Source organism: Arcobacter siniprincipis (SeqCode), from assembly GCF_048571125.1.
Classification (GTDB): Bacteria; Campylobacterota; Campylobacteria; order Campylobacterales; family Arcobacteraceae; genus Arcobacter; species Arcobacter siniprincipis.
On sequence record NZ_CP182343.1, the window covers coordinates 2,936,392 to 3,051,734 of the forward strand.

At 27.9% G+C, this 115,343-nt stretch carries 117 protein-coding genes (1 of these 117 running past the window's edge); 43 read left to right on the forward strand and 74 right to left on the reverse strand.

Going from position 1 to position 115,343, the window contains the following annotated elements:
- The 4 genes from pqqB to ACNI3D_RS14940 form a co-directional block, all read right to left on the reverse strand.
- Nucleotides 1–833, reverse strand: the 5' portion of a protein-coding gene (gene pqqB, locus ACNI3D_RS14925) for a pyrroloquinoline quinone biosynthesis protein PqqB (RefSeq protein WP_419767567.1). Its footprint begins 82 nt before the window's first position; only the first 833 of its 915 coding nucleotides appear in the window; it begins with the start codon at nt 831–833; its stop codon lies beyond the left edge, outside the window.
- Nucleotides 834–942: 109 nt separating this feature from the next.
- Nucleotides 943–1,017, reverse strand: coding sequence for a pyrroloquinoline quinone precursor peptide PqqA (gene pqqA / locus ACNI3D_RS14930; protein WP_129099699.1), 75 nt, complete (start codon nt 1,015–1,017; stop codon nt 943–945).
- A 35-nt stretch (nt 1,018–1,052) separates the two neighbouring features.
- A complete protein-coding gene (locus tag ACNI3D_RS14935) occupies nt 1,053–1,748 on the reverse strand; it encodes a pentapeptide repeat-containing protein (protein ID WP_419767568.1) in 696 nt (231 codons plus the stop codon).
- Nucleotides 1,749–1,797: 49 nt separating this feature from the next.
- Nucleotides 1,798–3,687 carry a methanol/ethanol family PQQ-dependent dehydrogenase gene (locus ACNI3D_RS14940; RefSeq protein WP_419767569.1) on the reverse strand — a complete coding sequence of 630 codons (1,890 nt, stop codon included), beginning with the start codon at nt 3,685–3,687 and terminating at the stop codon, nt 1,798–1,800.
- A gap of 290 nt (nt 3,688–3,977) precedes the next feature.
- On the opposite strand from ACNI3D_RS14940, the gene pedF reads away from it, so the two are divergent.
- The 4 genes from pedF to ACNI3D_RS14960 are packed head-to-tail and all read left to right on the forward strand — an operon-like array spanning nt 3,978 to nt 6,580.
- Nucleotides 3,978–4,385, forward strand: coding sequence for a cytochrome c-550 PedF (gene pedF / locus ACNI3D_RS14945; RefSeq protein WP_419767570.1), 408 nt, complete (start codon nt 3,978–3,980; stop codon nt 4,383–4,385).
- Nucleotides 4,386–4,428: 43 nt separating this feature from the next.
- Nucleotides 4,429–4,890 (forward strand): DUF302 domain-containing protein, encoded by a 462-nt coding sequence (locus ACNI3D_RS14950; protein ID WP_419767571.1) that lies wholly within the window; start codon nt 4,429–4,431, stop codon nt 4,888–4,890.
- A 23-nt stretch (nt 4,891–4,913) separates the two neighbouring features.
- Nucleotides 4,914–5,657, forward strand: a complete 744-nt coding sequence (locus tag ACNI3D_RS14955) for a quinoprotein dehydrogenase-associated SoxYZ-like carrier (protein ID WP_419767572.1) — start codon at nt 4,914–4,916, stop codon at nt 5,655–5,657.
- Entirely contained in the window at nt 5,657–6,580 is a 924-nt protein-coding gene (locus ACNI3D_RS14960; RefSeq protein WP_419767573.1) for a quinoprotein relay system zinc metallohydrolase 1, read from the forward strand. The genes ACNI3D_RS14955 and ACNI3D_RS14960 overlap by 1 nt, the downstream gene beginning before the upstream one ends.
- A gap of 9 nt (nt 6,581–6,589) precedes the next feature.
- On the opposite strand, the gene ACNI3D_RS14965 is transcribed toward ACNI3D_RS14960, so the two are convergent.
- The 3 genes from ACNI3D_RS14965 to ACNI3D_RS14975 are packed head-to-tail and all read right to left on the reverse strand — an operon-like array spanning nt 6,590 to nt 9,776.
- Complete coding sequence (locus tag ACNI3D_RS14965; RefSeq protein WP_419767574.1) at nt 6,590–8,002, reverse strand: leucyl aminopeptidase; 1,413 nt, start codon at nt 8,000–8,002, stop codon at nt 6,590–6,592.
- Nucleotides 7,999–8,844 carry a YitT family protein gene (locus ACNI3D_RS14970; protein WP_419767575.1) on the reverse strand — a complete coding sequence of 282 codons (846 nt, stop codon included), beginning with the start codon at nt 8,842–8,844 and terminating at the stop codon, nt 7,999–8,001. Before ACNI3D_RS14970 ends, ACNI3D_RS14965 begins: the two co-directional genes overlap by 4 nt.
- Before the next feature lie 53 nt (nt 8,845–8,897).
- Nucleotides 8,898–9,776 carry an AraC family transcriptional regulator gene (locus tag ACNI3D_RS14975; RefSeq protein ID WP_129099540.1) on the reverse strand — a complete coding sequence of 293 codons (879 nt, stop codon included), beginning with the start codon at nt 9,774–9,776 and terminating at the stop codon, nt 8,898–8,900.
- A gap of 105 nt (nt 9,777–9,881) precedes the next feature.
- Here ACNI3D_RS14975 and ACNI3D_RS14980 point away from each other — a divergent pair, with 105 nt between their 5' ends.
- The 3 genes from ACNI3D_RS14980 to ACNI3D_RS14990 all read left to right on the forward strand — a co-directional run bounded on the left by ACNI3D_RS14980 (nt 9,882) and on the right by ACNI3D_RS14990 (nt 11,611).
- Complete coding sequence (locus ACNI3D_RS14980) at nt 9,882–10,991, forward strand: aminotransferase-like domain-containing protein (protein WP_129099539.1); 1,110 nt, start codon at nt 9,882–9,884, stop codon at nt 10,989–10,991.
- A 77-nt stretch (nt 10,992–11,068) separates the two neighbouring features.
- Entirely contained in the window at nt 11,069–11,269 is a 201-nt protein-coding gene (thiS, locus tag ACNI3D_RS14985) for a sulfur carrier protein ThiS (protein WP_129099538.1), read from the forward strand.
- 6 nt (nt 11,270–11,275) lie between these two features.
- A complete protein-coding gene (locus ACNI3D_RS14990) occupies nt 11,276–11,611 on the forward strand; it encodes a YraN family protein (RefSeq protein WP_419767576.1) in 336 nt (111 codons plus the stop codon).
- Here the strand turns inward: ACNI3D_RS14990 and ACNI3D_RS14995 are convergent.
- The gene (locus tag ACNI3D_RS14995) at nt 11,606–13,018 is read right to left on the reverse strand and encodes a chloride channel protein (RefSeq protein ID WP_129099536.1); all 1,413 of its coding nucleotides are present in this window, start codon (nt 13,016–13,018) and stop codon (nt 11,606–11,608) included. The two genes, ACNI3D_RS14990 and ACNI3D_RS14995, sit on opposite strands and share 6 nt — an antisense overlap.
- A gap of 102 nt (nt 13,019–13,120) precedes the next feature.
- A complete protein-coding gene (locus ACNI3D_RS15000; RefSeq protein WP_419767577.1) occupies nt 13,121–13,789 on the reverse strand; it encodes a DUF502 domain-containing protein in 669 nt (222 codons plus the stop codon).
- Between the two features lie 88 nt (nt 13,790–13,877).
- On the opposite strand from ACNI3D_RS15000, the gene ACNI3D_RS15005 reads away from it, so the two are divergent.
- The 5 genes from ACNI3D_RS15005 (at nt 13,878) to mqnE (ending at nt 18,793) form a co-directional block, all read left to right on the forward strand.
- A complete protein-coding gene (locus ACNI3D_RS15005) occupies nt 13,878–15,482 on the forward strand; it encodes a cation:proton antiporter domain-containing protein (RefSeq protein ID WP_419767578.1) in 1,605 nt (534 codons plus the stop codon).
- Nucleotides 15,483–15,666: 184 nt separating this feature from the next.
- Nucleotides 15,667–16,755, forward strand: coding sequence for an aminotransferase class I/II-fold pyridoxal phosphate-dependent enzyme (locus ACNI3D_RS15010; protein WP_419767579.1), 1,089 nt, complete (start codon nt 15,667–15,669; stop codon nt 16,753–16,755).
- A gap of 13 nt (nt 16,756–16,768) precedes the next feature.
- Nucleotides 16,769–17,416, forward strand: a complete 648-nt coding sequence (locus ACNI3D_RS15015; protein WP_419767580.1) for a carbonic anhydrase — start codon at nt 16,769–16,771, stop codon at nt 17,414–17,416.
- Nucleotides 17,413–17,730: a hypothetical protein gene (locus ACNI3D_RS15020; RefSeq protein WP_129099531.1), complete on the forward strand. Its 318-nt coding sequence runs from the start codon at nt 17,413–17,415 to the stop codon at nt 17,728–17,730. Before ACNI3D_RS15015 ends, ACNI3D_RS15020 begins: the two co-directional genes overlap by 4 nt.
- Before the next feature lies 1 nt (nt 17,731).
- On the forward strand, nt 17,732–18,793 hold the full coding sequence (gene mqnE, locus ACNI3D_RS15025) for an aminofutalosine synthase MqnE (RefSeq protein WP_419767581.1): 1,062 nt from the start codon (nt 17,732–17,734) through the stop codon (nt 18,791–18,793).
- A 1-nt stretch (nt 18,794) separates the two neighbouring features.
- On the opposite strand, the gene ACNI3D_RS15030 is transcribed toward mqnE, so the two are convergent.
- From ACNI3D_RS15030 to ACNI3D_RS15045, 4 genes are read right to left on the reverse strand one after another with little or no spacing between them, the layout of a single operon-like run.
- Nucleotides 18,795–20,381, reverse strand: coding sequence for a DUF8569 domain-containing protein (locus tag ACNI3D_RS15030; protein ID WP_419767582.1), 1,587 nt, complete (start codon nt 20,379–20,381; stop codon nt 18,795–18,797).
- 11 nt (nt 20,382–20,392) lie between these two features.
- The gene (locus ACNI3D_RS15035) at nt 20,393–21,007 is read right to left on the reverse strand and encodes a lysophospholipid acyltransferase family protein (RefSeq protein ID WP_129099528.1); all 615 of its coding nucleotides are present in this window, start codon (nt 21,005–21,007) and stop codon (nt 20,393–20,395) included.
- A complete protein-coding gene (miaB, locus tag ACNI3D_RS15040; RefSeq protein WP_419767583.1) occupies nt 21,004–22,323 on the reverse strand; it encodes a tRNA (N6-isopentenyl adenosine(37)-C2)-methylthiotransferase MiaB in 1,320 nt (439 codons plus the stop codon). The genes ACNI3D_RS15035 and miaB overlap by 4 nt, the downstream gene beginning before the upstream one ends.
- Nucleotides 22,324–22,341: 18 nt before the next feature.
- Nucleotides 22,342–22,584: an HP0268 family nuclease gene (locus ACNI3D_RS15045; RefSeq protein ID WP_375724792.1), complete on the reverse strand. Its 243-nt coding sequence runs from the start codon at nt 22,582–22,584 to the stop codon at nt 22,342–22,344.
- A 150-nt stretch (nt 22,585–22,734) separates the two neighbouring features.
- On the opposite strand from ACNI3D_RS15045, the gene nusA reads away from it, so the two are divergent.
- Together nusA and cysS are read left to right on the forward strand one after the other, a co-directional pair.
- The gene (gene nusA, locus ACNI3D_RS15050; RefSeq protein ID WP_419767584.1) at nt 22,735–23,910 is read left to right on the forward strand and encodes a transcription termination factor NusA; all 1,176 of its coding nucleotides are present in this window, start codon (nt 22,735–22,737) and stop codon (nt 23,908–23,910) included.
- 8 nt (nt 23,911–23,918) lie between these two features.
- Entirely contained in the window at nt 23,919–25,313 is a 1,395-nt protein-coding gene (cysS, locus tag ACNI3D_RS15055; protein ID WP_419769002.1) for a cysteine--tRNA ligase, read from the forward strand.
- A 7-nt stretch (nt 25,314–25,320) separates the two neighbouring features.
- On the opposite strand, the gene ACNI3D_RS15060 is transcribed toward cysS, so the two are convergent.
- The 6 genes from ACNI3D_RS15060 to ACNI3D_RS15085 all read right to left on the reverse strand — a co-directional run bounded on the left by ACNI3D_RS15060 (nt 25,321) and on the right by ACNI3D_RS15085 (nt 30,513).
- Nucleotides 25,321–26,280, reverse strand: coding sequence for an SPM autocatalytic domain-containing protein (locus tag ACNI3D_RS15060; RefSeq protein WP_419767585.1), 960 nt, complete (start codon nt 26,278–26,280; stop codon nt 25,321–25,323).
- Nucleotides 26,281–26,428: 148 nt separating this feature from the next.
- Nucleotides 26,429–26,686, reverse strand: a complete 258-nt coding sequence (rpsR, locus tag ACNI3D_RS15065; protein ID WP_375724795.1) for a 30S ribosomal protein S18 — start codon at nt 26,684–26,686, stop codon at nt 26,429–26,431.
- A 15-nt stretch (nt 26,687–26,701) separates the two neighbouring features.
- Nucleotides 26,702–27,229: a single-stranded DNA-binding protein gene (locus tag ACNI3D_RS15070; RefSeq protein WP_419767586.1), complete on the reverse strand. Its 528-nt coding sequence runs from the start codon at nt 27,227–27,229 to the stop codon at nt 26,702–26,704.
- Between the two features lie 20 nt (nt 27,230–27,249).
- Nucleotides 27,250–27,603: a 30S ribosomal protein S6 gene (rpsF, locus tag ACNI3D_RS15075; RefSeq protein WP_322785217.1), complete on the reverse strand. Its 354-nt coding sequence runs from the start codon at nt 27,601–27,603 to the stop codon at nt 27,250–27,252.
- A gap of 77 nt (nt 27,604–27,680) precedes the next feature.
- Nucleotides 27,681–28,664, reverse strand: coding sequence for a DNA polymerase III subunit delta (gene holA / locus ACNI3D_RS15080; protein ID WP_129099520.1), 984 nt, complete (start codon nt 28,662–28,664; stop codon nt 27,681–27,683).
- Nucleotides 28,657–30,513 (reverse strand): RNB domain-containing ribonuclease, encoded by a 1,857-nt coding sequence (locus tag ACNI3D_RS15085; protein ID WP_419767587.1) that lies wholly within the window; start codon nt 30,511–30,513, stop codon nt 28,657–28,659. Before ACNI3D_RS15085 ends, holA begins: the two co-directional genes overlap by 8 nt.
- A 107-nt stretch (nt 30,514–30,620) precedes the next feature.
- Here ACNI3D_RS15085 and ilvC point away from each other — a divergent pair, with 107 nt between their 5' ends.
- The 3 genes from ilvC to ACNI3D_RS15100 all read left to right on the forward strand — a co-directional run bounded on the left by ilvC (nt 30,621) and on the right by ACNI3D_RS15100 (nt 35,136).
- Entirely contained in the window at nt 30,621–31,643 is a 1,023-nt protein-coding gene (gene ilvC, locus ACNI3D_RS15090) for a ketol-acid reductoisomerase (RefSeq protein ID WP_129099518.1), read from the forward strand.
- Between the two features lie 43 nt (nt 31,644–31,686).
- Entirely contained in the window at nt 31,687–32,853 is a 1,167-nt protein-coding gene (locus tag ACNI3D_RS15095) for a divergent polysaccharide deacetylase family protein (RefSeq protein WP_419767588.1), read from the forward strand.
- A 141-nt stretch (nt 32,854–32,994) separates the two neighbouring features.
- Complete coding sequence (locus tag ACNI3D_RS15100) at nt 32,995–35,136, forward strand: TonB-dependent siderophore receptor (RefSeq protein WP_419767589.1); 2,142 nt, start codon at nt 32,995–32,997, stop codon at nt 35,134–35,136.
- A 39-nt stretch (nt 35,137–35,175) separates the two neighbouring features.
- On the opposite strand, the gene ACNI3D_RS15105 is transcribed toward ACNI3D_RS15100, so the two are convergent.
- Complete coding sequence (locus ACNI3D_RS15105) at nt 35,176–37,044, reverse strand: methyl-accepting chemotaxis protein (protein WP_419767590.1); 1,869 nt, start codon at nt 37,042–37,044, stop codon at nt 35,176–35,178.
- A gap of 201 nt (nt 37,045–37,245) precedes the next feature.
- Between ACNI3D_RS15105 and ACNI3D_RS15110 the strand changes: the two genes are divergently transcribed.
- From ACNI3D_RS15110 to ACNI3D_RS15120, 3 genes are all read left to right on the forward strand, one after another.
- On the forward strand, nt 37,246–38,052 hold the full coding sequence (locus ACNI3D_RS15110) for a transporter substrate-binding domain-containing protein (RefSeq protein WP_419767591.1): 807 nt from the start codon (nt 37,246–37,248) through the stop codon (nt 38,050–38,052).
- Between the two features lie 132 nt (nt 38,053–38,184).
- A complete protein-coding gene (locus ACNI3D_RS15115) occupies nt 38,185–38,853 on the forward strand; it encodes an amino acid ABC transporter permease (RefSeq protein ID WP_419767592.1) in 669 nt (222 codons plus the stop codon).
- Nucleotides 38,854–38,915: 62 nt separating this feature from the next.
- Nucleotides 38,916–39,692 carry a DNA-processing protein DprA gene (locus ACNI3D_RS15120; protein ID WP_419767593.1) on the forward strand — a complete coding sequence of 259 codons (777 nt, stop codon included), beginning with the start codon at nt 38,916–38,918 and terminating at the stop codon, nt 39,690–39,692.
- Between the two features lies 1 nt (nt 39,693).
- Here ACNI3D_RS15120 and nhaA read toward each other — a convergent pair whose 3' ends face one another.
- From nhaA to ACNI3D_RS15145, 5 genes are read right to left on the reverse strand one after another with little or no spacing between them, the layout of a single operon-like run.
- Nucleotides 39,694–40,875: a Na+/H+ antiporter NhaA gene (gene nhaA, locus ACNI3D_RS15125; RefSeq protein ID WP_129099512.1), complete on the reverse strand. Its 1,182-nt coding sequence runs from the start codon at nt 40,873–40,875 to the stop codon at nt 39,694–39,696.
- A gap of 15 nt (nt 40,876–40,890) precedes the next feature.
- Nucleotides 40,891–42,201, reverse strand: coding sequence for a UDP-N-acetylmuramate--L-alanine ligase (gene murC / locus ACNI3D_RS15130; protein ID WP_129099511.1), 1,311 nt, complete (start codon nt 42,199–42,201; stop codon nt 40,891–40,893).
- A 1-nt stretch (nt 42,202) separates the two neighbouring features.
- Nucleotides 42,203–42,781 carry a hypothetical protein gene (locus tag ACNI3D_RS15135; protein ID WP_129099510.1) on the reverse strand — a complete coding sequence of 193 codons (579 nt, stop codon included), beginning with the start codon at nt 42,779–42,781 and terminating at the stop codon, nt 42,203–42,205.
- The gene (locus ACNI3D_RS15140) at nt 42,774–43,904 is read right to left on the reverse strand and encodes a succinyldiaminopimelate transaminase (protein WP_419767594.1); all 1,131 of its coding nucleotides are present in this window, start codon (nt 43,902–43,904) and stop codon (nt 42,774–42,776) included. Before ACNI3D_RS15140 ends, ACNI3D_RS15135 begins: the two co-directional genes overlap by 8 nt.
- 13 nt (nt 43,905–43,917) lie before the next feature.
- On the reverse strand, nt 43,918–45,342 hold the full coding sequence (locus ACNI3D_RS15145) for a COG3400 family protein (RefSeq protein ID WP_129099508.1): 1,425 nt from the start codon (nt 45,340–45,342) through the stop codon (nt 43,918–43,920).
- Between the two features lie 108 nt (nt 45,343–45,450).
- On the opposite strand from ACNI3D_RS15145, the gene tgt reads away from it, so the two are divergent.
- From tgt to ACNI3D_RS15160, 3 genes are all read left to right on the forward strand, one after another.
- Nucleotides 45,451–46,581, forward strand: a complete 1,131-nt coding sequence (gene tgt / locus ACNI3D_RS15150; RefSeq protein ID WP_419767595.1) for a tRNA guanosine(34) transglycosylase Tgt — start codon at nt 45,451–45,453, stop codon at nt 46,579–46,581.
- Between the two features lie 192 nt (nt 46,582–46,773).
- Nucleotides 46,774–47,064, forward strand: a complete 291-nt coding sequence (gatC, locus tag ACNI3D_RS15155; RefSeq protein WP_129099506.1) for an Asp-tRNA(Asn)/Glu-tRNA(Gln) amidotransferase subunit GatC — start codon at nt 46,774–46,776, stop codon at nt 47,062–47,064.
- Between the two features lie 9 nt (nt 47,065–47,073).
- Nucleotides 47,074–47,415, forward strand: coding sequence for an arsenate reductase family protein (locus ACNI3D_RS15160; protein WP_419767596.1), 342 nt, complete (start codon nt 47,074–47,076; stop codon nt 47,413–47,415).
- 18 nt (nt 47,416–47,433) lie between these two features.
- Here the strand turns inward: ACNI3D_RS15160 and ACNI3D_RS15165 are convergent, their stop codons facing one another.
- From ACNI3D_RS15165 to serB, 5 genes are all read right to left on the reverse strand, one after another.
- Nucleotides 47,434–47,772 carry a hypothetical protein gene (locus tag ACNI3D_RS15165; protein ID WP_419767597.1) on the reverse strand — a complete coding sequence of 113 codons (339 nt, stop codon included), beginning with the start codon at nt 47,770–47,772 and terminating at the stop codon, nt 47,434–47,436.
- Nucleotides 47,773–47,868: 96 nt separating this feature from the next.
- Nucleotides 47,869–48,897: a hypothetical protein gene (locus ACNI3D_RS15170; protein WP_419767598.1), complete on the reverse strand. Its 1,029-nt coding sequence runs from the start codon at nt 48,895–48,897 to the stop codon at nt 47,869–47,871.
- A 19-nt stretch (nt 48,898–48,916) separates the two neighbouring features.
- Nucleotides 48,917–50,269 (reverse strand): class II 3-deoxy-7-phosphoheptulonate synthase, encoded by a 1,353-nt coding sequence (locus tag ACNI3D_RS15175; RefSeq protein ID WP_375724814.1) that lies wholly within the window; start codon nt 50,267–50,269, stop codon nt 48,917–48,919.
- A 27-nt stretch (nt 50,270–50,296) separates the two neighbouring features.
- On the reverse strand, nt 50,297–51,289 hold the full coding sequence (locus ACNI3D_RS15180; protein WP_419767599.1) for a transaldolase: 993 nt from the start codon (nt 51,287–51,289) through the stop codon (nt 50,297–50,299).
- 122 nt (nt 51,290–51,411) lie between these two features.
- A complete protein-coding gene (gene serB / locus ACNI3D_RS15185) occupies nt 51,412–52,044 on the reverse strand; it encodes a phosphoserine phosphatase SerB (protein ID WP_419769003.1) in 633 nt (210 codons plus the stop codon).
- A gap of 96 nt (nt 52,045–52,140) precedes the next feature.
- Between serB and ruvX the strand changes: the two genes are divergently transcribed.
- Entirely contained in the window at nt 52,141–52,521 is a 381-nt protein-coding gene (gene ruvX, locus ACNI3D_RS15190; RefSeq protein WP_419767600.1) for a Holliday junction resolvase RuvX, read from the forward strand.
- A gap of 32 nt (nt 52,522–52,553) precedes the next feature.
- On the opposite strand, the gene lpoB is transcribed toward ruvX, so the two are convergent.
- The 4 genes from lpoB to acpS are packed head-to-tail and all read right to left on the reverse strand — an operon-like array spanning nt 52,554 to nt 55,314.
- Nucleotides 52,554–53,165, reverse strand: coding sequence for a penicillin-binding protein activator LpoB (gene lpoB, locus ACNI3D_RS15195; RefSeq protein WP_419767601.1), 612 nt, complete (start codon nt 53,163–53,165; stop codon nt 52,554–52,556).
- A gap of 8 nt (nt 53,166–53,173) precedes the next feature.
- Nucleotides 53,174–53,617, reverse strand: coding sequence for a YcfL family putative periplasmic lipoprotein (locus tag ACNI3D_RS15200; protein ID WP_129099497.1), 444 nt, complete (start codon nt 53,615–53,617; stop codon nt 53,174–53,176).
- A 9-nt stretch (nt 53,618–53,626) separates the two neighbouring features.
- Nucleotides 53,627–54,961 carry a COG3014 family protein gene (locus ACNI3D_RS15205; RefSeq protein ID WP_419767602.1) on the reverse strand — a complete coding sequence of 445 codons (1,335 nt, stop codon included), beginning with the start codon at nt 54,959–54,961 and terminating at the stop codon, nt 53,627–53,629.
- A gap of 2 nt (nt 54,962–54,963) precedes the next feature.
- Nucleotides 54,964–55,314 (reverse strand): holo-ACP synthase, encoded by a 351-nt coding sequence (gene acpS / locus ACNI3D_RS15210; protein ID WP_129099495.1) that lies wholly within the window; start codon nt 55,312–55,314, stop codon nt 54,964–54,966.
- 176 nt (nt 55,315–55,490) lie between these two features.
- On the opposite strand from acpS, the gene ACNI3D_RS15215 reads away from it, so the two are divergent.
- Both ACNI3D_RS15215 and panC read left to right on the forward strand, forming a co-directional pair.
- Nucleotides 55,491–56,450 carry an ABC transporter permease gene (locus tag ACNI3D_RS15215; protein WP_419767603.1) on the forward strand — a complete coding sequence of 320 codons (960 nt, stop codon included), beginning with the start codon at nt 55,491–55,493 and terminating at the stop codon, nt 56,448–56,450.
- A gap of 23 nt (nt 56,451–56,473) precedes the next feature.
- The gene (gene panC, locus ACNI3D_RS15220) at nt 56,474–57,298 is read left to right on the forward strand and encodes a pantoate--beta-alanine ligase (RefSeq protein ID WP_419767604.1); all 825 of its coding nucleotides are present in this window, start codon (nt 56,474–56,476) and stop codon (nt 57,296–57,298) included.
- A 14-nt stretch (nt 57,299–57,312) separates the two neighbouring features.
- Here panC and ACNI3D_RS15225 read toward each other — a convergent pair whose 3' ends face one another.
- Entirely contained in the window at nt 57,313–57,495 is a 183-nt protein-coding gene (locus ACNI3D_RS15225; protein WP_419767605.1) for a YgaP family membrane protein, read from the reverse strand.
- Between the two features lie 169 nt (nt 57,496–57,664).
- Here ACNI3D_RS15225 and rimO point away from each other — a divergent pair, with 169 nt between their 5' ends.
- Nucleotides 57,665–59,005: a 30S ribosomal protein S12 methylthiotransferase RimO gene (rimO, locus tag ACNI3D_RS15230; protein WP_419767606.1), complete on the forward strand. Its 1,341-nt coding sequence runs from the start codon at nt 57,665–57,667 to the stop codon at nt 59,003–59,005.
- The gene (tilS, locus tag ACNI3D_RS15235; protein ID WP_419767607.1) at nt 59,005–59,979 is read left to right on the forward strand and encodes a tRNA lysidine(34) synthetase TilS; all 975 of its coding nucleotides are present in this window, start codon (nt 59,005–59,007) and stop codon (nt 59,977–59,979) included. The genes rimO and tilS overlap by 1 nt, the downstream gene beginning before the upstream one ends.
- Here the strand turns inward: tilS and ACNI3D_RS15240 are convergent.
- The 11 genes from ACNI3D_RS15240 to ACNI3D_RS15290 all read right to left on the reverse strand — a co-directional run bounded on the left by ACNI3D_RS15240 (nt 59,968) and on the right by ACNI3D_RS15290 (nt 68,676).
- Nucleotides 59,968–60,237: a hypothetical protein gene (locus ACNI3D_RS15240; RefSeq protein ID WP_419767608.1), complete on the reverse strand. Its 270-nt coding sequence runs from the start codon at nt 60,235–60,237 to the stop codon at nt 59,968–59,970. The two genes, tilS and ACNI3D_RS15240, sit on opposite strands and share 12 nt — an antisense overlap.
- Entirely contained in the window at nt 60,213–60,569 is a 357-nt protein-coding gene (gene fliS, locus ACNI3D_RS15245) for a flagellar export chaperone FliS (protein WP_129099488.1), read from the reverse strand. Before fliS ends, ACNI3D_RS15240 begins: the two co-directional genes overlap by 25 nt.
- A 51-nt stretch (nt 60,570–60,620) precedes the next feature.
- On the reverse strand, nt 60,621–62,186 hold the full coding sequence (gene fliD, locus ACNI3D_RS15250; protein ID WP_419767609.1) for a flagellar filament capping protein FliD: 1,566 nt from the start codon (nt 62,184–62,186) through the stop codon (nt 60,621–60,623).
- Nucleotides 62,187–62,196: 10 nt separating this feature from the next.
- Complete coding sequence (locus ACNI3D_RS15255) at nt 62,197–64,938, reverse strand: FlgK family flagellar hook-associated protein (protein ID WP_419767610.1); 2,742 nt, start codon at nt 64,936–64,938, stop codon at nt 62,197–62,199.
- Nucleotides 64,939–65,001: 63 nt separating this feature from the next.
- Entirely contained in the window at nt 65,002–65,715 is a 714-nt protein-coding gene (locus tag ACNI3D_RS15260) for a flagellar basal body L-ring protein FlgH (RefSeq protein WP_258238601.1), read from the reverse strand.
- A complete protein-coding gene (locus ACNI3D_RS15265; protein WP_129099486.1) occupies nt 65,705–66,124 on the reverse strand; it encodes a hypothetical protein in 420 nt (139 codons plus the stop codon). Before ACNI3D_RS15265 ends, ACNI3D_RS15260 begins: the two co-directional genes overlap by 11 nt.
- A gap of 5 nt (nt 66,125–66,129) precedes the next feature.
- A complete protein-coding gene (locus ACNI3D_RS15270; RefSeq protein WP_129099485.1) occupies nt 66,130–66,663 on the reverse strand; it encodes a flagellar basal body-associated FliL family protein in 534 nt (177 codons plus the stop codon).
- Nucleotides 66,663–67,157 (reverse strand): MotE family protein, encoded by a 495-nt coding sequence (locus tag ACNI3D_RS15275; protein ID WP_129099484.1) that lies wholly within the window; start codon nt 67,155–67,157, stop codon nt 66,663–66,665. Before ACNI3D_RS15275 ends, ACNI3D_RS15270 begins: the two co-directional genes overlap by 1 nt.
- Before the next feature lie 12 nt (nt 67,158–67,169).
- On the reverse strand, nt 67,170–67,574 hold the full coding sequence (locus tag ACNI3D_RS15280) for a hypothetical protein (RefSeq protein ID WP_129099483.1): 405 nt from the start codon (nt 67,572–67,574) through the stop codon (nt 67,170–67,172).
- Nucleotides 67,571–67,843 carry a flagellar biosynthetic protein FliQ gene (locus ACNI3D_RS15285; protein WP_258238600.1) on the reverse strand — a complete coding sequence of 91 codons (273 nt, stop codon included), beginning with the start codon at nt 67,841–67,843 and terminating at the stop codon, nt 67,571–67,573. The genes ACNI3D_RS15280 and ACNI3D_RS15285 overlap by 4 nt, the downstream gene beginning before the upstream one ends.
- A complete protein-coding gene (locus tag ACNI3D_RS15290) occupies nt 67,840–68,676 on the reverse strand; it encodes a hypothetical protein (RefSeq protein ID WP_419767611.1) in 837 nt (278 codons plus the stop codon). Before ACNI3D_RS15290 ends, ACNI3D_RS15285 begins: the two co-directional genes overlap by 4 nt.
- A gap of 90 nt (nt 68,677–68,766) precedes the next feature.
- Between ACNI3D_RS15290 and ACNI3D_RS15295 the strand changes: the two genes are divergently transcribed.
- Nucleotides 68,767–69,816 carry a flagellar basal body P-ring protein FlgI gene (locus ACNI3D_RS15295; RefSeq protein ID WP_129099481.1) on the forward strand — a complete coding sequence of 350 codons (1,050 nt, stop codon included), beginning with the start codon at nt 68,767–68,769 and terminating at the stop codon, nt 69,814–69,816.
- A 3-nt stretch (nt 69,817–69,819) separates the two neighbouring features.
- Nucleotides 69,820–70,914 carry a flagellar motor switch protein FliM gene (fliM, locus tag ACNI3D_RS15300; protein ID WP_129099480.1) on the forward strand — a complete coding sequence of 365 codons (1,095 nt, stop codon included), beginning with the start codon at nt 69,820–69,822 and terminating at the stop codon, nt 70,912–70,914.
- Nucleotides 70,915–70,919: 5 nt separating this feature from the next.
- On the opposite strand, the gene pyrC is transcribed toward fliM, so the two are convergent.
- From pyrC to ACNI3D_RS15325, 5 genes are all read right to left on the reverse strand, one after another.
- A complete protein-coding gene (gene pyrC, locus ACNI3D_RS15305; RefSeq protein ID WP_419767612.1) occupies nt 70,920–71,933 on the reverse strand; it encodes a dihydroorotase in 1,014 nt (337 codons plus the stop codon).
- Entirely contained in the window at nt 71,933–72,271 is a 339-nt protein-coding gene (locus tag ACNI3D_RS15310) for a P-II family nitrogen regulator (RefSeq protein WP_129099478.1), read from the reverse strand. Before ACNI3D_RS15310 ends, pyrC begins: the two co-directional genes overlap by 1 nt.
- Before the next feature lie 96 nt (nt 72,272–72,367).
- A complete protein-coding gene (locus ACNI3D_RS15315) occupies nt 72,368–73,552 on the reverse strand; it encodes an ammonium transporter (RefSeq protein ID WP_419767613.1) in 1,185 nt (394 codons plus the stop codon).
- Nucleotides 73,553–73,770: 218 nt separating this feature from the next.
- Nucleotides 73,771–74,109 (reverse strand): P-II family nitrogen regulator, encoded by a 339-nt coding sequence (locus ACNI3D_RS15320; RefSeq protein ID WP_129099476.1) that lies wholly within the window; start codon nt 74,107–74,109, stop codon nt 73,771–73,773.
- A gap of 77 nt (nt 74,110–74,186) precedes the next feature.
- Nucleotides 74,187–75,401, reverse strand: a complete 1,215-nt coding sequence (locus ACNI3D_RS15325) for an ammonium transporter family protein (RefSeq protein WP_419767614.1) — start codon at nt 75,399–75,401, stop codon at nt 74,187–74,189.
- A gap of 149 nt (nt 75,402–75,550) precedes the next feature.
- Here ACNI3D_RS15325 and ACNI3D_RS15330 point away from each other — a divergent pair, with 149 nt between their 5' ends.
- Genes ACNI3D_RS15330 through ACNI3D_RS15340 form a run of 3 tightly spaced genes read left to right on the forward strand, consistent with a single transcriptional unit; the run spans nt 75,551 to nt 79,730 of the window.
- Complete coding sequence (locus ACNI3D_RS15330) at nt 75,551–76,414, forward strand: hypothetical protein (protein WP_129099474.1); 864 nt, start codon at nt 75,551–75,553, stop codon at nt 76,412–76,414.
- Nucleotides 76,415–76,449: 35 nt separating this feature from the next.
- Nucleotides 76,450–77,199, forward strand: a complete 750-nt coding sequence (locus tag ACNI3D_RS15335) for a sigma 54-interacting transcriptional regulator (RefSeq protein WP_129099473.1) — start codon at nt 76,450–76,452, stop codon at nt 77,197–77,199.
- Nucleotides 77,196–79,730: a [protein-PII] uridylyltransferase family protein gene (locus ACNI3D_RS15340; RefSeq protein WP_419767615.1), complete on the forward strand. Its 2,535-nt coding sequence runs from the start codon at nt 77,196–77,198 to the stop codon at nt 79,728–79,730. The genes ACNI3D_RS15335 and ACNI3D_RS15340 overlap by 4 nt, the downstream gene beginning before the upstream one ends.
- Here the strand turns inward: ACNI3D_RS15340 and dsbD are convergent.
- The gene (dsbD, locus tag ACNI3D_RS15345) at nt 79,727–81,484 is read right to left on the reverse strand and encodes a protein-disulfide reductase DsbD (protein WP_419767616.1); all 1,758 of its coding nucleotides are present in this window, start codon (nt 81,482–81,484) and stop codon (nt 79,727–79,729) included. The two genes, ACNI3D_RS15340 and dsbD, sit on opposite strands and share 4 nt — an antisense overlap.
- 11 nt (nt 81,485–81,495) lie before the next feature.
- The gene (locus ACNI3D_RS15350) at nt 81,496–81,861 is read right to left on the reverse strand and encodes a thioredoxin family protein (RefSeq protein ID WP_129099471.1); all 366 of its coding nucleotides are present in this window, start codon (nt 81,859–81,861) and stop codon (nt 81,496–81,498) included.
- Nucleotides 81,862–81,986: 125 nt separating this feature from the next.
- Between ACNI3D_RS15350 and ACNI3D_RS15355 the strand changes: the two genes are divergently transcribed.
- Complete coding sequence (locus tag ACNI3D_RS15355; protein WP_419767617.1) at nt 81,987–82,343, forward strand: rhodanese-like domain-containing protein; 357 nt, start codon at nt 81,987–81,989, stop codon at nt 82,341–82,343.
- 26 nt (nt 82,344–82,369) lie between these two features.
- On the opposite strand, the gene ACNI3D_RS15360 is transcribed toward ACNI3D_RS15355, so the two are convergent.
- Nucleotides 82,370–82,585: a hypothetical protein gene (locus tag ACNI3D_RS15360; protein ID WP_013136687.1), complete on the reverse strand. Its 216-nt coding sequence runs from the start codon at nt 82,583–82,585 to the stop codon at nt 82,370–82,372.
- Between the two features lie 82 nt (nt 82,586–82,667).
- Nucleotides 82,668–83,477 carry a phosphatidylserine decarboxylase gene (locus ACNI3D_RS15365; RefSeq protein WP_419767618.1) on the reverse strand — a complete coding sequence of 270 codons (810 nt, stop codon included), beginning with the start codon at nt 83,475–83,477 and terminating at the stop codon, nt 82,668–82,670.
- 132 nt (nt 83,478–83,609) lie between these two features.
- Here ACNI3D_RS15365 and ACNI3D_RS15370 point away from each other — a divergent pair, with 132 nt between their 5' ends.
- A complete protein-coding gene (locus tag ACNI3D_RS15370; RefSeq protein WP_129099468.1) occupies nt 83,610–83,864 on the forward strand; it encodes a hypothetical protein in 255 nt (84 codons plus the stop codon).
- Nucleotides 83,865–83,876: 12 nt separating this feature from the next.
- Here ACNI3D_RS15370 and mltA read toward each other — a convergent pair whose 3' ends face one another.
- From mltA to ACNI3D_RS15405, 7 genes are all read right to left on the reverse strand, one after another.
- Nucleotides 83,877–84,965, reverse strand: coding sequence for a murein transglycosylase A (gene mltA, locus ACNI3D_RS15375; RefSeq protein ID WP_419767619.1), 1,089 nt, complete (start codon nt 84,963–84,965; stop codon nt 83,877–83,879).
- Between the two features lie 62 nt (nt 84,966–85,027).
- Nucleotides 85,028–85,309 carry a hypothetical protein gene (locus tag ACNI3D_RS15380; protein ID WP_129099466.1) on the reverse strand — a complete coding sequence of 94 codons (282 nt, stop codon included), beginning with the start codon at nt 85,307–85,309 and terminating at the stop codon, nt 85,028–85,030.
- Between the two features lie 11 nt (nt 85,310–85,320).
- Complete coding sequence (gene dnaK, locus ACNI3D_RS15385; protein WP_419767620.1) at nt 85,321–87,204, reverse strand: molecular chaperone DnaK; 1,884 nt, start codon at nt 87,202–87,204, stop codon at nt 85,321–85,323.
- Nucleotides 87,205–87,343: 139 nt separating this feature from the next.
- Entirely contained in the window at nt 87,344–87,943 is a 600-nt protein-coding gene (gene grpE, locus ACNI3D_RS15390) for a nucleotide exchange factor GrpE (protein ID WP_419767621.1), read from the reverse strand.
- A gap of 10 nt (nt 87,944–87,953) precedes the next feature.
- Nucleotides 87,954–88,772: a heat-shock protein gene (locus tag ACNI3D_RS15395; protein ID WP_419767622.1), complete on the reverse strand. Its 819-nt coding sequence runs from the start codon at nt 88,770–88,772 to the stop codon at nt 87,954–87,956.
- 686 nt (nt 88,773–89,458) lie between these two features.
- Entirely contained in the window at nt 89,459–90,364 is a 906-nt protein-coding gene (locus ACNI3D_RS15400; protein WP_419767623.1) for a hypothetical protein, read from the reverse strand.
- The gene (locus ACNI3D_RS15405; RefSeq protein WP_419767624.1) at nt 90,364–91,968 is read right to left on the reverse strand and encodes an AAA family ATPase; all 1,605 of its coding nucleotides are present in this window, start codon (nt 91,966–91,968) and stop codon (nt 90,364–90,366) included. The genes ACNI3D_RS15400 and ACNI3D_RS15405 overlap by 1 nt, the downstream gene beginning before the upstream one ends.
- A 140-nt stretch (nt 91,969–92,108) precedes the next feature.
- Here ACNI3D_RS15405 and ACNI3D_RS15410 point away from each other — a divergent pair, with 140 nt between their 5' ends.
- Both ACNI3D_RS15410 and ACNI3D_RS15415 read left to right on the forward strand, forming a co-directional pair.
- Nucleotides 92,109–92,558: a helix-turn-helix domain-containing protein gene (locus ACNI3D_RS15410; protein ID WP_419767625.1), complete on the forward strand. Its 450-nt coding sequence runs from the start codon at nt 92,109–92,111 to the stop codon at nt 92,556–92,558.
- Entirely contained in the window at nt 92,548–93,219 is a 672-nt protein-coding gene (locus tag ACNI3D_RS15415; RefSeq protein WP_419767626.1) for a nucleotidyl transferase AbiEii/AbiGii toxin family protein, read from the forward strand. Before ACNI3D_RS15410 ends, ACNI3D_RS15415 begins: the two co-directional genes overlap by 11 nt.
- Here ACNI3D_RS15415 and ACNI3D_RS15420 read toward each other — a convergent pair.
- The 11 genes from ACNI3D_RS15420 to ACNI3D_RS15470 form a co-directional block, all read right to left on the reverse strand.
- Nucleotides 93,216–93,584, reverse strand: a complete 369-nt coding sequence (locus ACNI3D_RS15420; protein ID WP_419767627.1) for a hypothetical protein — start codon at nt 93,582–93,584, stop codon at nt 93,216–93,218. The two genes, ACNI3D_RS15415 and ACNI3D_RS15420, sit on opposite strands and share 4 nt — an antisense overlap.
- Nucleotides 93,581–94,729, reverse strand: coding sequence for an MFS transporter (locus ACNI3D_RS15425; protein WP_419767628.1), 1,149 nt, complete (start codon nt 94,727–94,729; stop codon nt 93,581–93,583). The genes ACNI3D_RS15420 and ACNI3D_RS15425 overlap by 4 nt, the downstream gene beginning before the upstream one ends.
- A 75-nt stretch (nt 94,730–94,804) precedes the next feature.
- Nucleotides 94,805–95,521, reverse strand: a complete 717-nt coding sequence (locus tag ACNI3D_RS15430; RefSeq protein WP_129099460.1) for a response regulator transcription factor — start codon at nt 95,519–95,521, stop codon at nt 94,805–94,807.
- A 117-nt stretch (nt 95,522–95,638) separates the two neighbouring features.
- Nucleotides 95,639–96,361, reverse strand: a complete 723-nt coding sequence (gene truA / locus ACNI3D_RS15435; RefSeq protein WP_129099459.1) for a tRNA pseudouridine(38-40) synthase TruA — start codon at nt 96,359–96,361, stop codon at nt 95,639–95,641.
- Nucleotides 96,361–97,380 carry an LptF/LptG family permease gene (locus tag ACNI3D_RS15440; RefSeq protein WP_419767629.1) on the reverse strand — a complete coding sequence of 340 codons (1,020 nt, stop codon included), beginning with the start codon at nt 97,378–97,380 and terminating at the stop codon, nt 96,361–96,363. The genes truA and ACNI3D_RS15440 overlap by 1 nt, the downstream gene beginning before the upstream one ends.
- Entirely contained in the window at nt 97,377–98,174 is a 798-nt protein-coding gene (locus ACNI3D_RS15445; protein ID WP_419767630.1) for a prepilin peptidase, read from the reverse strand. Before ACNI3D_RS15445 ends, ACNI3D_RS15440 begins: the two co-directional genes overlap by 4 nt.
- Nucleotides 98,134–98,814 carry a di-trans,poly-cis-decaprenylcistransferase gene (locus ACNI3D_RS15450; protein ID WP_419767631.1) on the reverse strand — a complete coding sequence of 227 codons (681 nt, stop codon included), beginning with the start codon at nt 98,812–98,814 and terminating at the stop codon, nt 98,134–98,136. The genes ACNI3D_RS15445 and ACNI3D_RS15450 overlap by 41 nt, the downstream gene beginning before the upstream one ends.
- On the reverse strand, nt 98,807–100,069 hold the full coding sequence (coaBC, locus tag ACNI3D_RS15455; RefSeq protein WP_419767632.1) for a bifunctional phosphopantothenoylcysteine decarboxylase/phosphopantothenate--cysteine ligase CoaBC: 1,263 nt from the start codon (nt 100,067–100,069) through the stop codon (nt 98,807–98,809). The genes ACNI3D_RS15450 and coaBC overlap by 8 nt, the downstream gene beginning before the upstream one ends.
- Nucleotides 100,062–101,363: a bifunctional UDP-N-acetylglucosamine diphosphorylase/glucosamine-1-phosphate N-acetyltransferase GlmU gene (gene glmU, locus ACNI3D_RS15460; protein WP_419767633.1), complete on the reverse strand. Its 1,302-nt coding sequence runs from the start codon at nt 101,361–101,363 to the stop codon at nt 100,062–100,064. The genes coaBC and glmU overlap by 8 nt, the downstream gene beginning before the upstream one ends.
- Before the next feature lie 8 nt (nt 101,364–101,371).
- The gene (locus ACNI3D_RS15465; RefSeq protein ID WP_419767634.1) at nt 101,372–103,315 is read right to left on the reverse strand and encodes an ankyrin repeat domain-containing protein; all 1,944 of its coding nucleotides are present in this window, start codon (nt 103,313–103,315) and stop codon (nt 101,372–101,374) included.
- Between the two features lie 51 nt (nt 103,316–103,366).
- Nucleotides 103,367–104,905 (reverse strand): helicase-related protein, encoded by a 1,539-nt coding sequence (locus ACNI3D_RS15470; RefSeq protein WP_419767635.1) that lies wholly within the window; start codon nt 104,903–104,905, stop codon nt 103,367–103,369.
- Nucleotides 104,906–104,988: 83 nt separating this feature from the next.
- Here ACNI3D_RS15470 and trmA point away from each other — a divergent pair, with 83 nt between their 5' ends.
- The 6 genes from trmA (at nt 104,989) to ACNI3D_RS15500 (ending at nt 114,546) form a co-directional block, all read left to right on the forward strand.
- Nucleotides 104,989–106,110, forward strand: coding sequence for a tRNA (uridine(54)-C5)-methyltransferase TrmA (trmA, locus tag ACNI3D_RS15475; protein WP_419767636.1), 1,122 nt, complete (start codon nt 104,989–104,991; stop codon nt 106,108–106,110).
- A 34-nt stretch (nt 106,111–106,144) separates the two neighbouring features.
- A complete protein-coding gene (locus ACNI3D_RS15480) occupies nt 106,145–107,647 on the forward strand; it encodes a flagellin N-terminal helical domain-containing protein (RefSeq protein ID WP_129099451.1) in 1,503 nt (500 codons plus the stop codon).
- A 217-nt stretch (nt 107,648–107,864) separates the two neighbouring features.
- Nucleotides 107,865–109,355 carry a flagellin N-terminal helical domain-containing protein gene (locus tag ACNI3D_RS15485; protein WP_419767637.1) on the forward strand — a complete coding sequence of 497 codons (1,491 nt, stop codon included), beginning with the start codon at nt 107,865–107,867 and terminating at the stop codon, nt 109,353–109,355.
- Between the two features lie 168 nt (nt 109,356–109,523).
- Nucleotides 109,524–112,886 carry a motility associated factor glycosyltransferase family protein gene (locus ACNI3D_RS15490; protein WP_419767638.1) on the forward strand — a complete coding sequence of 1,121 codons (3,363 nt, stop codon included), beginning with the start codon at nt 109,524–109,526 and terminating at the stop codon, nt 112,884–112,886.
- Between the two features lie 213 nt (nt 112,887–113,099).
- On the forward strand, nt 113,100–113,651 hold the full coding sequence (locus tag ACNI3D_RS15495) for a hypothetical protein (RefSeq protein ID WP_419767228.1): 552 nt from the start codon (nt 113,100–113,102) through the stop codon (nt 113,649–113,651).
- 130 nt (nt 113,652–113,781) lie between these two features.
- Complete coding sequence (locus ACNI3D_RS15500; RefSeq protein WP_419767229.1) at nt 113,782–114,546, forward strand: Rha family transcriptional regulator; 765 nt, start codon at nt 113,782–113,784, stop codon at nt 114,544–114,546.
- Nucleotides 114,547–114,573: 27 nt separating this feature from the next.
- On the opposite strand, the gene ACNI3D_RS15505 is transcribed toward ACNI3D_RS15500, so the two are convergent.
- Entirely contained in the window at nt 114,574–115,323 is a 750-nt protein-coding gene (locus ACNI3D_RS15505; protein WP_419767230.1) for a phage antirepressor KilAC domain-containing protein, read from the reverse strand.
- Nucleotides 115,324–115,343 lie beyond the last annotated feature (20 nt).

Here is a 115,343-nt window from a genome sequence, read left to right on the forward strand (position 1 = left end):
AGTATTGGATTTGTATTATTTATATGTATTAATATTTTTCTTGGTTTTTCCAAAGTATCAAGTATCTTGATAAGTCCATTTTCTCCACTTAAAGGAAGATGTCCCATATCAGTTCCTAGCTTTGTTGAAAAGCCATTTTTTATCATCTCATCATTTGTCCAAACTGTTCCATCAACTAATAAAATATCAGCATCAGACATCTCTTTTATTATATGCTCTTGGGCAACTCCAAGTCCGGGAAGATAAAAAAGTTTTTTGCCAGTAGTTTTATTTCTAACTACAATACCAATATTATCCCCTGCTCTTGGTTTATCTCTGTATTTAGAATATGGAGGTGCATTTGAGATAAGAGGAAGTGCAAAGAACTCATAACTTGGCATTACTGGTATTTCAAAGGCTTTATTATCTGGAGTGATTTCATTATATTTAATTCCTCCACCATCCCAATGTGTTAATATTTTAAAAAGTGGAAAAGAAGTATTTAGTTCTTCATTTACTTCTTTTGTGCAATATACTTCATGGGGGCAACCTTCCCTTAACATCAATAATCCAGTTGTATGATCTATTTGAGCATCAATAAAAATGATTGCTTTTATTTTAGTCTCTCGTCTTTGTTGGGGCTGTAAAAAGGGTGAATTATGTATTTGTTCTAAAATATCAGGTGAAGTATTAAATAATACCCAGTTTTTACCATCTTCACTAATAGTAATTGAACTTTGAGTTCTTCTTTTAACTATTTTTTTGCCTTCTCTATAAGCTTTACAGTTATCACAATTACAATTAAACTGAGGAAGTCCTCCTCCAGCACTTGAACCTAAAACTTCTATTTTCATAATAATCCTAACTCTTTTTTTAATTGAATTTATCTATTATAAACTCAAGTAAAAAAGAATAAAAGTTAGAGAAAAATTCGCTAACTTTTAAGTTTATTTTTGAAAATTTTTATTCATGACAAATATACATTGTCACTTCAAAACCAAATCTATTATCAACGAACGCTGGTGTTTCCCATTTCATAATATTGTCCTCCTTTTCAAGATTTTATTTTTTATTTACCAATTTACAGGACAATTTATACACCCCTGCATATTTACATCTCCAAAATTTGCATAATGAATTCGTGCACCAGTTAAATTCGCATCTATAAATGAAGAATTAGGAAGCTTTGATTCTTGTAAATTAGCATTTTTAAAATTTGAACCTGTAAAATCAATTTTCGTCATCCATGCTGCTTCAAGATTTGAAGCTTCAAAATTACAATTTTTCATACTAGAACCACTCATTCTTGCAAAATTCAAATTAGCCCCTATAAAAGAAGCACCATCATACTTTCCACCTTGACCAAATAAAGCCCAAGCATTAATTGCTTCAAAATTTGCATTATATGCTTTAGCAGCTCTAATATTTGTATGTCTTAAATCTGCTCTTGCCAAATTTGCATTTTCTAAATTTACTTGTGTCATATCTGACTGTTTTAAAATCGAATGACGCAATTTCGCATTTTTGAAATTTGTTTTTTTTAGATTGGAAAAACTTAAATCTGTCCCATCTAATATAGCTCCTTCAAAGTTTGCTCCCTCAAAGTTAGAATAACTTAAATCTAAATTTGATAAATCCTTATTTCTAAGATCTACATTAGGACAACTTGTTCTAGATTTTAATTTACATCCATTAATAATAAGAGATTCATCTTCCTGTGCATAACTTATAGAAAAAAGCATAATTATCGCTAAAATTATATTTTTCATTTCTGTACCTTTTATAAGTTAGATATAATAAATATATCTAACTTTAATCTTATCTTTTTAATTTAAATACCCAAAATGAACCACCTTGAGAAACTGATTTAGTCAATTTGGCCATGTCACCACCCCATAAAGGAACAGCTCCACCATAACCACTAGCTAAACCAATATATTGTTCTCCATCTTCTTCCCAAGTAATAGGGCAAGACACAATTCCTGAACCAGTTTGAAACTTCCATAATTCTTTTCCAGTTTTTGCATCAAATGCTTTTACAAAACCTTCACCAGTTCCAGTAAATATTAATCCACCTTTTGTAGCTAAAACACCTGCCCATAAAGGAAGTTTTTCTTTATGTGACCAAACAATTTTTCCTTTTACAGGATCAACTGCTCTTAATATACCAACATGATCAGGATACATTCTTTTTATCTTAAATCCTTGACCTAAATAAGCAGCACCTTTTTTATACTGTATTGGTGTTGTCCAATAGTCTTCTTTCCAATGATTTGCACCTAGATAAAATAGTCCAGTATCTTGACTATAAGCCATTGGATTCCAGTTTTTACCACCTAAGAAAGGAGGTGATACATGGATAACCTTACCTTTTTTCTCACCTTTTTTAGGTAAAGGTGGATATTGATTAATATCCACCGCTGGTCTTCCTGTTTTTTCATCAATATGACTTGCCCAAGTTATATTATCAACAAAAGGAAATGCTTTTACGAATCTTCTTGCTTGATCTTCTCTTTGTTTTTTAACTTTTGGCATTTCAGATCTATTAATTACATAAAAGAACCCATTTCTATCTGCATGAGCTGTAGCTTTAATTGTTTTACCATTATCAACATAATCAAATAAAACTAATTCATTATTACCTGAAAAATCCCAACCATCATTTGGTGTATGTTGATAAAACCATTTTATATCTCCAGTACTTGGGTCAATACCAATTTGTCCTGAGGTATATAAACTATCCCAATCTCTTGGATCTCCACCATCTGCTGTTCTTTCCCAAGTATTCCATGGTCCAGGATTACCTGTTCCTATTATAATAGTATTTGTTTCTAAATCATAACTAGCACTTTGCCAAGGAGCACCACCACCATGACTCCACGCAGTTTTTTTACCAGTTTTATTTTTAGGGTCATTTGGCCAAGTTGGTGCTTTTGGATCTCCAGAAGGAGTTGATTTTTTACCATTTAGTTTTCCATAATGCCCTTCAACTAACGGTCTCATCCAAATTTCTTTCCCAGTATCAGGATCTAAGGCAAATAATTTACCTATTACTCCAAATTCATCCCCTGAAGAACCATGAATTAAAAGAACTTTCCCTGTTTTTTTATCTTTTACTATTGTTGGTGCACCAGTCATTGTATAACCATCTTGGTAACCTTTATTTGGTCTATCTTCATAACCAAATCTTTTCTTCCAAACAACTTTTCCTGTATTTTTATTTAGAGCAACAATTCCAGCATCTAATGTTCCAAAAAATACTTTATCTCCAAATATTGCAGCACCTCTATTAACCACATCACAACAAGGTCTAATATCTGGTGGCAATCGATGATTGTATGCCCAAATTCTTTTACCAGTTTTTGCATCTAAGGCAATAATTCTTGAATAAGAACCTGTAACATAAATAATACCATCATAAACTAAAGCCTGTGATTCTTGACCTCTTTGTTTTTCTCCACCAAATGAATAGCTCCAAACAGGCACTAAGTCTTTAACAGTATCAGTATTCACTTGTGTAAGTTTAGAATACCTTTGTGCTTTTGGTCCCATACCATAACCTAAAACATCCTTAGGTGTATCTTGGTCATTAATAATATCTTTCCAAGTAACCTTGCTAGTTTTAGCATCTGCCAAAGTATATTGGAATCCAATGCAACTTAAAAAAGCGATTAATGCTATTTTCTTTAAAAAATGATTATTCATCATTATCCCTCCCCTTCTAATATAAACTTACTTTTTAAATCAATTAATAAGATTACTAATTCATCAAAAAAATAATTCCATAATCTTAGTACACATTTATAGCTTGAATTTAGCCATCACATAATTATTCTAAAATAAACCATTTTATGGAATATAATTATATTTCTAAATTATAAATTAAATTTAATAGTTCCAAAAACATACTTTCTTAGCAATTTTATAGATAATTAAGGGCTATAATGAAGCTATAATCCAATGATATACTTTCACAAATTAATTATTAAGGGGAAGACATGTCTATAATTAAAAAGACAACATGTGTTTTATTAACTGTTACAACTTTAGCCTTTTCTCATGGAGATATGGCACCACAAAAAGTTGATACACAAGGATTATCAGAAGTAAAAGATGATGTATTTAAAAATCCATTTTCAGGTAACAAGTTAGCAATAGAAGTTGGGGCAACTGCATTTAATCAAAATTGTGCACGATGTCATGGATTAGAAGCAAAATCAGGAGGAATTGCACCTGACTTAAGACTTTTAACTGATGGAGATGATGAATATTTCTTAGGTATGGTTAGAGCAGGAGCTGTTAGAAATGGAAATGTATACATGCCACCTTTTCCAGATGACATAATACCTAACTCAGCACTATGGGCTATATATAGCTGGTTGGAAACACTTCCAGAAGAAGACTAATTGTCTTCTTCTTAAATAGAAACAAATATAATTAGGATATAAAATGTATAAACAGCTATTTATAATCTTAATATTCTCAATAAGTTTATATGGAAGCTTTATTGTATATGAAGACAAAAATATATTTACTATTAAACTTGAAAATAAAAAATTTGAAGACTTATTAATTAACTTAAAAAGTGAAATATCCTATCAAGGATATATAATAATAAATGAACTTAATTTGGCAAAGTCAATAAACAATCTTGCAAAAGCTTTAAAAAAAAATAATCCCCTCGAAAAAGGTACAAATTTATTAATTTGTAAAAGAAGTTTTGCCTTAAAAATGATTGAGGAAAATATTCATAATATTACATATTGTCCTCTTTCAATCTCAATATATAAAAAAAATACCTATTTATACATCTCATATAAAAAATTTAATAGTTTTGAAAAAGCTAATAATATTTCAATAATAATCAATAATAAATTAAAAGATTTAATTTTAAGAAGCTTAGATAATTAAGAAGGTAAAAAAGGAATAAAATAATGAAAAAATTTGTTTTTACAATTATATTTTTAATAGTAAATATTAATTTAGGTGCAGATGAGATAATTGATTCATCATCATTTTTAGATATTACTAAACCCATCATAGGAAAAAATAAATATGTCTTTGATAATAAAAATATCAAAATACAAGTTCCAAAGTTTGCTGATAATTCCTTGCAAGTTCCTATTTATATTGATGCTTCAAAGATAATGAATGCAAAAAGAATGCTTATACTTGCAGATTATAATCCAATCCCCATAATAATAGATATGGATATAAAAGAGATACGTCCCGTATTCTCTACCAATATAAAAGTTGCCAATGAGACACCACTAAGAATATTGGTTCTTGATGATAAAAATATATGGCATGTAAATAATGCACTTATTAAAAGTTTAGGTGGAGGTTGTGATGTTTCAAGTCTTGCATCAAAAGATAAATCATTTGCAAAAAAATTAGGTATAACAAAAGGAAAGATATTTATAAAAAAAAATAATAATAATAAAAGAATTAAAGCTTCAATCTTTCATCCCATGGAAACAGGTTTAATATTTGGTAGCTTAGAATTTTATATAGAAAGAATCACAATCCAAGATTCAAATAAAATATTATCAACAATCAAAACAACTTCTGCAATTAGTGAAAATCCTAGATTTATTTTTGAGATAAATAAGAAAGTAAAAAATCTAAATATTCATTTCTTTGATAATGAAGGAAACGATTTTAAACTGGAATTATAATGAAATATTTTTATATATTTATTTTTTATTCAACATTCTTATATTCTACTAGTTTTAATTTTGAACTAAAAGCCATAAAACTATCTACCAATAGTTACTATTTTTATGGAAAAGAGGAGTATTTTTCTGTTAAAAATGGTGGAGATATTTCAAATACTGCTTTTATTATCACAAAAAATAGTGTTATCTTAATAGATACTGGTAGTTCATATGAGTATGGAGAAGAAGTAAAAAAGAAAATAGAACAAATCACAAATAAGCCAATAAAATATGTAATCAATACTCACCACCATCCTGATCATTTTTTAGGCAATAATGCTTTTTCTAATAGTGAAATCTTTTCAACAGAGTTTACTAAAAAAGAAATAGAGCAAAATGGAGATTTGTATATAGCAAATCTAAATAATCTAGTGCAAGGTGCTATGAATGGTACTAAAATAAAAGTTCCAAATGAAATACTAAAATCAAATGAGTTAAATCTAGATGGATATAAATTAAAACTTTTTTATTTAGATGGTCATACAAAAAGTGATTTAGTAATTTATGATGAAAATACTAAAATTCTTTATGCATCAGATTTAGTTTTTAATAAAAGAACCCTTGCTACACCACATGCAAATATTCCAGATTGGATAAAATCCCTAGAAAAATTAAAAAAAATAGACTATAAAATCTTAGTCCCAGGACATGGGAAAATTGATAGGACTAAAAATGCTATAAATGAAGATATAGCTTATTTACACTATTTAGATAATACCTTAAAAAATAGTGCTAGACATGGTTTTGATATCTTTGAAATTCTTGCTAGACCAATTCCTAAAGAGTTTAAAAGTTTTACAATGTTTAAAGAAGAGTTTGAAAGAAGTATTATAAATCTTTATCCAAAATATGAAAAAAGAAGAATGAAAAATTATCAAGAATAGCTAAAAAAGCTATTTTTGATTTTGCATAAACTCTAAAAGAAGTCTAACCCCTGCTCCACTTGCTCCGTAAGGATTATAACCCCATACTTTTTCTCTATAAGCAGCTCCTGCTATATCAAAATGAAGCCATTTGTTTTTATTCTCATCTTTTATAAAATTATCTAAAAATAGTGCAGCAGTTATTGCTCCTCCAGCTTTTGAGCCAACTGAGTTTACAATATCAGCCACACCACTTTTTATCATAGGTGGTAAATATCTATTAAATGGTAAAAATCCAACTAATTCCCCTGATTTATCTGAGGCTTTATTGATTTTCTCTTTTAGTTTTTTGTTATGTCCCATTACACCAGTTGTATATTCTCCCAAAGCTATAATACAAGCACCTGTCAATGTTGCTAAATCAAAGATATAATCTATATCTTTAATCTCATCTTGGGCATAACATAAACAATCAGCAAGTACAAGTCTTCCTTCCGCATCTGTATTTCTCACTTCTATAGTTTTACCATTACGAGCTACTAATACATCATCTGGTTTATAAGCATCTCCTCCAATCATATTTTCAACAGCACCTAAGATTCCATGAACTTCATATTCACAAGCAATAGCATTTAAAGAGTTCATTACTCCTAAAACAGCACTTGCTCCACTTTTATCACATTTCATAGAGACCATACCCTCACCTGATTTTAAACTCAAGCCTCCACAATCATAAGTTAAACCTTTTCCCACAAGAACAATTTTTCCCTTTGGATTTTTGGGTTTATATGTTAAATGTATAAGTTGGCTTTCATGTCTTGAAGCACGACCTACTGCTAACATAGCATTCATCCCATGCTTTTCTAAATACTCTTCACCTTGAATTTTGCACTCTAAGCCATTTGCAAAAGATATTTCTTTTGCCTTTTCGGCCATTGTTATTGGAGTAAAATCTTCAGGTGTAGTATTAACAATATTTCGAACCAAGTTTACACTTTCACAAATAGCTATTGTTTCATTTAACTCATTTTGTAAATCAGTTTTTTTGTGTTTTGAATCTTTGTTATCAATAAAAACATTTAACTCTTTTTCTTCTTTTTTTGATTTATATTTATCAAAAGAATATGCTCCTAAAACTAAACCTTCTACGATATTTTTTAGATTTAATTCCTTATCTTTATTTACAAGGGAGATTTTTACATTTTTATATTTTGTTTTTAAAATAGCTTTTATAGCATTTGAAAAAGCGATTTTTAGATCTTCACCTTTTAGTTTGTTTGTACCAACATATAACTTTTTCCCATGAAATAGAACTTCACCTTCATTTGCATTGAAACCACTTTGTTTTAATAACTCTTTTTCTTCTTTTTTGCACTCTTTTAAACTTTTTAAAATAACAATCTCTATATCAAATTTTTCTATTTCTTTTAATTTTATTTTCATATTTTAGTTCCTCTTCCTAGTATTTCAGAAGCTTCTGAAATGATTAAAAATGCTTCTGGGTCATGCTTTGAAATAATATCTCTTAATAATTGTATTTTATTTGTTTCAACAGCTACAAAGATTATATTCTTATCTTGCCCTTTATGTAAACCAACTCCTGTAATCACAGCTCCATGCTCTTCAATTCTTTCTCTTATGTGTACAGTTAAATCTTCAACCTTATTTGAGATTATATGAACAACTTTTTTAGATGGTCTTCCTGTTAATACCATATCAACAATTTTTGAAGTAATATAAACTCCAATAAGACTATAAAATGATTTTTTAATATCTCCATATACAAATATTGAACTAATCAAAATCACTGCATCTTGAGCTAATAATATTTCAGATACTTTAAACTTCGTTTTTGAAGCTATTAATTCTCCTGAAATAGAAGTACTACCTGTTGATGATTTACCTTTTATGATAAATCCAACCCCTAGACCAACAAATATACCACCAAATATAGCTCCCAAAAGAATATCATTTACTAAAGGTTTTAATTCTAAAACTTCTTTAAAAAAATCTGTAAAGAATGAAAGTAATAACATTGTAATTAGTGTTTTAATCGTATATTTTTTACCATAATAAATATATCCCACAATTATAAAAGGAGCACTGACAAGTATAATATATGTACCTAAAGTAAGATTAGGAAATACATAATGAACAAGTAAAGCAATACCTATCCCTCCACCTGTTATTATCTCATTTGGAGATAATAAAGTTACAGCACCAAAAGACAAAGACATAGTTCCTAATAAAACATATAAATAGTTTAACAAATCTTTTTTCTTCATATTTTCCCTAGTATAAATTTTTGCGATTATACCAATTTTATATTAAGTACTATTTATACATATGTAATAGGTAAATAATAATCTAAAATAAATTTTTCATCATCTTCTAAAAAATGGTTCTTTTCATATATTGAATAAGAAGGTGCTGTTTTAGTCTCATAACCACTATTTAATAACCAAGTGTGATAAAGCCATCGCATAAATTTTAAAGTATCTCCAGAAAAACCTTCTAAGTGAAATTTTGCATATATCCCATCTGGAATTAAAAATGTTGGAAGAGAAGAATCTTCTATTTCAACCTCATCTTCTAAAACTATACAAGCTATATATTGACACTTATCAAGGGGTGTAATTACTGGATTATCGTGATGAATACCTATTTGTTTATAATTTTTTATATTTTTTGTAAGTGTCCAAGTATAAAGTTTTTGCCAAATATTTTTTATACTATTATCATAACCTTCATGTCTTATATAATAAGCTCTTAATTTGGGCATTTTTACAATTTTTGCTTCAATATTAAATTCAGGAATATTTAAATCCAAAGAATCAATTGAATCTTTTAAAATCTCTTTAGAGTACTCTTTATAACCATCATTTTTCCACTTCTTAGGAGTACAATTAAATCTTTGTTTAAATGCTCTTATAAAAGAAGTTTGTGAGCTATATCCACACATAGAAGCTATTTGGGTAATAGTTGAGTACTTATTTGTAATAAGTAAAGTAGAAGCCTTTTGTAATCTTATTGATTTAATTGCTTCATAAATATTTTTCCCAAACTCTTCTTTAAATATACGGTGCATATGAAATTTACTTATATTTAAATCCATACTTAGGGTATCTATATTTATATCGGTATCAATATATTTGTAAATATAGTACATAATGTAATTAGTGATTTTTGCTCGTTTTTCTAAAGTCTCTTTTTTCATAAAATATTATATTATATTTTTAGCAAGAATAGATAGTTTTTATAGCAAAAAGTGTAAAGAATAAAAAATTTTATTCATATATCATTTCACTAAAAAGAGGATTAAATGAAACGCTCATTTATAAGAGAGATACTTGAAGCAATAGATGAAGAGACAATATCATTTGCAGGTGGTTTACCAAATAGCTTATTATTTCCAGTTGATGATTTGAAATTATCTGCAAATAACATCTTAAAAAAAAGAGATGTTTGGCAATATAGTTTAAGTAATGGAATTAAAAGCCTAAGAAAAAAAATTGCAAAACAATATTGTAATGAGGGCTTTGAAACTGAAGCTGAAAATATACTTATTACTACAGGAAGCCAACAAGCTTTATACATCTTAGCAAGACACTTCCAAAATAAATCTATAGTTTTAGAAGATCCTTCTTATTTAGGTGCAATTAATACTTTTAAATTAAATGATTTGAAAATGAAAACTGCTCCATTAGAAAGTGATGGAATAGAGTTGAAATCTTTTAAAAAAGCTTTTGAAAAATCAAAATTAAGTTATTTGATTCCAGATTTTCAAAACCCATCAACTAGAACTTATTCTAAATACAAAAGAGAAGAAGTAGCAAAAATAGTTGAAAAGAATAATGGATTATTAATAGAAGATAGCCCTTATACTGAACTATATTTTGATGAAAAAAACAAAAGTATAAGCTCACTTATTCCAAATAATAGTTTTCATTTAGGTTCTTTTTCAAAAACACTTTGTCCCTCACTTCGAATTGGTTGGATAAGAGCAAATAAAAAATTAATCGATGAACTTTTAGTAATAAAAGAGAGTATTGATTTACATAGTTGTGGTTTATCTCAACATCTTTTAAATGAGTATTTAAAAAATGATAAAAAATATCAAAACCACTTAAATATTTTAAGAAAATACTACAAAGAAAAATCAGAATACTTTTGTGAACAATTAGATAAATATCTTCCTGAATTTGTTTATGAAAAACCAAAAGGTGGGATGTTTGTCTATGGTGAATTTAAAGATGTTGATAGCTTTGAACTTTTAAATAAATGTATGAAAAGAAAAGTTGTATTTGTACCTGGTTGCGAATTTTATGTAAAAAATAAAAATAAAAATGAGATTAGATTTAATTTTACAAACTCTAGTTTAGAAGATATTACAAAAGGTATAAAAATAATTGCCCAAGCTCTTAAATCTTAATATTTTTATTTGACTTAACATAAAGATATTTTTGATAAAATCATTACTAAAATAAACCTACATGAGGGAAAAGTGTAATGAATCTTATTATAAACGGCGAAGAGAAGAACTTTCAAGAGGGAATCTCTTTGCAAGAAATTATTACTTCACTAAAAATCGAAGATAAAGTTATGGCAGCAGCGGTAAATATGGAAATTGTTAAAAAAGATGAGTGGACAAATTATAAACCACAAAATGATGATAAACTAGAATTGTTACAATTTGTTGGTGGTGGTTGATAAAATATGTCTACTCAGCATAAAGGAAAATATGCAGAAACAAAAGCTTGTGAATACTTAAACGAACAAGGCTTTAAAATAGTTGAGCAAAACTTTTTTGCAAAAAAAATAGGTGAAATTGACATTATTGCTTCAAAAAATGAAACTTATCATTTTGTAGAAGTAAAATCTGGTCTTGAATATGAAGCAGCTGTAAATAATATAACTAAATCGAAACTATCAAAAATAAAAAGAAGTGCCGATTATTATTTACAAACTAAAAAACTAAATGTTGCATTTTGTATAGATGCAATTATTATCGTAAATGAAGAACTAGAGTTTTTAGAAAATATAACTCTATAGGTCTTCATCCTTATTTCTAGCTCTTTGCTCTTTTAGTTTTCTATAAATTAGTTTTCCTATTTTTGTTATATTTTCAAAAAACTTAGTTGTATAAGTTGCATGGGTATTATTAATCTCTTCCCCTAAATTCACATCTAGTGCTTCTGATTTTTTCATAGCTAAAAGTTGAGAAGGGAAAACACTTCTATGTCCTGTCATTAAAAAGGCGATTATAATTGATAAAGCTGCATAGTGGGCAACATTCATACCAAAAAGTTCAACTGCCATAATCATAGCTGCAATTGGAGCACTAGTAGCACCTGCAAGAACACTTACAAACCCTAACGCAGCAAATAGTGGAATATATCCATCAACTAGCCAACCAAAGAAGTTTCCACTAGTAGCCCCGATATAAAACACAGGAGTAATAACTCCTCCACTTCCACCAAAACCTAAAGTAAGTGCAGTAAAGACAGTTTTAAAGATAAAGGCATACCAAGGCACATTTTCGTGAAGCTCAAAGCTAGAAGACAGTGAGCTTTTAATAGTCTCAAATCCCAATCCTAAATACTCAGTTCCAAAAATCATTGTAAGAATTACAATTACAACTCCACCTAAAAAAGCTTTTAACATATAATTCATTTTTAAGCTACTTGCAAACTTTTCAACTGCAGACATAGTAGTAATAATAAAATCTGCTACTAATCCAAAAAATATCCCACCAATTAAGATTTTAGCTATTAGTGCATAATTAAAATCAAAAACCGTATAAAAAGCAATATCAAAATAGGTATAACTAATACCAAATAACATTTTTGCTACAAAAAAAGCAGAAAATCCAGCAACAATAGATGGAAGTAAAATATCATACATCAAGGCACCAACAATTAGTATCTCAACACCAAATATAGCACCTGCTAATGGAGTTCCAAATACAGAAGCAAATCCAGCACTAATACCACAAATAACCATCTTCTTTTTATCTCGTCTTGAAAACTTAAATAAATTTGCTATAAAAGAAGCAGCAGCAGCACCTATTTGTGCCCCTGGCCCCTCTTTACCAACTGAACCACCTGCAAATATGGTTAATACAGTTGCAAATAATTTTACTGGTATTACTTTTATATCCATTTCACCAGATTTTTTATGCACAGCTTCAATAACTTTTTCTGTTCCATGTCCTTGTGCACTTGGGGCAAACTTTTTTATTAAAAATACTGTAATAACAAGGGCAAAGGGTAAGGTATAATAATAATTAAAGGGAAGTAGCTCTCTTGAGTTTTCACAATATTCTAGAAGCTTTAAAAATAAAGATACGATTGCACCAACGATTGCACCAATTAAAGAAGAGATTAATATCCATTTTGTGATACTTGCGAACATCACTGTTTGTTCAGCAAGGTGTTTATTTAAGTTTTTATTTGTCATGCTAGCTACTTTAAAAAAGTGTTTTATTAGTAAGGGATTATATCAGAAAAAAAATAATATTTAGTTTGAATAAACCCTAAAAATCAAAGATTTTTAAGATTTCTAAATTTTTAAATATTCATCAATTGTTTTAAATTCATTTATGTTTTTTGGATCTATTTTTAAAATATTCGCCATCGATTTTACACCCATTGATAGTAAATATTGTAAATTGGTATCAAAAGTTGCTTCTTCTATTACTAAAATTTTATCTTTATGCACTTCAAACATAAATCCACCATTTGGAATTGGGGTCATTGAAAGAGTAACTGTATAGTGATCTTTAATAATACTCTCATTAGTAGAGTACATCAAACCTATATTATAATCTTCTTTAGAGAACCCTCTTATTAAGACAACTAATACTTTCTTTTCCCCAGATTTTGAAGTATTGAATATATTTACAAGCTCTTTAACTGTCTCATATCCAGGTATTTTAGAATATATTTTTTGAACAAAATCTCCAAGTCTTGTCTCTACAAAAATTCCAACAACATATGCGATAAATAACAATAAACAAACACCAACAATTGTCCAAATAAAAGGAAAATGTTCAGGATTTATTCCAATAGTTTTAAATAAATATCCTGTTATTGCATCTACTTTTCCATATATCCAGTTAATTATAATTGTAATAGCGATAATTGGAGCTAACCAAAAAAGACCTTTTAATATTATTTCAAAAATATGATTTTTACCATGGCTTAAAAAATTTCTTAGTTTATTTAACATATTCATCCTTTAAAAAATTATATCATTATTTGGATATTTTCTATACAAATAATTTTTCTATTATTTCATTTTTTTGATAATATATCATATGGAATCAATACTATTTATTTTATTTATATCATTATCAATTTCGACTATTTTAAATATCATATTTAAAAAACTATCAGTCTCACATATTTTAGGATATATCATAACTGGTACACTAATAAGTACCTTATTTAATTTTAATGGTGAAGAAGATCTTGATGCTTTAAATCTAATTGCTGAATTTGGTATAGTTTTTTTAATGTTTTCTATAGGATTAGAAATGCCTATTGAGAAACTAAAAAGAATGAAAAATGCTTTAATCTTTGATGGTCTTTCTCAAGTATTTATTAGTGCAGTTATTATATTTATTATTTCTAAATATGTTTTTTCAATTGATACAAATTCATCTTTAATTATTTCACTCGCATTTTCACTATCTTCAACTGCCATTGTTTTAACTTATCTAAAACAATCAAAAGATATATATACTCCCTATGGACAAAGAGCAACTGCAATTTTAATATTTCAAGATTTAGCAGTAATTCCAATACTCTTACTTATTAGCTTTTTATCAAATGACACCTTAAGTCTGCAAGAAGTACTTTCAAAAACAGTGGTTTCAGCTGTTGGAATTATAGCTTTTATGTTTATTATTGGTAAACGACTTATTTCATTACTTTTAAAGTTTTCAACACAAACAAAACTTGAAGAGTTATTTTTAGCTTCTGTTTTATCAATAGTAATTGGAACTTCTATTTTAGCCCATAGTTTAGGATTTACATACTCTCTTGGTGCTTTTATTGCTGGTATGATTATTGCTGATAGTTCTTTTCATGTAAAGGTTGAATCAGATATTTCATCTTATAAAGATTTACTTTTGGGTACGTTTTTCTTTTCAGTTGGGACAAAAATAGATGTTAGTTTTTTACTTTCAAATATTCATTATGTATTACTAATTTTTGTAGCTGTTATGGCTATAAAAGCGGCTGTAATTTATTTTATTATTAAGTTCAAAGAAAATAAAAGTGACTCGGTAAAATCAGCGATTGCCCTTTGTCAAGTGGGAGAATTCTCTTTTGCAGTTTTCGCCCTTGCTGCAAGTAATAATATTATATCAGAAGAATTAAGTAAATTTTTGATTTTGGTTACTGTTTTATCTATGATAATTACACCTTTTATTGTAAATAATATCTATAAATTAGCTTCTTATTTTGTAGTTGAGTTTTATGAGTCAGATAAAATTACACCAATTGATCAAAAAAACCATACTATTGTTTGTGGATATTCAATGCTTGGAAGAATGATTGCAAATACTTTGGAAGAAAAAAAAGTGTCTTTTGTAATTATTTCAGATGACTTAAGACACGTTTTACTTGCTAGAAAAAGAGGTTTTAAAGCATACTTTGGACACTTAGATAAACTTCCAGTTTTAGAATCACTTAAAGCTGATGAAACCTCAAGTATCATCATAACACTTGATAATATAAATAAAATAAGTCTTATTTGTACTGCTGTTTTATCATTTTATAAAGATGCAAATTTAGTTGTAAAAGTTGATAGTATAGAAGAGAAAAAAATGCTAAAAGAATTAAATATCAAAAAATTTGTATATGCTTATCAAGAGGTTGCTGAATTACTTGTAAAAGAGAGTTTAGAGGTTCAATAAACAATCTTTAATATTTGACTATTTTGGTGAATGTCAATTATAAAGATTGTAAATTTAAGACTTGTATATAAAAAATTAATATTGAATACTAACTTATAAAAATAGCAAAAACATAGCCAAAAGGCTTAAATCGTATTTAATGAATAATTAACTATAATCCCTAACTAAATTTAGGGAGATTCTTTTGTACGAAAAAGAACTTAATGCTATAAAAAAATCTAACTTATATAGACAAAGAAAGATATTTGATGAAAAGCTAATAGATTTAGCTTCAAATGACTACTTAGGTCTTTCAAGTAATGAAACACTTTTCAAAAATGCCTATGAAAATGTGTTAAAACAAAAATACAAATCCCCCAAAGCCTCAATCTTAGTAAATGGATATAGTCAAATTCACAAAAAATTTGAAGATGATTTAAAAAAAGCAAACAAATTTGAAGAAGCTTTGGTGGTTGGAAGTGGATTTTTGGCAAATGTCTCTATGATAGAAGCATTAGTTCGAAAAGGTGATACACTTTTTATAGATGAAGAGTATCATGCAAGTGGAATACTTGCTACAAAACTGTTAAAAAAAGAACAAGTAATTCTTTTTTCACATAATGATTACCAAGATTTAGAAAATAAAATTAAAACTAGAGAATTAAAAGGTAGATTCATTATTGCTATTGAGGGTGTTTATTCAATGAGTGGAAATATTGCTCATAAAGAGTTCTTCGATATATCAAATAAATATGATGCTTTATTAATAGTTGATGAAGCACATAGTTCAGGAGTTATTGGAGAGAATCTTTTAGGAATATTTGATTATTACAATATCAAACCACAAAAAAATCACATAAAAATGGGAACTCTTGGAAAAGCTTATGGAAGCTATGGAGCATATATTTTATCATCAAAAAATATAATTGATTTTTTGATAAATAGAGCAAAAGCTGTTATTTACACAACTGCTCCATCTTTATTTGACATAGCCTTAGCTAATGAATCTTTAAAATATATATTATCAAATACAAATGAAATAAAAACAAAAATTAAAAATCGACAAAAAGTTATAAAAGAAGAATTAGACATTGAATCTAAGTCTTTAATCACAGCTTATGAAATTGGTGAAAACAAAAAAGTTTTAGAAATACAAAAAAAAGTTTTGGAAAATGGTTATATAGTAGGTGCTATTAGGCAACCAACAGTAAAAAGTGCTATTATTAGACTTATTTCTAAAATAGATGTTTCAATAGATGATTTACAAAAAGTTTGTAAACTAATTAAAATATAATCAAGAGGAAATTATGGATACTATTAAAAGATTAATAAAAGGAAATGAAAAATTCAAAAAAGAATATTTCCCTTACTTTGAAAAAGATTTGAAAGAGAGTGTTCAGCTAGGACAAAGACCAGAGGTCTTGTTTATTGGATGTTCAGATAGTAGAGTTACTCCTGAATTGATGTTAGATACTCAGCCAGGTGATATGTTTATTTTAAGAAATGTTGGTAACTTTGTACCACCATATAAACAAGATGAAGACTTCCATGGAAGTGCTGCTGCTATTGAGTTTGCAGTTTCTGTTCTAAATGTTAAGAATATTATTATTTGTGGGCATTCTCACTGTGGTGCATGTAAAGCTTTATATGATGACATTTCAGATGATCCTAAAATGGTACATGTAAAAGTTTGGCTTAAACTTGGTGAAGAAGCTAAACAAAGAACTTTAAAAAGCCAAAAATTTACAACACTAGAAGAGAAATATAGAGCAACAGAGCGAAACTCTATTAGAAATCAACTTGAAAATTTATTAACTTATCCTGAAGTAAAAAAAAGATTTGACAATGGTGAAGTTTTAATTCATGGATGGTATTATGATATAGAAACTGGGAATATTGATTTTTATGATAAAAGTGAAGATAATTTTAAGCCATTAAAGGAATTTACAATATGAGTAAAACAGAAGTTAGAAAAATACCTAGAAAAAGTATAATTATTATAGTAGTTTTAATTATTTTAGCTATTGTTGGATATTTATTAATCACACTATCAAGGGACGCTAAAATAACAGAAGTTTTAAGTTCACTTGGCTATAAAAATGTAAGTAATGTGACGGTATATAATGTTTCACAAGTAGAAGATGAAGAAACTAGAATAAGAAGTAAATTATTTAAAGTTGGTTTTACTAATGAAGAAACCAAACAAGAGTGTTATGGATTTATAAATGAACATAATGGAAAATTTAAAAAAGAAATAGAGTGTAAATAAAATGAGTATTATAGAGAAGTTAGAGAAAAATGAAAGATTAAATTATGAAGAAGCTTTAGATCTTTATGATTTAGATTTATTTGTTTTAGGTAAATATGCAAATAAACTAAGAGAAGAAAAACATGGCAAAAAAAGTTATTTTAACATAAATAGACACATAAATCCTACAAATATTTGTAAAGATGTATGCCAATTTTGTGCATATAGTGCAAGTAGAAAAAATCCAAAACCTTATACTTTAAAACATGAAGAGATTATGGAAGTTGTTAAAAACTCTTCATTAAATGGCATAAAAGAAGTCCATATAGTATCTGCCCATAATCCAGAAACTGGATTGGAATGGTATTTAGAAATTTTCAAAAAAATAAAAACTGCTTATCCACATATCCACATAAAAGCCTTAACAGCAGCAGAAATTCATTTTTTGAGTGAGCAGTATAATAAAAGTTATGAAGAGATAATTGATTTGATGGTTGAATATGGTGTTGATTCAATGCCAGGTGGTGGAGCTGAAATCTTTGATGAAAAGGTGAGAAAAAGAATCTGTGGAGGGAAAGTTACTTCACAACAATGGCTTGATATCCATGAACTTTGGCATAAAAAAGGCAAAAAGAGTAATGCTACTATGCTTTTTGGACATATTGAAACAAGAGAGCATAGAATCGACCATATATTAAGATTAAGAGACTTACAAGACAAAAGTGGTGGATTTAATGCCTTTATTCCTCTTGTTTATCAAAAAGAAAATAACTTCTTAAAAGTAAAAGATTTCCTAACAGGACAAGAGATACTAAAAACTATGGCGATCTCAAGAATTTTACTGGATAACATTCCTAATATAAAAGCTTATTGGGTAACTTCTACTGTTAAACTAGCTCTTGTAGCACAAGAATTTGGAGCAAATGATTTAGATGGAACAATAGAAAAAGAATCAATTCAAAGTGCAGCAGGAGCTGCAAGTGCAAATGGTCTACCTATTAGTTCATTTGTTGATTTGATTAAAAATTCTGGATTTATTCCAGTTGAAAGAGACTCAGTTTATAAGGAACTAAAAGTTTGGTAAACTATTTGTTCTGATTAAATTGAAGTCCAAAATCTACTTCAATACTTAAATCTTGATTTTTCAAGAATATTATTGGATAAGATACATTTATTGAGTATAACTCTTTATTTAAGTTACTCAATAAATTAAAAAACTCTATAGGTGAATTTATTATCATATTTACTCTATAATTGTATGTTGAAATATTCAAATTAAATGTTGAATCATACACTAACACTGCACTTTTTGGCAATATAATTTTCAACTGATCACTTACTCTTTTTACAGGCATAAATCCATCATTTATATATTTGGGAAGTGCCTCATTATATATCTTACTTGTATCAATTTCAACGGGATCACTATTATATATACTTACATCAAGAGCAATATTTTTTGAATCTTTTACTTGTATATTTGAGTATTTATAAAATTTTAAAAGTTTAGGCTGTATATCTTTAATATAAGAATCAGGAGTTAGCATTTTACCAGTAATTGTAGAATTATCACTTTTAACTTCTAAAGTGTCTACCACCATATCATAAGGAACTGCATTTAATAAAACTACTATATCATCTCTTATTTGATTATTTGCATTTATATGATTTGGCAAAGTATATTGTTTTTCAATAGTTATTTTTTTAGGTTCTTCTTTTTTAATTGTTTTAATTTTTTGAACAATCTGTACAACTTTATCTTTATAATAAATCCCACTACCAGTTATTACTAATAAAAATATCAATAGTAATATAATCCATTTAGTTGAAGACTTGCCTTTTTTAACTCTTGGTTTTACATAAGTTTGTAATAATCTATTAGGACCTCTTGAAAGTTCATAAATAGAATCTTTTAATGAAATATAGTGATAATGCGTACTTATCATTATATCGTCTTCTAATTGCTGAATTTGTTCATCACTTAATTGTTTAATTGTATACAAAATATCTATTTTATCTACAAAACACTCGCTTTTATTAGTATAAAATTCTTTAAGTGTTTTAGAAATAAAATTTTGTAATTCTAAAAAATAAACTTCATCATAAAGTTTTTGACCCAATACTTCTGATTCATAAAATCTAGAGCTTTTTATATCTTTGAATTCAGGAACTTTTTGTATTTTATTAAAAACAATCTTATTTAACTCATTTACAATTACAATATAAATATAATCGCTAACTGTTAAAACAACTAGTGTATTAGAAGTTGGATTTTGTTCTAAATGAAGATTTAAAACTTGAAAAGGAGAAAATACATAATCTAATCCAGTAAACTCAAAATAGTGTTCTACTTCAAAAAGTTTTTCTTTTTTTACAACAACATCAAAACTATTATTTAATTGAACTTTTGAATACTCTAATAATTTTTTATTAGTTTTATTGATTATCTTTTCATCTTGGCATAAACACAAAGTTGAAATAAAAGTTTTTGGAATTGCTTCTTGCCATTGATTTATTTTTTGTGCAATATCCCTTGAGAGTATCTCGTCATGAATTATAAAAGTTGATTCTTCTGTTTTATCTAAATCTTCATTTTTAAGTTTTTTAAAGTCAATTTTTAATTGTGTATCATATTTTAAAATACTTATATATTGAGAATTTTTTGCAAACATAAAAACCTCTTTTATTTCATTGCATTAACTAAAAGTTTATTTTGTATAAACTCTTTAGCTTGGGGCATATCTAAATTCGATACACTAAACGGCTCACTCACATAAAAATCTATCACACCAAATGGTTTTGGAATAATAAACTTATCCCAAGAATTAAATTGCCAATATTTACTTGGCTTACAATTGAATGCTAAAATTTTAGCATCAGTTTTCTTATGAATTGCTACTATTCCATCAGCAACAGAAAATCTAGGCCCTTTTGGACCATCAGGAGTGATTGCAATATCATCTCCACCTTTTAACTCTTTTATTGCACCAATTAAAGCTTTAGTTCCACCCCTAGTACTTGATCCTCTAATAGAATAAATTCCCAAATACTCAACAGTTTTAGTAATTGCTTCTCCATCTTTGTGGTCACTTATCATAGCACTTACTTTACCTTTTGGTTTAAGTTTTTGATAATTAAATGGTTGCATTAAAAGTTCACCATGCCAAAAAGAGACGATGTAAACATCATCTTTTAACTCTTTTGGATGGTGAAAATTCTTTTTATTTGTTAAATATACAAATCTTACAAATAATTGCAAAAAAAATGGCACAATTCGTGTTATAAAAAAAAGCTTCATTCGCTTATTACTTCACCTTTTAATGCTGTTCTGCTTGCATCATTTATTTTTACTTTTACAAATTTTCCAAGAAGTTCATCACTTCCTTTTACAAAAACCTGACACCAATTATCTGTAAATCCACAAACTTCACCATCAGATTTTAGATTCTCAACTAAAATTTCAACAGTTTTTCCAACATATGAATTCATGTGTTCAACTAAATGTTCTTTATGCAAGTCGATTACTTTTATTAATCTAGCACCTGCAATTTCATCATCTATCTCTTGATCTTTTAAAGCTAAGGCTGCTGTATTTGGACGAGGAGAATATTTGAAGTTAAATATTTGATCAAATTTAACCTTTTCTATTACATCCATAGTATCTTCAAAATCTTCTTGTGTTTCCCCTGGAAAACCAACAATAATATCAGTTGTAATTCTAACATTTGGTACAAGTCTTCTAATTTTTTCTGCTCTATTTAAGAACCACTCTTTTGTGTATCCTCTTTTCATAGCTTTTAAAATAGAAGTAGAACCACTTTGAAGTGGCATATGGATACATTTACTAATTTTTGGGTTAGAAGAAAACTCTTCAATAAACTCATCATCCATATGTAAAGGATGGGGAGATGTAAATCTTATTCTTCTTAAACCCTCTATTTTAGATATCTCTTGCAAAAGTTTAGTAAAAGTTGTTTTTGCTCTTTTATCTGAGAATCTTCTTCCATAAGAGTTAACATTTTGCCCTAAAAGCATAACTTCTACTGCACCTTTGTCCACATCTTTTTGGATTTGTTGAACAATCATTTCAGGTGGGATAGATATCTCATCACCCCTTGTTGCAGGAACAATACAATATGTACACTCTTTATCACACCCAATTGAAATGTTTACAGAAGTTTTGTACATAGAAGTTTCACTTCTAGCAAATTCATAAGTACTATCATCATTTTCTATTGAAATTTCAACAGCACCCTTTACATCAATAATATCTTTTATTTTTGAAATATTTCTAGCACCTACAACAAAATCAACATAAGGCGCTCTTTTAATAATATCTTTTCCTAAATGTGATGCCGTACAACCACAAACACCAATTTTAGCTCCATCTTTTTTCTTAGCATTAAACTGCCCTATTTCTGAAAAAAGTTTTTGCACTGGCTTTTCTCTTACTGAACAAGTGTTGATAATAATAAGATCTGCATCTTCCATATTATCAGTTGTTTTATAATCTTTATACTTTTCTAATTCAGCAATTATGTGTTGGCTGTCAGTATCATTCATCTGACAACCAAGCGTTTGTATAAATAATTTTTTAGATTCTTCTTTACTCATTATAATTTCACTTTAAAATTAAAGTGCATGTACCTCATACATATATTCATCCTCAGCTAAACCGTATTTTACTTCTCTAAAATACACATTGAAACCTTCACCTTCTAGGCTATCTACTAATGACATCATGTCTTTATGTGAATTATCTTTATCAAAATAAAATATTTTTTGCCCAAGTTCTTTTAACTCTTCAACTATCTTATCAATTTTTACTTTTTTTGGTTTTTCATTCAATTCGTTTCTTGCGAACAATAATTCCATCTCTATAAGCCTTTTATGTTTAAATTTAACTATATATTTTATCTTAAAGTTACTTTTATTTTTATAAAAGAAGTTTTAGATATAATATTGTTCTACATTCACATTGAAAATCACAAAAATCATAGTTCAATGTTAAAAAAAAGGTTATAAATGGATAAGATAATTGATATACTAGATTCTATTGCTTATGAAAAAGGAATTAAATCTGAGCATGTTGAAACTGCGTTGAAAGAAGCACTAATTAAAACTGGTGAAAAGATGGTTGATCATACTTTAATTTTTGATGCAGAGATTGATAGAAAAAATAAAAGACTAAAACTTTTTCAAAAAATTGAAGTTGTAAAAGATGATGATAAAAGACTTCAAGGAGAAGAAGTTGATAAATATGACAACATTATTAACCCTGAAAATTTTATTCCTTTAAGTGAAGCAAAAGAGATTGATGCAGATTTAGATATTGGGGACTTTTTAGATTATGATTTAGAATTTGAAAATATGGGAAGAAATGCTGCAACAATTCTTCACAATAATTTTGAATATAGACTTCAAAGATATATAGAAGAAAATCTTGTATCAAAATATAAATCTAAAATCGGAAAAATCATAAATGGTTCAGTAGCAAGAGTTGATAGAGCTGAAAATACTTTTGTTGAAATTGGCGAAGTAAAAGGTATGCTTACTAGAAAAAGTAGAATAAAAGGTGAAACTTTTAAAGTTGGAGATAACTTAAAAGCAGTTGTAAAAGCTGTTACTATTGATAAAACAAATGGTTTAATCATTGAGTTATCAAGAACAAGTCCAAAATTCCTTGAAGCTCTTTTAGCACTAGAAGTTCCTGAACTAAAAGATGAAAGAATTACAATAGAAGCAAGTGCTAGAATCCCAGGAAGTAGAGCTAAAATAGCACTTTCTACTATGGATCCACAAATAGACCCTATTGGTTCTGTTGTTGGTGTTAAGGGTGTTAGAATAACATCAGTTAGCCAACAATTACATGGGGAAAATATTGATTGTGTTGAGTATTCAACTATTCCTGAAATGTTTGTTGCACGAGCTTTAAGTCCAGCTATTATTAAAAGTGTACAAATTATGAAATCTGAAAAATATGATGAAAAAGATAAGGCAATTGTTACAATTTCAAGTGACCAAAAATCAAAAGCAATCGGTAAATCAGGATTAAATATTAGACTAGCTTCAATGCTTACAAAATGTGAAATTGAACTTGTGGAAGTTGGAGATAATGCACAAAGCACTGAAGGTTCAACAGAAATTCCAAATGATGAAAGAAGAAAAGATACTTCAGAATTAGAGGCTTTATTTAAATAATGGAAAAAATATTCATTTATGACTCTGTAAAAAAAGAGAAAGTTTTATTTGAGCCAATAGTTGAAAACCAAGCAAAAATATATGTTTGTGGACCAACAGTTTATGATGATTCTCATTTAGGACATGCTAGAAGTGCAATTGCTTTTGACATGTTACACAGAGTCTTAAAAATGAATAATCTAAATGTAACTATGACAAAAAACTTTACAGATATTGATGATAAAATCATAAAAAAAATGAATGAATCATCAAGATCTTTAGAAGATATCACAACACAATATATAAATGCTTACAAAGCTGATATGCACTCACTTAATATCTTAGATAATACACTTGAACCAAAAGCAACCCAAAACTTAAGTGCTATGATAGAGATGATAAATGATTTATTATCAAAAGATATTGCTTATATAATTGAAGATGGTGTTTATTTTGATGTATCAAAAGATAAATCTTATGGAAATATCTCAAAAAGAGCAAGTGATGAAAACTCAATTGCTAGAGTTGAAGTAAACACTCAAAAAAGAAATTCATCTGATTTTGCCCTATGGAAGTTTGAAAAAGCAAATGATGTATCTTTTGAAGCTCCTTTTGGAAAAGGTCGTCCAGGCTGGCACATAGAGTGTAGTGCAATGATTGAAAAACACTTAGCATACAAAGATGAAGCTTATCAAATAGATATTCATGGAGGAGGAGCTGATTTACTTTTTCCTCACCATGAAAATGAAGCTGCACAAACTAGATGTTCTTCACATAAAGAGTTAGCAAAATATTGGATGCATAATGGTTTTGTAACTATTGATGGCGAAAAGATGAGCAAATCACTTGGTAACTCATTTTTCTTAAAAGATATTTTGAAATCTTATAGTGGTGAAGTTGTTAGATTTTATTTGCTAACCGCACATTATAGAACAGATTTTAACTTCAATGAAGAAGATTTAATCTCTTCTAAAAAAAGACTTGACAAATATTATAGAGTGAAAAAAAGAGTTTATGGAAGCACTGCTTCAGCTGTAAATAGTGAATTTAAAGCAAAAGTTTTAAGTGCCCTAAATGATGATATAAATAGTTCAAAAGCTATTTCGATTGTTGATGATATGACAAACAATGCAAATGATAAATTAGATAAAAATCCAAAAGATAAAAATCTAAAAAAAGAGTTGATAGCAAACTTTGAATTTACAAATGATATTTTAGGAATCTGTTTTAATGATGCATATGAGTATTTTCAATTTGGAATAGATAAAAATACAAAAGAAAAAATAGAAGCATTAATTGAAAAACGAACAGAAGCTAAAAAGTTAAAAGATTTTGACAGTGCTGATAATGTTAGAGATGAACTAACAGCTTTAGGAATTTCAGTTATGGATACACCAAATGGTGTGGTTTGGGAGAAATTATAAACTTCTTCTAAACCCTATAATCCACACTACTAATAACTCCTGCCTCACCATTTTCTTTCAAAAACATTGAACTTTGACCTCCATTTACTGAAGATACATTTGCTAAATATATAGCTCCAATTCCTGAATCAGCTAAAGTTACGAGTGAGCCTTCACCATTTGCTTTCTTTTCCCAAACACGCAAATCATTAAATACTGAATCATTTTCATCAATCCAACCATTTCCATCTTCGTCATATTTACTTAATTCTTTAAAGCCATCATTTGTATTTACTCCAAAAAGTTCACTTCCATCATCAACTTTATTATTTCCATTTTTATCTATTGCTAAATAACTTGCATTATTCTGTAAAGTTGATATGTCATTATTTTTTTTATCTTTATTTACATCAAATTCAAAACCCATATTTCTTGGTACTTCACTTGTATCTCTTCCATCTTTTTTCATATCAATATAAAATGGATTATCTCCTTTTCCATAGGCATTTATTTTTGTTTCATGTCTTTGATAAAACTCATTTGAATATGAAAGGCTTAGATTGATTTTAAACTCACCATTTGATGTTTTAATAGTAGCTTGGGAACTAAAATCTATAGTTGTTTTTTCATAATACTCTTCTTTACTTTCATATGAAAAACCCCATTCTTGATTATTACCTGTAGTATAAGGATTATCTGGCACTTGAGCTTTACTTGAAGAATCATTTGGATATAAACTGATTTTATGATTCCCCTGAAACAAATGATTAAGTAATTGTTCTATTATTCTTTTTTTAATTGTATCTGCAACTGATAAATCTGATTCACTACTAAAGACCAGTTTTTTAGGGTCAATATTTACTGACAAATCTTTATTATCATCTGGATTTTCTGTTTTTGTAAAAGAACTAGCACTTGTATTTTTTTCGTATTTTTGAACAAAGCTACTATTTGCTTGTAAATTTACTTCATAAGAATCTATTTTCATCTTCAATCCTTTTATCTATATTTAAGAATTGTACAGTGAATTTAATTAATTTTTTGTTAAAAAAACTTTTTAGTTATTCTGGAATTTTGGGCATAAAAAAAGGAAAGAAGATAAATCTTCTTTCCTTTTTTAAAGTATTAACTAAAACTTATCTTGCGTATGCCGCATCAGTAAGGTTTTTAGTATCTACAATATATGGAACCAATGCCATATGTCTTGCTCTTTTGATTGCATTTTCAACCATTTCTTGAGCACTTTTAGAATTTCCAGTAAGTCTTCTAGGCATGATTTTACCTCTTTCACTCATTGAAATTCTTAATAAATCAGTGTTTTTATAATCAATGAAATCAATTTTCATCTCAGTATATTTACAATATTTTTTTCCGTATTTTCTTCTCTCAGCCATTTTATTATCCTCTTTCTAGAACGGTATTTCGTCTTCGTCTATATCGATTTCTGGTATTTTATAACTACTATTTTCAGTTGTAGTTTTTATACCACCTTGAGCATAGTTGTTTTGAGCTGGTTGCTGCGGTTGATTGTACTGATTACTAGCTGGTTGTTGAGTTTGTGGTTGAGAATACTCACCTTCATACCCAGTATTAGCACCATTTTGTGAATCAGATTTTGAATCTAACATTTTCATAGTATCAACTCTTAAAGAGTGTCTACTTCTGTTAGTTCCATCTTGTGCAGTCCATTGTTCAAAAACAAGTCTTCCTTCTAATAATACTTTAGAGCCTTTTCGTAAATATTGATTGGCAACCTCAGCACTTCTATTAAATATGTTGAAATCTAAAAAACAAACTTCATCTTTCTTTTCACCAGTACTAGTCTTATAATTATAAGATGTTGCAATTGCACCTTTTGCTATTGCTGCACCACTTGGTAAATATCTCAATTCAATATCTCGTGTAAGATTTCCTATCATAACTACTTTATTATACATTTACGGCTCCTTTTATAAAATTATGCCTTTGCAGCAGACTTTTTAGCTGCTTCATCACTTAGTTTAGTCCAAGCAGTAACTTCTTTTTTACTCTCATATTTAATGAAAATAAATCTAATGATGTTTTCATTAATTCTATAATTTCTTTCTAATTCTAAGATAGAAGTTGTTGGTGCTCTAAAGTACATTACATAGTAATGACCTCTTTTATGCTTTTCGATTTCATAAGCTAGTTGTCTAGTTCCCATATCATCGAAAGATACGATTTCTCCACCATTTTTTTCAATGTTAGCTTTCACTAACTCAATCTGTGCTACAGTTTCTTCTTCAGTCATTGTAGGCTTTACAATAAACATTGTTTCATAATGTTTTATTCTTGACATTCATTCTCCTTTTAGTTTTCGCCGGTATTATTAAAAATATCAGCAAGGTTTTTGTAAAGTCTGAGATTTTATCTAAGTTTGTCTGAAAATTTTCTTAGACTTGCTTGAATATATGCATTATGGTCTGGAATTTTTGAACTTTTCAAATCCAATTCCAAATCATTTAAGAAATTAAACAACTCTAAAAAGAGTTCTGGTTTTATTTTTATGGCTAGTTTTGTCTTCTTTTCCCAAATATTTTGAGGAGGAATATAACCTAGTATCTCTTTTGCATTTGGAGTTCCAATTGTTCTTGAATATGAACTTATCATAAAAAGTTGATGCAAGAAAGCTCCAATTTGAGTTAATAAATTTATTTCATTCATTCCCTCTTCAAGTAAAAAGTGCAAATCTCTTTTTATTAATTGTCCACTTAATAAATTAAACAAAAAATCTTCTAAAGAAACAGACCCTATTCCAAAACAGTGTAGCTCTACAAGTTTTGAAGAGATAGATTCTTCGTTTAATATAGATAATTTCTTTAAATCGTTTACACTCAAATTTAAATCATTTCTGTGCATAAAATACAAATGGTTTAATGCAGATACTTCATACTTCAAACCTAATGCTCTAGCTTCACTTTCAAGTATTTGAATAGCTTCTCCTGGATATGGAGTAAACATTCTTACACTTACACTATTATTTTTACTTGTAAAATATCCACCCATGGTTTTAAAATCACCATCTCCCATACAAGCAAATATCACTTTTGAATCTTTATTTATATTACAAGCCTCTATTAATTCTGTAGTCTCATTTTTATTTAATTTTTTATTTAATTTTATAAGCAAAATATTTCTACTTGCAAAAAGAGATGATTGTAAAAGTTTATTTTTTACATATTTAAAATCAAAATCATCAAAATAGACTTTTTCTATCTCTTCTCCAGCTGAAACACCTGTTGCTACAAGATTTGCATACTTTTCTACTAAATAATCACTTTGCCCATAAAACATATATGCAGAGAATTCTTTATTGGCTCTTAATAATCCATCAAACTCATTTTTATACATTTTTTATTGTTCCAACTATATTTTTGCTAATAATATCACTTGATTTTATTGTTATTTTTATCTTAAGAAAAAGTTTTTCACCCCTGTAGTTATCTAGATGAATTCTAAGTCCTGGCATATCTTTATAAAATTTAGCAATTCCTCTTTCTATATCTACTATTTGAGCTTTGAACTCTTCTCCAATATGATTTTTTGCCCATCTTGCATACTTTCTATCTTCAAAATCCCAAACAAGTTGGTCTACTTTTCTCTCATTTGCAGATATATGTTCGCATATATCATCAATACTTGCAGGTGCTTTTTTAGTTTTTAACATTCGATGAAGAACTAAATCTGAATATCTTCTAATAGGACTTGTAAAGTGGGAATAAGAATCAAAGCCCAAACCAAAGTGACCTAAGTTTTTAGATGAATATTTTGCTTGTGATTGGGACTTTATTATCAAATCATTTATCTCTTCTATCAAAACACTATTTTTTGCTCTTGCTTGAATATCAGTAATTGTCTCATGAACAGATGATTTTACTTCTGCTTTTATTCCAAGTAAATTTACCTCATCAACTAGTTTTGATAAAGATTGAAAAGATGGTTCTTCATGAATTCTAAAAATTCCCACATTGCTTAGTTTTTTACTAGCTTCTATATTTGCTAATAACATACACTCTTCTATTAGTTGGTGAGAGGCCGTTGATTCTTCTACAGAGATTCCTTCTAATTCTAAATTATGATTTAATTTTTGTCTATACTCTTTACTTATAAAATCATAACCTTTTTGTAATCTTTTTGCTCTAATTTTTTTAGTAATATCATACAAAGGAATCAAATAATCAAAAATCTCTTTTTCTGTTTCGTTATATTTATCCAAGTGTCCTTCTATTACCCTATCAATCCTTCCATAAGAGAATTTCTTATGTGATTTAATAATGGCTTCAAAAAGTTCTGATTTGATTATTTCATAATCTTTATCTAAATATATTTTAAAAACATAAGAGTATCTATCAACATTCTCTTTAAGTGAACACATCTCTTCACTTAAACTTGGAGGAAGCATAGGTAAAACTTTATTTGGTAGATAAATAGAAGTTGATTTTTGTAAAGCTTGTTTATCAAGTTCACTATTCTCTTTTACGAAGTATGAAACATCAGCAATAGCCACATAAAGTGTATTTTCTTTTACATCAAAATAAATAGCATCATCATGGTCTTTTGCACTTGCAGGATCTATAGTTGTAAATGGCAAAGCTGTTAAATCAACTCTTTCATTTGTATCATTCATCTTTGCATCAACATCTAAATGCTTTTCTAATCTTATAAGTTCATCATATAAAAACAGTGAAATAAATTGATCAACTTTTGGGTCTTGTATATTTCCAACATCTTTTTCTATTTCAAATGTTTTACTATTTATCACATAAATATTTCCATTTGTAAAAGAGCTAAAATCTATTTTAAGTTCTAACTTTATTCCCTCTTTTACACTAAATACTTCACCATTATTTACATAAACTAAAAGGGAAGTTGCATGGGTATATAATACTTTTTCAACTTTTGCTTTAAATGAAGATCTTGGATTAAATACTCTTTTTACCAAAATCAAGTCATTGTTATAAGCACCTTTCAAATCATCTATATCCAGTTTTAAATTTTTGTGCTCATTATCCAAGTCACTCAAAGAAGCGAATTTATTTTTTATTTTTACAATTCCCACTCTATACTTTGAATTAAGTTTATAAATGCCATCTTCATAACTTACAATATCATCTTTTATAAATGGCACTAAATACTCTTTTTCATTTTCTGTAAAATCTTCACTGCCAGATATAACTTTTCTAAAAATAGTTTGAATCAAAACTTATCCTAATTTTCTTTTATTTAAGTATACATTATATAACTCTTTTATTTACATTTAGGTTACTTTTGATATAATCCTCAAAAATTATTTTAAAGGATTATTTAATGGCAATAAATGTTTACTATGATAAAGATTGTAATATAGAACTAATCAAATCAAAAAAAGTAGCAATGATAGGTTTTGGATCACAAGGGCATGCTCACGCTGAGAACTTAAGAGATTCTGGAGTTGAAGTTGTTATTGGACTAAGAAAAGGTGGGAGTTCTTGGGCTAAAGCAGAAGCAAAAGGTTTTGTTGTAAAAACAGTTGCAGAAGCAACAACTGGTGCTGATGTTGTAATGATTTTATTACCAGATGAAAATCAATCTGAAATTTATTATTCAGAAATTAAACCAAACCTTAAAGATGGTGCTTATTTAGCATTTGGGCATGGTTTTAATATTCATTATGGAAGAATTATTCCTGATGCAAAAACAAATGTAATGATGATTGCTCCTAAAGCTCCAGGTCATACAGTTAGAAATGAATTCACAAAAGGTGGAGGAATTCCTGACCTTATTGCTGTTGAAACTAATCCAAGTGGAGATACAAAAGAAGTAGCACTAGCTTACGCATCAGCTATTGGTGGTGGAAGAACTGGTATTATTGAAACTACATTTAAAGATGAAACAGAAACTGACCTTTTTGGAGAGCAAGCTGTATTATGTGGTGGAGCTGTTTCTTTAGTTCAAGCTGGATTTGAAACTTTAACTGAAGCTGGATATGAACCAGAAATGGCATATTTTGAGTGTTTACATGAGTTAAAATTAATCGTTGACTTAATGTATGAGGGTGGAATTTCTGATATGAGATATTCTATTTCTAATACTGCTGAATACGGTGATTATGTATCTGGAAAAAGAGTTATCAATGCTGAAAGTAAAGCAGCAATGAAAGAAATCTTAAAAGAGATTCAAGATGGTAGATTTGCAAAAGATTTCATCTTAGAAGGTCAAGCTGGATACCCAAGAATGAATGCTGAAAGAGCTAATGCAAAAGCTTCTTTAATTGAGCAAACTGGTAATAAATTAAGAAAAATGATGCCTTGGATTTCTTCAAGCAAAATCGTAGACTTAAATAAAAACTAATTTTAAAGTAAGGTTTAAAACCTTACTTTGATATTCTAACTTAATGGCGAAAAGAAAACCTCAAAGACGTAAAAAACCTAGTAAAAAAACCTATAAAATTTCTACTGTAAATAAGTTTTTAGCATTATTACTATCTTCTTTACTTATAACCTTAGCAGCATATTTTATTCTTTTAAAAAATCATAATGATAAAATAAATGAATCAACAAAAATACAAAAAGAAAAAATAAAGCATGCAAAAGAAAATAATATTGATAATATTATTGAAGAGTATAATAAAACTTCTAAAGATACCAAAGCCGATAAATTTGAAGAGTACAATAAAGAGTTTGAAAATGAATACATTCATCCAATAGATTCTCAAAAAAAAGAACCTAATTTAAAAGAAAAAAATGAAGAAATACAATCAATAGAACAAAAAGTTTTCCCAGAAAATAAACAAACCTTAGAAAAACAAAATGCACAAGGAAAAACACTTCTACCAGCCTTAGAAGATGGGAAAATGCATAAAGAAGTTGAAAATAAAAAAGAAAAAATAATAACTAAAACTTCTAATAAACCAAAACTCTCTATTGTGATTGATGATGTTACACTTCAATCCCAAATAAATCATATTAAAGATATTGGATATATTGTTAATATATCTTTAATGCCTCCAACAAAAGGCCATAAAAACTCTGCTCGTATTGCACGAAATTTACCGTTTGCTCTAGTTCATTTTCCCCTACAAGCAGGAAAAAATAGTATTAGATTTGAAGAAGACAATACATTAAAAGTGGGAGATTCTTATGAAAAAATTGAAAAAAGAGTTGCACAAATTAGAAAATGGTATCCAAAAATAAAATATACAAATAATCATACAGGAAGTGTTTTTACTTCTGATAAAACATCAATGGAATATTTAATAAAAGCCCTTAAAAAATATAATTTCCAATTTATAGATAGTAGAACAACTGCTCATAGTGTAGTTAAAGAAGTAAGTAAAGAGTTTGGAGTACCTTATATTGCTAGAAATATATTTTTGGATAATAACAAAGACTTTAACTATATTCAAAATCAACTAAAAAAAGCTATAAGAATAGCTAAAAAAACAGGTTCTGCAATAGCAATTGGGCATCCATATCCCATCACAATGGAAGTATTAAAAGAATCTAAATACTTATTAAAAGATCTTGATTTAGTATATGTAAATAAACTACCTATCCATTAAACTTTTATAAACCCTTCAACTTATAACAATAAAAATATTTTATATTAATCTTAAATTAAATTTATTTATATATATTAATTAAAAATTAACAAGTAATTAACAGTTTGTCTATATCATTTCACTTTTAATTTAGGATAGAAAATGAAGAACAAAAAGACTATAACGCTATCTTTACTTGTAATATTAACTTTACAATGCAATCTTTTTTCAAAAGAGAAAGAACAATCAACACTAATTGATACCATTAAAGTTTCAACAACAAGTGATTCTGCAATAACAGAAGATACAGGTTCATATACAAGCAAATCAATGAGCACATCAACAAACTTAAATCTCTCCATAAAAAACACTCCACAATCTGTAAGTGTAATAACAAGTCAAGAACTTGAAGATAAAGATATTAATTCTTATCAAGATATGTTAGGGGAAATTTCAGGAGTAAGTATTGATAGATGGGATGAAAGAGTTTACCCAACAGCTAGAGGATTTAGACTAGATAATATAAAAATTGATGGAAAGCCAAGTTCTGCCCAAAGATTTAGTGATAATCCAGATCTTTCAATATATGATCACATTGAAATTGTTAAAGGGGCTAATGGACTAACTACAGGTGCAGGTGAACCTGGAATAAGTATTAACTTAATCAGAAAACATGCAAATAGTAAAAAGTTAGTAGGAGAAGTAACATTAAATGCTGGTTCATGGGATTCCTATTCTCAAGGTTTAGATATTGCTACACCACTAAATACTAATAAAAATATAAGAGGGAGAGTTGTATTAAAACATGAAAAAGAGCACTCCTTCTTTGATAGATATAGCAAAAAAACAGATTTGATTTATGGAGTTATTGATGCTGATTTAAGTGATAGTACTTATTTATCAATAGGAGCTTCTTACCAAAATAGAAATACCGATGGAGCAAGATTAGGAGGGCTACCGGCTTTATATTCTGATGGTACAAGAACAAACTTTAGTAGATCAACAGCTCTAAATGAAGATTGGACATATTGGGATCAAGAAGATAAAAGTATATTCCTAGATTTAAAACAGTATTTCAATAATGATATAACTCTTAATGCCTCTTATGGATTTAACAAAAAACATCAAGACACACATTTATTACAATTTTATGGACTTCTAAATAAACTTGATGGTAGTGGTATATCATATAGGGAATATATGGATGAAACAATTGATGAAGATAATAATTTTGATATAAATTTAAATGTACCCTTTGAAATCAACTCATTAAATCAGGAGATTGTATTAGGATATAATTATAACAAATATGCTAACAAACTATTTAAATACAAAGAAGCTACATATAGTAATCCAACAAATAAATATCAAAATCCAATTCCAAATTTTAATAATTATACTATTGAAAAATTTGATTTTTCAAATGCACAATACACTGAATTTGATCCTGAAAAAACCACACAAAATGCTATTTATTTAGTGGGGAATTTTTCTTTACATGAAAAATTAAAATTAATAACAGGAGCTAGAATCACCACATGGAGATATACAAGTCAAGAAGCAAATTCAGAACAAAGGGAATTTAAAAATCAAATAACTCCTTATGCAGGATTAGTTTATGATATTAATGGAACACATTCACTTTATGTAAGTTATACTGATATTTTCAAACCACAAACTTCAAAAGATGAGAATGGTAATTATTTAGATCCAGTCATTGGGAAAAACTATGAAACTGGAATTAAAGGTGAATATTTTGGAGGTAAACTTAATACTTCCCTATCTATATTCAAAATTATGCAAGATAATGTTGCCCAAAGTATACCAGATGTTTATGTTCCAGGAACAACAAGATTAGCTTCTAAAATGAGCCATGGTGTTGTCACAAAAGGAGTTGAATTTGAAGCTTCTGGTGAAATAAATGACAGATTTAGTTTAGATTTTGCAATTGCAAGTTTTTCAGGTAAAGACGCAGAAGGTGAAAGGGTTGAAACAAAATCTTCAAGAACAACTGCAAATATTTTTGCAAAATATAAAATAAATGATTTTAATTTTGGTGCAGGAATAAATTATAAAAGTAGATATTATAATAAAAATAATAAAGATGTAGGACCAAAAAATATTGAACAAAAAGGCTATTTTCTTGTAAATACAATGGCAAATTATAAATTAAACAAAAATACACTTATCCAATTGAATATTAATAATCTTTTTGACAAAAAATACTATGAAGGTGTAAATTCATTTGGACTTACTTATGGTAATCCTAGAAATTATACTCTAACTTTAAAATACAAATTTTAATATAATCTCCATTAAAAAAAGTAGGATAATAATCCTACTTTAAAACTTCTTATTACCTAAGTCTGAAACCATCTCTTTTGCTATGGAATCAGTTTTTAAAGCAATACTTTTTGTTTGAGCTGCAATACTTGCATTTTTTTGTGTTTGCTTATCCAATAAATTAACCGCATCATTTATTTGTAAAATACCTTGTTCTTGTTCTTTTGAAGCTTTTGCAATATCTTGAATAGTATCAGTTGTTTTACCAATATTTATTAATAACTCTTCATAACCAACACTCATCTTATCACTTATAGATTTTCCATAAGTTGCTTTTGATGTTGCCTGCTCAACTATATTTTTTATCTCTCTTGCAGCTTCTGCACTTCTTGTTGCCAAATTTCTCACTTCTTGGGCAACAACAGCAAATCCTTTTCCAGCTTCACCTGCAGTTGCAGCTTCTACTGCTGCATTAAGACTTAAAATATTTGTTTGAAATGCAATTTGATCAATCACTCCTATTGCCTCATTTATAGTATTTACTTGTTCTGAAATCTCAGTCATAGCAGAACTTGTATTTTTTGCTAACTCTTGACCTTCTTTCGCTGAACTATTAACTTCATTAGCGTAACTCGACATTTGAACAACATTGCTTGAATTACTTCTAACTGTTCCTGTTATCTCTTCAAGTGCTGCTGCTGTTTCTTCCAAAGAAGCTGCTGCTTCATTAGAACTTACATTTAGATCATTAACATTTTGAATCAAAGTTGCAGAAGAACTTTCTAAAGTTTTCCCTACACTTAATGATTGATTTAATAAAGTAGAAATAACATCCCCTAATTCATTTATGGCAATGGCAACTTCTGAATATGCATCTGGAAATTTTGCTCTAAAATCGTGATTTTTAAAGCTTTCTAAAACATCTAAAAGCATAGGAATATTTTTAGCAATTGTTTTATCTAAATCATTTTGCATATTTGTTAAAATATCTTTTAATTCTAACAATGATTTTGTTTGAGTTTTTTTATCTATTTTAGCAACAAGATTACCAGCCCCAATCTCTTTTGCAAACCTTGCAATATCTTTTACAAATTCATCATCTTGCTTAATTGATAATTCAACTGCATGCACATTTGTATTAATTGCTTGTGCCATTTGTCCTAATTCATCTTTAGTATCTAAATCTATCATTGATGAGTCTGAAGTTTTTTTATTTAAAAAATCAAAAAAATCTTCTAGCCCAGTTCTAACTTTATTTACTGATTTAACAATTTGATTAGATATTAAAAATGCTATTAATACTCCAATTATCAAAGATACAATCAATACAGAAATCATCACATATGAAAAGCTACTTGCAACTGCTCTAGCTTTTGGTGTTTCTATTTGATTTTTATTCTCTTCATAATCTATAAATTCATTTATTTCATTTAGCCACGTTCTTAAATTACCTTTTGCTTGAGATATTAATAAGTCTCTAGCTTCTTCATCTTGATTATTACTTTTTAATTGAATAATTTTTGACATTAAAGGAAGAGTTTTAGCTTCTGTATCATTGATTCTACTTAAAATCTCTTTTTCTTTGTTATCTACATTTAAGCCTTTTTCAAATATCTCTTTTAAAGGTTTTGCTGATTCTATATAATAAGCTTCCAGTCTTTTTATATTGTCATATGAAGTTTTAAATAATGCATCATCTTTATTTTTTGCCAATACTAAATCTCTAATAGCAATTGCCCTATCATGAACACTTCCTCTAAAGTTTATGGCATATCTTTGTTTTACAGAATTTACTTCTACAATTTGATTCAAAGTATTATCAATAAAATTCACTTTGAAAATACCAATTATAGTAATAATGATAATGATTGCTATCATAAATAAAAAACCTGAATAAAGTTTTTTTGAAATAGTCATGTATTTAAACATATATCCTCCAAATAATAATTTTTTTCTTTTAATAAAATATTTCGAATTATATACACTTTCTCTTAATTTATATTTAAAAATAATTATTTATATATAAAGTAATAACTAGCATAAGATTAAATACATTATGTTAAAACAACATCTAATCATAAAATAAGTTTTTTATAGAGATAATATAAGAAATTTTAAAAGGTAAATTAAATGAAAAAATTTCTTTTAATACTATTATCATCAATTCTTGTATTTATTTTAACAGGATGTGGAGAGAATGAAAAAGAACCTAAAAATGAAAAAAAAGTTTTAAAAGTAGGTATGGAGCTAGCTTATCCTCCTTTTGAGATGAGTGATAAAGAGGGAAATCCATCTGGTGTTTCTGTTGACTTTGCAAAAGCATTAGGTAAATATCTTGGAAGAGATGTTATTATTGAAAACATTGCATGGGATGGATTAATACCTTCATTGAAAACTGGGAAAATCGACTTAATAATCTCTTCAATGACAATTACAGATGAAAGAAAAAAATCAATTGATTTTTCTATTCCTTATGCACAATCATCTTTAGCAATTTTGGCAAATAAAGATTCTGGTATTAAATCAATTGATGATTTAAATGAAAAAGGAAAAACTATAGCAGTTAAAAAAGGTTCTACAGGACATATTTATGCAAAAGATAATCTACAAAATGCACAAGTTCTAGTATTTGATAAAGAGGCCGCTTGTGTACTTGAAGTTGTTCAAGGTAAAGCAGATGGTTTTATTTATGACCAATTAACTATTTATAAAAACTATGCAAAGAATATGAATACAACTGTTCCTTTATTACAATCTTTTCAAAAAGATTTTGAGTATTGGGGAGTTGCGCTAAAAAAAGGAAGTCCTTTAAAATCTGCTGTAGATGCATTTATTAAAAAAGCAAAGGAAGATGGTACTTTTGACAATCTTGCAGATAAATATTTAAGTGATGCAAAAAAGACTTTTGATAAATTAAATATTCCATTCTTTTTTTAGGAAATTATTATTAAACTAAAAGATTTATTTATACATGAACTAGGTTATAAAAGAAAGAAAAAATTAAATCCATTAATTTATCTTTTTAATCTAGTTCTTCTTATAGTTTTCATTGTCATAATATTTTATTTCATGTTTAAAAATGTCTCTTACTCTTTTAATTGGGATAGTGTTTACGAATATAAACAAAAATTTATTGATGGTTTTATTATGACCATAATAATATCTTTTTTTGCTCTTATATTAAGCTTTGCAATAGGTCTTTTTTTTACATATGCACAAAACTCAAGACTTTTAATGTTACGATTTTTCTCTAGATTTTACATTGAAATCATAAGAGGAACTCCTCTTTTAGTTCAGATTCTAATCTTTTTTTATGTATTTGCAAATAATTTAGGTTTTGAAAATAGATATATTGTTGGAATCTTTATTTTAGCATTATTTGCAGGAGCTTATGTATGTGAAATAATAAGAGGAGCAATTGAGTCAATTGATATTGCACAATATGAAACAAGTATTAGTTTAGGAATGACTAATTACCAAATGTATAGATATATTATCTTCCCCCAAGCATTTACGAGAATGATACCCGCACTAACAGGACAATTTGCTTCTATAATAAAAGACTCATCTCTTCTTTCTATTATCTCTATAAGCGAGTTTACTATGAATGCACAAGAAGTAAATGCGTACACTTATTCAACATTTGAAAGCTATATCCCTTTAGCCATAGGTTATTTGTTACTTACTTACCCCATTTCTTATTACACAAAAAGACTTGAGAATAATATAAAAAAATAGTAATTATGTAATTTAAAGGAAATTAATATATAATTTTAAACCTACTTTTTTTTGGGAGTAAAATGATTTCTACTATTGATTTTGAAATACCTGAATTACGAAACTTAAAAAAACCTATAAAAAAATTGTTTTATAAAGGTAATATTAAACTATTAAAAAAACCAAAGATATCCATTGTAGGCACGAGAAGAACATTAAACTATACACAATTTGCAACACATCAATTAGCATCAAAACTCTCCTTCGCAGGAAATTGTATAGTAAGTGGTGGAGCGATTGGAGTTGATGCCATATCCCATAAAGCTGCAGGAACAAATAATACTATTTTAGTAAGTCCTTGTGGATTAAATCATAGATACCCTGCAATAAACAAAAAGCTCATAGAAGAGATAGAACAACAAGGTTTAATACTTAGTTCTTTTGATGAAGACTTTAAATCTACAAGATACAGCTTTGTGCTTAGAAATGAGATAGTTGTTGCCTTGGGTGATATTTTAATAGTAACACAGGCTGATTTAAACAGTGGAAGTCTAAGAAGTGTTGAATATGCTTTGAAAATGGGTAAAGAGATTTTTGTGTTACCCCATAGAATAAATGAAAGTCAAGGAACAACTCTATTAGCAAAAAATGGTTTGGCAAAAGTTATCTATGATATAGATGAGTTTGTAGAACAATATGCAAAAACTCCTATAAAAGAAGAAAAGGAAGATTCCTTTTTAGAGTATTGTAAAAAGAACCCAGCTTATGAAGAAGCAATTATAAAATATGATTCTTTAGTATATGAGTATGAACTAACTGGAAAGATTAAAATTAAAAATGGTTTTATAACTCTTCCATAAATTATGCACTGCAAGCTTTTTTTGATTTTGCAAATCGTAAAATTAAATAACCTAAAATACCAGAAAAAAGTGAACCAATTAAAATTGCTAGTCTATCAGTGTAAAAATATCTTGTATCATCTGCAAAGGCTAATGAGTCAATAAACAAACTCATAGTAAATCCAATACCTGTTAAAACTGCTATTCCATAGATTTGAAGCCAACTTGTACACTTTGGAATATGTGCAAGTTTTAGTTTTACAGCTACAAAACTAAAAATAAAAACACCTAATTGTTTCCCAAAAAAAAGTCCCAACATAATACCAAGAGGAACACCATGAGTCATTTTTGTAAAATCAATTTCCCTTAAATCTACACCTGCATTTACAAAAGCAAATAAAGGTAAAATGAAAAAAGCAACCCAATTATGTAAATTGTGTTCCATGTGTCTAACAGGAGAATTTACTTTATCATCAATTTTTGTTTTAAGAGGAATAGCAAAAGCTAAGATAATCCCTGCTAATGTTGCATGAACTCCTGATTTTAAAACAGTAACCCATAATATAATTCCAACAATAAAATATAAAGAAATAGTTGCAATACCCATACGATTCATCACAAATAAAACAAAAATTATAAATAAAGATACATATAAAACTTCAACTGATAAATTTGAGGTATAAAATAAAGCTATGATTACAATTGCACCAATATCATCAATAATTGCTAAAGCCATTAAAAATATTTTTAAAGAAACAGGCACTCTTTTTCCAAGTAGTGATAATATCCCAAGAGAAAATGCAATATCTGTAGCAGTAGGTATTGCCCACCCATTTAATGCATTAGAATCATTTTGATTAAAAAAAAAGTATATTAAAGCAGGACAAAGCATCCCACCAAGAGCGGCAAAAGCAGGAAGAGATATTTTAGACCAAGAAGAGAGATGTCCTTGTAGTAACTCCCTTTTAATTTCTAACCCAACAACTAAAAAAAATAGAGCCATCAAACCATCATTTATCCACAAATAAAGTGGCTTATCTATAACTAAATCATTAACCGAAAAATGAATAGGGACATGTAAAAAGCTGTAGTAATATTCAGAAAGAAAAGAGTTTCTTAAAACCAAGGCAAAGATAGTTACAAAGATAAGAATAATTCCCGATGATGTCTCACTTTTCATAAAATTATTTACTAAAATCTTCATATCTATCCTTTTAAATTATTTAACTATTTTCCTTAATTGATAAGTTATGTCTCCTGCACCAACACCAACTACTATGCCTTCATTATATGTTTTTAAAACTTTATTGTCTTTTATAATATCAATTGCACAATTTTTTGCAAGTATTTTATCAGCAAAGATTGGATTATATTGTTTAAAAGTTTCAGCAAAATCTATTTCTAAAACATGTTCTCCTGGAATAGTCCAAATTGGTAATATTACCAATTCATCACATCCTTTAAAACATCTTTTAAAACCTTCAAGATTATCAAATGTTCGGCTATATTTATGTGGTTGCCAAATAATTACTCTTTTTTTAAGATTTTTAAGATTATCATAAAGCTCAACTGATTTTATAGTAGCTTCTATTTCTGTTGGATGGTGTGCATAATCATCTATTAAGACAAATTTTTCACACTTTTGTAAAATATCAAATCTTTTTTTAATACCTTTATAGTTTTTAAGATTTACTCTTATTTGCTCAACGTCAAGCTCATTTAAAGCAGCTAATACAGCCAAAGAAGTATTAACAGCAATATGATAACCAAAACCCCAAACTTCAAAATAACCCAAATCTTTTAACTCAAATTTTGTATAAGGTTCATCATCTTGTAAAATATAAGAGATGTTTTTTATATCAACACTTGGATAAAGTTCAGTTGCATCTTCTATTTCAAGTTTTTTTACATACTCATCTTCTGCATTTATAACTTTTTTTGTACCAAGATTTACAAATTTTTTATATGTATCAAAAAATTTCTCATAATCATAGTTATAATACTCCATATGTTCAGGTTCTGCATTTGTAACAATTGAACAATAAGGATTTGAAAGTATAAAACTAGCATCGCTCTCATCAGCTTCAAAAGCAACTATTCCATTTTTGTATCTAAAGTTTGAACCAAAATCTTTTGATATAGCTCCAATAATAGCTGTACAATCTAAAATTGAAGCCAAAATAGATGTGGTAGTTGACTTTCCATGAGCTCCTGCAACACAATAATTTTTTCTATCTCCAAGAACTATTGGCAAAGCCTCTTTTCTTGATAATGTTCTTATTTGTCTGATTCTTGATTCTATTAATTCAGGATTTTCATCGGTTACTGCTGCTGAATATATAACTATCTCTGGATCTTTTATATTTGAAGCACTTTGAGGAGAATAAACTTTTATTCCTTCTTTTTTTAATTCATCTGTTATTGGTGTTTCTTTCATGTCTGAACCACTAACTTCATGTCCACTGTGCTTTAAAAATCTTGCTAAGGCAGAAAGACCAATTCCACCAATTCCTATAAAATGTATTTTCATCTTAATCCAGTAAATGTTTTAAATTTGTATATTCTGTCTCTAAAACTGCCCTATTTTGTTCTAAAAATTCTTTTGTTTTAAAATTAAAAGAAACAATAAAATAACCATATTTTTCATCTACAGCAGGAGTTGAAGTATTTACATTTTCATCATAAAACTTATCTAAATCAAAATCTTTAGAACAAGCAATCAAGTGCACATTTAAAGCATTGCATAAAAGTTCATCTTCAATTATATTTGCCAAAACAAAAAATAATTCTTTGGCACCTTTTAAATCATTATAACTCCATTTCTCAATAGCATGTTCATAAAAAGCTCTTGTGTAGTAAAGTCCATCACTTTCTAAAGCTATCTTTTTTCCATTATTTACTATATTTTCTACATTTTCAAAAGATATTTTTAATATATTTTCATAAACTGTATTTATTTTTTCTTCTTCTAAGTCTAAAATCAATAAAGAATCTAAAACTTCATAAAGGGCAGAGATATTTTTACTCTCAATTGCATCATCTTTTGTTTTTTCTAAATAGCTTAAAAACTCTGGGTTCGTTCTAGCTTCATGTAATTCTTCATTAGTCATTCATAAAATCCTTCAATCTATTTAATACCTCTTTTGTTTTTTGTGCATTTTCAACTAAGGCAATTCTTACATAACCTTGTCCTATACCATTTCTTCCTAAAAAACTTCCAGGTAATACTTTTATGTTTTTTTCTTTATATAATCTTTTAGTAAATTCCAATTCATCACCAACTTTTAGCCAAATGTAAAAAGTCGCTTGTGGCATATCAAGTCCCAAAATTTCTTTGGCTAATTCAAAATTCTTTTTATAAGTATCTCTAAAAACTTGCACATGATTTTGATCACTCCAAGCAGTTGCAGCTGCATACTGTAAAGGAATAGGTGCTGCACACCCTATATATGTTCTATACTTCATATAATCTTTTAAAATATCTGCATCACCTGCTATAAATCCACTTCTCAAGCCTGGTGCACTACTTCTTTTTGAAATGGAGTTAAGAACAAGTACATTTTTAAACTCACTATTTCCAGCACTTATACTAGCTTCCAAAAGAGAACATGGTTTGTTTTTTTCATCAAAATATATTTCAGAATAACACTCATCATTTATCAAAACAAAATCAAACTCTAGTGCTTTTTTAACCCATAAAGATAGTTCTTCTTTGCTCATATTTGCAGCTGTTGGATTATTTGGATAATTTAGTACTACTAAATCACATTTTTTAAGTGTTTCATCATCTAAAAAAGCTTTATAATCATTCTCTTTAGTTAAATTTATATGAACAACTTCTGCTCTACTAGCAATTGCTGCACCTTCATATATTTGATAAAAAGGATTTGTAAAAGCAATTGTTGGGTTAGATTTATCAAACAAATAAAACTGTGGAAAGTTAAATAAAACTTCTCTTGTACCAAAACAAGGAATAATCTGATTTTCCTCTAATTTTACATCAAATCTTTTATCTACAAACTCTATCATTGCATTTGTTAAAAAACTTTCACCAGCAGTTTTTGGATAATTTCTTAAAAACTTAGTATGATTAGCTAAACTATCTTGAATAAATTGTGGTGTTTCAAACTGAGGTTCACCAATAGTTAAAGCACTTGCTTCGTATGAGCTATTTGGCTCAATTCCATCTAATAATTCATTTAATTTCTCAAAAGGATATTTTTCAAATACCATCTCTTACCTTTTTTTAGTTTTCTATTACTGGGATTAATAGTTGATTATTTTCTTTTATGTCAAAAGATAATAAATCAGAATTTGTATAAAAAAGTTTATTAAGTTTTCTTCTTAAAAACATATCTTTTTTTAAAGGCAAAATCTGAAGTATATTTTTTTGATTTTTTAGCTCTCTTATAGGATTTTTTTCTTTAGAAATAATCTCAACTTTTTGCCCAAATATTTTTGCCAAATTTTCAAAGTGATCTAAAATATATGATTTATCAGATTGTCCTGTTGGGTCCATATTAAATATTTTTGTTTTTAGTTTTAACTGACTTGAAACATCAAATATTATTGGAGAAATTTGTTCATATGATTTTGTATCATTTAATAAAATTATACTATTTTTTATCGTTGTTATATCACCTAATCCAGCTTTTAAAATAGGAATTCTAAGATCAACAAGTTTAGAGATTCCCTCTTTATTTTTAAATAGCTCATAAGAAATCATCATAAGACCAATATCAAATGTTCTTAAATCTTTTTTCAATAGTGCATCAAAACCTAAATTCCCATAATCTATTTCTATAGTAAGATTATTAACTTCGCCTAATTCATTTTTAATAAATCCCATCAAATCAACAGTTGTAGGTCTTGTTATTCTTAATATAAGTTTTTGGTTTTTTATTACTTGATTCAGATATTTTACATCTGTAACACACTTTTTAACTGTTTGCTCTGATTGTAAATACAAATCTAAATATAAATATAAATTGTGTCCAAATGGCATAGGAAACTGACCTTGTGTTTTGCCAATTGCATTATACACTTGCATCAAAACTTCAGGTTTTCCAATTACCAAAATCACATCATTTGGTTTTATTATAAGAGAAGGCTTGATTTTTATCATTTGTTGTTTTCTATACAAACCAAAAATTTTCCACTCTCGCTGTTCAATTGAACCTATATATCTATAAGCATATGAACTACCAAATGGAATTCTAATCTCCATTATTTCACCTTGCTTTAAACCTATATTTTGGGCAACAACTGGAATATTTGGAAGTCTTTCAACCATTCCATTTGCAAGAACATCTATTCCTTTATAAATATTTATGTGTTGGTCAGAAAGGTCAATTCCCCAATAATCCAAAATACTCATTTGCATTTTCGGTTTTTCTTCTTTTATGTTTTTTATTACATTTAACATCTCATCTTTTGAGTTAAGTGCAATAAGAGCTTGGGCATGGATATCTTTATCTAATACCATCGCAAGTTTTGATTTAGAAGTTGGGTCAAACTTAAAAAATGTAAAATTTGAAGGTCTTTTCTCAGGAATGATAGCTTCATTCATATAAACAACATCATATGAGTTATCACCAGTATTTGTCTCAATGACTCTTTGAAGGAGTTTTTTAGCAACAATACCATCTAATATAATTAATATCTTTTTCATTAAGGTATTATACCTTTTTCTTACTGATAGTGTGTTTTACCAAATTGCTTTTAATTTATAAATATAAATTTAAATGATATAATCCCAACTTTTAAAGGAAATTTATTAATGCAATTTAACATAGATGGAAAATCTTTTCACAAAACAAGAGCTTGTACAATAAAAACAGCTCACAGTACAATACAAACTCCAGTATTTATGCCAGTAGGAACACAAGCTACTGTAAAAGCTTTAGATGCAAATGATATGCTAAGCCTTGGTGCAAAAATTATTCTAGGTAATACCTATCACTTGTATTTAAGACCAGGAAGTAAACTAATTAAAAAATTTGGAGGTCTTCATGGCTTTTCAAAATTTCCAAACTCTTTTTTAACTGACTCTGGTGGCTTTCAAGCTTTTTCATTAAGTGATAATTCAAAACCTGATGAAGATGGAATTATGTTTAAATCTCACCTTGATGGTAGTAAACACTACTTTACACCTGAGAGTGTTCTTGATACTCAATATGAACTTGGAAGTGATATCATGATGATATTAGATGATTTAGTAGCTCTTCCAAATACAAAAGAGCGAATCAAAAAATCAATTGAAAGAACTACTCATTGGGCAAAAAAAGCTATTACATATCATAAAAGCCAACAAGAAAAAGGTATAGGTTTAAATCAAAATATCTTTGCTATTATCCAAGGTGGAACAGATAAAGAGTTTAGAAAACTAAGTGCCGAACAATTATGTTCTTTGACTGACTTTGATGGTTATGCAATTGGTGGATTAAGTGTTGGTGAACCAAATGCTGATATGTATGAAACAGTTGAGTGGACAACTAATTTTATGCCTGAAGATAAACCAAGATACCTTATGGGAGTTGGAACACCTGAAGACTTAATAGAAAATATTGAGCGTGGTGTTGATATGTTTGATTGTGTGATGCCAACAAGAAATGCAAGAAATGGCTCAATCTTTACAACATATGGAAAAATAGCGATTAAGAATGCAGGATTTAAAGAAGATCCTGAACCTATAGATCCAGATTGTGAATGTTACACATGTAAAAACTTTTCAAAAGCATATCTAAATCACCTATTTAGAGCAGGTGAAATAACATACTACAGACTTGCAACATTACATAATATTCACTACTACTTAACTCTTATGAGAGAAGCTAGAGAAGCCATTTTAGCTGATAATTGGGTGGAGTTTAAAAAAGAGTTTTATAAAAAAAGAGGCATTGAGATTTAAGTGTCTTAACCCCAGACAAAACTCTTTTTAGATATAATCCAAAAAATTAAAAGAGCAACTGCTTGCTCTTCTTAGAATTTTCTCAAAGAGAATGCAAGCACAAAACTACTTTTAAGGATTTTCATAAATCCTGTTAAAAAGCAGACAAATATTTCAGGTCCCTTTAAAAGGGTACCTTTTAGAGGAAAAGAAATGACTATTGATGATAATACAATTGATAAATTAGCAAAACTTTCTAGTTTGGAAATTGATGAAAATAAAAGAGAATCACTAAAAAATGAACTAGGTGATATTATTAATTTCGTTGAAAATTTAAATGAAATTGATGTAAGCCATATCGATGCAACATTCACAACAGTTGAAGGTGGAACACCACTTAGAGAAGATGTTGCTAGTCAAGATTTAGAGATGTCAAAACATATACTTTCACATGCTCCAAAAAGTGAAAATGGATACTTTATAGTTCCCAAAATCATAGAATAGAGCTTTTAGATGATTACTGTTTATGGAATAAAAACTTGTGGAAGTGTACAAAAAGCACTAAAATTTTTCAAAGAAAACAACATAGAAGTTGATTTTTTTGATTTTAAAAAAGATACACCAAGCGCTGAAAAAGTGAAAGATTGGACTGCGAAATCAGATATAAATATATTTTTTAATTCAAAAGGCACAAAGTATAAAACCCTTCAATTAAAAGAGTTAAATTTAGATGAAAATGGTAAATATGAATGGTTATGTAAAGAACCAATGCTTTTCAAAAGACCTGTAATAGAGTTTGATGATAAACTTGTTGTTGCTTTTGATGAAGAGATGTATAAAAAGACTTTTCTTTAAGTCTTTTTATACAAAGGTTTAAGAAGAAGCTAAATAATCATGCCCTATACAAGTCTCACAAGAGATAATATCATCATACATTACTTTTTCTAGTTTCAAATCTTTAAACTCTTTTGAAATTATATCAATAGCCACATAATCTGCTGAATATATTAAAGACCTACCCTTATCATTATTTACATAAACAACATTTTTTGTTTGTTTAAAAATATTATCTATGTGTTTTTGCCAATATTCTAAGAGTTCCTCATTATCACCGAGTTCATCATATTTAATATCCCAATGTAAACATAAGTCAGGGAATAATCCACAAGTTTTCATATCTTTAAAATCTAATGTTATACCCCATAGTTCCATAATATATCTCCTTTTTCTTTATTGTAATCCAATAAACTTAAAGAAATGAAAAATTTTTAAGTACTTATTTGTTTTCAGTTTCTATATTTTAAATAGTTAATCTATACTCAAAATTGGTTTATCTTTTACATTAAAAGTCTCTACTATAAACTCATTGTTCATATGAGTTACTAAAATATATGATTTTGGATTATCTTTATTTTTTAGCATAAAAGATGTATCTTTATCAACTACAATTTCATCAAACCCTAATGGGGTATATTGTTTAAATAAGTCATCTTTGAGCTGTTCATAAGTGGTGTCATATCTATCATCGATAATCATTTTAAAACTATTTTCATTGTCAATAAATTCTATTTCATTTAACTTCTCATGGGTTTCAATAATAGGTTGTTTGGAAATTATATATTCATAAGTTACAGATAAAAAACCAATAGAGAATACTGTAATAAAAATATTTAATAATGAATACAAAATACTTAAATCAGGAGAAATTAAAGCCATAAGAAACTTAATAGCTAATCCATAAACAAAATTAACAACTAAGGCAAAAACAATAGGAAAAACAATCACCATCATAAACACTAATAATTTATAGTTTTTTGATAAAACAAGTGCATCACCAAAATCTAATGGCTTATCAATAGCAATAGAAGGGAAGATTAAAGATATTCTTGAAGTAATCATTCCTATAAAACCTACAAGAATTACAACAACTAATATATTGTAAAAATATGCAACATTAGAGCCAAAGAAACCTTGAATGAACTTGCCAATAAATAGTGAAATAAAATATATTAAGAAAAATACCAAAGCCATAAGTAAACCTAAGCCAATACCTTTTAAGATAAAACTTATTTCTCTTTGACCAAATTTATAAACACCCCATTTGGGGGTATCTTCTTCACTTAAAAGTAATATCCTATGTACATTTATAGACATAATAATTGTCACTAAAAAAGATAATGCAGTTAAGATATAAAAAGTGCTTTTACTTATCATAATATTGGTACTATAGTATTCAATAACACATAATATAAGAAAAGGTATAAACAAAGCTCTCATTAAAATATACTTTTTCTCAAAAAGCAGGTCTAAAGTTCTTTTTATAATCTCTTTGTACATATTCTTCCCTTTTGAAGTTTTATCTTCTAGCTTCCTTTAAAGTCTCAGCAATCATAAATGATAACTCTAAGGCTTGGTCAGCATTTAATCTTGGATCACATTGTGTATGATATCTACTTGCAAGTCCCTCTTGAGTAATAGCAGAACTTGTACTTCCTGTACATTCAGTTACATTTTGTCCTGTCATTTCAAGGTGAATTCCACCTGCAACTGTACCTTCGGCACTATGGATTTGAAAGAATTGTTTAACTTCATTTAAAATAGATTCAAAATCTCTTGTTTTGTATCCATTATCAGTTTTTATTGTATTGCCATGCATAGGATCACTTGACCATAATACATTTTTACCCTCAGCTTTTACTCTTTTTAGTAAGTTTGGATAGATATCACCTATCTTTTGGGCACCCATTCTAACAATAAGATTTAATCTTCCAGCTTCATTTTCAGGATTTAAAGCATCAATTAATTTTATTAATTCATCCTCTTTCATTGAAGGTCCTACTTTACATCCTATTGGATTTTTGATACCTCTAAAGTACTCTAAATGTGCTCCATCAAGTTCTCTTGTTCTATCGCCTATCCATAACATATGAGCAGAACAATCATACCAATCACCAGTTAATGAATCTCTTCTTGTAAGTGCTTCTTCATAATTTAATAAAAGTGCTTCATGTGAAGTATAAAGCGTAGTTTGATTTAATTGTTGTGTATTTTCTGATGTAATTCCACAAGCATTCATGAAAGCTAAAGTTTCAGAAATCTTATTTGCTAAATCATCATATTTTACACCTAAAGTGTGATCTTTAATAAAACCTAAATTCCACTCATGTACTTGATGTAAATCTGCCATTCCACCTCTTGAAAATGCTCTTAAAAGATTTAGTGTAGCTGCACTTTGGTTATATGCTTTTAAAAGTTTTTTAGGTTTTGGCAATCTTGATTTTTCATCAAATTTAACAGAGTTTACAATATCACCTCTATATGAAGGAAGAGCAAGTCCGTCAATATTTTCAAAGTCATCACTTCTTGGCTTTGCAAATTGTCCTGCTATTCTTCCTACTTTTACAACTGGACAACCACCTGAAAAAGTCAAAACAATAGCCATTTGCATCATCACTTTAAATAAATCTTTGATGTTATTTGCATTGAAGGCATCAAATGATTCAGCACAATCTCCACCTTGAAGTAAAAAAGCTTTTCCTGCTACAACATCAGCTAATTTGCTTTTTAAGTTTCTAGCTTCCCCTGCAAAAATTAGTGGAGGATATGAACCTAACTCTTTTTCAACTTTAGCAAGTTTTTCTAAATCATTATAAGTTGGTTGTTGCTTTATTGGAAAGTCTCTCCAAGTACTTGGGTTCCAGTTATTCATACTCTTTACCTTTTTTTATTTTAATTATTATACTTTTAATTTTGATAAAAGTTCTTCAAATGATACTTTAAATGCTTCTAATCCATCACTTAATAATGTCTCATAAATCTCATTTGTATCAATACCATGTTTTGTAAGCATTTTGAAAAACTCATCACACTCATCTTCAGTGATTATTTTGCTAGGTTCTGTGCTACCACTTTGTACATAATCTTCAATAGTAGCCAAAGGAGCAGTATTTACACTATTTGGATAAAGTAAATTATCCACATAATAAGTTGATGGTAATTCATCACCTTTTACCCCAGTACTAGCAAAAAGCGTTCTAATATTATCATTATGAAATTTGTTTATTTCATGGTAACATTTTACAGCATTTATAATACCTAATTTGGCTTTTTCTATACCTTTTGCCCCAAATCTATTGTCACACAATCTATCAAATCTAGATACAAAAATAGAAATAACAGCTTTTGATTCTGTAATTGATTTTTCCATACCTCTATTTAAAGCATTTGCACAGCTAATAGCTTGTTCTGGTGAAAAGATTAGTGTTGCATTTACATTTATACCTTGTGAAGATAATTCTTCCATGGCTTTGTATCCAGCTTTTGTTGCAGGAACTTTAATCATTACATTATCATATGCAATTGTTTTATAAAGTCTAATTCCCTCTTCAATAGTGCCCTCTGCATCATCACTAAGTGTTGGGTCAACTTCTAGTGAAATAAATCCATCATCACTATCATTTTTATTCATAGGTTCTAATATTTCAGCTGCTCTTTTAATATCAGTCATAGCTACTTCTTCATAAATAGTCTTAGCTGTATTTACTTGTAAAATTCCTAGTTGTTGTTTATAAGCAACAGAGTTTGAAATTGATGATGCAAAAATAGCAGGATTTGATGTAGCACCTTGAATAACTTCATCTTTTACCAAGTCTTGAAACTGATTTTCTAAAAAATCTCTTTCAATAAAATCACACCATAACGAAAAATTTATCTCTTCTTTTAAACTCATATTTATTCCTTTTAATAGTCCCTATTAATAGGGATCTTTTCTTTTATGTCTTCTTTTTAGCATAGGAAATAAATTCCTATTAAAAGAATCCTGTGCTTGTACTCTCTTTGAGAAAACGCTTTTTAGATATGCTTCAAGATTTGTGTCAAATCTTTTGTATCAACAATAATATTTGCCTCTTTTTTCAAAATATCTTTTGCACAAAAAGCTACTCTTTTGTCTGCATATGGAAACATCGACACATCATTTGCTCCATCACCTGCTACTAGTGTATTCTCTTTTGAAACTCCTAGCATTGCTTGAACTCTTTGAATCATATCACCTTTAGAAAAGCCAAACATCATATCTCCACCAACAAGTCCAGTTAGAATTCCATTTTTGTGGTGTAAGATGTTTGAAAAGTCTGCATCAAGCCCAAGTTTTTCTTTTGCAGGAGTTGTTCCTATTCTAAAGCCACCTGAAAAACATACAACTTTGTAACCTTTTTCTTTTAGTTTTGCAACTGTTTCCATTGCACCTGGCATAAGTGGTAGATTTTTACAAATATCCACTGCCAAAGAATTTTCTAATCCTTTTAATAAAGCCACTCTTTCGATAAGAGATTCAAAGAAATCCAATCTACCAGACATAGCTTCTTCTGTGATTTTTGCAACTTTCTCTTCCAGACCTAAAGGTTTTGCTAGAAAATCAATAGTTTCCCCATCCATTAAAGTTGAATCAAAATCAAATACAGCTAATTTCATCATTTTCCCTATTTTTATGTCATTGTTCTTATTTTAAAAAGACATATATTACCAAAATTATACTAAAATGATTACTTTACGGTTTCAAAGCAAATATAAGGACAAAGATTGAAATTAGCATCTATTGATATAGGATTAAAAAGAATTGGTGTAGCTTTAAGCCTTACAAAGACTATAGTTAGCCCACAAACAGCCATCTTAAGAAAGAATAGGAACCAAGCTTCAAATGATGTTGATAGTTTTTTAAAAGAGTGGGAAATAGAGAAACTAATTGTTGGATTTCCAAGTTCAAGTGATGATATGCAAAAAAGAGTTAAGCACTTTGTAACTCTTTTAAAATTTCAAGGTGAAATTATTTTTCAAGAAGAAAATATGAGCTCCATTGAAGCTGAAGAACTAATGAAAGGTGATATCAAATATAAAAGAGATGGAAGAGTTGATTCTCTTGCAGCTAAAATAATACTTGAGAGATATTTGACAAAAAATTAATTATAGGGAGACCCCCTATAATTAAACTATTTTTACCAAGTCACAGTATCATTTGAGCCAATTTTTCCTATAACTACCTCATCTTCCCAAGTTACAAGTCCAGTTTTAATATCTGTTAGTGAAAGTTGAAAATAGTATTCAACTATTTGCTCATCTTTATTTGCTTTTGCTGTTCTTTGTAAGATGCTTCCTGAAAGTGATAAACTCGGAGCATAAAGTGTATTTTTTTGAATCGTCGTACTTTTTTTGAACTCATCATTATCTCTTAGTTTTCTACTATCTTGTGCTAAATCATCTCTTTGTGTTCCAACAGCTGATGTGATTATTGCTTTTCCAGAGTTTAATATTAATATTCTCATTTTTTTAGTTAAGAATTTTACATCAAATCTTTGAGTAGTATCATTAATTATATCACTCATCATAACAACATTTTTTCCACCACCACTTTTATCCAATGCACCACTTGATAATAAAGATTTAGCCATATCACTAGCTGCTTTTTCAAAATCTTGTCTATCAATTCCCATTGTTACAACTGAAGATTTTGGGGAATTTTCTGGTAAATACTCAGGTTTATGTGTACAACCTGCAAAAAATATTGTTCCTATAAATAGTGTTGAAATTATTAGTTTTTTATTTTTCATTTTATTCCTTAGTTTTGATATTCATAATGGCTACTATCTTTTCTTTGTTCATCATCTCTACTTGTATCTTGCACTCTTATTACAAAATCTTTGATTTGATTTGAAGGGGATACGCCATTAATGGTAAAATCCCTATTCTCTTCCACTGTTGCCATTTTCCATTTAGACAAAATTGTTTTTACTATAAAACCATTTTTATCTATCCAATCTATTTTGTAAGCTACATTTCTATTCATATAAGTTGTGTTTTTAAATCTAGCTTGTACAACCCAAAAGCCATCACTTTTTTGAAAATAGTTTAGTTTCTCAAGTTTTAGCCAAGTATCCAATGTCTTATCAATGACAATATGTGAATCATCACTTAGCTTAGGCTCAACTTTTACTTCTTTTTGTGCACACCCGCTAAGAAGTATAACACTTATTATTGTCATAATTAAATATATCTTTTTCATAAATCTCCTTTAAAATAAAATCTTATGAATTATATTATTTCCTACTGATTGTGATTTTACATAAATTAATGCATTTTTATCATTAGGAATAAAAACTTCCTTTATAATTTTACCTTCATTATTTTTAATTTCAATTGGTTTTCCATCAAGTTTTATCCTTAAACTTTGAAAGTTTTTAGGCAAAGCACTCCAAGACCTGACATCTGTTTTATTTGTCAAAGCTTGATACAAAACTCCTAAAAACCCAGCTAAGGGACTAGTATCATTGAGTTGTTTTTGTGTGATTGTCTTTGTAATTGTATTTGCTATGGCTTCACTTAAAATAGCTGGAAATCTTTTTTTAAATTCTGTTTTTATTACATTATCCATATTACAAACTTCTTTTGTATTTTTTCCAACGATATCTAAATAAGAATATGAACTATTTCTTTCAACAATCTTTGGCAAAGCAATGCCTGTATATATCACATTTCTTGAAAATATAAACAGTGGAATATCAATTCTTGTCTCATTTTTTATCATTCCTTTACCATTTTCATAAATAATCCAAGCATATTTTTCTTTTGATTCCCTCAAAGATGAATCAAGATATTTATTACTAAGTTCATAATCACTTTTTATTTGTTCATTTGATGGTTGCATTTCCATAGACTCTTTTAATAAATCCCTTGCCTTTATTGTATCTCCATCTAATAAAAAATATACTCCAGCCATATAAGTTGTGAAGGGATTTATAAAATCAGGATATGCTTTAAAATCATTTAACAAGCTATCATATTGTTTATATACAGCATTTTTGGCTTCTTTATTCTCTTTTTCTAAATTTACTTGTTCTTTTTCTATCTCACTTCTAAAATAATCTTTTGCTCTTCTTTGTCTATCCAAAGCTCTATTAAACTCTATTCTTGCATTTACATTATCATGTAAGCTTACATAATTTAAAGCTTTGTAAGTATTTACCATCACTTTTTCATAGGTGTTTCCCTCATACTCATTTGCATTATTATTTACTAAAATACTTTTTGAAGCCTCTAAGGTATTATCAAAAATTGTATCTTTATCTACTGTTTGTTTATACTTCTCTTCTGCTTCATCAAAAAAGCCATTACTTTTTTTATAAGCAAAACAATTTCTAGCCAATGAGCCACCTTGAATACCCCAAAGTATTGGATCATCATTCTCTTTTATCTTTTCTTCTATTTGAGTGTAATCACAATTTTTTGATTCTAAATTGTTATCAAAATTATTCAAAGAGTCTTCATATCCACTTATAACAGCACATCCATAAAAAGAGAATATAAATATGCTAGTAAAAAAAAGTTTTACAAATCCTCTTTTAGTCATAACTAGTTTTTCTCTAAAGCAACAACTGCTATTGCAAAGCCAGTATCATGGGTAATAGAAAGATGAGCATTTTTTATTGAAAAGTTATCTAAAACTTTTTGTGAGAAAGTTATAAGAGGAGCATTTTTAACTGTTTTAGAGATAATAATATCATGGAAACCACACTCCTCTCCTATCCCACAAGCAAGAGCTTTACTTGCAGCCTCTTTTGCAGCCCAAAAGCCAGCTGCTGTTTCTACTTTTTTGACAAGTTTTATTTCATCATCATTTAAATATCTTTGATAAGCTTTATTCCCAAACTTTTCATACATTTTTTCAATTCTTTTTATACTTACTACATCTATACCAATCATTTTTATCCTAAATATTTATTCTTAATTTATTAATTGTATAATTCTATCTTAATTTTGTAAATAGCTTTTTAATAAAAAGTTAACAGTATCAAACTTTTCGTTAGTAATTAGTACTGAAAATAATATAACAAATGCTAAAATACTTTTTTATTTAAAAAACCTAGGAGATAATAGAATTGAAATTATTAATAAACAAGCTTTTGTACTTATTAATTATGCTTTTTATTATTAGTCTAATATCTTTTTTAGCTATACATCTTGCTCCTAATTCATTTTTTGCAAGTGGAGATTTAAACCCAAATATCACAGAAGAGTCGATTCAACACCTAAAGTCTATTTATGGCTTAGATAAACCTCTTTATGTACAGTATTTTTCTTGGCTTTTTTCAATACTTCATCTTGACTTTGGTATATCTTTTAGCTCAGGAGAAATGGTAAAAAATGAGATTCTAAATAGAATTCCAATTACCCTTGCTTTAAATATTATTTCAATGATTTTTATATTTATACTATCACTTTATTTAGGTATTAAATCAGCTTTAAATAAATCATCATTTTTTGATAAATTTACTGGTCAACTTTCACTTTTAAGTTTTTCTATGCCTTCATTTTATTTGGCATTACTTGGAGTTTTAGTTTTCGCAGTTAATTTTGAAGTTTTACCAATATCTGGATTGCATAGCGTAAAAGATGATGGAAGTTTTACTTACTATTTAGATTTTGCAAAACATTTAGTTTTACCAATATTTATAATTGTTTTTGGTGGAATTGGAAGTTTAACTTTATATATTAGATCACTTACAATCGAAATACTAAAAAGTGATTATATCTTTTTTGCCAAAGCTAGAGGACTAAGTAAAAAACAAATTTTAAGATACTATATTTTACCAAATCTTTATCCACCAGTTATTACAATACTTGGATTATCACTTCCAGGGATTATTGGTGGGTCTGTTATACTTGAAACAATATTTTCAATAGATGGAATGGGCTTACTATTTTTTCATAGTGCTTTAGCCCATGATTATCCAGTAATTATGGGGATACTAATTATTGGAGCATTTCTTACCCTTCTTGGAAATATGCTGGCTGATTTAGTTTTACTAAAACTCAATCCAAATTTTGATACAAAATAAAAAAAGTCATTAAAGGAAATTCATTGAAAATAATTAATACTATAGAAGAATTACAAACTATTAGAAAAGAGTTAACAGGAACAATTGGTTTTGTTCCAACTATGGGAGCTTTACATGAAGGACACATTTCATTAATCAAAAATGCAAGAATAAATAATGACATTGTAATAGTTTCAATTTTTCTAAATCCAACACAATTTTTACCAAATGAAGATTTAGACAAATATCCCAAAAAAGATGCAGCAGATAAGAGAATATGTGAATTGTGCAAAGTTGATTATTTATTTATGCCAGAGGTAACTTCTATGTATCAAAGTAATGATGAAGTTTCACTAAAAGCTCCAAAAATCACTGGCTTTATTTTAGAAGGTGAAAAAAGACCTGGACACTTTGATGGTGTCTTACAAGTTGTTTTAAAACTATTTAATCTTGTTCAACCCAATAATGCATATTTTGGGAAAAAAGACGCCCAACAACTTTCACTAATTTCGCAAATGGTAAAAAATCTTTTTTTACCTATAAATATAGTTGAATGTGACATTGTAAGAGAAGCAGATGGTCTTGCAATGAGTTCAAGAAATATATATTTATCATCTGAAGAGAGAAAAGAAGCATTAGCTATTTCAAAATCTTTAAATATGACAATTATTGCTGTTACAAAGGGAGAAAGAGATGCCCAAACTATAAAAGCAAGAATGAAAGAAATAATGTCAAATCTAGATGTAGAATATATAGCAATAGTAAATAGAAATTTTGAAGAAATTCAAACAATCGAAGTAAAAAATACAATCATACTAATTGCATGTAAAGTTGGGAATACAAGACTTATCGATAATATGTGGATATAAACTCTTTTAAGAGTTTATATCGTACATTTTTTGCTTATTATACATAAAGGACAAAAGTTAGTAAGTCCAGCCAATAAAGGCAGTATTCCTAAGTAAAACCAATCAATCCCTGTATAAAATCCTACTAATATTAAAATAATACCAATAGCTATTCTAAATTTTCTACAAAAAAGTTTTATTTTATCAAATTTGTTCATTTTTCATTTCCTACAAGATAAGTTTTTCTTATCTTGAATTATACAAATTAAAGATAAAATTGTCAAATTTAATTATAATATTTAGTTATAATTAAATATTATAATTTTTCCTATTTTTGATTAATTCAAACTATTATGCTAAAATTCCAAAAAAACTAATAGGTTATATATGAAATTTTCAACACAAAATCCTCAGAAATCACTACACTTAGTAAGCCTTGGCTGTACTAAAAATTTAGTTGATTCTGAAATCATGCTTGGTAAACTAAAAGATTATACAATATCAAATGATGCTAAAAGCTCTGATGTAATTATCGTAAACACATGTGGTTTTATTGATAGTGCAAAAGAGGAAAGTATAAATACAATTCTTGAATTACATGGGCTAAGAAAAAAAGATTCAGTTTTAGTTATGGCTGGATGTTTAAGTGAAAGATACAAAGAAGAGTTGCAAAAAGAGTTACCAGAAATTGATATTTTCACAGGAGTTGGAGATTATGATAAAATCGACACACTTGTAAAAGAAAAAAGAAGTGGTTTTACAGATGAAGTGTTTTTATTAAATGAAACAAATGATAGAGTTATCACTGGTTCAAATTACCATGCTTATATCAAATTATCTGAAGGATGTAATCAAGTTTGTTCGTTCTGTGCTATTCCTTCATTTAAAGGAAAACTTCACTCTAGAACTTTAGAATCACTTGTTAAAGAGGTAAAAAATCTTGTAGCCCAAGGTTTTTATGATTTTTCTTTTGTTTCACAAGATAGCTCATCTTTTTTAAGGGATTTAAATATCAATGATGGATTAGAAAGACTTGTTAATGAAGTAGAAAAAATAGAAGGAATCAAAAGTGCAAGAATTTTATACCTTTATCCATCTACAACAACTCTATCACTTATCAAAAAAATTGAGCAATCAAAAGTATTTGAAAACTACTTTGATATGCCATTGCAACATATAAGCTCTAAGGTGCTTAAAATCATGAAAAGAGGTAAAGGAGTAGAAAAGCTTAAGGAACTTATGAGTGCCATGAGAAACACTCCTAACTCCTTTGTAAGAACTACTTTTATTGCAGGTCATCCAGGTGAAACACAAGAAGACTTTGAAGAGTTATGCTCTTACGTAGAAGAGTATGGTTTTGATAGGGCAAATGTATTTTCATATTCTGATGAAGATGGAACTACTGCCTATGAACTTGATGGAAAAGTAGATCAAGAGACTATTGATAAAAGAGCTGAAATTTTAGGTGAAATAATTCAAAGAAAAACGTTAGAATCTTTAGAAAAAGAGATTGGACAAATAGTAGATGTATATATTGATGGAGAAAGTGAAGAACATGAATATTTACTTAGTGCTAGAAAAACAATTTGGGCACCTGAAATTGATGGAGAAATTTACATCAATGATAATGAAACAGGAAAAGAATTAACAGTAGGAAAATCATACCAAGTAAAAATAAGTGAATTGGCAGGTGATAAATTACTTGGAACAGCAATTAAAGAAATTTAATGATTAAATTTAATATCAATACCACTAAAAATCTTTTAGCATTTTCAGGTGGTATTGATTCTTCTGCCCTTTTCTTTTTGCTCATAAATGAAAATATTCCTTTTGATATTGCAATTGTTAATTATAATCAAAGAGAACAATCAAAAAATGAAGTTGCTTATGCAAAAGAATTAGCCACTAAATATAATAAAAAATGCTTTTTGAAAGAAGTAGTATTGACAAATAATTCTAACTTCGAAAAAGAAGCAAGAGATATTAGATATAGTTTTTTTAACGAGATAATCAAAAAACATAATTATGATACTTTACTCACAGCACATCAACTAAATGATAAATTAGAGTGGTTTATGATGCAATTAAGCAAAGGGGCTGGATTAGTTGAATTAATTGGATTAGAAGAAAAAACTAAAAAAAATAACTATGTTATTTATAGACCTCTTCTTGAACTATCAAAAGAAGAACTTCAAACATTTTTACAAATGAATAATCATAAATATTTTATTGATGAGTCTAATTATGATGAAAAATATAAAAGAAACTATTTTAGAAAGAACTTTGTAAATGAATTGATAAAAGAGTACAAGGATGGTATTAAAAATAGTTTCAAATATTTAAAAAATGATATTCAATCTCTAAATTTAAATCATGAAGCCATTTATAAACATGAAGATTTAGAAATCTTTACAAATCACCAAGATGAAAATTTAAATATTAAAATAATAGATAAATCTTTAAAAAAAAGAGGAATACTTTTATCATCTGCACAAAGAAATGAAATAATTAGACAAAGGGAAATAACAATATCTGATAAAATAAATATTTCTATTTCAAATGACTATATCTACATCTGCCCAAAAGTTATAAATACGATGGATAAGAAGTTTAAAGAAATTTGTAGAGTACTTAAAATCCCAAATAATATAAGAGCATATCTTTTTGAAAAGGATATTGAAGTAAAAGAGTTATTTATTTAAAAACTTTTTCATCTGAGAAATAGATTTCATCTGCTCTAAAATGTTTTCTCTATGAGTAAATAAAAAATTAGCATTTTTAAAAAGTAATTCTCTTAATTTTAAAAGTTCTTCATGAGATAATTCAAAATCAGTAATATTAGTAGTAGTTAAATAAGTTTCAGTCCAAGACCTTAAGCCTTCAGCTCTTTCTTCCTCATCTAAAGAATCAACATAAGTCAATCTCTTTAGTGCTTCTAAAGACCAGTTTCGTCTTTCCATGCTTCTATTAGACCTTGAGTTACTCTTTTAACTTGGTGAATTAAATTTACATTATCATTAATACCCGATGTAAAAAGTGTCTCTATTTGATAAAGATATAAACCATCTAAATAATGGGCAATATCTCCTCCGTCAAAATCTAATATATTTCTTAGTTCATCAAAAATTGCGATTGATTTGTTAATATAAATAAATTTTTCTTCAACATCTCCATTTTCCATTGCTTCTTCTGCAAAAGAAAGATATCTCAGTAGTCCTTCATAAAGCTTTAGTATTAAGACATATGGATCATTACTAACTGCATTTTGTTGATTATAAACCTCTATTCCCACAAATCATCTCCATTTTTTTATACACATGAGTATAGTATATTCAAACTTAAATTACTTAGAAGAACTTTGATCAATCATCATTTGCAAACTAGAAAATTGCGAGTTAAATTGGTTTATAATTACCCCATACGCTGAAAACTGATTTGCAAGTTGAGAATATTTTGAATCTAAACTTTCTGTTTCTTTTGTCAATTGTTCATTAAGTTCTTTTTTTCTGGATGTCATATTATCTTCATATACAGTTATAACACCACCTGTACTATCCATAGAATCAACTATTGTTTTTAATTGTGTACCAAAACCTTCTTTTTCAGCTTTTCCTACAAACAAATCTTTTAAATTTTCAAAATCATCACTAACTGCTGTATTAAAATCACTTTCATTTAATGAATAATTACCACTTTTATCAACTTCTAATCCATAATTAAATAAATTTAAATCATCATTTGTCCCATAATTACCAAACATCATGTTTTTTATTTGAGACTGTATATCCCTTAATGTTGACCTATCTTGTATTTTTGAATCACCAGAATAAAGTTCATCATCAATTGATTTGGATAAAGTATTAAACTTATCAATAAAGTCTTTAAACAATGTTGCAACTTGGGTTTTATCTTTTTCTATAGAAATAGATGAATCTCCAACTTTAGACGCAGAAATTTTTAATCCTCCATCAACCATTACAACATTTGAAGAAACATCATAATCAACACCATCAATTTTTGCTTTCATATTTTGTGCAGTTAAAGTATGATTGTTATTAGTTAAATTTAAACCTAAATCATCATCTGTAATCTCAATTGGTCCACCATCACTGCTTTTAATTGTTACTTTTCCATTTGCATCAATAGAGGCTTCAAAAGATGCATCATCGTTAATTCTAGAAATAAATTCACTATTAGTTTCACTACCATTTGTAGTAAATGTAGTACCGTTTAAAGTCAATGACAAGTTTGAACTAGGAACTGTTCCTGAAGCAATTGTTGAACTTGAAGTAAAATCATTAAGTCCTAAATCAGAACCAGTTTGAGTTATACTTAAAGCATTATCAATACCTGAATCTTCACTTTTTATAACCATTCTATAAGAATTTGTTCCTACTGATTCTATTGAAGCATTTAATTTTGAACTTAAATTAATCTTATCAGCTACTTCTTGATATGTTTTATTAAAAGTTGAGTATTCAACTCCATTTACCGTTATCATAGAACCTGCTGTAGTTGAAATTATTGCATCTTTATCACTAAATGTTGAAGTTTGGTAAACATCCCTTTGGGCAATTTGGCTTACACTTACATTTGTTGTACCTGTATTTAATTTACTTGCATCAGCAGCATCAAATACTACTGAATCACCTGTAGTTGTAGCTGACTTTTGGTTGAAAGCATTTACACCACCTGCTGCAAATAAATCAAAGGGTTTGATTGCATCAAGCATATCTTGAACTTGTAATTTAATATTTGCAACTTTTACACCCTCTTCATCCAAGTCTGTTAAACTTGTTTCAATAGGTTCTACCGTAGCTTTTCTCTCTGCTGCTTTTAACTTATCAATTAACTCTTGATTTAAAGCAGAGGCTTGTCCTGTTCCTAATCCTAATACACCTTCAGCCATAATTTACTCCTTATCTCTTGATTCCAAGAAGAGTTTGTAACATTTCATCAACAGTTGTTATCATTTTTGCATTTGCTGTATATGCTGATTGAAATTTAATTAAATTAATCATCTCTTCATCGTCGTCAACTTTTGTTATTAAATCATATGAATTATTCATTGATTCACTAACTGCCTTTTGAGTCTCAACTGTAAAATCACTACTCTCTTTGTCCCTTGATATATTTGTTCTAAGATTTTGCAAATATTCAGTAAATGACATACGTTCAGTATCACTTGATACTTTATCATTTGAGCTATCTTGACCATAACCTAAAAATGAAATATCCTCTTTCCATTGATGACCTGCTAAATAATCATAATCTTTTTGTTCTAAAGTTCCAACAACTTCTGAATGAAAAGTCATTGTTCTAACACTAGAACCACTAAATAAGTTTATGTCATCTGCGACTTTGATATTATTATCTGTTGCAATTTCACCGCTAATGTATGTACCATCATCATTTTTGATATAACTAGAAGTCATATCAACAAAAGTTTTAGCAAAAGCATCTAATGCATTTTTGTATTCTTGAAATTTATTTTTTCCAGAATCTGTAGTCAAGTTTTCTACTATAGCTTTTAGTTTACCACTTGAAAAAAATATTGGATCACCTTTTGAAGTTATACTTACAGCAGAATTTGCTAAATCACTTCTTTGCTCATTCTTATAAATAGAGTTTGAAACAACACCTTCTTTATTATTTATAACCATAGTTGATGTCATAGTAACAGGTGTTGAACCACTAGGTGCTGCATTATCTGTTATCGAAAAGCTATATGTTTGATTCGTATTAACAGGTGCCAATTCATTCGTATCTGTAGTAAAACTAAAACTCTTAACTCCCGGAGGAATAGTTATTTCTCCTGTTTGTGCATCATAAGTTATCGAATCAGGTGTAAATTTAGGTGACAAGTCAAAATAACTACCTGTATCATCACTAAAAGATACTTTCATTACTTGTGCTGTTGTTGTTGTATTTTTTAATTCAACAGTATGTTTAATACTACTTCCATCAACTGCACTTAAACTTTTTATAGAACTTACTTGTGTTGTTCCACTAGCTTGTGTAGCACCTGTAACTGGATTAACAGTAGGAATTGCACTAACTAATGGGTTTGAATTCGTATTTTCTGTTGAAAGTTCAAAATCTTGCGTTATATCTTTGCCATCATTTACAACATTAAGTACAGAAGTGATATTACTAGTATCTGAGCCATTAGTTTCGGTTAAAGATAAAGTATACTTTTGATTAACTCCAAACAAAGCAGCTGCTTCTTCAGGAGTACTTGTTTCACCTTCAGCTGAGTTAATAGTTATCGTAAAAGAATCAACACCTGCAGGAATTGTAAGTTTTTTTGTAGTTGCATTATATGTAATACTTGAAGGAACAAAAGTTGGTGTAGCTCCTGATGTTGAAGGATTACTAGATAAATCAATATCAAAAACTTCAGGGGCTGTCGTAGTTGCTCCTAAATTTACTGTATGAGTTAAACTTAAACCATCTTGTGCAAATTTACTTTCAATTGAGACTGAACTATTGTTAATCACAGGACTAACGGTAACTGTACCTTGATTTATAGAGTATGGTTCTTCTGTAAAAGTAACTCTACTATCAAATTTACCTTCAATACCAGGAGTTTTTGATTCAACTAATAAGAACTTATCTTGACTATCAATTGTCGATTTATTTCCATTTTTATCGACATCATATGTACCATTATAAGCTTTTACTTTATCTGCTAAATCAGATGTATTAATTTTATGAACTAATGCTCTTACATAGTTAGTCTCATCAACCTTTACAATATCATCAGTTCCATCACCATCAAGGTCAAAAACCATTGTTTCACCATATTCAACACTAACTGAATTTTCATTGTCCAATTCAAAAGTAATTACATCCTCTTCATCAAAAGTATCTGAAGGATTTAAAATACTACTTTTAGTTCCTTCTTGTGTAACATACCTATCAATTTGCGCAGTTTTTTCTTCACCTACTTCTAATTTTGACATTGTAGTATTTGAAATAACTGTTTGATTACCAATTTTCAACTCATAAAAATCAGGATCTCTATCAACAGTTATATTAGCATATGTAGATATTTCTTTTTCTAATAAATCTCTTTTATCAAGTAAGTCATTAGAAGCAAAACCCTGCTCTTTTATTTTTAGATTAATTCTTTGAATTTGTTCGAGTTTTGAGTTTATTTGACCAACATCTTCGGTTAAAGACTTTTTGAAAGTAGCTTCTTGTTCTTCTATTCCATCATAAAGATTATTTAAGTCATCAATTACTTTTTGCCCAGTAATTTGTAATTGATTTTTGTAAACTTCATTATTAGGATTTGCTCTTATACTTTCAATTGTTTGGTAATAAGCATCTAAGTCTGATGATAACCCAGCTGTATCAGTCTCTTTAAATACTGCTTCGATATTTCCTAACATTAAAGACATTTCTGATTGATAATTATCTTTACTATTTTGCTTTATAATATTATCATACAAATATTGACTAGTGATTCTAGATGTATTATCAACTGATACACCTCTTCCCCACTGTCTATTATCACTTTGACTTAATTCACTTGTTTCTACAACTCTTTTTTTATATCCCTCAGTATTTACATTAGCAAGGTTATTCATTGTATTTTCAACAGCTATTTGTGCTGCTCGTAAACCTGATTGGGCTACATTTAACGCATCTAACATTTGTACCTTCCTTTGGGATAATATCCCTAATTATTGCATTACAATTCTTAAAATTAGATTAAATCAGAAGGGCCAAAGCATTTTTAGGAGTTTTGTACCCCATGGCTGATGCATAACATCTTGTTCTTCACCATCTTTTTTATACAAAACTTTTAAATTTGCAACTTGAGATGACTTTATAGAATTATCTGGGCTTATATCATAAGGCCTAATAACCCCCGAAATTATTATCTCTTGCTTCTGTTCATCTATTAACATCTCTTTGGAACCTTTTATATAATAGTTTCCATTTTGATATGTTTCCTCTATTATAACAGAAAGTGTCGTAGAAAAAGATTCATCAGCATTTGCTTTTACTTTTCCTTTAAATGAACTATCACTACTTGAATTAAATTGTACCCCACCAAAACTATTAATTTTATTTGCTACAGATTGTACTGTGGAATTCAAAGGAAGAGTATTTCCAGTAGCAGGAGTAATTAATCCTCCTCCAATTTTCTCAGAACTTGTATTTGTAAGTTCTCTTTTATTACTTGTATTTGAAGTTAAAGATTCATCAATAACTACTTGAATTATATCCCCAACTTGTAAATCTTTTTTATCAGCAAATAAAGAAGGTCCTTTTCGTGAATATAAAGAGCCTTTGTTATATGTAACTTGAGGCTTTGGTTTTAATACTTGAGCCGGAGGTTTATCAAATTTTAATTCTTGTTCAGTTGGAACACAAGAGTTTAAAAAAAATGCACATGCTAAAATTAAAAAATATTTACTTTTCATTATATTTACTCTCAATTATATATTTAATATCTATTGCAATTTTAATATTATTTAAATCATTTTTAATCAAAGCCAAAGTCCCATACCTTACTTTTAAAGCATCTAAATTTGTATCTGTATCACAAACTAAAAGTATTTTATTTTTCACTATTTTTACATCTTGAATATGTTCTTGTCCAACCAATTCAACTGCTGTTTCTACTTCTTTGTATATTAATTTTTCAACTTCTTTTGAGTCTTCTTTTTTCATATCCTCTACACTTTGTTTAGAAGTTAATTTTCCATTATTTGAAGAGAATTCATCACTCATATGAAAATAATAAGCAGTAAACATAGCAACTAATGCAACTACTGAAATTATTTTCATTACATAATTTTTTGGTCCACTATTTTTTACTGTTACTATCATTTTTATTACTTAATAACAAAAGTTGTAAATAAAACTTCTTTAACACTATTTTTTTGAACATCAGAATTTGTTGCTGTAGCATCATTTAAAACTTTATTTATTTCATCAACTAATTCATCTTTTAGTAAAGCTTTACCACCTACTGTTAAAAGTTCTTCTGAACTTCTAGCACTAATTTGAGAAATAACAACATCTACTATTTCTGCTTTATATGACTCTACTATTGATTCTATTGCAGGATCATTACTTTTAATGGTAAAAGATAGTTTCATAAGTTTTTCTCTACCTTTTGCATTAGTAATATTTAATACTAAATCATTAATAGCAGCTTTATACATCTCTTTAGAATTACTCTCTTCTTTTTTAGCCATCTCTTGCATAGCTTTTTCTTCTTGAGGACTAAAAACACCTTGTGAATACAAGAAGTATCCACCTCCAATAACAGCTAATAACAAAACTACAATTAGTGCAATAAGCACTATCATCAAACCTTTTCCACCAGTACTTTTTGGTTTTTCTTCTACAACTTCTTCAGCCATTATTTCCCTTTCTTACTTTCATCAATTACTGAATAGTTTTGAAGCTTTTCAGTAATCTTAGAAGCATTTTTTACAGTCATTGATTTCATTATTTGAGTGACTTTTGCTTCTTTTAATTTCAAGATTATATCAAAAACATCTTCAATTTTTCCATCATCTATCAATTTGTTAAATATTTCAGCTGCATTTTTTGGTTTCATTGCATTATATATTTTCGAAGTCTTTGTAACAACTTCCCCTTTTATATCTTTTAAAAGTAGTTGATTTCTATCATATATATCTTGAATATTCTTCTTTTCTGATTTTATTTTGGCTAATAAAGTTTCTAGTTCTTGTTTTCTAGTTTTATATTCAGCTTCTTTTATTGTATAAAATTGGTTTAACTCTTTTTTTAACTCAATAATCTCTTTTTTCTCTTTTATAAAACTTCCAGCTGTATCTTCTGCTAATAAATGTGTTCCTAAAATTAAAATTATTATTAAAAATTTATTCAATCTTTGTCCTTGTCATCCTGTAATATATTTACTTTGTATAAACTCACTTGCTTGTTCTTCTTCAGCAAGAAGTAATTTTTTGTATAACTCTTTTTTCTGTTCTTTTAGTAAATAATCGTACTGTTCAGACTCTTTTTGTAATTGTACAATTTCTAAGTTTACTTTTGTCAATTTTGAAAGTAAAAAGTTTTTCTGAGATTCTAATTTCTTAGCTTCTCTTCTGAGTGATTCTTTATGAATTTCCAACACCATAAAATCTGAAATTGCTCCATATCTATCAACACTTGCGGTATTTATATTTCTTTTTAAATCATCAATTTGTTCTTCAAAGAGTGAAATTGAATTTAAAAGCTCAGCTTTAAACATCAATTTTTGATCTGTTTGAGATTTTTTGAGATTAAAAAGTTTTTTAATCATCCATTATTTCCATACATTAAAATCATATTCCATAACTCTTTAGTATATGTACTTACATTATCACCAATCCAAGGCAAAGAGATCAATATAAAAACAGATACTAAAATAACTTTAGGTACAAAAGATAATGCTGCATCAGAGATTTGAGTTACTGCTTGAAATACAGAAATCAACAATCCTATTACCATACTTACAAGTAAAGAAGGCAATGCTAGTAAAAGAATAATTTTTACTGTACTTTGAGCAATACCCATTAAGTCCATGTTCATTCTTTAATCTTTACCGTGATTTCTAAGGCTTTGCTCTCTAATAATTTAGATAAGAACTCTTTTATATCATTAGGATTATCAAGTTTAATACTCATCTCTTTTGCTTTATTTTGGATTTTTTTTGCAACTTTTGGCTTAATCTCTTTTCCACTAAATACATTTAAAATATCATCTTCACTTAGTTCATCTAAAGATGTGATATCTTCCAAATTAATATATTCTTCAATATCTTCTAATGATTTCATAGACTCATTTGGTTGTGTTTGGGTAATTTGATTTTCATTATTTTCAATCATTTGTTCATCTTTATTGATAATTTCATTTTCTTCTTCAATTTCATTTTCATCTTGTGATAATAACTCTTTTAAGTCATCACTTAATTCATAATGTTCATCTAAATCTTCCTCTAAATTTTCACTTTCATAAGCATCATTTACAATGTTTGTAATTGAGTCATGAATTTGTGTCCCCTCATCAGATTCATCATCTAAATTTAAATCTTTCATTTTTTTTAAAATATATTTAGAAATATCACTTATTGAATCAACACTAAAATCTTCAATTCCCTTATTTTTAAGATATTCTTGTTCAATACCATCTTTAGGTTTTAAAAACTTTATTTTTGAATTAATCAAATTTTCTTTTATTATTTTAGCATCATCTATTAAAAAAATATCATCACTATTATCTTCAATTAGTTCTTTTAGTGTACTCAAAGATTGAACTTCTTGAATCAATCCTTTTCCTTCTAATTTATAATCAATTAAAGTTCTACTTAATTCACCTTTAATATCTTTTTTAAAGTTTTGATTGCCATAAATATAAATATTCAAAGATATTCCTAATTTATTTTTTCATTTATAATATCTAAAATTTATATAAATTTAGATAAAATAAATCAATATTTATACGAGGTAAACTATTTGAAATTCATTTTTTTATTATTTTTATTTTTTACATCAATTTACGCTCAAACAATAAAAGATATAACAAATATTGTGGGAATTAGAGAAAATCAACTCTTAGGATATGGCCTAGTTGTAGGACTTGCGGGGACTGGTGACAAGTCAACTTTTACTATGCAAAGTTTGCAAAATTTACTTAGAAATTCATATATAAAAATACCAACTTCATCTATTAAATCAAAAAATATAGCAGCTGTTATGGTTACAGCTATGCTTCCACCTTTTGCAAGGCAAGGTGATAAAATAAAAATAAAAATTTCTGCCATTGGGGATGCAAAATCAATCAATAATGGAGAACTTTTATTAACCCAATTAAAAGGTGTAGACGGTAATGTATATGGCCTTGCACAAGGAACAATTATAGCTGATAGGGATAATGAAACTACAGGTATGATTTATGAGGGAGCCATGATTGAAAATGAAGTTCCTTTTACACTAAGAAATGAAAAAGATTTAACACTAAGTTTAATAAAAGCATCTGCTACTGATGCAGATATGATTCAAAGAAAGATAAATGAAAAATTTGGTGATAAAATTGCTTTTGCAGAAGATACAAGAACTGTAACTGTAAAAAAACCAGCTAATATTTCTATGGTTAGATTTATCGCCCAAGTTCAAACTATAAACTTAGATTCATCATTCAAAAAAAGAATTATAATTGATTTAAATAGACAAATGATAATATCAGGAAATGAAGTTCCTATTGGTCCTGTTACTGTTTCAAAAGATAATTTCATTATAAGAATTAAAAAATCAGATTTAAATAACGAACAATGGGATAATATAGAAGTAAATAAAGGAATGAATATTGGTGATGATATAGTAATTGCTGATAAGCCTATTGTTGATTTAGATAATACTATGGTAAATACTAAAGGACAACCTAAAGTTTCTGATTTAGTACGAGCTATGAAAGTTATGAAATTACCAATGAATGATATAATAGATACATTGAAATTAATAAAAGAGTTAGGTGCTCTTGATGCAGAACTTGAGATAAGAGGATAAGAGATGGCAGAATTTTTAAGTCAAGATGAAATAGATGCTCTTTTAGACATAGCCGAACAAGGTGAAGATATTGACAAGACGGCTGATGAACCTATTATATCAAAAGAAAAAAATTATTCTATTTATGACTTTAAAAAACCAAATCGTATCTCAAATGAACAATTTAAAGCATTCTCAACATTACATGATAAAATGCTTAGGGATCTTATTACTGACCTTTCTGCAATGCTTAGAAAAATTGTTGATATAAAACTATATTCAATTGAACAGATGACTTATGGTGAGTTTATTTTGTCAATTCCACAATTAACTTCATTAAATACTTTATCTATCAAACCACTAGATGGAAGAATAGTAATTGAGTGTAATCCTGGAATTTCACATAAGATAATTGCTGAGTTATTAGGTAGTGGGTCTGTTGCATCAGGGGATAATTTAGATAGGGAATTAACTGAAATTGAAGTTGAGATTTTTGATCACTTTTATAAACTAATTGTTTCACATTTGTACAGAGCTTGGGATGAAATTACAACTTTAAATTTTAAAATAGAATCAAGAGATACAAATGCAAATGCCATTCAAATTATTTCAGATCATGAGATTGTTTTACTTGTTGTTTTAGAGTTTACAATTGATGAAGAGTCAGGATTTTTATCTATTTGTTACCCTATTTCTTACATAGAGACTTTATTAAATAAAATTGTTACAAAAATCTTTGCAGAAGGTAGAAATAAAAAAGCAAGTAGAAAGAAAGACATTACAACTTTAATTTCTGGTGCAAAAATGAATATAGAAGCGATTATGGCTGAAACCGTTTTAAAAACTTCAGAAATATTAGATTTAAAAGAAGGAGATGTAATAGTATTTAACAAAAATTCAACATCTGCTACATCTAAAATTTATATAAACAAAAAAGAGAAATTCTTAGCAATTAGTGGATTATCAAATAATAGAAAAGCTGTTCAAATAAAAGCTAATATTGATCATGAAAAAATGGAAACACTTGAAACCTTAAGAGGAATGAGAGAAGAGAGAATTATAAAAGCCAAAGAGACTCAAGATAAGATTGCTCAATTATTATCAGAAAGAGACGATTAAGTCTCTTACTTCAAACTCCAAGCTAGTTTTTGATTATTGTACATAGGCACAACATTTTCACCAAAATCTTCATAAATATTAGGTACAGTAAACTCTTCTTTTACCAATGTAATATCTTTTTTTAAAGCTTTAAAATCATATATCTTTTGAGCATTTAGACTTAAAAAACCATTTAGATTATCTAAACTATCATGTTTCTCAAAAAGTTCAACTAAAACTTGCAAGGCAATAGGAGATGTAAAGACACCAGCTGCACAACCACAAGACTCTTTTTTATGTTTAGGATGTGGAGCAGAATCAGAACCAAACATAACCTTTGGATTACCAGTAATTGCTGCATTTAATAAAGCATCTCTATCTTCATATCTTTTTGCTATTGGTTTACAAAATAGGTGCGGTTGAAGCATTCCCCCTGCTACATCATCTAAAGTTATTATTAAATGATGCAAAGTAATTGTCGCATATAAATTATCATATTTATCCAATAAATCAACAGCATCTTTAGTTGTAATGTGTTCCATAATAATCTTTAATTTAGGAAAGTTTTTTGCCAAACCTTCATATATTGGCATAAACTCTTTTTCCCTGTCCATTACAAAACCATTAGTTTCACCATGAACACATAAAGGAATACCCAAATCACTCATAACTTCTAAAGTAGGTCTTAAACTCTCTGCATCTATAGCTGCTACTCCATTTTCAGAATTTGTAGTAATTCCAGCAGGATATAGTTTTATACCTATAATTTCATCTTTTACATCTTCTAAGAACTCCCTTGAATATTCTTGAAAAAATAGAGTCATAAAAGGTTCAAAAGTATCCCCTTTACATGCTTCAAGTATTCTAGACTTGTAAGATAATAAAGCCTCTTTAGTTGTAATAGGAGGTACAAGGTTTGGCATAACTAAAGCACCTGCAAAAGTTTTTGAAGTAAGAGGACCAACTAATTTTAGCATCTGTTCATCTCTTAAATGAAGATGCATATCTAAAGGTGAATTAAGAGTTATTTCTTTACTCACTAAATTGCTTCCTCATCTTCTTCACCAGTTCTAATTCTTACAATTTTTTCAATTGGAGAAACAAATATTTTACCATCACCAATTTTACCAGTTTTAGAAGCCTCAGTAATTAATTGTATAGTTGAATCAACATCTTTATTTGCAACTATAAGTTCTATTTTAATTTTTGGTAAAAAATCTACAACATATTCAGCACCTCTATATAGTTCTGAATGACCTTGTTGTCTACCATAACCTTTTACATCAGAAACTGTCATACCTGTTATTCCCGCCTCAGTTAATGCATCTTTTACATCTTCTAGCTTAAATGGTTTGATTATTGCTTCAATTTTTTTCAATTTTAATCCTTTTTTTGATTCTCTATTTTAACAAAATAATTTTAAATAAACCTAATCTTTTTAAATCAAGCTTAATTTACTAGCTTTTATACAGACTTAGAAAGCTCGTTTAAACTCTGGATATGCTTCTAGTCCACACTCATCTACATCTAATCCTTGCATCTCTTCATCTTTTTCTGCTCTTAGTGGCACAAACTTATTAATTACATATAATACGATAAAAGATGAAATAAAAGCAAATACTCCTACAACAACAATACCTTTTAATTGTCCTAGAAGTGTTATATCATCTCCATTTGAGGCAAAAATCCCAACAGCTAAAGTTCCCCAAATACCATTTAATAAGTGAACAGATAATGCTCCAACTGGGTCATCAAGTTTTAATTTATCAAAAAAACTAACTCCAAAGATTACCAAAACTCCACCTATTGCACCTATTAATATTGGAGTATAAATATCATATAAATTTGGGCCTGCTGTAATAGCAACTAAACCACCAAGTGCCCCATTTAATACCATGGTAATATCAAGTCTATGATATCTAAAGTACATATAAATACCTACAAGAATTGCCCCTGAAAGACCAGCTGTATTTGTGTTCATAATAGTCAAAGCAACAGCATCAGCACTCTGTTTAGATGCAATTGAACCAATACTTCCACCATTAAAACCAAACCATCCAATCCATAAAAGAAAAGCGCCTAAAGTTACAAGGGGAATATTAGAAGCTGGTATAACTCTTACTCCTCCTTCTTTAGGATACCTTCCCCTTCTTGCACCAATTATTATTATTGCAGCTAATAGTGCCCAACCACCAGTACTATGAATTACAGTTGAACCAGCTAAATCGTACATATTTAAATCTAATATTGTACTTTTTAACATATCACTTCCCCAAGACCAATTTACAATTATAGGATAAATTAATGCACCCATAACAATTGTAAATAATCCAAGTGGTAAAACTTTTGCTCTTTCACTAACTCCCCCTGACATAATATTAATAACCTTACCAACAAATGCCATTTGAAATAAAAATGCAGCCCATTTACTCATACTATCACTTCCAAAATCACCAAATGCCACAGAATAGCCAAATAATAAAAAAGCCAGTGAAGCCACTGCATAAATCATTGTATTTACCATCAAGACAGCACTCACATTTTTAGTACGCACAAGTCCCGCTTCCAACATAGCAAAACCAGGAACCATAAAAATGATTAAAGTCATTGCAAAAAGAGCAAAAAAGGTGTCAATCACATAAGCAATATTTGCATCCATTATTATCCTTTTAATATTTTAACAAATTATATATTATGTAATTAATTTTTTGTTTATTTAAGTGGGTGTTTTTTATACACAAATTAAAGTGATTTTTTTTAATATAGAGTTAATTGATTAAATTTTTGTATAAATTATATACAAAACAAAGAAGTGTTAAAGTTAACACTCTTTGTATCTTGCAAAAGTAATTTGTTACTTTACTTTTTTTTTAAAAACTAAACTGCTTCGCTACCAGTTTCACCAGTTCTAATTCTTACAACATTTTCAATAGGTGTAACGAAAATTTTACCATCCCCAATTTTACCTGTTTTTGCTGCATCAGAAATAGTTGCGATAGTTTTATCTACATCTTCATCATTTACTATTAATTCAATTTTGATTTTTGCTAAAAAATCAACAATATACTCAGCACCTCTATATAACTCAGAGTGACCTTGTTGTCTACCATAACCTTTAACATCATTTACTGTCATACCAGTAACACCACTCTCAACTAAAGCTTCTTTTACATCTTCAAGTTTAAAAGGCTTGATGATTGCTTCGATTTTTTTCATTCTTTGTTCCTTTTAATATTTTTTCAAAAAATTCATCTTTTCTAAAAAGGTAAGATTTCTTACCTTCTTATAAGCACTTATGCTCTTTTAAACTCAGGGTAAGTTTCAAGTCCAGTTTCATGAATATCTAAACCTTGAACCTCAATCTCTTCACTTACTCTTAATCCAACAATTAGATCTAAAATTTTCCATACTACAAATGAAGCTATGAAAACAAATGCACCAACAATAACGATACCTTTTACTTGAGCCATAATTGTAACTTCTGGATTGAAAATACCTACAGCTAAAGTTCCCCAAATACCAGCAACTAAGTGAACAGATAATGCACCAACTGGATCATCAATTCTTAATTTATCAAACATAGGAACAGCAAATACAACTAAAGCACCACCAACAATACCTTCAATAAATGCAACCATCATACCTAAGTCTGGTCCTGCAGTACAAGATACAAGTCCTGCTAAAGCACCATTTAATACCATAGTTAAATCAACTTTTTTGTAAATAAGTTGAGTTAAAATTGCAGCCATAATAGCTCCTGCACAAGCAGCCATATTTGTATCAGCAACAACTAAAGCAATACCATCAATATCAGCTTTTGAACCTAGTGCTAATTGAGAACCACCATTAAATCCAAACCATCCCATCCATAAAATAAATGTACCAAGAGTAGCTAATGTTAAATTTGAACCAGGAATTGGTCTCACTGTTCCATCTTTACCATATTTACCTTTTCTAGCTCCTAAAATAAGAACACCAGCTAAAGCAGCCCATCCACCAACAGAGTGAACAATAGTAGAACCTGCGAAGTCAGAGAATCCAGCCATAACACCACCTAATTCACTTCCTCCCCAAGACCAATGTCCTTGTATTGGATAAATAACACCACTTAAAACCACTGTAAAGATTAAGAAAGGCCATAATTTCATTCTCTCTGCAATTGAACCTGAAACAACAGATGCAGCAGTAGCAACGAAAACAACTTGGAAGAAGAAATCAGCAGCAGCAGGATATGCAGCATCAGTAGCAGTTACCATACTAATTGTTGAGAAGCTACCCATTATAGATCCACCATCTCCATACATTAAGTTGTATCCAACGAAATAATACATCATGCAAGAAATTGCAAATAAAGCAAGATTCTTTGTTAATACTGTAGCATTATTCTTTGATCTTGTTAAACCAGATTCTAACATAGCAAACCCAGCTGCCATCCACATTACTAGAACTCCCATTACAATAAATAAGAACCCATCAAGAACATATTTTACATCAGCAAAATTTTCCATTTTTTTCCTTTTCGAATTGATATAAGAAAGTATAAAATAAATTATAAACTTTGCCTAGACTTAATCTGTATAATTAGTATACAATTATCGTTTTTTCTACTTTTACTTAAGATGATATAATATAAACAGATTAAACAAGGAAAATATAAATGGAAGAGTTTTTAACAATATATGATGTAAACAAAGACAAAGTAGAAGACTTTATTTTAAATAGTATTCATAATTTAGGAAATATTAAAGATTATGAGAAAAATAATTTTTCTAATTTATTTTCAATTTTTCCATCATTGGAATTAGTTTATACAGTAAATAAAGACACAAAAATACAAAATTCTCCAAACTATTTTAAAAAGAGAATAGACAAAAGTGCTACTAATGAAAGTCGTACTTATATCCTAGATAAATTACATTTTAAAGATAATAATACAGCCTTTTCTTCACCATATATAAGTAGTGCTACAAGAAGTAATTGTATAACTCTTACAATAAAAGAAGATGATATTATTATTTTTTTAGACTTTAAAATAGAGACTTTACTTGAGAGATTAGAATTAATAGAATTAAATAAACCATTTCATACACTTACAAAGATATTCTATGGTATAGCAGGGTTTTCGTTAGCATTACTTGCTTTATTTCTTATTATATATTCACTTGGTACTTTTTTGACAAGCATGGTTTTTCATGGTGATTTTACTCTTGATGCAATTTTTAAACCTATCATTGCACTTACACTTGGAATAGCAATATTTGATTTAGCAAAAACTATATTAGAACAAGAAGTATATTTTAAATCTTATTCGAGAAATTCTAAAGTAGATACAAAAATGATAACTAAATTCTTAATTACTATAATAATTGCATTATCAATTGAAGGACTAATGGTAGTTTTTAAAATCGCAATAGAAAACTACACTCAAATGATAAATGCACTTTATTTGATAACAGGTATATCTTTTATCATCATTGCCTTATCAATTTTCATTTATTTAACTTCAAAAAAATCTAAATAATTGTATACTATATATACAAAATTAAGAGGATAATTATGCAAGAATTTATAGCTTTTTCAGAGATATCTAGAGAAATAAAAAACTCAGCAGAGTTACTGAAGTCTTTAGATATCAATGCGTTAATAACTGGACAAAAAGGTGTAGGGAAAAAAAGTTTAGCTAAATATATTACACAAGATTCAAATATTTATAGTGCGAAAACTCTACAAGATGACATAAGTGATAATGTAATTTCTATTTCTAACTGTACTGTAATAATTGAAAATATTGATGAGATTACAAATATTGATTTATTTATAAATTGGGTTGAAAATAACTCTATTAAAGTTATAGCAACATCAAAAAAAGATGAATTAAATGAAAAACTCTCAGATATATTTTCTATAACAATAAATATTCCACCTTTAGATACAAGAAAAGAGGATATAAAACCATTAGCAAATAAATTTGCTAAAGAAGCAGGTGAGATTTTAGGGATAGAGGAAAAACCTTCTAAATTAATAGTAAATACCCATGAAAATGCCTACAGTTTAAGAAAATCAATATTTTTCTCTTATCTTTTTGAATCAATTGGTGAAAATGAGATTATGATGCTTTTAGAAAACTATATACTTGATAATATGGATGGAGAAAATGGGTATAGAGATTTTGTATATCTATTTGAAGCACCCCTTCTTCGTGCTTCACAAAAGAAATATAAATCTCAAGTACAAATGGCAAAAAATCTAGGATTAAACAGAATAACCCTAAGAAAAAAACTAGAGATGCATAAAGAACTAATATGATTAATGAGATGAATCTAGAAGTTGAAGAACTTATAGAAAAAAATGCCAGCGACTTTCAAATATCAAAAGTATTTAAAAAATATATCCAAGAGTATGTAAACTCTATTGATACAAGTATAGATACAAATGGTGGGAAAGATTTTTTTGTTCAACACACAAAAGTTACTGATAAGTTTTTAATCTCACTTTATAAATATATTCTTAGAAAAAATTTTGGTTCATATCAACCAATGAGCACTTCTATTCCTATTTCAATAATCGCTTTAGGCTCTTATGGAAGAGAACAACTTTGTATTTATTCAGATATCGATTTACTACTTTTATATGAAGATGTTAAGGGTTATAATATCAAAGATATAATTCAAGAATTTATTACTTTAGCTTGGGATTGTGGACTAAAGTTAGGTTCTAGGGTTCATGAACTTAATGATGTTGCAGAATCTGTTAAAGAAGATATTACAATCAAAACTGCAATTATAGAATCAAGACTAATTTATGGTTCAAAATATTTATGGTTTGGTTATGAAAATGTATTAAATAGAATAAGAAAAACTAACCAATTAGAATTTATTCTAGAAAAAAAGCAAGAACACAAAGATAGACTTTTAAAATACCCTTTAAAAATGGAACCTAATATAAAAGATGGTTATGGTGGTATGAGAGAAGCAAATATGGTATTTTGGATCGCAAATGTAGTTTTTGGAGTTACAAGACTAAGACATCTTATGGATAAAGAATTTACTGAAGAAGAGTACAAAAAATATAGAATATCTTTAGAGTATATTTTTCAAGTAAGAAATCACTTACATAATATTGCAAAGAAAAAACTTGATACTGTAAATTTTGATATTCTACCAGAGCTAAGTACTAAACTTGGATTTAAACATACGCCAAGAAAGACAAAAGAGACTCAAGCTATGAACAAAATTTTTGAGTCTTTGCATAATATTCACTTCTTCACAAATATTTTAAGCAAAAAATTCACAAGAGAATTAGAATTTAAAAATCAAAATTATGATTTAGTTAGAAAAAATAGATTCAAAAAAAATCTTTATATTTATGAAGGTAAAATATATACTTCATACTTCAATAAACCAAAAACGCTAACTGCCTTTCTCAAAGAGCTCATATCTTTACCAATAAGTGTAGAAAGATTTGACCAATCATATGTTTATTATGCAAGTAAAACTATCTTGCCACAAAAACAAACAAAAGAGCATAAACTATTATTAAGAAGATTATTATTTAAAGAATCTTTATATCCAATAATAAAACTTCTTTACAATGCAAGAATATTTGAATCAATATTCCCTATTACTAAAAAGATAATAAATCAACCACAATTTGATGGATACCATGAACTTCCAGTTGATGTACATTCTATAAAAACATTAAAACACTTAAGTGATATAAAAGATGAATTTGTAAAAGAGTTATATGAAAATTTTGATAAAACAGAACAATCATTAGTCAAAATTGCAACATTTTTTCATGATGTAGGAAAAGGAAGACTTACGGATCATCATATTGCAGGTGAAAAACTATTTAGAAATATGGCAAAAGGACTTAGTTTTAAGGCTGAACATACACAAGTTATAGCAAAACTAATAAGATATCACAATATGATGAGTAAAGTTGCTACAAGTGAAGATATATATTCTGAAAAAGTTATTAGAAATTTTTCAGGATTAGTTCAAAATAAAAAATTTTTAGATATGTTATTTGTTTTAACTTATGGGGATATTTCTGCTGTTGGCAAAAATATTTATAAAAGTTCAACTTCAACCCTATTAAGAGAATTATACCATCAAACATTATATGCCTTTGAAAATACTACTCTTTTAACTGAAAGTTCAAGAAGAATTGCAAAAATAAATAGTATCAAAAAACTAAAACAATATAATGACTTACCTCAAATACTAAAGAAAAAAATAACATATATTGCCTCAAACCAAATCTTCTTACAACTTAAGGCTGCTGATATATTAGACTTAGTATTAAAAGCAAAAGAAGTAGAAACTTATACTTATAAGATATTAAATGACAAAGCCCTAACAATAAGAATAATAAGAAAGATTCCTTTGAACTTAGGATATCTACTTGGTAAATTAGAATTTTTAGATATTTCAGTTATGAATATTTTTAAATTATTTGATGATAAAAAATGTTTTGAAATCCAATTTACAGAAAAAGTTGAAGATGGTGATTTATTACATATTGAAGAAATAATAAATGCTTCTTTTGATATGAGCAAAAAATTAAATCTAAAACAACCTATTATTCTAAAAAATGAAGTTGAAGTAAATTGTAATCATACTTCATATCTTGCAAGTATGAGAATCCATGCTATAAATCAAAAAGGATTATTAGCATATATTACTAAAATTTTCGATGACTTTGGAGTAGAAATAGAAAGTGCAAAACTTTCATTAAATAAAAAAAGAGTAAGAGATTTATTTTTAATTGAGAAAAATGGTAACTTTAGTGTTAACTCTGATAAGATAGTAGAAATGATTTGTAGTAACGACTAAATGTCGCTACTACTAAAATGTTTATTAAGTATCTCCAAAAACTCTTTTGGATTTTTATATCCAACTATTTTTGAAGCATTTATCTCATTATTATCTTTGTCCCAAAAGATTATTCCAGGAGGGCCAATGATGTTAAATCTTTTTTGTAACTCTTTGTCATCTTGGTTATTAGCTGTAACATCAGCTTGCAAAAGTGTAAAGCCTTTTAATTTTTCTATTACTCTGTCATCTTTAAAAGTAATGTTTTCAAACTCTTTACAAGCCACGCACCAATCAGCATAAAAATCTAACATAACTGGTTTATCTGATTTTTTTATCTCAGATTCTAACTCTGTTAAGTTTTTAATTCTTTTAAATGTAATTCCAGCCTCACTTGTAGAAACAACTTTACTTGAAGTGAATTTTTCCAAAGGATTTAACACATTTGTTGCTCCACTTACAGCACCAACGAAAGTCAAAACTCCATATATCAAAATAACTAAAGTAATAAGTCTCATTAAAATATGTTCATACAATTTTAAATAAAGTGCTGTTCCTAAAAACAGTAGTGACCATAAATACATAACAATAATTGGCTCAAGTACTCTATCTAACATCCAAATAGCAATAGCTAACATTACTATTCCAAAGATTCTTGTAATATTTTCCATCCAGCCACCAGGTTTTGGCATAAACTTTCCAGCTCCAAGTCCAATTAAAAGAAGTGGTACTCCCATTCCTAAACTTAGTACAAATAAAGCAGCTCCACCTAAAAAGGCATTTCCAGTTTGTCCAATATAAACTAAAGCACCAGCAAGTGGTGGAGCAACACAAGGACCTACAATAAGAGCTGATAAAAATCCCATTATTGCTATTCCAAAGATTCCTTGTTTCTCTTTTCCTTCTGTTGTTTTATTTATCTTATTTTGAACACTTTGTGGCAGTTCTAATTTATAATATCCAAACATTGAAAATGCTAAAGCTACAAAAATAGCTGCAAAAGCACTTAAAACATAAGGATTTTGGAGTGCAACTTGTAAGTTTGCTCCAAAAAGTCCTGCAATTATTCCAGCAATCGTATAAGCTAAAGACATAGAAATTACATAAACCAATGATAAAAAGAAGCCTCTTTTCATACTTAATTGTTTATTTTGTCCAGCTTTTACAATAATAGAAGACAAAATAGGAATCATAGGGAAAACACAAGGTGTCAAAGATAATAAAAGCCCAAATCCAAAAAATGTAAGTAAAATAATAAAAAAGTTACCATCTTTTAAACTATTTGCAATAGTATCTGTTTCATTTAAATCATTACTACTTTTTGTAGAACTAGTTGAAGTAGTAGTACTTTGAGCTACAAAATCATCTGGTATTTTCACGAGAGTTGTTTTACTCATAGGTGCATAACAAAGTCCAGCTTTTGAGCAACCTTGAAAATTTAATTCAATTTCATACTCTTTTGCATCAACTTTAGATTTTAATAGGGAAAATGGAACCTCAATATTTAAATTATACAAATAAATTATATACTCTTCATAAGGTATTGATTTTGGCAAAACTAATTCTTTTGTTATATCAATTTCTTGAGGTTTTTTGATTTTTACACTTACTTTATCAGCATATAAATAAATATCTTTTCCTAAATCAAGATTTATGATTAAACTACTGTTTTTAGTTTCAAAACTCTCTTTAAATGCTTCTTTTGGAGATAAAAAATCTTGTTCAAGTCCAAAAAGAAAAATAAAACTTAAAAATAAAAGAACTAATTTTTTCATTTTTTATCCTATTATTTTAATAAATAGTTATTAACATTGTTATTTATATCGCTAACACTTTGTATACCAATAATAGATTTAATTATCTTTCCATCTTTGATGTATAAAACAGTAGGAATACTTTCAACTCCATATTTACTTACAAGCTCTCTTTGATCATCAATATCTACTTTATAAATAGTTACTTCATCAGGTTTAGTATCATTATATTCATTTAAATTTTTTCCAATTATTTTACAAGGTGGACACCAAGACGCATAAAAGTCCACAATGACTTTCTTACCCTTTATCTTTTCTGCCATATTATCTACTGTTAAATGTTCATATGCAAATAAACTAGTAACAAATAGAGATAATACAATTATAAATTTTTTCATATAAATTCCTTTTGCAACATTATAGTTAAAAAGTGTGTAAATATTGTTTAGTCAATTAACTTTAATTCTATACTTTATTATAAGAATTCTTTATGTAAGATTGGGAAATTTTATTAGGATTTATGATGAATAATACTTTAAAAAATGTCCTTCCTAAGGACATAGAACCGTTTATAAATAAAAATACACCCATAATAGATATTAGAAGAGAAGATGAATTTAAAGCAACTGGAATAATAAAAGGCGCATATAAATTAACTTTTTTTAATGAATATGGCCAACATGATTTAGATACTTGGCTAAAAGAGTTTAAAAAGATTGTGAAAAATAAAAGTGAAAACTTTATTTTAGTATGTGCCCATGCAAATAGAACTAAAGTTGTTGGAGATTTTTTAGCAAATAAATTATCTTATGAAAATGCTTATCATCTTGAAGGTGGTATGGCTTTGTGGCTCGCACAAAATAAAGAAGTGACTTTTTAAAAGAAGCCAAGAAATTGGCTTCTATATTACTTTTTAGCTTTTTGTAAAACTTCGATTACTTCTTCTAAGTTTGCATAAGGAATATGAGATTTCCACTCAACATTTTCACCATTTAAAGAAATACCAATACTAACAACATCGTCAGTACCTTTTCCATAAGGTTCTGTAATATTAGAAATAAATATCTTACCTTTTTTTGTTCCTGCCAATTGAATTTCTGCCAATTCTGTAGTTGTAGACATATTTTTTCCTTTTGTTTGATTTATAACATTTTACAAAAATAAACTTTTATAATGTTAAACTTAGTTATTATAACTTAGTTTTTTATTTTTTACTAATAGCAGAGCCAAATAAGATTTTTTGATTTGTTAAGTTTTTTATTTTTATACTATCTTTTTCCCAAATCATCACTACCGTTGAACCCATTTTAAAGTAACCTAAACATTCACCTTTTTTAATATTTAAATCTTCATATTCATAAACTTTTATCTCTTTTGCATCAACATTTGTTTCAACAGCACTTTCAAATTCAAATACCATTTGTCCTACATTTAAAGCACCAACAAATACCATGTAGAAAAGTTTTTCGTTTTTATCAGTACACTCTAAAATAACTCTTTCATTTTGACAAAATAAATCTATCTCTTTATTTAAATATTTTAGATTTACTGGATATAGTTTTCCAGGTACATGAATTAGTTTATTTACACTAAAATCACATGGAGCATGATATCTATGATAATCTTTTGGTGAAAGATAAAAGTTCATAAAAGTTCCATCAAGTACTTTTTCTAAATTATCTTTTTTTACATGATATGTTAATAACTCTTCAACATTATATTCCATACCTTTTATTTGTAATAAAGTATCTTTTTTCAAAGCCCCACACTCTGTTATTAAAGAATCAGTTGGTGAAATAACCAAATCATCATCAGAATCTATTTCCCTTTGAATTGCTAATTCTCTTGTAAACAAATCATTTAGAGACTTATAATATTTAGGGTTTCTAAACTCACTCATATCTAAATGGAAACTTTTCACATAAAGACTATTTATGGTACTTTGAATAAAAGAGGGAAACTCTTTTTTTGCAAACTTACCAAAATACTGTGAAATCAAATTTGTAATATGCATTTTAATCCTTATAAAAAATGTATTCTACCTAATTATCACTTGATTTTTAAAATTACTATTTAACTTAAGTTCCTAAGAATAAAAAAATATTAATTTGATAATCTTCCATTATTAATATAAAAGGATAATAATATGCATACTATACAAGTTGAACATGTTTGTGGTTGTTTTAAAAGAAGTGATTTAGAAAACAATTTACAATTAGAGAATAAAGATGATGCTTTAACAAAAGCTATGGAAATGACAACAACAATGAATGAAGATTTCTGTGGTAAACACGATTTTCAATTAGTTGAAGATAACAATAATTTTGTAATTTCTTTCAAGCAAGAAGCTCCAACAAATACTACAAGCGGATGCTGTGGTGGTGGATGTGGTTCACACTAAAGGCTTTAACCTTTAGTTGGGAACTAAAATATATAGTTCCCCTGCTTCCTTCATTCTTCCAGCATACTCTTCTGCTTCTTTTGCAAAACCCCAAAAAAAGTCAGCTCTAATATCACCTTTTATCGCTCCACCTGTATCTGCTGCTACCATTAATTGATTTATCTCTTTATTTGTAACTGGATTCTTTGTATTTATAAATACAGGCATTCCTAAAGGAATATATCTTGTATCAACTGCTAAATTCCTTTGGGGAACTAATTCTACCCCTAAACTTCCCGTTGCTCCTTGAGATCTTTTTTCAAAAAAGATATAACTAGGATTTTTATTCATAACTTCATTTATTTTATCAGGGTTATCATAAAACCATTTTTTCATGCCTTGAACTGAAGCACTATAATCACTTTTCCCACCAATATAACCCTTACTTATCATATATTTCCCAATAGAGGTATATTGTTGTCCATTTTGATTTGCATAACCTATATTAATCAAATCACCATTTGGCAATTCTACTTTTCCAGAACCTTGTATATGTAAAAAATATAGTTCTATATTGTTATCAACATATAATAATACATCTTGATTTTTATTTTTACTTATATTTTTTCTAGCTTCATAAGGAATAAGTCTATTCCCTTCTATTTTACCCCTTAAAGTATATTTTTTAAGTTGGGGATAAACACTTTTTAAATCCACAGTTATCAAATCATCTGGTACTTTATAAATGGGATATTTGTATTTATCTGTTTTTGTAAAACTTCCATGTAACAAAGGTTCATAGTAACCCGTAATTGTTCCTTTATCAGTTCCATTTTTATTATACAATTTATATGGAGTAAAGTTTTTTTGAAAAAATGCTTTTGGATTAGTTGTATCATTTGCTTTCAAACAAACCTCTTCAAAAGTCTCTTTTCTAGAACTTTTTGTACAAGCTTTTTTAAAAACATCTAAGGCCAAAGATAAATCATCTTTATCAAAATCTTTTATTTCAGAAAAAGAGACCTTTTCCAAGTTTGCTTTTGAATTATCAATTTTTTCAAATTTTGGAGCACATCCTGAAAAAATACCAATCAAAATTGTAATAAATATAAAGTTTTTCATACATTAATCTCCTGTCATGGGATTTTAGCACTTTTTAGTTAATAGTAATTTAATTAAAATATTTAGTTGATAGAGTGAACTTCTTTTAAACCACAAGATTTACAGACATACTCAATCTCTTTTACCCCAGAGCATCCGTGATCTTTTAACAATCTTGTTGTGATAATTTCATATTTAAACTTTGTATTTGTTTTAGTATCAAAAAACTCTTTAGTTTTTTGGTGACAAGAAGGACATTCTCCTTTATTTAATTTATCTAATCTTGAAGTCTTAGTTTTTAAGTAAAGTAAAATAGAGAAAGATACTATTAAAAATAGTAAAAAAAGGAAAAGAATAGTTTGCATGAAGCAGAGATTTACTCTACTTCAGCATCGATAACATCATCGTCATCTTTTTTAGCTTTTGCATCTGGTTTTGCTCCAGCTTGATCACCTTCTTTTTTATACATTGCTTCTGCTAATTTATGAGAAACTTCAGTTAAAGCTTTAACTTTTTCTTCAATTTGCTCTTTTGTTGCATTTTCATCTTTTAATATTTCTTCTAATGCAGCTGCTGCGTCAACAATTTTTTTGCTCTCTTCTTCAGAAACGGCATCACCATTTTCTTCTAAAGTTTTTCTTGTACTATGTAATAGAGCATCAGCTTGATTTCTGATTTCAATTACTTCTTTTTTCTTAGCATCAGTCTCTTTATTTGCTTCTGCTTCTTGTACCATTTTTTCGATTTCTTCATCAGATAATCCAGATGAACCAGAAATAGTAATTTTGTTTTCTTTACCAGTTCCTTTATCTTTAGCACTTACATTTAAAACACCATTTGCATCAATATCAAATGTTACTTCAATTTGTGGCACACCTCTTGGAGCTGCTGGAATGTCAGATAATTCAAACATACCTAAAGATTTGTTATCTCTTGCAAATTCTCTCTCACCTTGTCCTACATGAATAGAAACAGCAGGTTGATTATCATCAGCTGTTGAGAACACTTGAGATTTTTTAACAGGAATTGTTGTACCTTTTTCAATAAGTTTAGTCATAACTCCACCTAAAGTTTCAATTCCAAGTGATAAAGGAGTAACATCTAGTAATAATACATCTTTAACATCACCTTTTAATACACCAGCTTGAACAGCAGCACCAGCAGCAACTACTTCATCAGGGTTAACACCTTTATTTAAATCTTTTCCAAAGAACTCTTTAACAACTGAATTTGCTTTTGGTAATCTTGTAGATCCACCAACCATGATGATTTCTTGGATTTCACCTTTTTCTAAACCAGCATCTTTAAGAGCAACTTTAATATGATCTAGAGTTTCTTTGATTAAATCTTCAGTCATAGACTCAAATTTTGCTCTTGTTAATGATTTCACTAAGTGAACTGGTCCTGCATTTCCCATAGAGATAAATGGTAAGTTGATTTCTGTTGATTCAGCAGAAGATAACTCTTTTTTAGCATTTTCAGCTGCATCTTTTAATCTTTGTAATGCCATTTTATCAGTTTTGATATCAAATCCATTTTCGTCTTTGAACTCTTTTGCTAACCAATCAATAATTCTATTATCGAAGTCATCTCCCCCTAAGAATGCATTACCATCCGTTGAAAGTACTTCAAATGTACCATCACCGATTTCTAATACAGTAACATCAAATGTACCACCACCTAAATCGTATACAAGAACTTTTTCTTCACCTTTTTTGTCTAAACCATAAGCTAATGATGCAGCTGTTGGCTCATTGATAATTCTAAGAACATTTAGTCCTGCGATTGTTCCAGCTTCTTGAGTTGCTTTTCTTTGTGCATCATTGAAGTATGCAGGTACAGTAATAACTGCATCAGTTACAGCTTGTCCTAAATACTCTTCAGCATCAGCTTTTAATTTACCAAGAATTTTAGCTGAGATTTCTTGTGGAGTATAAACTTTTCCACCAATTTCAACAGCAGCAGCTCCACTTCTATTTACAATTTTATATCCAACTTTTTCTTGTGCTTCTTTAGCATTTTCTTCATCCATCATAAGACCCATAATTCTTTTAATAGAATAAATAGTTTTTTCTGGATTTGTAATCGCTTGTCTTTTTGCTGGATCACCAACTAAAACTTCACCTTTATCTGTAAATGCAACAATTGATGGAGTTGTGTTTTTCCCTTCTTTGTTAGAGATAATTTTTGCTTCACCATTTTCATAAACTGCCATACAAGAGTTTGTAGTTCCTAAATCTATTCCAATAACTTTTCCCATTTTATATCCTTATCATTTTTTATTATTAAATTTTAAATTCAATTAATAGTTTTCTGACATTGCGGTCAATGATGCTTTGCATCAAATGAAAAATGAATAGTGAAAAATTAAAAATTTTCTCACTAACACTTCTCTTATTCTAGTTTGCTATACTTACCATTGCTGGTCTTAGCAATCTTTCTTTCAACATATAACCTTTTTGCATAACTTGCACAATTTCACCTGTTTGTTTATCTTCACTATCCACTTGCATAATTGCATTGTGGAAGTTTGGATCAAACTCACCGTCTGTTTCTACAACTGTAATATTGTGTTTTTCAAAAGCTGTATAGAAGTTTTTAATTGTAAGTTCTACACCCTCTTTTAGTTTTGCAAGTAAATCTTCAGTACTAAGATTTGTTGCTGCTTCTTCAGCTGCTAATGCCATTTCTAATGTATCAATTGGAGACAATAAATCTTTTGCAAATTTTTCACTTGCATAATCAATTGCTTGATATTTTTCTTTTTCTAATCTCTTTTTGATATTTTCAAAATCCGCATGAACTCTTAAATACTTCTCTTCTGTCTCTTTTAATTTCGCTTCAAGCTCAGCAATTTTATCTTCTGTTGTTGCTTCTTTTACTTCTTCAGTTGATTCTTTTTCATTACAACATGAAGACTCATCTTTACAACACTCTTCGCTTGTCTCAACTTCTTGTTCTATTTCTTCGTTCTTTGTATTTTCTGTATCTTTACTCAAAATAACTCTCCTAATTCATACTTATTTTATTATAAAAGAATTCATAATCTTTTGATAGTTCTCCAACCACCAAAAGTTTAGATTCTTTGCTGTTAATTATACAATCATGACAAATACCGATGTACCCTTCTGGGACTATTGTGTCAAAATATATAGCATTTTCAATGCTCTCAAAAATAGTTCCTTTTAGAAACTTTTCAATAGTATCTTCATCATAATTAAATCTTAATACCAATGAAAAAAATTCTTTAGTATTAAAAATTCTAAAGTCTCTATTTTTTAAAAATTGGTTTACTGATTCATATACTTCGAAAGCGCCAACTTGCTTAGAAATATTTACAATATGAATCAAGTCTAAACCTATCATATCACTTAAAAATCTATAAAGAGCATCTGTAAACTTTACTGTTACATTAAAAGTTGAAAACTCTAAAATCATATATCGATTTTCTACATTAAGTATATTTTTTAAAACATCGCTAGTTTGTTCTAAGACAAATGCTGTCAATCCAACTTGAGAAGAATAATAATCAACTGCTTTTTCATCTACAAAATTGAGTTTAAAGTTTAACTTTGAACTCCAATATTGTCTCAAGGCTTCTGTTGTAGGTGTTCTACCTGAACTAACATGTTCTTGAGCCAAATATCCCTCATCACCCAACTTTTTAAAGTATCCTCTAATTGTTGCTGGTGAATATGTGATATCATACATATTCTTAAGCTGTGAAGAACCTATAGGCTCTAGATGCTCAATATATGCTTTGATAATAGATTGTAATAAAAACTCTTTTTTGTCAATCATTTCCAACCAATTTTGTTTATTTAGCACTCATAATCTTAAACTGCTAAATAATTATACTCAATTGAGTGTTTATTTGTCAAGTATTTTTTAGCAATTAATAAATAAAAGTGCTAATTTGTTGTTTAGGGTTGAGTTAGTGGGGTTTATAGAAACTTAATTTTAAGTAAATTTAGAATAAATGTCCAGATTTTATTCTCTCTTGAAGAGGTAAACCTCTCCGCTTTCTTACTTTTGTATTGACGAAAAGTAAGCAAAAACAACTACGGCTTAGGAGCCAGAGGTTCCCTCATTTATTATTTATCTTTTCTGACTTGTAAAACTCACATAAAAATATGCTCTTTAGCATATTTGTTCTGTTCAAACAGTTACAAGTCTTTTCCGAAAAGATAAATAAACATTCGGCTCCTGCAGATGTAGCAATATTATTTGGTGTCAAAATATTACTTTATAAATTCACAGTTAGAATTGTAATGGATTTCTTTCTGCCTTTGATGAAGCTAAGATTTTAGGCTTTATTTTCGGTGAAAAGTAAGAATATGTTTGAGCGTGAAGAAAGAGTGCTAAATGCACTCTTTTAGCGAGTCTCGCAACGTAGAAAAGAAAGACTAAAATATTAGGTAGCTTTGCCTTCATCAATTCGGCAGTCTTTTTTGCTTACTTTTTCGAGATCAAAAAGTAAGAAAAGCGAAGACCTTCAGGTATTCATGAGAATATTATATTAGATCTAATTCCTTACTAATATCTCTAATAAGTTTTGAAAGTGGACGTTTATGTAAATCGTCAGATAGATAAATCCCAAATAAGTCTTGTTTTATCTCTTCTTGCGTTTTTTTAGTCAAATCTGATAACTCTTTTATTCTACTATCAGGATACTCTTTTCTTTTTTGAATCATCTCTAAAACTTTATATTTATGATAATCATATCTATTATTCAGATTCAAACTCTCTATATAGTTATCATATTTATTTGAATAATTCTCAATTAGTTTTATATAAAAATCTTGTTCTTTTTCTATTTGAAGATTTAGATTTGAAATAAATGATTTAAACTTAACTCTTTCATCAAAATTAAAATCTTTATTTGTTGGAGAAAAGTTAAATGGTATTTTTGAATCTTTTACTTTACTATTACATACATAACAACTAGGAACAAGATTATATAAACTCAATGCTAAAAATGGATAATCTGATTTTTCTAAAACATAGTCTAATGTAAAAGCATTTTTTGTTTTATTGTTTTTTTTGAAAGTATTTATAAAATCTATATTGCAATAATAACAAGTATGAACTTCTATGTTTTCTTGAAAGAATTTAGATATTTTTGGTTGTAGTTTTGAGATTAATATAACAAAATCTTTTGAATTTGCTTTATCATAATTAAAAAAATTTTTAATCATTTCAAAATCTGTACTTGATAGATTAACAGATTCTTTTATCTCCAATAACTTATCAAAATCACCAGTTAAAATATCTGCTAAAGAATAATTATTTAAAATGGTTTTAATATGAGTATTGTAGTATTCTTCAAAAGTACAATTATTTTCCTTTTGCATTTTTGTATTTGCTATTTTTTCATAATAATCTTTTTTCTCAAATTCTTTATATTTAACTAAAATCATTATTTTTTTAACCTATTTAATCTATCAATTTCATCTTGAAGTTTTTCTATCTCTTTATCAATCAAGTATTCATCGTATAAAATCTTTTCTATTTCAACTAAATGGTTTTTAATCACTTGCTTTAAATAATCATCTCCGATAATTGATTGAATTTGCCTAAACTTTGTTTTATGCTCTTTTTCATAAATTTCTTTTTCTTCATCTCTTTGATTTTTGTTTTCTTCTTTCGTTAATTCTTTTTCTAAAATTTCTTCATTATATTTTAGAATTGATTGAATTTTATCTTTCGCAAACTCACCCATAAGCACATCTTTCATAAAAAAACCATGAGAAAGTAAAGTATGTATATTTGCTCCAAAAGTTTGTTGATTATCTTCAAAAGGATAAACTTGTTTTCCTTTTTCTAAAAATATTACATTTTCTTTTGGTAAGTCTGAAAGAATAAAAGGTGAATGAGAAGAAATTATTAGATTAAATTTAGTATCAAGTTTTTTTATAAAATCAATAATTTCTATTAAAAATCTTTTTTGCCAATTTGGGTGTAAACATAGTTCTATTTCATCAAAAGTGATTAATAAATTATTTTGATAATTTTCTATTGTTCTATAAAAAAAATAGAGATTTAAAAATATTCCAAAAAACATTTGTTCACCAGTACTTAAAGAACTCCAGTTTCTTTCTTTTGAATCAATATAATCTATTTCAAAAAAATAATTAAAATTATACAAATAAAAATCTTTTTCTTCTTTATTTAATGAATCTAAATCAAATGTTTTTTCATTAAAATAAGTATTGAATTTTTCTTTTGTAATATAACCTTCATATTTTTTAAATTCTTTTTCTAAATAGTTAATATCATTTAATTTTTCTATTTCAAAAAGGTTATTTTCTAAATGAAATAAGATAAGAAATTTATGATAGTAATCATCTATTTCTTCAAATAATTCTAACAATTCTAAAGAGTTAGTAACTTCTTCATTTTCATTATAAATTATCTGATTAAATAATTCAGAAAAGTCTATTGGCTTGATTATTATAGTTGATGGAAAATAAAAGATTTGATTTTTTGGAAAAGGTTGCTCTTCTTGAATATGCATACTCATAAGTTGATTTATTTCAAAATTAGACAATTTTATATTATTTATTTTATTTGTATAATTTAGATGTCTTTTTTTATCTTCACTATATTTTTCTTCTATGCTGTTAAAATATGTTAATACCGATATATTATGGATATTTTCAATTAGAGTATTTTCTTTTGTAAAATCAAAATTACTTTGATAGTGTATATGATTATTTATTGATATTAAAAGAATATATTTCGTTTTTAATTCTATATTTATTTTAGAACAAATTATATTTAACAAGGATTGAAGAGAACTCTTTCCACTTCCATTTTCACCTACAATTGCTGTAACATTAATATTTTTACCAAAAAAATCTTTCAAAGGATTTTCTTTTGGAGTTATTTTCAACTCACTTTTATCTAACAATTTCTCATTTTTATAAATAGGAAAAAATTCACACTCAAAATTTGGAGAAAAATTAAATCCTTGTTTCTTTATATTCTTATAATCCTCAACCCACAAATAAACCAATTCCATAATAACTCTTTGCTAAAATATTTATAAGTATGTTACAAGAATATAATTTAAAAGTTTCACCAATTAATTTGTATCAAAATACAAATATTGACAAATAGGCGATAATCGCCTATAATAATAAAAATAAAGTAGAGATAACTATGACACAACAACAAATGAGCAAATTACTTGATATACCAGAACGAACTCTTAGAGATTGGAAGAGTGGAAGAAGTAGACTATATACCTTACTTCAAAATATTGAATATGAAGATGCCAAAGATAAAATAAATGTAGTTGATATAGACGATATCATAGAGTTTGAACCATCACAATATTCACAAAATATGTTTTGGCAAACTAAAGAAAAAAGTCAACAAAAAGTATATGCAATAATCTCAAACTATTTATCAACTATAAACATACATGACATAAAAGAATTATGTAATCAGTTTGGAAAAAATATGGTTAAATCAGTTTTAAGTGATAAATATAAAGAGATGTACAAAAAAGGCTTTATATCAACAAGTGGTATGGATATACCTTTACATGGAAAATACAATGAAAATCCCACCTTCAAACAATTATCAGGAATAATAAATGACTTCTAACGTAATAAAAGTATTAGATAAAATCAAAGACTCAAGTATATTTCAAGATGAACTTTATTTCATAGGAGGAACAGCACTCTCATACTATCTCAATCATCGAGTTTCAGAAGACATAGATATAGTAAGTCCAAAAATATTGGACTATAAAAAAGTTGTAACAACGATGAATTCTTTAGGAGCTAAAAAAATTGAAGATGAAAATACTACAGCACTAAGACTTGCAGGATTATTTCCTGATGAATATATATTAAAATTTATACTTGATGAAGTTAAAATAGAGTTTTTTTATGCTAATCGTCCTATTCAAAAAGAAATATTAACCAATAATACATGTGCAAACTATGAAAACTCTACTCTTAAAATTTTAGATTTAAAATCAATAGCAAAATTAAAAATTGTTGCTTTATTTCAAAGAGATAAAGCAAGAGATTTATTTGATTTTTATTCCTTATTAGAAAATAATGTACTTACATTATCCGAGGTTCTTTCTATCTCTAAAAGCATTAAAAATATAGACTCAAAAGATAAAATTATTGATTTTATAACATCAAAAAAAGAATCAAAAGATGATGAGAGTGTTTATTTAAATGAACATGATAAAATAGATTTGATATTTGATGAAATTAAAACAAATACCATCTTGGCATTAAAAAAGATTTAATCTTTTTCCTCTATCACATCTATATCCCAAATAACACTAACCCCATACTCCTGACTTAGCGTTATATACTTCTCATAAGAAACCTTCTCTTTATACTTCTTCGAATGAAAAGTAACGACCACATCTTCTCCATTTAGTAAAGCTTTTACTTCTCTTTGTTTTAAATACTTCCCATACTTCCTCAAAGAATTTTGCCAAATTTTAAAATCACAAGTTGCATCAGGGGTGAGTTCGAAGAGTTCTCCATCTTCGCTGTACCATTTGGCGTTGGAACAAGCATAAAGCTCTATTTTTTTGCCATTAAACTCTTTTTTTCGTACTTCTATTTGTCCATTTTCACAATAAGGACATTTTCCTAAAATCAATTATACGCCTTAAATATTTTTCTGTTTGAATATACAAAAATAAAGATTACAAAAAGTAAAAACATACATAAGTATATAGTTTTATCCCAACCATAAAGAGAATAAAACATTGGAGGGATAATTGAACCAACTGTTCCACCTATGTAATAAAAACTCAAATACATACCTGATGTTAGTGATTTTTGTGCCTCTTTTAGGGAGTTTGCTATTCTAGTACTAACGGTATGAACTGTAAACATTCCTAAACAAAATAAAAATACATTTAGAAATATGATAAGTGGATTTTCTACTATATATAGTGCTGTTGAAATTATAAAGATTATTATTCCAAAAAGTATAGTTTTCATCTCTTTATCAAAGAATTTTATAATCTTATGAATGAAAAGTGAAACAACTATTCCAACCCCATATCCTAAATATAAAAGTCCTATTTGACTCTCACTTGTACTTGGATCTAACTCTTTAAGTCTAAATGGCAAGATATTTAAAACCCCTGCAAATACAAAAAATATAGAAAACATCAAAAGATATATTACAAAAAATCTTTTATCTTTTAATATATGTGTGATATCTTTTATTGTGGCTTTTGTTAAGTGAGCTTGGGCATCGTAATTTAATCTTGTGATTAAAAAAAGTCCTATAAGAGAAGCGAAAGATAGAGATAAAAAAACCATTTGCCAAGAAAAGTATGTGGCAATATATCCTGAAAATACCCTTCCTACTAAACCACCAAAAACTGTTGATGCCACATAAATTGACATATTTAGTTTCACATTTACTTTATCTATGTTTGCTAAAATACTCATAGATGCAGTTAAAATTGCTGGTATTACTATTGCTTCTATTGTTCTTATTGTTAAAAACATCTCATATGATGTGGAAAATGATAAAAAAGTATTTGTAACAGCTAAAATAAGTGAAGCTGTTAATAAAACCCTTTTTGCATTTACTCGTTCTAATATATATCCATAAATAATAGGTGCAATTGCTAAAAATAACATGATAACTGCTGTAAATTGTGAAGATTTTACAATTGATACTTCAAACTCTTTTGCAAGTAAAGGTTGAAGTGGTTGAGTTGCATACATTACTGATAATACAATTACAATATTGTATATTATTATAGAGAGTTCTTTTGTTTTCAATTTTGTCCGATTTTAATATAAATAAAAAAAGGTGAGAAATCATTCTCACCTTTTTAGAAGTTAAATATTTATAAATTACATATATGGTAATTCTATAATATAACCGTAACCTTTTTGAGAAATGATAAAATCATCATCAATAACTTTATCTTTTAATCTTTTCATTACTGTTCTAAATGCAGAATCATTTGTTGTCAAATCACCCCAAACATCTTCTTTGAATTTTTCTACAGAAACAACTTCACCTAAGTTCTTAATTAAAACTTCTAAAATTTGAGACTCTTTTTTAGATAGTTTTACACTCAACCCATCTTTGTATAATAAACTTCTACTTCTATTATATGTATATGTATTATTTAAAACTAATGGAGAATCATCTTCTTTGCTGTCTTTTTTAGCACTAATTAATTCATCATTTGCTTTTTGTAACATATCCATCATATCATCTACATTTAATGGTTTAACAAAATACCCTAAAACTTTTAAATTGATAAGTTTTAATAAATCTTCTTCATTTTTATGTGCAGAAACTATTATAAACTTTTGATCTGGAACAATTTCCAAAATTTCATCAATCATTTCAATACCATCTTTATTTGGCATTTTAATATCAGTTAAAACTAAATCAAAACACTTATCATTATTAAAGCTTTCTTTATAAAAATTAATTCCTTCTTGACCATCACTTGCTACGACTACTTCATCGAAGATTGTGTTTAAATAAAAAGATAATGTTTTCCTAGCAACTTCTTCATCTTCTACTAGCAAAACTCTAGTTGTATATATACTCATACAGAGCTCCTATATTTTTTTATAATTATTATTGATTATTCTTTCTATTATACCATCTTTTTGCTTTTTTTCATTAAACATAAAAATTATAAAAAATAATTTAATTTATATTTATATTTAGTACTTAACTTGTGATAAGTACAAACCATTAGGAATAGCGGGGGTTTTATAGATATATTTTTCTCTGGAAAGTTGAGATTTTAAATCATTTTTTGAAAATTTTCCTTCTGAAATTTTTAACAAAAAACCAACCATAATTCTAATCTGAGATCTCAAATATGAATTTGCTTCAAATCTAAAGATATAAAAATCTTTATATTTGTAAAATTTTGCATCAAAAATTTCTCTTACTTTATTCTCTTTTTCACTACCACTTTTGTGAAAATATTCGAAATCATGAACTCCAATAAAAAGTTTTATTGCCTCTTTTATTTTCTCTTCATTTATTTGTTTTACAAAAGTAACATAATTTGCCAAAAAAGGTGTTACTTCTTTTGTAGAAATAACATATCTATATACTCTTTTTTTAGCATGAAATCTTGCATGAAATTCATCACTTACTTTTTGAATATTTCTAACTCTTATAGAACTTGGTAGCTTATAATTCATAACTTGCTTTAGCTTTGAGAAGTTTGACCAGTAAGCAGGAATAAGTATATTAAAAACTTGTCCGGTAGCATGTACTTGTTTATCAGTTCTTCCACTTAATGTTATTTTAGGTTCAATATTTAACAATTTAAATACTTCTATAAGTTTATCTTCCACACTTTTTTTATTACTTTGTCTTTGTGAACCTTGATAAGAAAAACCATCATAAGAGATTGTCATTTTTACATTCATTAATATACTTTTTTTACATTTAACTTATAAACAAAGTATGATAATATCGTCCAAAAAACAATTATTAATGGGATAGAAAAAAGACCTATTGTCTTAGTTAAAGGATCAGAAATCAAATAATACCCAACAACACTAATAATTGCATATGCAACTGATCTATTCTTTTCATATCTTGGATTAAAATATCCAAAAGCAACTACCAAATAAATAGAGATAAGAGGAAAAATCGATGTTAATACATAAAAAGAGAATTTTGCTACATCCCCATCATTTTCAACTTTATCTTTCCAATACGCATACGCATTTGTAAAAGAAGTTGCTTTTGACTCACTTAAAGTGTCATTTATATGCATAACATTGTAATCTATTTGATTAATCTTATTTTTTTCAAAATAAAAAGCTTTTCCATCTTTTAAAACAAAACTCAAATTTCCTAAGTCATTATTTAGCTTTGCATTTTTAGCTATAATAAATTGATCGGTACCATTATCTTGTGTTTTGAAAAGTTTAACTTCTTCATAAAGTTTATCATCTTTTTTACTTATGTATATAAGCCAATCACCAAACTTTTGCCCAAATTCTGATGCTTTTATATTAAAGTTTGCTTCTTTTGTTTTTTGATTAATCAATTCATGAGATAGATATTTTGTTTTGGGAATTAATCCTATTGAAATAATCAATAAAGACAAAGATATAAAAAAAGTAATAGGTAAAAATACTTTTAAAATATTTGAGGGATTTAAACCAAAAGAAGTTATAACAATAAGCTCATATTCACTTGATAATTTAGACAAAGTAATTACCATAGCTACAAAAAAAGATATGGGCATAGTATAAAAAACAATATTAGGTAAATTATATGCATATAAAGTACCAAGTTCTAAGATATTTAGGGTAATAACCGAAGTAATTGAGGCTATTCTTACTAAAAATATAATTGAAGTAATAAAAAAAAGTACTAAAAATATGGGAAAAAATGTATTTGAAAATTGTGATAATAAATATTGTTTTAGCTTCACAAAATAACCTTTGAAATTTGAAATATATACTCAACAAAAAAACCTAAAGACAAATAAGGAATAAAGGCTGTTTGTTTTTCACTGTTTTTGATATTATTATAAATTGATGGAATTATAGCAAAAAGTGCTGCTAAAAATATAGCTATCATTCCTGAAGCCAAACCTAAAAGTGCCCCAATAACAGCAATAATTGGTAAATCACCCTCTCCCAAAGCTCTTTGTGTTTTTAAAGTTTCATCTTTTAATATCTTTGATTTTATATTTTGAATATAAAAAGTTACAAAAAAATCTAGCATAACAAAAGCTCCAACAAAAATAAATCCATCTTTAATAGAGTCTAAAAAATTATTATAAACACAAGAAAAACCTAAAATAACCACAAGTAACAAAATCCAATCAGGAACAGCTTTATACTCTAAATCAATAAATGATAATACAAGCAAAGTATAAAACATCGCTAATATTAAAAAATATTCCAATGAAAAACCAATCTTTATAAAAAGTGTTAAAGCAATGATTGCTGATAAAACCTCTACTAAAAAATAGTTTATAGAATATTTTTCATTGCAATATTTGCATTTTCCTCCAAGAATAAGATATGAAATAATAGGAATATTATAGTACCAAGCTATTGTTTTTCCACATTTAGTACAATGACTTCTTGGAGTAATAATAGATTCACCCCTAGGAACTCTATTAATCACTACATTTAAAAACGAGCCAATAACTGCACCAAAAATAAAAATAATAGCACTAAACAGAACCAAATCTTCTCTCTCTATTTTTAAAATCACTTAATAAATCATCAAATTCATTTTTAGAAAATTCTGGCCAATAAGTTTTTGTAAAAAACATTTCTGCATAAGCACACTGCCACAAAAGATAATTTGAAATTCTAATCTCACCACTTGTTCGTATTAACATATCCACATCAGGAATACCAGCTGTATCCAAACATGATTCTATATTTTCTTGATTTATTTCAAGCTTTTTATCAACTAATTTTTTAACAGCCCTTGTAATTTCATCTCTTGAACCATAATTTAAAGCTAATATTTGAGTTAAGCCTTTACAGTTTTTTGTTTTTTCTTGGGTTTCACTTATGACTTTTTGCAAAGATTTTGAAAACTTTGATAAATCCCCAATTACTTTAAATTTAACATTATTTTCTAAATAAATTGATAACTCATTTTTTAAATATTTCTCTAAAAGTTTCATTAAAAACTCAACTTCTAATTTTGGTCTCGTCCAATTTTCAGTGGAGAAAGCATATAAAGTTAAGTATTTTATACCTAAATTATTTGCATGAGTGGTAATCTCTCTTACAGTTTTAGCACCCTCTTCATGTCCAGCTGTTCTATTTAGTCCTTGTTCTTTTGCCCATCTTCCATTACCATCCATAATAATGGCGACATGTTGTGGTAAACTACTCATGCAGCTCCAAAGACAGAGTATTTATAATATTTAAAGAGACATCAAACTTTTCCCCATCGAAACTAATTGTTTTATCGTTTATTATTAGTTCTATTTTATTTACATTTGAGCCAAAAGTATTATTTTCATCAATTATATTTAGACAAACAGCATCAACATTTTTTTCAATTGCCATATTTTTTGCATTTTCAAAAGCAACTTTTTTATCCAGCTCAGCTTTGAAGCCTATTGTATAAATATCACTTCTATTTAAACTTGATAAAATATCTATATTTTGTTTTAACTCTAAGTTCCACTTTTCACCAAGCATAGATTTTTTTAGTTTTCCTTTTTGAGCAAAAGAAGGAAGATAATCACTCACAGCTGCTACCATAAAAAGGTATGGCTTTTTTTGTATCAAACTTGGATTTGAGTTATCCATTAAAGTAGTAGAACTAATTATTCCTTTTTTTGCAACATCAATTGATTCTTGCAGATATTCAAACATCTCTTGAGAACTTTGAGCATTTATTATATGTATGCCTTTTGGTAAATCTTCATGTCCTCTTGAACTTATCAAACATACATCTGCACCTTTTAAATAAAGTGCTAAAGCTAATGAAGCAGCCATTTTCCCTGAAGAAAAATTTGAGATATATCTAACATCATCTATTTTTTCAACTGTTCCACCACCACTTAATATAACTTTTCTATTTTCCCAATACTCATCTTTTAAAAGCTCTTTTAATGTAGCATAATAAATATCATCTACTTCACTTAAAGCTCCATTACCAATATCTCTACAAGCTAGTTCTTTTGATACAGGCTCTAAGATTTTGTAATTACAAAGTTTTAGCATCTTCATACTTGCATTTGTCATTGGATTTTGTATCATATTTGTATTTGCTGCTGGACACAGAAGTTTTACTCTAGGATAAGCTAACGCTGTTTGAGTTAAGATATTATCAGCTATTCCATGGCTTAATTTATTTATAGTATTAGCACTAGCAGGGGCTATTACAAAAATGTCAGCCCACTTACCTATTGCTATATGATTATAGTGAGAATCTTTGTCCCAAGACTCATTAGTATCATCTAAAATTTGAGATTGAGAGATAGTTTCAAAAGTCAAAGGTGTTATAAATTTTTTAGCAGAAGCAGTCATTATAACTTTTACATTTGCTTCTGCTTTTATATACAATCTGATGAGTTCTAAAGTTTTATAAATAGCAATTGAGCCAGTAACTCCCACTAAGATATTTTTATTTTTAAGCATCTTTTTTCCCAAAGAATTTATAAAAATACCCTTTTACTACTTTTGTAGCTGCCCTTGTTAAAACTAAATCACCTTTTTTTACATTTTTTGTAACAGTAGTTCCAGCTGCAATTAATACATCATCTTCTATTGTAACAGGAGCTACAAGTTGAGTATCACTTCCCACAAAAACATTTTTGCCTATTTTAGTTTGATATTTTTTAACCCCATCATAATTACAAGTAATTGTTCCACAGCCTATATTTGTGCCAACATCTATTTCACAATCTCCTAGATAAGAAAGATGTCCAGCTTTTACACCTGTTAGTATTGCTTTCTTAGTCTCTACAAAGTTTCCTATGTGAGTATCTTTTATAATTGAACCTGGTCTTATTCTTGCCATTGGACCAGCATCACTATTTATAAGAGTTGCATCTTCAATTACTGTATTTGTTTTTATATGAGAATTTTCTATTTTACTATTTCCTAAAATAGTAACTCCATTTTCAATAATACTTTCACCAATAATTTCAACATCAGACTCTATATAAATAGTATCAGGCAATCTCATGATAACTCCAGATTTCATAAAAGATTCTTTTATTCTATTTTGATGAATAACCTCAGCACAAGCAAGTTCATATTTTGAGTTAACGCCTTTAAAGTTTTCTTCATTTACAACTAAAGGTTTTAATGTTTTTTGACTATTAATTGCTATTTCTACCAAATCAGTGATGTAATACTCTTCTTGAGCATTATCATTTGATAAAAGAGGTAAAGAATTTAATAAAAATTCTGTACAAAATTGATAAATACCAGCATTTGCACTTGTGATTTTTAGCTCTTCAGCACTTGCATCTTTTTGCTCAACAATTTTCTTTACTTCACCGTTTTGGATAACTACTCTTCCATATCCATCAGCACTTTTCAACTCTAAAACTGACATTACAATAGTTGCATCTATATCAAATCTTTCAAGTTCACTTGCTTGGATTAGTGGCATATCACCGTTTAGAACTAAAGTTTTTTCATACTTTGGTTTTATTCCCATAACAGCCCCACCAGTTCCTGGGAAATTTATATGGTCTTGTATTACAAAATTAACTTTGTCAGAAAAATACTCTTGCATTGTTTGTTTTACTAAATCAGCTTGATGATATAATACAACTGTAATATCATCACTTATTTCTAAAGCTTCTTTAATACTATAGTACAACATAGGTTTACCAGAAATTTTATGTAATACCTTTGGAGTCTCTGATTTCATTCTTGTTCCAGCACCAGCTGCTAGAATAATAATTGATTTATTAAACATTTATACCCTTACCTTAACGCTTCTGATATTTCTTTTCTTAAATTATCTGCAACTTGTTGAAGTGAACTTTTCATCTTCTCATCAGTGATATTGCTCTCAACTAATTTTGTTAGATTAGCTTCTTTTTCTTTAAAAAAAGTAGCTACTGCTTTACTCTTTTTAGCTCTATTGTACATCAAAACTCCAGAAGCAATAAGTACCATCACAAGTTTTGCATGTCCTAATATTGCCGCATAATTCAAAATTGTAAACCCTGCAAAATCAGGTTCATTCATATCAGCTCCTGCTGCTATTAAAAGTCTTGCAATTTTATAATTACCTTTCCATTGTGTATGATGTAAGACAGTTCTACCTTGTTTGTCTTTGATATTTAAATCTGTTTTCTTAGATAAAAGTTTCTCTACAAGTTCATAATCATCTGCAATAACTGCTTTATGAAAAATAGTTCTTCCATCTTTATCTACACTATTTACATCAACTCTAAATTTAAGCATAAAAACAATTCTCTCTAAAAATTGCTTTCTTTCATTTTTTGTTTTTGCTTTTAACCCAAAATCTATCATACAAGAAAATGCTGTGTTTCCTTCATTATCAACTTTATTAATATCTGCACCATTATTTAAAAGAGCTTTTATTAGCTCAATATTATTGTAATTTATTACATCAAAAAGAATAGTTTTTCCATCGCTTCTGGCTTGATTTAATTTTGGTCTTTTTATAATTATTCTTTTTAAAAGTTTAAAATAATCTCCGTTTTCAGCAATATCTAAAAATCTTCTTGAATGAGCTCTTTTGCCATTTTCTTGGATTAGAATCATCTCTGCTAAATCATCAACAATAGTTCTTTCATCAAAATCTTGATGGTCTACATCTATACCTTTATCAAATAGGTAATCAATCATTTCATAATTTGAATAGCCTTTTAAACACTCTTGAAAAAGTACTGTTTTCCCATCTCTATCTTGTGTACTGATATCTGCACCTGCATTTAAAAAGAACTCAATTAACTCAAAATCTTTATTGTCTATAGCATAAAAAAGTGCACTTTTACCTTCTTCATCTTTTTTATCAATATCTAAACCATTTTCAATTAATACTGTCAAAAGCTTTTGATAATCATTCTCTTTTTTTACATACTTATAATCTGTTTGTCTGTACTTATCTAAATTATTTTCTCTTACAATATTAAATATTTTTAATATCTCATCTAAAACAGTTTTACCTTCAATATCTTTTTGATTTATATTTATATCTCTTTGTAATAAAGCATCAATAGTATCAAGGTGTTTAGCACCTTTTAAAACTATTTTAAAAAGTACATTTCTTTTATTTTTGTTCAAATGATTTATATCTAATCCAAATTCTATTAAATATTTCATAATTGTCTGATCATCTTTTAAGCTAGCCAAAAATAAAGCGCTTTCACCCTCATAATCAGACACATTTATATCGTCAATATTATTTAATATCTCTCTTACAATCCTTATATTTCCACCTTCAATTGCATCAAAAAGTACGGTTCTTCCATAACTATCTTTGAAAGTTAAATCTGCTCCATGTGCAAGTAAAAGTTGAAATACTTTTAAGTTTCCTTCTAAGGCTATATCTTGAATAAGAATCCTACCAGAAGAGTTTACATAGTTTAGAGAGGCTTTTTTATCGAGTAAAAATCTTATCATCATACCATCAGCATTTGAAGCTGCAATTGATAATATTGTTTTTCCTAATTTATCTTCATGGTCAATATTTGCACCATTTTCAATTAGGATTTTCATTCCCTCTATTCTTCGTTTTTGTACAAGTTCAAAAAGAAGAGTTCTACCTTTTTCATCACTTGCATTAATATTTAATCCACTATCAATAAGTTTTTGTATTTTTTCTTCATTTACATAGTCTTTCATCAACTCTTTTTGTAAAGTTGTACTATCATCTGAACGAAATAGATTAAGCATTAATTCTCCTGTACAGTACTTCAATAATACGCAATTATATCTAAGGGAAGATTAAAATCTTCTCCTTGGTCTAAACTCTTTTTTTTCTCTTGGTGGAAAAACTCTTTTGTGTTCATCAGCTGATAATTTGATATCTTTTTTCAATGAGTTTTCCATAAATTGATTAAAAGAAGTTCTAGCTATCGTAGCTTTTATACCATCTGGGAACTGTTCTGGTAATTTATAAGATAGCCATAAATAAAGGGATATTTTTTTAATCTCATCTTCAACTAACAATAAATCCTTCTGTGTTCGTGCAACTTTAGGTAAAGTTATTGAAGGTTTGTATCGTATTACTCTGTTTTTTAAAACTGCAGAAATATATATATCATATGCCTGTAAAATAATCTTTGATTTTACAGAAATAGGTGCTTGAGCAAGCATATATTTATCTTCAAGTTTTAAATTAAACTTTTGGTCAACAATAGTTGACGCACTAATCATTGAGCCAATATTTGCAGCAATAAAAGGTCCCTCAAATACCATATTTGTAGAAAAGAACTTCAACACTTTTGTCAAAGATGTTGTTTTTAGATGCATTGCTAAACTTGTTAGTTGCTCATTGTTTATTTTTACTTTAAATGGGGGCTTAATAGTTTTGATTGGTTGAGAATACTCTTCTTTTATATATTTTAAACTATCTTTTGTAGTAGCTCCAATAAACCCTTTTTCATGGTGTCCATATCGCCCTGCTCGTCCTGCTATTTGAACTATTTCATTTACGCTTATTCCTCTTCTTGAGATACCGTCAAATTTCATATGAGTTGTAAAAAGTATTGTTTTAATAGGAAGATTCAATCCCATTGCAATAGCGTCTGTTGCTATTAGGATATCTGTCTCTTTCTCCCTAAATCTTCTTGCTTCATCCCGTCTTACTTCAGGAGATAAGTTTCCATATATGATTGAGATTTTATGTTTTTTTTGAAGTTTTTGTTTTAATTTTAAAACATCACTTCTTGAAAAGGCAATCAAAGCTGTTCCACTTTCTAAGTTTCCCAAAGCTGTATGTTTATCTAAAAGTTGTAATTCATTTTTTCTTTTAAACTTTTCAATTATCAAATCTTCTTCTAAATATGCAGCTATTTTTTTAACAGCATCAAGAGCATTTACACTTCCTGTCATAATTATCTTTTTGGCAGGACAGCCAATAATTGCATTTACCCAAGCCCAACCTCTGTCATCATCATCGAGCATTTGAACTTCATCAATAATTGCAACATCAACATCCATATTAAAATCAATCATCTCTATAGTTGAGCAAACATGTGCTGCATCTTCGTTTAAGTTTTGCTCTTCACCTGTGATTAGAGAAGCTGGAATTCCCTCTTTAGTCAAATCTTCATACCCTTCTAAAGCTAAAAGTCGCAAAGGTGCTAAGTAAAGTCCACAATCTGCTTTTTTAAGCTCCGTCATTGCTTTATATGTTTTACCAGAGTTTGTTGGTCCCACAAAAAAGTGCAGTTCTCTTTTTATTGTTCTTGCTAAGGGATAAAGTGATTTTATATCACAATTTAAAAGTTCTTTTAATTGTTCTTGCCAATTTGTTTTCATATTATTCTTTTTAATTTTATAAGTATTAAATTCATTTTATCATAAAATAATAATATTATAATAAAAGATTTTAAGGGATTTTGATGACATGTGAATATTTTGGAAAATGTGGTAGTTGTACTTTGTACGATATGAATTATGAAGAACAATTAAATTATAAACTATCTAGGGAAAAACAGAGATTTCAAGATATTACTACGATGGACTTTGAAGTTATAAGAAGTGATGAAGAGCACTTTAGAAATAGAGCAGAATTTAGATTCTGGAAAAATTATGATGATGAAAAGAATCCAACACTATCTTATGGAATGACAAGCTTTGATAAAAATATTTTAGAAGTAGACAAGTGTTCAATTGTCTCAAAACAAATAGACGAACTCATGCCAAAACTTTTAAAAGAAATTTCACAAAATGAAATATTAAACTATAAAATCTATTCAGTAGAATTTTTAGGTTCAACTACAAATGATATGCTTGTTACTTTAATCTATCACAAAAAATTAGATACTACTTGGGAAAAAGTTGCAAGAGAAGTACAAGAGAAACTAAATATCAAAATCATAGGAAGAAGCCGCAAACAAAAGCTTGTTTTAAAAGAGGATTTTATTAAAGAAGAACTAAATATAAATAATACTACTTTTAAATTTCATTATAAAGAAGGTGGATTTACCCAACCCAATACAAAAGTAAATATCAAAATGATAGAGTGGGTTTTAAATAATATTGAAACAAAAGATGATTTATGTGAACTTTATTGTGGAGGTGGAAATTTTACTATCCCTTTATCTACTAAATTTAATAAGGTCTTAGCAACAGAGATTTCAAAAACTTCAATCAACTCTGCACTTCTAAATTGTGAGTTAAATGACATAACAAATATTGACTTTATAAGAATGAGTGCGCAAGAGTTTGTGGAAGCTTTAAATAGTGTAAGGAAATTTAGAAGATTAAAGGATATAAACTTAAGTGATTATAACTTTTCAACTATATTTGTAGATCCTCCAAGATCTGGACTTGATGATACAACTAGAGAATTAGTTAAAAATTTCGAGCAAATTATTTATATCTCATGTAATCCAGAAACTTTGCATAGAGATTTAAAAGAATTAATCAAATCTCACCAAATCTTAAAATTTTCTTTATTTGACCAATTTTCCTATTCTGGGCACATCGAAACAGGAGTAATTCTCAAAAAAACTTGTTAAAATTTAGTATAAAAGCTGTAACAAGGTAAAAAACATGAGAATAAATACAAACATAGCTTCGCTTACTGCACAAGAAGCGGCAAGCAATACTAATAAGAAGATTGCAACTTCATTAGAAAGACTTTCTACTGGATTGAAAGTTAACAAAGCTAGTGATGATGCTTCTGGTTTGGCGATTGCTGATAAACTAAGAACTCAAGCTTCATCAATTAGCCAAGGTATAGATAACGGTAATTCAGCTATTTCTTTAATCCAAATTGCTGATAAGTCTATGGCTGAACAATCAAATATCTTAGATACTGTAAAAGCTAAGCTAATTCAAGCTAATACTGATACTACTTCTGATGATGGTAGAGAAGCTATTAGAAAAGATATTGTTAAACTATTAGAACAATTAGATAACATCGCTCAACAGACTAGTTATAATGGTATTACACTCTTACAAGATAGCTATGATAGCATGTCAAGTTCAATTGAATTGAAATTTCAAATTGGTGGAAATAAAGATGATGTTATGCAAAGTTCATTTGTGCAGTCAAATACAGTTGGATTAGGAGGAGGAGACAAAGCTCTTGACCAAGTTTCTGGTTCAAGTACAAGAAATAATGTTATTTCTCAAGGTTTATCAACTGTTATAAGTGGAGATGGAACAAATCCTATTACATTAGATGGATATGCTACAGGAACTGCTTTAAAAGTAAATATTACAGGAATACCTGGAGATATAACTGCAAATGGACCAGGTACAACAGAGATTAGTGATGTAGATTCAACTACTCAATTTGTATTAGAAGCTTTAGCAAATGCAACAAGTGGGGTAAATGGAAATCCTGCCTCGGTAGAAGTAAAAGACATAAACAATAGAACTATTGGAACTTTTACACTAACACCAACTAGTCCTACTACAATAGAAGATGCTTTAATTAGACATTCTACGCCAGGAGTAAATGGAGCAGAACCAACTATAACATTTACACTTGCATCAGGTACAACACTTGGAATGGGTGGACAAACAGTAAATACAGTTGAAGTTGCTGGCAAACCTCTAAATACTTTTACAATTGGAGCAATGACACTTACTCAAACTTCAGCATCAGGAAGTATTACCTTTGATGCAAGTGCTCAAAATCTTAATATTCAAAACTTAAATAGTGCAAATGGTGAAGAATTAAAAGTGACTACAGCATCAGGAAGTATTATTGGGGGCGGTACATTAGCTGGATTAAAAGCTTTAGCAACAGGTCAATTAACAAAAGTACAAGCAGATAAGTATCAAGCAATAGTTGATGCTGCATTAAGTCAAATGAATATTTACCGGTCTGATTTAGGTTCTACTCAAAATCAAATCGAATCAGCAGTTAGAAACTTGATGACTCAAAAAACAAATGTAAAAGCAGCAGAATCTGTAATTAGAGATGTTGATTATGCTGAAGAATCTGCAAATTTTAATAAACAAAATATCATCTCTCAAGCAGGAAACTATGCTATGAGCCAATCTAATTCTGTGCAACAGAATGTTCTTAGACTACTTCAATAAATAGTACTTTTAAATAACAAATTTAAAGAGAGTATAAAAGCTCTCTTTTTTTATTGTCAAATTTCACTTTAATCTACTTTTAAGAATTGGTATGTAATAATTCTTTTTACAAAGTAGGGATCAATTGATTCCAAAGAGTTGTTTTACTCTATGCTCATTCACCTGAGAATGTATTCGGTGTGATTTATCACAATGTGTCATAATTAAAGGATTTATTATGAGAATTAATACTAACGTTGCTTCGCTTACTGCACAAGAAGCAGCAAAAAATACAAGTAACAAAATTTCAAGTTCATTAGAAAAACTTTCTACTGGATTAAAAATCAATAAAGCATCTGATGATGCATCTGGTTTAGCAATTGCTGATAAACTAAGAACTCAAGCTAATTCTATTGGTCAAGGTATTGACAATGGTAACTCAGCTGTTTCATTAATCCAAATTGCTGATAAATCTATGTCTGAACAATCAAATATCTTAGATACTGTTAAAGCTAAATTAATTCAAGCTAATACTGATACTACTTCTGATGATGGTAGAGAAGCTATTAGAAAAGATATTAATAAATTACTTGAGCAATTAGATAATATCGCTGCACAAACTAACTATAATGGTACAACTTTATTACAAAGTGGTTATGATAATACTAGAGGTTCAGATCAATTAAGATTCCAAATTGGTGAAAATAAAGATGATATCATCCAATCTGCATCAATTCAATCTAATACTGTAGGTTTAGGTGGTGGAACTGAAAGAATCATGCAAGATACTACTGGTTCAAAAGGCAATACTATTTCAGCTGAAACTTCAATCAGAGTAACAGCTGATGGAACAAATGCACTTAAACTTGAAAGTTTTGCATCAGGTGGTGCTGTAGGTAAAGTAAGTATTTCAGGGGTAACTGGAGATATTACTTTTGGTAAACAAAGTACACTTAGTGAATTAGACTCTAATACACAACTTATTTTAGATAAATTATCATCTAATAGTGGTGCATCAGTAGAAGTAAAAGACATAAATGGAAATAGTTTAGGTACATTTAGTGCAACTAATGGTGCTAGTGGTATTGTAAAAGTAGCTGCAACTATCGTTAATGGGGTAGAAGTTAAAGCAGCTTCATATACTATTGCATCTGGAACTGTAATTAGCTTTGGTGGGCAAACAACGGATACTGCAAATACAGCAAGTAGTGCCCTAGCTACTTATAATATTGGGTCTATGAAAATAGAGCAAACTGATACTTCTGGAAGTGTGACATTCAGTGCTAATGCAGCTAATTTGTCTATTTACAATGAAGAGACAGGAAGCAATAAAGAATTAAAAATCACTGACGGTGTTAAAGATACTGAAACAGATGAAAATAAAGGTATGAGAGGTGGATTAACTCTTTCTGCATTGAAATCTTTACAAGCTGGTCAGTTAACAGTGGCTCAAACGGATAAATTCCAAGGTGTAGTTGATGCTGCTATCACTCAACTTAATACATTTAGAGCAGATTTAGGGTCATCTCAAAATCAAATTGAATCTGGGGTTAGAAACTTAATGACTCAACAAACAAATGTAAAAGCAGCGGAATCTATTATTAGAGATGTTGATTATGCACAAGAATCTGCAAACTTCAACAAACAAAATATTATATCTCAAGCTGGATCGTATGCTATGAGTCAAGCAAACTCAATCCAACAAAATGTTCTTAGATTATTACAATAGTAATTAATCTTAAACATCTAAAAAGTAGTGCCTCTTGGGTACTACTTTTTTTTAGTTAAAAATAAAAAAATCTTCTAAAATTCAGCTATCTTTAGAGCTATTATGATAAAATATTTATTAAAATAATACTTTTTTTACTTAAGTAAAAAGATTTATATAAGGTATAAAATGTCATTGGATCAAGTTCAGCAATTAGCATTACAAACTTATAATGAAAATTTAGAGTTTTTTAAACAAAATCACCCTGATTTATATAAAACGCTAGAACTTTATGCAACAGCAATTGAACTAGGACAAGTAAAACCTGAATTTGAACTTCAATACTTAAATACACACTTTGACATAGTAAACCCTACAACAAAAGAGTTTTTATACACACAAAACTCAAATGAGATATCACAAAAGATAGTTGATGACATAAGTTATGATGCTACAATTAATAGTTTCAAAACTTATTATGAATTGTCATATAATGACAAAATGGCAAAAAGAGCTCTTGAGCAAGATATTTTAGCTTCATATTCAATAGGAAATGCTCCTGTTATAAATTTTGTAAATAAAAATGTATCAAATCCACAAAATGTAAAAGAGTTCCACAAATTTATAATTTTTGGGGTTTTACTTGGAATTCATATACCTTTGATACATGAAAAACTCAATTCAGATGTATATTTAATAGTTGAGCCTAATTTAGAATTTTTTAGATTATCTTTATTTGTGACAAATTATGCAAATCTTGCAACAAAAACAAAATTATATTTTTCAATAGCCCAAAATGAGTATGAATTTAGAAAGACATTTGATAGCTTTTATGGTGAAATTTTTATTTATAATCATTATTTAAAATTTGTAAATATATCTTCTGGGTCAGATATGTATATGAAGGTGATTCAAAATTATTTAGTATCACAAGCACATTTGTTGTATTCTTATGATAGAACATTTTTAAGTATAAGTAGAACAAACTCATATATTACTCAAAATTTTAAATTATTGAATGTAAAATATAAACAAAGCCTCAAACCTTTTGAAAAACCTATTCTTTTTCTTGCAGCTGGTCCATCACTGCAACATAATATTAATTCTGTAAAAGAGAATCAAGACAAATTTACTATAGTTGCTATCTATGCAACTTTGCCTATTTTAGAAAAAAATGGTATAAAACCAGATATCGTAACACAGTATGATGAACAAGATATTCAAGTACTTAATACCTTGGATAAACTAAATGATATTAATTACTTTAAAGATACAATTTTTATCTTTGCCTCACATGTAAATGCAAAACTAATGAATAGTTTTCCAAAAGAAAATATTTTTATTTTCCAAGCAATGTTTGAAGTAAAAGAAAACTTTGGGATACTGACAAGCCCAAGTATTGGAGAATTGACCTATGCCTTATTACTTCTTTTTCAAACAAAAGAGCTTTATCTTTTAGGTCTAGATTTTGCTATGGATGTTGAATCAGGAGCAACGCATATTGAAGGTCACTCAGGAGCTAGTGCATTTAAAAAGATTAAAGAGTTAGAAGATTCATCAGATAAAAATTACTCATTTAGAAAAAATACAATCATTGTAAAAGGTAACTTTTTGCCAGAAGTTAAATCAATACCTGTATTTAAAACAAATATTGATACCTTTGCTCAATTTACAGAATTCTACAAGGATGAAAGTCAAAAAGTATATAACTTATCAAATGGAGCATATCTTTCTGGTGCAACTCCTTTAAAAATAGAAGATATAGATTTCACAAATTTTCCAAAGAAAGATCAAGAATCATACAAAAATGAGATTTTTAAAGCATTAGAAGGTATTAGTGAAATTGGATACAATGAAAAAGATTTAGAAAAAATAAACTTAAAGCTTAGTGGTGTTAAAAAAATGAAAAAACACCTTGAGCAATTCCAAAAAATAAAGAAATATAACAATTTTGATGAATATCAAAATACCCTAATCAATGTTGTTCAAAGTGTTTTATTTGAAAAGCAACATTGTGAAGACTTGCAATCTATATTGTTAAACTACTCTTCTCATAATCTGCACTATATCTTTTATCTATTTGATTTAGACACTGAAAATGACAAGAAAAAGTATATATATGAGATAAATAAAAACTTACTCACTCAACTAAATAAGATAATTGATACTTATGTAATCTCAATATCATATTCAAGTGATGAAAATAGTATTTTATTAAAAAAATTGAACAAATATTTAAAAGAGTACTCTATAAAAAATAGTATCTATTCTGAACCATTTTTTAAAGAGCTAGTTGAAACCTCACAAAGAGGTTATCAATATGATTTCAAGCCAAATTCAATTGGCTTTTTTGCGATAGAAGATAACCTTACAAATAAAGATTTTATAAATTATGTGAAAGAAGTTCTCAAAAGATTTCCAGAAGTTGAACTAAAACTTTTCTACTTTTTTGAGTTTCAAAAAATTCAAGCACAATTTGTATTTAAACAAGAGTTAAATAGAATCAAACTTTCAATCCCAAATAATATTTCAAATATAACTTCAAGTGTAGAGCTATGGCTTGAGACATATGATAATACAATAAATGTAAAAAGAATAGATGATATCATTTTAAATAATTATGAAAATATCTATAGTGTAATGTTTGACAATAAAGAAAAAGCATTAAAAGAACTAGAGACTGAATTAATTGTACCAAAAAAGTTCGCTCTTGCTAATAATTTAAAAGAGAATTTCACACTTTCAAATACTAGCTATTTTGAATTTGCAAACAGCCTAAAAGATAATATTGATAAAGATTTGTTAAATGAAAAGTATCTAAAAGAACACTTAGGATTCTTTGCAATAAAAGAGAATCTTCAACAAGAATTTGTAAATAAAATCGTAGAGATTTCTAATAAATTCCCAAATATAAAATTTTCTGCTTTTTATTTTGATGAAGAAGTGCTAAAAGATTACATAAACATCTTTGGTGCGATAATAAATAGATTCAAACTTATTTGTCCTAGAAATATTTATGATATAGCAGAAAATACTGAAGTTTGGGTGCAAGCTAAGATTCCTAATCAGAGTTTTTTACTTGATAAAATAAATAGAATAATCAATAATACTATTTATATTCATCCATTAGTTATAGAAGAAGAATATGTAGTTAAAGATATATCATCAAGTAATTATTTGGAAAATTTACTTGAGAACTATAATGAAAGTAATTTTATAAAAAGTTTAAATCAAATTATTGACAAAGAAAAAATTAAAGATTTATATGAGCCAAATACAATTGGATTTTTAGCAACAAAAGAAAACTTAGAAGACCAAGAATTTATAAATTATATAAAAGAATTAATAAAGATATACCCAAATACTTTATTTAAAGGATTTTCTTTTAATGCAAGTGAAATAAATTTTAAAAGTTATTTTTTTGATAAAAATATTATCTGTGAAACTATTAATAGCGTTGATTTATTAATATCAAATATAAATATAATCTTTTATTTGCTACAAAATACTAAAGAAGGCAACCATACTTTCATCATTTATTGGTTTTCTTAGTATACTGTGACACGAATTGTGTCACGCGATTACAACTCACTTATTACGCAAACCCTATACCGCTTCCATTATAATTAATAGAATACAATAATTTATATCAGTTATAAAAAAAGGCATGACTTCGGTTGTGCCTTTTTTTATGCTTGATAAATAGTGTAACTTAACTATTTGTTATCATAAAAATAATATAATCACGATACCAAAGGAAAAAAGATGTCAGAAAAAAGAGTATTAGAAACTATTGAAATAGAGAGTGGCTTTGAGGTGGATTGTATATTACCAGAGTTTTACTCTATAGAAGAGTTTAAACAAACTATTAAAAATGAGCTGTTTAAAGTTTATGATACTATTGATGTAATCAAAAAAGATTTGATAATTATTGAAGTCATTATTGATGTTGAACCTATTATTTACTTTTTTACAAAGTATACTGTTAAAGAAAGATATTTAGGAGATAAAGGGAATTTTTTCAGATTTAAAGCAGGAATAGCAAAAGAAAATATTATTGGTTCGCTAAGAAAAAAAGAAGTACAAGGCAATATTGTAAAAAAAGTTTGTGAAGAACTTTCCTTGACTCCAAAACAGTTAGCTGAGGAAATAGGAATAAAAGAACAAAGCTTACGAAATATGAATTCTAATGGTAGAATTACTGAACAAGTAGAAAAATCAATTAACCTTTTAATAAAAAACCACAATTTGAAAACTGAGTTAAAGAATTATCATATACTTAAAGAAGCCCTAAAAAATCTTACTAAAGAAGTATGACGGTTTTAAACCGATGTACTTTTTTAGTATAAACAAATAAATATCTATAATAATTAATTACAATATTCTTGACAAATATAATTTTTTAGTATATCATTCTTTTAAATTTATACTTTAAAAGGATAAAAAAATGGAAAATATACTTGAATTTACAGATGGTCAAATAACAGTTTCGACATTAATTATCGCAAAAAATGTTGATAGGCAACATAAAAATATAATAGAATTGATAAGAGATAATATTTATGATTTTAAAGAATTTGGTAGACTAGATTTAAAATCCGAGCTATCAAGAGGGCAAAAAGGTTATGCTACATATTATAAGTTAAATGAACAACAATATAGTTTACTTATGACTTATTTTAGAAATAATCCAAAAGTTAAAGAATTTAAAAAAAATATGGTAAAAGCATTTTTTTTAATGAAAAATCAACTGGAAACTTTGCATAAAGGCAAAGACCTACAAAAAGTAATATCAGGTCTTAAAAGTGGTATGAGTAGAAAAGATAAGAAAATCCAAAGATTAGAAGACGAACTAGAGCAGTTAAAAATAGAACATAAAAAAATGTTAGCCTTACCAAATTTCACTAAGGATGAAAAGCTAGAAATCATTATGAAAAAAGCAGATGATTTGTTAAAGCAAAACTATGATAGTGGTTATTATGGATTTCTTCAAAATAATTTAAAATTTTATAAAGAGTATATTGAAGTTTTAAAATCAGGTGGAAGTGCTTTAGAAAAATTCGCAGTCAATCAAATAGAAGAAGAGCGAAGAAAAAGAAATGAAGCAAGAGATAAAGAAGTAACTGTAACTATGAAATATAATAACTTAGTTGATAGAATACAAGGCTTTATTGAAGCTTCAAATAAAATCACACTTTTAAAGAAGATATAGACAAGGTGGGTCAATAAAGACCCTTGCCTAATAAAAAGAATCTCGAATCTTCTTAGTTAGAGCCACTTGCCCTTTCCCTGTTATTTTTGTAGTAACAGTTATTCTCGTAGAGCCATCTGGATTATTAATTGTTCTTTCAATAACTTCAAAATAGCCATTATCAATATGTTGTTGTAAAGGCTGATTAAATCTAGTTCCAGAAGATATTAAATACTTATTATGTCTTAACCATTTAAATAGTTTATTTTGACCTATTTTAAAATCATCAGAACTTATTGCTTTAGCAAACTCTCCTATTAAAATAGATGTATAGCTTTGAGAAACACTATCTGCAAATAAGACTTTTGGCTCATTCTTCTCAACTTTGTGTTCTAATATAACGACTTTGTTTTGTAGATTATCAATCATTTTTGCATTTTCTAAAAGTAATTGTTCTACTGTTAAAGGTTTATTAGCTTCTTTTTCTACTTCAATAAAGTATCTTCTTACTTGCTTACCTTTAGGAGTATTTGAAACCATACATAACTCTTTTGCCATATCCATAGTTACTATGTAGTCTATTTTGGGGTTACTACCATTCTCCCCATTTTTGAGGAGTATATAATCTTCACTTTCAACAAAGTCATATTTATCTATTGCTCTTTTAATCCATGTGTTGTAATCTGTACTTATTCCCAAATACTCATATAACTCTCTACTATTAACAGAATTTAACTCTTCTGTACCAATATCTGTTTTAAGAATTTTGATTAATTCTTTTTTCTCTACTACACTCATGAATTTCCTTTACATTAAAT

Coding starts and splice junctions, on each gene's coding strand:
- ACNI3D_RS15070 (WP_419767586.1), bottom strand. CDS start 27,229: ATGTATAATAAAGTAGTTATGATAGGAAATCTTACACGAGATATTGAA.
- ACNI3D_RS15405 (WP_419767624.1), bottom strand. CDS start 91,968: ATGGAATTGGTTTATTTGTGGGTTGAGGATTATAAGAATATAAAGAAA.
- mltA (WP_419767619.1), bottom strand. CDS start 84,965: ATGAAAAACTTTATATTTATTACAATTTTGATTGGTATTTTTTCAGGA.
- ACNI3D_RS15180 (WP_419767599.1), bottom strand. CDS start 51,289: ATGAGTTTAAAAGAAGAGATAAATTTTTCGTTATGGTGTGATTTTATT.
- ACNI3D_RS15030 (WP_419767582.1), bottom strand. CDS start 20,381: ATGTTTGCAAAAAATTCTCAATATATAAGTATTTTAAAATATGATACA.
- ACNI3D_RS15465 (WP_419767634.1), bottom strand. CDS start 103,315: ATGCTTAATCTATTTCGTTCAGATGATAGTACAACTTTACAAAAAGAG.
- ACNI3D_RS15490 (WP_419767638.1), top strand. CDS start 109,524: ATGTCATTGGATCAAGTTCAGCAATTAGCATTACAAACTTATAATGAA.
- ACNI3D_RS14975 (WP_129099540.1), bottom strand. CDS start 9,776: ATGAAAAAAGAGACTTTAGAAAAACGAGCAAAAATCACTAATTACATT.
- ACNI3D_RS15285 (WP_258238600.1), bottom strand. CDS start 67,843: ATGAACATGGACTTAATGGGTATTGCTCAAAGTACAGTAAAAATTATT.
- ACNI3D_RS15485 (WP_419767637.1), top strand. CDS start 107,865: ATGAGAATTAATACTAACGTTGCTTCGCTTACTGCACAAGAAGCAGCA.
- ACNI3D_RS15205 (WP_419767602.1), bottom strand. CDS start 54,961: ATGACTAAAAGAGGATTTGTAAAACTTTTTTTTACTAGCATATTTATA.
- ACNI3D_RS15100 (WP_419767589.1), top strand. CDS start 32,995: ATGAAGAACAAAAAGACTATAACGCTATCTTTACTTGTAATATTAACT.
- ACNI3D_RS15335 (WP_129099473.1), top strand. CDS start 76,450: ATGCAAGAATTTATAGCTTTTTCAGAGATATCTAGAGAAATAAAAAAC.
- tgt (WP_419767595.1), top strand. CDS start 45,451: ATGCAATTTAACATAGATGGAAAATCTTTTCACAAAACAAGAGCTTGT.
- ACNI3D_RS15355 (WP_419767617.1), top strand. CDS start 81,987: ATGAATAATACTTTAAAAAATGTCCTTCCTAAGGACATAGAACCGTTT.
- ACNI3D_RS15160 (WP_419767596.1), top strand. CDS start 47,074: ATGATTACTGTTTATGGAATAAAAACTTGTGGAAGTGTACAAAAAGCA.
- miaB (WP_419767583.1), bottom strand. CDS start 22,323: ATGAGTAAAGAAGAATCTAAAAAATTATTTATACAAACGCTTGGTTGT.
- mqnE (WP_419767581.1), top strand. CDS start 17,732: ATGAGTATTATAGAGAAGTTAGAGAAAAATGAAAGATTAAATTATGAA.
- ACNI3D_RS15330 (WP_129099474.1), top strand. CDS start 75,551: ATGGAAGAGTTTTTAACAATATATGATGTAAACAAAGACAAAGTAGAA.
- ACNI3D_RS15200 (WP_129099497.1), bottom strand. CDS start 53,617: ATGAAAAAGATATATTTAATTATGACAATAATAAGTGTTATACTTCTT.
- dsbD (WP_419767616.1), bottom strand. CDS start 81,484: ATGAAAAAATTAGTTCTTTTATTTTTAAGTTTTATTTTTCTTTTTGGA.
- ACNI3D_RS15270 (WP_129099485.1), bottom strand. CDS start 66,663: ATGGCTGAAGAAGTTGTAGAAGAAAAACCAAAAAGTACTGGTGGAAAA.
- ACNI3D_RS15105 (WP_419767590.1), bottom strand. CDS start 37,044: ATGTTTAAATACATGACTATTTCAAAAAAACTTTATTCAGGTTTTTTA.
- ACNI3D_RS14995 (WP_129099536.1), bottom strand. CDS start 13,018: ATGACAAATAAAAACTTAAATAAACACCTTGCTGAACAAACAGTGATG.
- truA (WP_129099459.1), bottom strand. CDS start 96,361: ATGAATGTAAAAATGACAATCTCTTATGATGGTTTTTCTTATCAAGGT.
- ACNI3D_RS15320 (WP_129099476.1), bottom strand. CDS start 74,109: ATGAAAAAAATCGAAGCAATCATCAAGCCTTTTAAACTTGAAGATGTA.
- ACNI3D_RS15500 (WP_419767229.1), top strand. CDS start 113,782: ATGGAAAATATACTTGAATTTACAGATGGTCAAATAACAGTTTCGACA.
- ACNI3D_RS15060 (WP_419767585.1), bottom strand. CDS start 26,280: ATGAAAATAGATTCTTATGAAGTAAATTTACAAGCAAATAGTAGCTTT.
- glmU (WP_419767633.1), bottom strand. CDS start 101,363: ATGTTTAATAAATCAATTATTATTCTAGCAGCTGGTGCTGGAACAAGA.
- ACNI3D_RS15255 (WP_419767610.1), bottom strand. CDS start 64,938: ATGTTAGATGCGTTAAATGTAGCCCAATCAGGTTTACGAGCAGCACAA.
- ACNI3D_RS14940 (WP_419767569.1), bottom strand. CDS start 3,687: ATGATGAATAATCATTTTTTAAAGAAAATAGCATTAATCGCTTTTTTA.
- ACNI3D_RS15175 (WP_375724814.1), bottom strand. CDS start 50,269: ATGAATAACTGGAACCCAAGTACTTGGAGAGACTTTCCAATAAAGCAA.
- ACNI3D_RS15415 (WP_419767626.1), top strand. CDS start 92,548: ATGACTTCTAACGTAATAAAAGTATTAGATAAAATCAAAGACTCAAGT.
- ACNI3D_RS15000 (WP_419767577.1), bottom strand. CDS start 13,789: ATGTTAAATAAACTAAGAAATTTTTTAAGCCATGGTAAAAATCATATT.
- ACNI3D_RS14970 (WP_419767575.1), bottom strand. CDS start 8,844: ATGAAGAAAAAAGATTTGTTAAACTATTTATATGTTTTATTAGGAACT.
- ilvC (WP_129099518.1), top strand. CDS start 30,621: ATGGCAATAAATGTTTACTATGATAAAGATTGTAATATAGAACTAATC.
- ACNI3D_RS15400 (WP_419767623.1), bottom strand. CDS start 90,364: ATGATTTTAGTTAAATATAAAGAATTTGAGAAAAAAGATTATTATGAA.
- trmA (WP_419767636.1), top strand. CDS start 104,989: ATGACATGTGAATATTTTGGAAAATGTGGTAGTTGTACTTTGTACGAT.
- ACNI3D_RS15495 (WP_419767228.1), top strand. CDS start 113,100: ATGTCAGAAAAAAGAGTATTAGAAACTATTGAAATAGAGAGTGGCTTT.
- ACNI3D_RS14980 (WP_129099539.1), top strand. CDS start 9,882: ATGAAACGCTCATTTATAAGAGAGATACTTGAAGCAATAGATGAAGAG.
- ACNI3D_RS15470 (WP_419767635.1), bottom strand. CDS start 104,905: ATGAAAACAAATTGGCAAGAACAATTAAAAGAACTTTTAAATTGTGAT.
- nusA (WP_419767584.1), top strand. CDS start 22,735: ATGGATAAGATAATTGATATACTAGATTCTATTGCTTATGAAAAAGGA.
- pedF (WP_419767570.1), top strand. CDS start 3,978: ATGTCTATAATTAAAAAGACAACATGTGTTTTATTAACTGTTACAACT.
- murC (WP_129099511.1), bottom strand. CDS start 42,201: ATGAAAATACATTTTATAGGAATTGGTGGAATTGGTCTTTCTGCCTTA.
- ACNI3D_RS15370 (WP_129099468.1), top strand. CDS start 83,610: ATGCATACTATACAAGTTGAACATGTTTGTGGTTGTTTTAAAAGAAGT.
- ACNI3D_RS15340 (WP_419767615.1), top strand. CDS start 77,196: ATGATTAATGAGATGAATCTAGAAGTTGAAGAACTTATAGAAAAAAAT.
- rpsR (WP_375724795.1), bottom strand. CDS start 26,686: ATGGCTGAGAGAAGAAAATACGGAAAAAAATATTGTAAATATACTGAG.
- ACNI3D_RS15265 (WP_129099486.1), bottom strand. CDS start 66,124: ATGATAGTAACAGTAAAAAATAGTGGACCAAAAAATTATGTAATGAAA.
- ACNI3D_RS14960 (WP_419767573.1), top strand. CDS start 5,657: ATGAAATATTTTTATATATTTATTTTTTATTCAACATTCTTATATTCT.
- ACNI3D_RS15035 (WP_129099528.1), bottom strand. CDS start 21,007: ATGAAGCTTTTTTTTATAACACGAATTGTGCCATTTTTTTTGCAATTA.
- ACNI3D_RS15315 (WP_419767613.1), bottom strand. CDS start 73,552: ATGGATGCAAATATTGCTTATGTGATTGACACCTTTTTTGCTCTTTTT.
- ACNI3D_RS14935 (WP_419767568.1), bottom strand. CDS start 1,748: ATGAAAAATATAATTTTAGCGATAATTATGCTTTTTTCTATAAGTTAT.
- ACNI3D_RS14950 (WP_419767571.1), top strand. CDS start 4,429: ATGTATAAACAGCTATTTATAATCTTAATATTCTCAATAAGTTTATAT.
- ACNI3D_RS15280 (WP_129099483.1), bottom strand. CDS start 67,574: ATGATTAAAAAACTTTTTAATCTCAAAAAATCTCAAACAGATCAAAAA.
- ACNI3D_RS15135 (WP_129099510.1), bottom strand. CDS start 42,781: ATGACTAATGAAGAATTACATGAAGCTAGAACGAACCCAGAGTTTTTA.
- ACNI3D_RS15505 (WP_419767230.1), bottom strand. CDS start 115,323: ATGAGTGTAGTAGAGAAAAAAGAATTAATCAAAATTCTTAAAACAGAT.
- coaBC (WP_419767632.1), bottom strand. CDS start 100,069: ATGCTTAAAAATAAAAATATCTTAGTGGGAGTTACTGGCTCAATTGCT.
- ACNI3D_RS15170 (WP_419767598.1), bottom strand. CDS start 48,897: ATGTACAAAGAGATTATAAAAAGAACTTTAGACCTGCTTTTTGAGAAA.
- dnaK (WP_419767620.1), bottom strand. CDS start 87,204: ATGGGAAAAGTTATTGGAATAGATTTAGGAACTACAAACTCTTGTATG.
- ACNI3D_RS14965 (WP_419767574.1), bottom strand. CDS start 8,002: ATGAAAATAAAATTAAAAGAAATAGAAAAATTTGATATAGAGATTGTT.
- ACNI3D_RS15325 (WP_419767614.1), bottom strand. CDS start 75,401: ATGGAAAATTTTGCTGATGTAAAATATGTTCTTGATGGGTTCTTATTT.
- ACNI3D_RS15140 (WP_419767594.1), bottom strand. CDS start 43,904: ATGGTATTTGAAAAATATCCTTTTGAGAAATTAAATGAATTATTAGAT.
- rimO (WP_419767606.1), top strand. CDS start 57,665: ATGAAATTTTCAACACAAAATCCTCAGAAATCACTACACTTAGTAAGC.
- ACNI3D_RS15005 (WP_419767578.1), top strand. CDS start 13,878: ATGGAATCAATACTATTTATTTTATTTATATCATTATCAATTTCGACT.
- ACNI3D_RS15350 (WP_129099471.1), bottom strand. CDS start 81,861: ATGAAAAAATTTATAATTGTATTATCTCTATTTGTTACTAGTTTATTT.
- ACNI3D_RS15450 (WP_419767631.1), bottom strand. CDS start 98,814: ATGAGTAGTTTACCACAACATGTCGCCATTATTATGGATGGTAATGGA.
- ACNI3D_RS15145 (WP_129099508.1), bottom strand. CDS start 45,342: ATGAAAAAGATATTAATTATATTAGATGGTATTGTTGCTAAAAAACTC.
- tilS (WP_419767607.1), top strand. CDS start 59,005: ATGATTAAATTTAATATCAATACCACTAAAAATCTTTTAGCATTTTCA.
- ACNI3D_RS14955 (WP_419767572.1), top strand. CDS start 4,914: ATGAAAAAATTTGTTTTTACAATTATATTTTTAATAGTAAATATTAAT.
- thiS (WP_129099538.1), top strand. CDS start 11,069: ATGAATCTTATTATAAACGGCGAAGAGAAGAACTTTCAAGAGGGAATC.
- ACNI3D_RS15120 (WP_419767593.1), top strand. CDS start 38,916: ATGATTTCTACTATTGATTTTGAAATACCTGAATTACGAAACTTAAAA.
- ACNI3D_RS15240 (WP_419767608.1), bottom strand. CDS start 60,237: ATGGAAAGACGAAACTGGTCTTTAGAAGCACTAAAGAGATTGACTTAT.
- ACNI3D_RS15360 (WP_013136687.1), bottom strand. CDS start 82,585: ATGTCTACAACTACAGAATTGGCAGAAATTCAATTGGCAGGAACAAAA.
- ACNI3D_RS15110 (WP_419767591.1), top strand. CDS start 37,246: ATGAAAAAATTTCTTTTAATACTATTATCATCAATTCTTGTATTTATT.
- fliM (WP_129099480.1), top strand. CDS start 69,820: ATGGCAGAATTTTTAAGTCAAGATGAAATAGATGCTCTTTTAGACATA.
- fliD (WP_419767609.1), bottom strand. CDS start 62,186: ATGGCTGAAGGTGTATTAGGATTAGGAACAGGACAAGCCTCTGCTTTA.
- ACNI3D_RS15015 (WP_419767580.1), top strand. CDS start 16,769: ATGGATACTATTAAAAGATTAATAAAAGGAAATGAAAAATTCAAAAAA.
- ACNI3D_RS14990 (WP_419767576.1), top strand. CDS start 11,276: ATGTCTACTCAGCATAAAGGAAAATATGCAGAAACAAAAGCTTGTGAA.
- ACNI3D_RS15380 (WP_129099466.1), bottom strand. CDS start 85,309: ATGCAAACTATTCTTTTCCTTTTTTTACTATTTTTAATAGTATCTTTC.
- ACNI3D_RS15225 (WP_419767605.1), bottom strand. CDS start 57,495: ATGAACAAATTTGATAAAATAAAACTTTTTTGTAGAAAATTTAGAATA.
- gatC (WP_129099506.1), top strand. CDS start 46,774: ATGACTATTGATGATAATACAATTGATAAATTAGCAAAACTTTCTAGT.
- lpoB (WP_419767601.1), bottom strand. CDS start 53,165: ATGAAAAATAAAAAACTAATAATTTCAACACTATTTATAGGAACAATA.
- holA (WP_129099520.1), bottom strand. CDS start 28,664: ATGTATAAAAATGAGTTTGATGGATTATTAAGAGCCAATAAAGAATTC.
- ACNI3D_RS15480 (WP_129099451.1), top strand. CDS start 106,145: ATGAGAATAAATACAAACATAGCTTCGCTTACTGCACAAGAAGCGGCA.
- ACNI3D_RS15430 (WP_129099460.1), bottom strand. CDS start 95,521: ATGAGTATATATACAACTAGAGTTTTGCTAGTAGAAGATGAAGAAGTT.
- acpS (WP_129099495.1), bottom strand. CDS start 55,314: ATGATTGGTATAGATGTAGTAAGTATAAAAAGAATTGAAAAAATGTAT.
- ACNI3D_RS15115 (WP_419767592.1), top strand. CDS start 38,185: ATGTTTAAAAATGTCTCTTACTCTTTTAATTGGGATAGTGTTTACGAA.
- ACNI3D_RS15365 (WP_419767618.1), bottom strand. CDS start 83,477: ATGCATATTACAAATTTGATTTCACAGTATTTTGGTAAGTTTGCAAAA.
- ACNI3D_RS15045 (WP_375724792.1), bottom strand. CDS start 22,584: ATGGAATTATTGTTCGCAAGAAACGAATTGAATGAAAAACCAAAAAAA.
- nhaA (WP_129099512.1), bottom strand. CDS start 40,875: ATGAAGATTTTAGTAAATAATTTTATGAAAAGTGAGACATCATCGGGA.
- ACNI3D_RS15260 (WP_258238601.1), bottom strand. CDS start 65,715: ATGAAAAGTAAATATTTTTTAATTTTAGCATGTGCATTTTTTTTAAAC.
- ACNI3D_RS15410 (WP_419767625.1), top strand. CDS start 92,109: ATGACACAACAACAAATGAGCAAATTACTTGATATACCAGAACGAACT.
- ACNI3D_RS15095 (WP_419767588.1), top strand. CDS start 31,687: ATGGCGAAAAGAAAACCTCAAAGACGTAAAAAACCTAGTAAAAAAACC.
- ACNI3D_RS15020 (WP_129099531.1), top strand. CDS start 17,413: ATGAGTAAAACAGAAGTTAGAAAAATACCTAGAAAAAGTATAATTATT.
- ACNI3D_RS15165 (WP_419767597.1), bottom strand. CDS start 47,772: ATGGAACTATGGGGTATAACATTAGATTTTAAAGATATGAAAACTTGT.